This is a genomic window from Burkholderia theae (assembly GCF_048565265.1).
Lineage (GTDB): Bacteria > Pseudomonadota > Gammaproteobacteria > Burkholderiales > Burkholderiaceae > Burkholderia > Burkholderia theae.
This window is the reverse complement of sequence record NZ_CP183462.1, coordinates 510,946-626,288: the sequence shown is the minus strand read 5'-3', so window position 1 is coordinate 626,288 and position 115,343 is coordinate 510,946. Positions and strand designations below refer to the sequence as shown.

The following is a 115,343-nucleotide window of genomic DNA, read 5'->3' as shown; positions in this document are numbered from 1 at the left end:
TCGAACTCGTCGCCTCGCTCGACGACAGCGCGAAATCGCAGGAACTGCTGGCGCTGCTGAACGAGATTGCGTCGCTGACGGATCGCGTGACCGTGACCGAACGCCGCGACGACGCCGAGCGCAAGCCGTCGTTCTCGATCGGCGAGCCCGGCAAGCCGGCCGGCATCCGCTTCGCCGGCATCCCGATGGGCCACGAATTCACGTCGCTCGTGCTCGCGCTGCTGCAGACGGGCGGCCACCCGATCAAGCTCGACGACGATGTGGTCGAACAAATCCGCGCGCTCGACGGCGACTACGCGTTCGAAACGTATTTCTCGCTGTCGTGCCAGAACTGCCCGGAAGTCGTGCAGGCGCTGAACGTGATGTCGCTGATCAACCCGCGCATCCGTCACGTCGCGATCGACGGCGCGCTGTTCCAGAATGAAGTCGAGTCGCGCCAGATCATGGCCGTGCCGACGATGTTCCTGAACGGCACATCGTTCGGCCAGGGTCGCAGCAGCGTGAAGGAAATCCTCGCGAAGCTCGATACGGGTGCGAGCGCCCGTGCCGCGAAGTCGCTCGAAAGCAAGCCGGTGTTCGACACGCTGATCGTCGGCGGCGGCCCGGCAGGCGCGGCCGCGGCGATCTACTCGGCACGCAAGGGCATCGCGACGGGCGTCGTCGCCGAGCGTTTCGGCGGCCAGGTGCTCGACACGATGGCGATCGAGAACTTCGTGTCGGTGCAGGAAACCGAAGGGCCGAAGTTCGCAACCGCGCTCGAACAGCACGTGAAGCAGTACGACGTCGACATCATGGATGTGCAGCGCGCCGACGCGCTGATCCCGGGCGACGTGCACCAGATCCGCCTCGCGAACGGCGCGGTGCTGAAGGCAAAGACGATCATCCTCGCGACCGGCGCGCGCTGGCGCGAAATCAACGTGCCGGGCGAGCGCGAATACCGCAATCGCGGTGTCGCGTACTGCCCGCACTGCGACGGCCCGCTGTTCAAGGGCAAGCGCGTCGCGGTGGTCGGTGGCGGCAACTCGGGCGTCGAAGCCGCGATCGACCTCGCCGGCATCGTGAAGGCCGTCACGCTGATCGAATACGGCGCGCAACTGCGCGCGGACGAAGTGCTGCAGCGCAAGCTGCGCAGCCTGCCGAACGTGACGATCGTCACGCAGGCGCAAACGACCGAGCTGACCGGCGACGGCAGCAAGCTGAACGGGCTCGTCTACAAGGATCTGCGTACGGGCGAAGCGCAGCGCATCGATCTCGAAGGCGTGTTCGTGCAGATCGGCCTCGTGCCGAACACCGAATGGCTGAAAGGCACGATCGAACTGTCGAAGCACGGCGAGATCGTCGTCGATGCACGCGGCGCGACGTCGGTGCCGGGCGTGTTCGCGGCCGGCGACGTGACGACGGTGCCGTTCAAGCAGATCGTGATCGCGGTCGGCGAAGGCGCGAAGGCATCGCTCGGCGCGTTCGATCACCTGATCCGGCAGGACGTGGCGCCGGTTGCAGCCGCTCAGTCGCAGGCCGAAGAAGCGGTCGCCGCTTAACGCACAACAGTTTGTCTCTCTTGGCCCCGCATGCCTTGGTCGGCGTGCGGGGTCCTTTTTTTTGGTTCATCGCAGGAAACCGTGGAGCGTTTTCGAGCGATTGCATAATCTGACACATGATTTTAAGGATGTCGGAGGAAGCAATTGCTCGATCGAAAGGCACTTCAGGCGCTGGGCTGCTGGACCGGCTATCGGTTGGAACGGGTGGAATGGCCGCAAGGAGAAGAGCGCACGCTGTCGCTATATCTGAGGCCGGTCAGCAAGGTCATGTACTGCGAGCAATGCGGTGCACGCTGCCAGCAAATCCATGAGACGGTGGTTCGTCGAGTGCGCGATCTGCCGCTGTTCGAATATCGGGTGGTGCTGCACGTTCCCCGTCGCCGGGTCTGGTGCGAACACTGCGGCGGCCCGCGACTGGAGAAGCTGGCGTGGCTGGGCCGCTACCAGCGAGTGACGGAGCGGTTCGCCAAGGCTTGCGAGAAGTTGCTGCAAGCGGCCAGCGTACAAGCGGTGGCGGGCTTCTACGATCTGGGCTGGCACACGGTCAAATCGATCGACAAGATGCGCCTGCGAGCACGCGTGGCCGAGCCGGACTGGTCGACGATCCGCTATCTGGCGATGGACGAGTTCGCGCTGCACAAAGGCCATCGCTACGCCACGGTGGTGGTTGATCCGATCGGCCGGCAGGTGCTCTGGGTCGGGCCAGGACGTTCGCGCGAAACGGCGCGAGCCTTCTTCGAACAACTCCCTGAAGGCGTGGCCGAGCGTATCGAAGCAGTTGCGATCGACATGACCACGGCCTACGAGCTGGAGATCAAGGAACAGTGCCCGCAGGCGGAAATCGTCTTCGATCTGTACCACGTCGTGGCCAAGTACGGGCGCGAAGTGATCGACCGAGTTCGGGTGGATCAGGCCAACCAACTGCGAGATGACAAACCAGCGCGGAAGGTTCTGAAGTCCAGCCGCTGGCTGTTGCTGCGCAACCGCCATAACTTGAAACCAGAACAGGCGGTACACCTGAAGGAACTGCTGGCCGCCAATCAATCGCTGCTATGCGTCTATGTGCTGCGCGACGAACTCAAGCGGCTCTGGTTCTACCGAAAGCCAGCCTGGGCGGAAAAAGCCTGGGGGCAATGGTTCGAACAGGCCCAGCAAAGCGGGATTGCCGCCCTGCAAAAGTTCGCCCAGCGCTTGCAGGGGTATTGGCATGGAATCGTGACTCGCTGCCGCCATCCGCTCAATACCAGCGTTGTTGAAGGCATCAACAACACTATCAAGGTCATCAAGCGCAGGGCTTACGGGTACCGCGACGAGGAATACTTCTTCCTCAAGATCCGCGCCGCGTTCCCCGGAATTCCGCGATGAACCAAAAAAATGCCCCGACCTTCCAAGGCGGGGCATTCTCTTCCGGTTCGATTCTATCGATACCGATGCAGCCTGATCAGAACCTGTTCAGTTTCGCGAGCTCTTCCTTGCTGAGCAGCGTCCGCTGCGTCGACCCGGCCGCTCCAAATCCCAACAGCGAAACCGAATTCGACGAATCGTAGCCAACCTGTTCCGACTTGCGTCGCTTCGACCCGCCATCCGGACCGTTATCGCCAAAGCCTTCGACCTGCACGCTGATCGTCCAGCGACGCGGAGCCACGCCCGATGCATTGTTCTTCGCGATATCCTGCGCGGCCTGACTCGCGGCCGATGCCGCGGAACTCGCCGCCGTCAGCGCTCCCGTGTTCACGGCTTGCACGAGCGGAATACCGGTTGCCTTGCCCGTCACCTGGATGTTGTCCGCGTTCACGACACGCAACGCTGCCACGTTCAGGTTGCCCGCGCGAATACCCGCGTCACCCGCATCGACGGTCCCTCGCGGCGCGATCAGATTGACCGTGCCTTTCGGCGCACCCGGTATGCTTTGAAGCGTCGCGATACCCGCGCCCGTCACCTGCCCGCGCGAATCGACCGTGCAGTAATGGTTTGCATCGCATACATACTGCGGCGCCGGCGTATCGGCCGACGTCTTCGCGCCCTTGCCCGCGTTGATGTCGCCGTTCGAACTCCAGATCGTCATGTCACCGCCCTGCTCGGTGAAGATCCGGCTCTGCGCGAGCAGCACGCTCTGGTCCGTGAAGATATCGACGTTGCCCTTCTCGAGCGTCAGGATCCCCATCGTGCCGGGGCCCGCCACCACGTTTCCGTTGGCGTCCACGATCTGCGGCGGCGCCGTCGTGCTGCCGACGAGCGCTTGCCCGCCCGGCCCGAGGATCGTCACGTCGCCACCTTGCTGCGTCTGGATCGTCGTGCTGCGGATATCGAGGTTGCCCGTGCCGACCTGCTTGTTCGCGCCATTCGAACCACCACCCAGATTGTTCGCCGTGTAGCCGAACGAAGCCGGGAACAGCGTATTGATCGCCTGGTAACCTCTCGCGTACTGGCCGTTGTATTGGCTCGCGGGGTCGTTGAAGTCCGCACCAACCTGCGCGAGCACGCCGAACAACACCTTTTCCGCGAAGAGCTGCTGTACGTAAGACGGCAACGCCTGGAATTGCTTCCACGCGTCGTCGGCCGTCAACCGGCCGACCTTGGCCAGCGCGGCGTCCTTGTCCGCCTGCAATCCCGTATCGACGCCGAGCCCCGCGTCGTACTGCTCCATGAACGCGATCAACGCGGGCGTCGCGCTCGGCACGCCGGCAACCGAGCTGCCCGGCGCGATATAGGTCGAGACGAACCCCGGTAGATCGACACCGGGGCCCACGCCAAACAGCACGTTGACGTTCGCGCTCTCGTGCGGCAGGTTCGGGTTGTTCGCGTTACCGACTGCATCGATACCGGTGAACGGGTGCGCGACTCCACCCGTGTTGGCTTTCTGGTTATACAACTCGGCTTGGCTCGTCAGCGGACCGATATTGCGTCCGGCCTGAACGTCGAACCAACCCGGCCCGCCAAGCGACAGAACCGGAACTGCGCCGCCTCCAAGGAACGGAATCGGCGTGTCGTAGATGTCCCTCCCTGCGACGACGCGCGTCACATCGGAGCTTCGCAGATTCTGCCCCCAGAACGCCAGGTTCACGATGTCCAGCCCGGCCTGCACGAGCGCCGGCTTGTCGATCGACAGCGTGACGAGACTCCGGTAGAAGTCGTCACTATTGCCGGGAGTATCGACGGTGCCATTGACGATGCTTCCGTTCAGACTGTAAAGGCGCGCGGGCTGCAAATCGTCGCCATGAAGCGCATTTTGCGCATGTGCGGCGAGCGTCGTATTCGTCAACGCCGGAATGGTTACCTTCAGTTGCGGGTTTGTCGGCGAAGGCATCTGCGATGGATCGGCGTCGGACAAACCGAACGTATCGGGCAATGCGGCGTCAGTTCGCTTGGCCGATACATTGGAAAGGGTCACCGATTGGTCCGCGATCAAATTCAACTGACCCACGGCCGACGGATAGAGAACCCCGCCGGACTGCATATCAATCGCACCGTCGAACGCGGTCAGATTCATGCTGGCGGGCAACACGCCGTTCGCACCGGTCAACATGCCACCGGGTGTACCAAGCCGGACGTCGCCGGTCGTGGATAGCACATTGACCGCGGAAGTCGACGAATAACCCTGGTTGTCAGCATACTGGCCGTAATCGAAAAGACGGACTACTGCAGTCGGCTGCCCGCCGCTCTGCGCATAGCTGCTCGAATAAGACGGATTCAGTACCGCGCCAATATCCACGCCCTGCCGCGCGGTAACGTCGAATATTCCGTCCTGCGTTGCAAGCACCGTCGACACGTCAATCGGAGCCACGCCAATTTGCCGAGATGCCACGGAAATATCCGACCCGATCCTTCCGCCAGCCGATATCGTCCCCGTTCCCTTCGCCACGAAGTAGTCGCCGCTCAGAATGTCGCCGCCCGCTCGCACCGTCAGATTTCCGCCGCCGACGGTGACGGGCTTGCTGTTTCCGTTCAGGTACCACGTGGTCGGCAACGATACGGCCAGGTCCGAAATATTGCCGCCGGCAATGACCGAGACGTTGCCGCCGACGCTCATCACGCCCTGGTCGAACGCACCGAAATCGATCGAGGTCCGGGTCAGCGGAGCGAGGATGGCAACGTTACTCGCGGTTGTCCCCGGGGTAATCTGCATCCACTGCCACCAGTACTGGCTGATGCTGTTCCCGGCGCCGCCGGTCACCGCACCTGTTGCATCGGTCACGTTCTGGACACCGTTGATATCGCCCTGCACACGGATCGATATGTCGCCGGCCGAATCAGGATTCACGGTCGGCGTAACCAGGATGTCTTGCATGCCCGGGCCGCCCTTCATAACTGCCGTCGGAATACCCAACGCAGGCGAACCCTGCGCAGGCGCACCCGCCGTATATACCACCCCAGGCGCGGTCGTATCCGCCAGCGTGAAATCGTTGCCCGCGGCAATGTCGATCGATCCGGTGCCGGTACGAATCGTCGTCGGCTGAAGCAATGTCAGCCCCTTCGAATCGACGTAGGCCGTGTGCTGGCTCAGCGTCACGTCACCGGCAGGCGCGCCGCCGGCGTTGAATGCGCCAACAGGTTGCACGGCAAGCGGATTGGCACTGGCCAGGTCCGCGCCGGCGATGATGCGATAGGACGAGCTTTGTCCGCCCAACAGTGCGGCGAAACTGATCGGCAACGGATTGTCGGCAGTCGCAACGTTGGCCGGCAGGTTGCCGGCCAACGCACCGATATTCACGCCGGCGAACGGAATCGACGTCGGTGCCGTCGGCGCGAAGAAGAAGCTGTAAACACCTTGCGGCTGCAGCAGAGGGCTGTTCAGCGGCTTCGTGGTGGCAATCCGGTTCAGATAGCTGTTGTACAACGCGATGTATTGACCGTAATCACCCGGACTCGTCGGCAAGGTGGGGGCTGTCGGCGTTCCGAACTTGGGGGTCACGGTCGTGCCGTTTCGGACCAGCCCGACGATGGAAACATTGGTGTAGCCGTTCAACCAGCTTCCGGGGCCAAAGTACGCTGCTGCATAATCCGCGTAAGACGCGTATTTCGACAGGACCGGTGCCGGCGTATGCAGCGGGCTGTAAGGCAGGATGTGCGACATGTACAGACCGCTGGCCCAATCGCCGTAATACACGCCCCACGAATTCGCGTACTGAAGATAGTTGGAATAGTACTGGGCCGCCTGGTTCGTCAGCGGAGCGCCCAGTGGCACGTTCGGGTCGTATAACGGGTTCTGCGGGCTGCTGGAGAACGATGCCAGCGACTGCGCCGCCCCGGTATAGAACTGGACCGTTATCGACGCGGGGTTATCAACCGACAGCAAGTTGTTGTACAGCGTCAGCGCACCCGCGTAGGTTCCGCCGGCTGAAGCACTCCCCGTCGCCCCCAGAATCGTCGCCACCTGGCTCTGGAAAAATCCATCGGTAATACTCGCTTCCGCATCGAAATTGTTCGTCGCCCGGAACGTCAGCATCGGCGCGACCGTCCCGTTGTAGCGATATGAAGGCACGATCGTCCCGCTGTTGTTCGGCAGACCCGCACCGAGATTCCAGTTCGACAGGATCGAGATGTTGCCGCCGTTGATCGCCGTGCCCGGGTTGTCGAACTCGATACCAGGCGCGACCCGGAAATTCGCGATGTTCGCCGTCGATCCCTGCAGCTTCGGCCCATTGGCGCCGAGCCCGCCCTGAATGAATCCCATCAGCGTGCCGGGCGTCATCGACAACGTGCCGTCGCTCGCCTTGACGATCTGTCCGCCGTAGTAATTCTGATGATCGGCGTTCGCGGTCGTCGGTACGAAGTACGCGCTGTTCATTCCCGGGAAGCCGATCGACGTGACGCCGTTGTACAGCGACGCCAGATCAGCCTGGCTGCCCGTCAGCACCACCTGCGCGCCGGTCGCGTTGTTCTTCAGCGTGCCGCCGCCGTCACCGTTCGCGTCCGGCATGAACGTGAAGGTCGGCGGATTGGTACCTTGCGCGGTGAACGTGCCGGCCAGCAAATGCCCGTTGCTGTCGTACCAGCCCGCCGGATCGACGATGCCGTCGAAGTGCCGTGCGCCAGACGTCGCGTCGGTCGTGCTCCACACCGCGTAGGCCTCGAGCGTGGTCGCACGGGAACCGACGATGCCCTTGCCGCTGTTGAACGCGTTCGGCAACTGGACATCGACGCTGCCGTCCGCAAGCAGCGGCGCGCGGAAATTCACGGTGCCGCCCGACAACCCGCCGGCCGCCCCGCCCGAAACGTCGATCAACGCATTCGCGCCGACCCGGATCACCCCCGAGCGCGACGGATCGATGTTCTCGTAACCGTAGGTCGCGTTGTACAGATTCGCAACGGCCGGATCGAATACCGCACTCGTGCCGATGTTCACCTTGCCGCCGCGCTGCGTCGGATCGGAGCCGCGCGCGAGCAGCGTCCCCTCCAGGTCGACACCGCTACGCCCGTACAGGTCGATCTGCCCGCCCGACTTGCCCGATGCATCGATCGTCCCCAGCACGTTCACGTTGCCGTTCGCCGTATCCGATGCATTGCCCGCGCCGCCGTCGGCCGTCAGCGACACCGAGCGTGCGGTCAGTGCATTGCCGGCCGACAGTGTCAGGTTGCCCGACTTCGTATGAACGGCAATCGACTGGTTCACGCCGCTCGACGCGAGCGTCTTCGCCAGCGAATCGAGATCGGCCGCGCCGGCCGTGTCGAGCGACAGCGAACCGCCTGCATAGCCGTTCGTCGCCCCGCCCTTGATCGTGCCGTTGAGGTTCACGACTTGCTTCGGCGCCGACAGCGTCAGGCTGCCCGCCGCACCGCCGCCTTTCGCACCCGAAAAATCGAGTGTCGCGCCCGGTTGCACATCGACCGTCCCCGCATCGGCGGTCAGGACGATCGAACCGGCCGGCGCGTATTGCGTCACGTCGAAGAACTGCTTCGACACGCCCGCGGAGCTGACCGTAGAACCACCGCCGATCGTCAGGTTGCCGGTGGTCGCCTCGAGGCTCACGTTGCCGGCAGGTGCGGCGATCGTCGCGCCGTTGTCGGCGAGCGTGCCGCCAATGAAATGCCATGCGCCACCCACCGGCGTTTTCGTCAACGCGGTGCCCGCTGCGCCGTTCAGCGTCAACGCGCCGGTCGTCTTCACGGTCGCCGCGGAACTCGTATCGGCGAAATACACCGGTGCATTCAGCGTCACCGGCAGCGCGCCGAAATCGAACGTCCCCGTGCCTTGCCCGACGATGCCGCCACTCGCGGTCATGTTCGCCGACGAGAATCCGCTCAACGTCTTCGTGCCCGTGCCGAAGTCGATCTCCTTCGCGTTGACCGTCAGCGTGCCGTTGCCCGGCACGACCGTGCCGTTGGGCGCACCCGTCTCGTTCGTGAACGCGATCTGCTGCCCGTTCAGCGTCACGCGGCCGCCATCGCTCGCGAACGTGCCCGCGCTCAGGTCGACGCTCTTGCCAAACGTCGCGTTCACGTCGCCGACGAAACCCATCGCGCCGTAGCTGCGTAGCGAAACGAGATCCGCGTTGGCGAGCTGCGCAAGTCCTGCCTGATCGATCACGAAGCCCGGCAGGTTCGCAGCAGCCGCGCCAGTCGCATTGGTGAACGTGATCGCCGAACCGTCCGCGGTGATCGCCTTCGCCGACAGCACCGCGCTCGGGTCGACTTTCAGGTTGCCCGACGAGTCGAGCATCAGCGCCTGGCCGCCCGACAGCGTCGCGCCTGCGCCAACCGTGAGCAGCCCCGTGCCGGTGCCGCCCGTGCGCGCGAGCGGCGCCATCGCGCCATTCGACACACGCAGCAGCGCGCCGTCGCCGGCGATCGTGATCGGTTGATCCTTCGCAGCCGGATAGTCGCCTGCCGCCACGATCGATGCGCCTGCGTCGACGCGCAAGCCGTTCGCCGCGTTCGGGTCCGTGCCGCTCGCATCGGTCTTCGTCACGAGCAGGATTTCCGGGCCCTTCAGTGACGAGTTCCCGTCGTTCGACACCACCACGCTGTTCGCGATCGGCGTGATCGTCACACCCTTCGTCGTCGCGGCACGCGTGCCGCCGATCAGCAGGCTGCCCGCGTTCAGCGAATCGAGCGCATCACCGCCGATCTGCAGATAACCGGGCAGCGCCGCATTGCCGTTGCCGGTGATCTGAATGTCCTGCGACGCGATGTCGACCTCGGCCGGTGCGCCACCCGCACCCGCCGCCGCGTTCAGCGTCGCACCGAGCGTGAGCGCCTTCGTCGCGGCCAGCACGAGCTGGCCGCCGTCCACCGGCAACGGCGGCGTCACGTTGCCCTGCTTCGCGGCCTGCGCGGTGAAGAAGGTATTCGCGCCTTTCAGCGTGTACTGCGAGTACTGCTGCCACACCGCGCCCGACTGCACGTTGAAGAGCGTCGGCGTCGCGCTGCGCCCGCCCGTCACTGCATCGGCGAAGTACCCGGCCGTCATGACAGTACCGTCCGGCAGCACCTGCGATGCGCCCGGCACGACGTTGCCGGTCGTCGCCGACACCGTTACGCGGTATGCACCCGGCAGCGTCGCGTACTTGCCCGGCAGCAGCGTGTAGTAGCCGGCCGCGAGTCCCGGCACGCCGGACAGGTACACAGCCTTGCCGATCGCGTCGTTCATCCCGGCCTGGCCGACGCCGAGCGCCACGGTCTTGGTCGTCGGCGTACCGTTGCTGGCGATGTCCGGCTGCACTGTCTGCGCGAACAGCGGATCGTACGCAGCAACCGGCGATTGCGCGCCCGGCACGATTGCATAGACGTTCCCGGCACCCGCATTGACCGGCACCGCCGTCGCACCCTTGCCGCTTGCATAACTCACGTTGTATTGCGACAGCACGTCGCGCGTGCCGCCCGTGCCCGGCACCCATTCGGCGGCCTGCAGGTCACCGCCGCCGGACAGGTCGATCGTCGCGCCCTTGTTGAGCGCGACGCTGGTGCCGTTCACGCCGATGTACTTGGCGGGCGGTGCATTCAGGTCGGACACACTCGTGCCCGCAAGCGGATTGAACTGCCATTCGACGCCGTCGATCGTCGTGCCATAAGGAATGATCGATCCGCCGTTCGAAACCGACGTCACGCTGCCGTTAGCGAACGTCACCGAATCGGTCGCGACAAGCGGCAGGTTGCCGAACTGCTTCTGCGTCGCCGCGTTCGTCGGATCGCCGACACCGAACACGAGCGTGCCCGACGGCGCGCGCACGATGCCGCCCTGCACGATGTTGGTTGCATCGACGAGCAGCGTGCCGCCCGCCGACAGCGGTGTGCCGGACGAGCCGGTCGTTCCGAAGGTCACGGTAGTCGGCGCGGGCTTGCCCGTCACCGGGTCGACGGGACCGACCGCATCGACGATGAACGTGCTGCCGGTGGCCGGATACAGGTTCGCCGCGTTGAAGGTCACGTTGCCGGGTGTATACAGCATGCCCGGCGAAAGCAGATTGCCCGACTGATTGGTCGAGCTCAGACGGATGTCGCCGCTGCTGTTGAAATTCGCCTGGCCGAAGTTGTTGAGCTGGAACTGGTTGCGCAGATCGACGAACGACGCGTTCACGCTCAACGTCGCATCGGAGCGCGTCGCGACGGGCGTAAATGCAGGTGTCGCTGCAGGCGCCGTCGGACCGACCAGCGCAACATAAGGCGCGTTGATCGCCACCGTCGTACCGAGCGGATGGGCCGGCGGTTGCGCGAGCAGGTCCGCGAACACCGAACTGCCGCCTGCCGGCTTGGCCGGCGTCGACAGCAGCGTCGAAAGCTGATCCATCCCGATCGCCGCGATCCGGCCGGTATTCAGCGTCACGGATTCGGGGAGTGTCAGGTTGACGTTGCCGGCGAACGCGATCGGCGGCACGGCGAACGGAGATGGCGTACCGTCGCCCAGCACGAGATTCGCGATTCCCGAATCGTTCAGGCGATCGGCGGCAAACTGGATCACGCCGGTCGGCTGGCCGATCGGTTGTCCGGTGGTCGGATCGATCGCGGTCGAGAAATCCTGGCCGGGTGCGAACCCGGCAGGAACGAGCGTTCCGCTCTGCCGTACGACGAGCGCCGTTGCACCGGCCGACCCGTCGTTCTGATGCGGCAGGATCGACAAGGTGCCGCCGCGCGCCTGCGACGCTCCGCCGTGGCCAGCCAGAGTCCCATCCGCGAAGAGACCGTATGCGGCCGACAGCGTGATCGACCCGGCATCGCTCCACACGGGCTGCGACGCATAGGTGCCGTTCGCCTGCAACCGGTCGAAGCTCGCCGATGTGCCCGACACATCGATCTTCGAGCCGGCTTGCGCAACCACGTAGCCCGAATCGCTCGACAACGTCACCGATCCGCCCGGCAGAACCTTGCCGGTATTCGGCACGATCGTCGTTCCGCCGACCTTGACCGGCGCTGCCAGCGGATTGGCGAGTGCGACACCGGATACGTCGAGCGTCGCATCGGAGCCGAGCCACACTGACCGGCTGTTGCTCGGCGTGAAGACATTGAATTGCCCCGGTTGAGCGATCGTGGTGCCGGTATCGGCGCTCAATACGATCGACCCGCCAGGCGCGACCACCGAGCCGAGCACGGTAACCTGCTTCGGCGACGCGAGCGCGATGCTCGCACCGGCGTCCGCATTGATCGACGCCCCCGCCGCCAGTGTGACCGCACCCGTCACGCCCGAATACGACGGCGGCGGGCCGTCTGGCGTGCTGAGCCACGCGCCGTAATTCCCGCCCGTCAACACGAGGTTCGTCGGTTGCCGGTGATATGAGTCGAGCTGACCGATCGTCGTCAGACCGCCAGCCGACAGATTCGTCCCCGAGCCGGCCTGCTGGAGCGCCAACGCATCCGGAATGCGATTCAACTGCGTCAATGCGACCGTTGCACCCGGGGCGATGGTCGAGTCGTAGTACGCGTTCAGCACGTACTTGCCGAAGCCCTGTTGCGAAAAAAAGTTTTCAGGCAGATACACGTCCCATGGCGACGCTGCCGCGCGGTCTCCGCCGATCCGGAAGCCGAGCGCCTCCAGCGTCAGCGTGCCGCCCCCCGAGAAACCTTCGCTCAGGATCGTACCGCCCATCGCGATCGTTCCCGCCGTGGGTTGTGAAGTCGGCAAGGCCGAACCGCTGTCACGCGTATGACCGAACTGCTGTGTCGACTGCGGAGCGGCATACGTCTGCAGCGCGACGCTTCCCCCGCGCCCGGCCGGCACGCCATTCTGCATCAGCAACTGGCCGTTCGCGAGCATTTCGCCGCCGCTCGACACATCGAGCACACTGCCCGGTTGCAGCAGGATCGAACCCGTCGTGTCCACGTTGCCGCCGTTCACAACGGTCGATCCCTGCGTCGCCGACAGCGCAATGCTCCCGCCGTTGATGAACTGGCCGTTGCCGGGCGTCGTGCCAGGCGCGGCCTGCACGTCGTTGTTCACCCACTGGCCAGCCGCGCTGATCGCGCCCTGCGGCCCGACGACGACATTGCCGCCGCTCGTGATCGAAATCGAACCGGAGGGTGCGGACAACCGCCCCGCGACATTCACGCCGGCACCGATCGCCGTGCTGTTGAGCGAGATCGACCCGCCCGGCTGCAAGTTCAGTTGCGTACCCTGTGCAACCGTGATGCCCTTGCCCGCGTTCTTGTCCTCCGACACGTTCAGGTTCGCGAAACCGCCGTTGTTCAGCTTCGCAATGGGCACGACCTGAGTCGTCATCAAGTTGTTCGGATCGTTGGCGGCCAGCGACTGGTACGCGGTCTTGTCAAGCGGCGTACCGATCGAGAAGCCCGGCATCAGCGCGCCGAGTTGCGGCGCGTTGTCCTGCAGGATCGCGAAGCCCGAAATGCCGTTGAACGTGATCGTCGGGTTGGCGACGGTGTTCCACGTCATCCCGGCCAGCGTACCGCCGGCCAGCTTCGGATCGGCGCCGAGGTTGAACGTGCCGCCGGACGGCAGGCTGTTGCCCTGCATCTGCTTCGCGCCGCCGAACGCCTGCGCGCTGATGTCGCCGTCGAGCACCAGCGCTTGCGACGCGAACAGATCGAGCGTGCCCGCATTGCCGCCGACGATGTAGTCGGACTGGTACGTGCCGCCCGTTTGCAGCGGGTTGAACCAGGACTTCGTCACACCCCAGCGCGGATGGCTTTCGACGAACTGCCCGGCGATGCCGACATAGCGGTCGTACGGGCTCGCCTGCCCGATCGGCACGATTGCACCATTGGCATCGACGAGCCGCGTCGTGTTGACCATCCCGCCGTTGTAATGCACATACCCGCCGTTCAGGTTCATCGACGAACCGGTCGCGGTCATCACCTCGTTGCCCGACAGCGTGATCGTGCCGCCGTTGGTCAGCAACTGATCGACGGTGCGCGGAATCAGGTTCACGTAGCCCGACAGGTTCAGGATCGGGCTGCCGACCCACTGCACACCGTCGCTGCGCGTGCCCGTCAACGTGCTGTCGACGACGACGCCCTTCAACCCGAACAGAAAGCTGTTGCGCAGCAGCGGCGAATCCGCCAGTTCGTTCTGGCCGATCCGGTCGACCGTCACGAGCGTCTGCGAGATCGGCACCTGCACGTTCGCGAGGCCCGACACGTCGATCGTCGCGCCATCGTCCACGTAGATCCGGCCCGGCACCGCGGTTTGACCCGGCACCTTGTTCGTCACGATCGACGGCGCATAAGCCGTCACCGATACGTTCGAGCCCGGCGCCTCGATCAATGAGCTGCCCTGGAACCACACGGAACCGGCCGTCATCGTGATGCCGCCCGGCGTGAACGTCGTGCCGGGCGTCGACGTCGCGGTCTGGCCATTGTTGTCCGGCAGTACCGTCGTTACCGAACCTGGTCCAAAACTCAGCAGGCCGGCACGGTTGACGTTGTCGACGCCGCTCAGGACCTGATTCGGATATGGAATGCCCAGCGGATTGTTCGACGCGTACTCGTCCGCCGTCGAAATCGTGATCGTGCCCGGCGTGTTCACGCTCGTCGTCACGCCGACCACACCGTTCTGCGCGACGCGGCTGCCGAGCAGGTTCACGTTGCCGCGCGCGGCTTGCACGATGCCCGTGTTCGTCAGCGTGCCGGCGGGCGTCACGTCGATCGACGCGCCGGTGGCCGGATCGACCGTCACGATCTGCCCGCTCAACTCCGGCAGCAGGACTTGCGGGTTGCCCGTCGTCCCGGCTCCGTTCGGCCGCAGGCTCACCCCCACGCCCGCCGCGAGCACGACCTGCCCCGACGTCGCCGAAATGCTGCCGGCGTTCGTCACGTTCGGCGCCGCAACCAGCACGAAGCCGCCGTCGCTTGCCGTGCCGTTGGTGTGCGTCGTGATCGATGCGCCCTGCTCGATCGTGACGTCGCCCGGCGCCTGGTACGTACCGGTCAGCAGCGCCTGATTGCCGAGCCCCAGCACCTCGTTCGGCTTGCCCCCCGACCCGACCGTCCCGTTCGAGCTCCCCGACTCCGGATAAGCCAGCCCACCCGTCGTCCCCGCCGGCATGCTCAGAAACTGCTGGTTGCTCGCGACGATACCCGCCGGCGTCGGCACGAGCTGATTCTTCATATCGAGCAGGTTCAGCGACGACGCAACCAGCGAATGCACGTTGACCTGCGACCCCGCGCCGAACAGCACGCCATTCCGGTTGATCACATACACGGCCCCTTGCGCGGTGATGTTGCCGAGAATCTGGCTCGGCCGCCCGCTCGGGTCGTTGATCCGGTTCAGCACGGCCCAGTTGTTCGCGCCGTTCGTCTGCGTGCCGGCCGACTGGTCGAAGTTCAGCGTCGTCTGCCGGCCGACGTTCATCGTCTCCCACGTCAGCACCGCGTTCTGCCCGGTCTGCTTGACGTCGACGTTCACGTGCCCGTTCGCGTCGACGTTCTGCGTCGGCGCGTTCGCGTTGAACCACAGCACCGGATTGCTGGTGTCGCTCGTCGCGCCGGCCGCCACTTGCAACCCGCCCGGCGCGAGCCCGTTCGGCACGGTCGACGGCAGCTTCGCGGCCGCCGCGGCCGCGTTCTGCTGCGCGGCGATCTGCGCGGCAATCGCATGCGCGGCATAACCGAGGTTGCGGATCGACGGCTGGCTCGCCTGCTGCGCCTGCTGCGGCGACACGCCGAGATTCGGCATGCCCGGCGCGCCACCGGCGCCGCCCGCACCGCCGCCCGATGCGCGCGCGGTCGCCGCGCCGAGGTTCATGATGCCGGCCGCCTGCGCGTGCGCGGACACGCCCGCCAGCAGCATCAGGGCCACGGCCCGGACCAGCGGCCGCAGTTCCGATTTCAGGACCGGGCGCGAACCCGTCGCGTCAGGTTGTCGTGCCGTGCGTGCGCGTGCTGCCATTCTTCACCCCGAATCCTATGAAATTGCGCTTGACGACGATCGCGCCGAAAGCGGCGCCGATCCGTTGTCGCGCTTCGTCGTTGCGCCCGGGCCCGAACCCGGACGCTGGAATCACAAGAACATACGAAGGCCCGATGGCAGTGGCGTGGCGGGTGTTACGGACCATTCCGGCCGCGCGTGAAAGGTCCGTAGCTTTTGTCACAGTCGGCCGGTCACGCCGTTTCGCGGTGCGCACGGATGCGGTCCGCCAATGCTTGCGCCACGCGTTCGACCAGCGCCGGCCAGTCGCCGGGCCGCTGCTGCCGGAACAGCGTCGCGCCCGGATACCACGGGCTGTCGGCGCGTTCGAGCAGCCAGCGCCAGTCCGGCACGCGCGGCAGCAGCACCCACACGGGGCGCCCGAGCGCACCGGCCAGATGCACGACCGACGTATCGACGGCAATCACGAGATCCAGCGTGTCGACAAGCGCGGCCGTTTCCGCAAAATCCTTCAGTTCCGCTTCGAACGACAGCACGCCGCTTGCCGCGAACGCTTCGGCATCGCGCATACGCACCCCGACCTGCACGCTCACGAAGGTCGCGTCGAGCGCGACGAGCGGCGCGAGCGCGGCGAACGTCATCGACCGGTTTTCGTCGTTGGCATGATCCGGATTGCCCGACCACGCGAGCCCTACCCGCAAGCGTCGCGCCGGCGCGATCGCGTCGAGCCGCTCGATCCACGCAGCGCGCCGCCGCGGGTCGGCATGCAGGTATGGCACGTCGGCCGGTACCGTGTCGAGCGTCGTGCGGAACGCGAACGGCAGACTCATCATCGGGCAATGAAGATCGAACGTCGGCGCGGGCTGCCCGTCGGCGACGATGCGACTCACGCCGCGCAGCGTGCCGAGCAGGTCGGCCAGCGCGGCCGGCGCATCGACCAGCACGGTCGCGCCGCGCTCGTGCGCGAGGCTCGCGTAGCGGCAGAACTGCAATGTGTCGCCAAACCCCTGCTCCGCATGCAGCAGCAGCGTGCGGCCCGCGAGCGGTTCGTCTCCCGTCCATTGCGGGCGGTCCGCATGACGCCGGTGCAGCATCACGTCGGCGGCATCCCAGCGCGCTTCGTGCTGCCGCCAGCCGGCATCGAAGTCGCCCATCACCAACCGGCAGAACGCCTCGGACCGGCGCGCGACGCCGTGATTCGGGTCGCGCACGCAGGCAAGCGCGAAATCGGCAAGCGCGGCGTCGTAGTCGCCGAGCTGCTGGCGCGCGACCGCGCGGGTGTAGATCTCCTGCGCCGTCCGGCCTTGCGTGCCGGCCGCCGCCGCGTAACTCGCGAGTGCGTCGTCGTAGCGGCCGAGCAGTTGCTGGGCGATCGCGCGATTGCACAGCACTTCCGCGTGCGGGCCGCGCGCTTCGAGCGCACGGTCGTAATGCGCGAGCGCGTCGTCGTACGCGCCGAACGCCCGCAGCGCGCCGGCCCGATTGCGCAGCGCGTCGAAATCCGCCGGCGCGCGCGCGAGGGCTTCGCCGTACGCATGCGCGGCTTCCTCATGGCGCCGCAGCCCGAGCAGCGCGTTGCCGCGGCCGACCCACGCGCCGACGTTGTCGCGGTCGCGCGCAAGCAACCGGTCGCTGCGTTTCAGCAACTCGTCGCGCAAATGCAGCAGATCGAGCGCGACACAGCTCACGAACAGCAGTTGCGTGTCGTCCGGCAGACGCGCGAGCGCTTCGTCGAGACACGCCAGCGCCTCGGCCGGGCGACCGAGTTCGATCAGCGTGTAGCCGCACGCATAGACGAGATCGGGCGTCTTGCCGCGCACGACCATCGCGAGCTGGAAGCAATGCAGTGCCTCGTCGCCGCGACCCAGCGCGCGCAATGCATGGCCGCGTTCGGCGAGCGCGGCCGGGTCATCCGGATCGATCCGCAGCGCGCGTTCGATGCTGATCAGCGCGTCGGCCGGCCGGCCGATCGCGCGCAATGCCTCGCCGCGCCGGACCCATGTCAACGTGCGGCCCGGCTCGCGCGTCAGCGCGAGATCGTAGGCGCCGACCGCTTCGCCATGCCGGCCGAGCGCGTGCAGCGCGTCGCCGCGCGCCGCCTGCGCGGGCGCATGGCCGGGATCGCGCGCGAGCGCCTGTGCGGCCGCCTCGAGCGCGTCGCGATGACGGCCCGCGCCAGTCAGCGCCGCCGCATGATTCGCGAAATTCCACGGCTGGTTCAGCCCGGACCGCATCGACCGCGCGATCAGCGGCTCCGCGCGCACGGGATCGCCGCGCTGGAGATGCACGAACCCGAGCAGATGCAGCGCCTCGACATGGTCGGGCATCATCGCCAGCACACCTTCGTAAAGCCTGCCCGCCCCCGCGAAATCGCGCTGCTCGAGCCTTGCGCGCGCATTGCGCAGCGCATCGTCGACGGCGGCCCGCAGCGGCACGGCACCCGCGCCATACGACGGTGCCTGCGCCGTGCTCATCGCAGCGCTCCCGTCACCAGCGCCGGCAGCGCGTCGCGAATCCGCTCGACGACCGGCGCCCACTGGCCGCCCTCCGGCTGGCGGAACAGTCGCGCGCCCGGATACCACGGGCTATCGTCGCGATCGAGCAGCCAGCGGAAGTCGGGCGTGTGCGGCAGCATCACCGCAAGCGGCTGGCCGAGCGCGCCGGCCAGGTGCGCGACCGACGTATCGACGCTGATCACCGCATCCATCGCGTCGATCAGCGCGGCCGTTTCGGCGAAATCCGTCAATTCGTCGCCGACGAAGCGGATCGCGCTCGTGTCGAGCGCCGCACGGTCCTCGTCGCGGATCACCTTCTGCAGGCTGATCCATTCGTAGCGGTCGTCGAGCAGCGGCAGCAGGTCGACGAGCGTGATCGAGCGGTTGCGGTCGTTCAGGTGCAGCGGGTTGCCGGCCCACACGAGGCCGATACGCGGCCGGTCGGCCGCGCCCAGGCGCGCACGCCAGCGCTCGACGCGCACGGGATCGGCGCGCAGGTACGGCGCGCCCGCCGGTATCGACGACAGATCGGTGCGGAATTCGAGCGGCAGGCTCAGCAGCGGGCAATGCAGGTCGAACGGCGGCAGCGGGTCGCCGCGGGCGACGAGCACGTCGACACCGTCGAGCGTCGCGAACAGTGCCTTCAACTCGACGGGCGCCTCGAGCACGACGCGTGCGCCGAGCGCCTTCACGAGCGGCACGTAACGGCAGAACTGCAGCGTGTCGCCGAGCCCCTGCTCCGGATACAGCAGGATCGTCTGCCCGTCGAGCGGCATCCCGTGCGTCCAGCGCGGCTGCGCGAAGTCGCGCCGGCTGCCGTCGAGCTGGCTGTCGCGCCAGCGCCATTCGTATTCGGCCCAGCCGGCCGCGAAGTCGCCGATCGACAGGCACAGGAACGCGCGCATGCAGTGCGCGTGCGCGTAGTCCGGATCGATGTCGATCGCTTCCGCATACGCGCGCAGCGCATCCTCGTGCCGCCGCAGCGCGGACAATGCGCTGCCGCGATGAAAATGCGCGAACTTGTCGCGCGGCGTCGCGACGATCACGCGCGCGAGATCGTCGAGCGCGTCGTCGTAGCGATGCGTTTCGAGCCGGACGCGCGCACGCGTGAACGACGCGGGCGCGTAGTGCGGATCGATCGCCAGCGCACGGTCGCACATGTCGTGCGCGTCGTCGTGACGGTCGACCCGCATCAGCGCGCTCGCGTAGTTGCACAGCACGCCCGTGCTGCCGGGTTCGGCATCGACCGCGCGCGCATAGCTGTCGACCGCATCCGTATAACGGCCCAGGTGGCTCGCCGCATTGCCGCGATTGGCGAGTGCACGCGCATGGCGCGGATCGATCGCGATCGCACGGTCGCAACGCATCAGCGCTTCATCGTGTCGGCCGAGCTGTTCGAGCGCGACCGAACTGTTGAAGATCGCATCGATGAACGCGGGGCTCGCCGCGATCGCCGCATTGAAATCCGCCAGCGCGTGTTCGGGGTCGTGCAGGTCGAGATACGCGACGCCGCGCAGGAACAGCGCATCGGCACTGCCCGGCCGCAGCGCGAGCGCGTGGCCATAACTGTCCGCCGCGTCACGGTAGCGGCCGAGTTCACGCAAAGCGAGCCCGCGCCCGCGCATCGCGTCGAACGTGCGGCCCGCGAGCGCGATCGCGCGGTCGCAGTCGGCGAGCGCGTCTTCGAAGCGGCCGAGCGCACGCAGCATGTCGCTGCGTTTCACATAACCGTCGGCGAAACCGGGCGTCAGTTCGAGCAGGCGATCGTAGACCGCGCGCGCCTCGTCGTACCGCGCGAGTTGCGCGAGCAGGCCGGCCCGCTGGAACAGCACGCGCTGATGCACCGGATTGATCGCGAGCGCCTCGTCGAGGCGCGCAAGCGCATCGTGCTCGCGCCCGAGCCCGGCCAGCACCGCCGAGTAGTTCGCCAGCGCGAGCGGCACCGGCTGGCGCTCGACCGAGCGCCGCATCAACGGCTCGGCATCGTCGAGACGCCCCTGCTGGAAACGCACCGCACCGAGCAGGTGCAGCGCCTCCGGATGCTCGGGATCGAGCGCCAGCAGTTCCGCATACGCGTTCTCCGCATGCTGCAGCGCGCCCTCGTGATGCGCCTTGCGCGCGCGCACGAGCAGCCGTTCGAGCTGCGCGGTGTCGGGCGGACGGCAATCCGGCGCGACCGGCGCGCTCGCAAAGGACGTCCCTTCCCCGTTTGGTGTCATCGTATGGCCCCCACTGGTCGCTGTTCGTATCGCGAGTTGTGTCTAACGTGTCATCGGTTCGAGCGCGGCGCGCACCGCGCCGATCGCATCCGCCCAGTTGCCGGGCGCAGGCTGCCGAAACAGTCGCGCGGACGGATACCACGGGCTGTCGCCGCGCATACGCATCCAGCGCCAGGCCGGCGGGTCGGGCAGCAGCACCCAGACTTGCGCGCCCAGCGCGCCCGCCAGGTGCGCGACCGCGGAATCGGCCGCGATCACGAGATCCAGCGCGCCGATCAATGCAGCCGTATCGACGAAGTCGCCGAGTTCGTCGTCGACGCGGCGTACCGGCGTGTCCGCCAGCAGCGCTTCGTCGTGTGCATGAACGGGTTTCTGCAGGCTGATCCAGTCGACGTCGAGATCGAACAGCGGCGCGAGCCGCGCGAAATCGATCGACCGGCCGGCGTCGTTCCGTTGCGCCGGATGGCCCGCCCAGGCGAGCCCGATGCGCAGCCTGCGCCGTTCGCCGAGCAGCGTGTCCCACTGGCGCGTGCGCAACGGATCCGCATGCAGGTACGCGGCAGGGCTCGGAATCGTGTCGGCGTCGGTGCGAAACGCAGGCGGTAGGCTCGGCAGCGGCACATGGCAGTCGAAGGCGGGCAGCGGCTCGCCGCGCGCGATCACGTGGGCTGCACCGGCGAGCGACGCCATCATCGAACGCAACGCCGGCTGCACCTCGAGCACCACGCGTGCACCGCGCGCGGCGACGAGCGGCACATAACGACAGAACTGCAGCGTGTCGTCCAGGCCCGGCTCCGCATGGATCAGGATCGTCTTGCCGTCGAGCGGTTCATCGCCGCGCCACGCCGGCTGCGTGAACGGCCGCGCATGCCGCGCGAACTGCGCGTCGCGCAGCCGCCATTCGTACCCGTGCCAGCCGCGCGCGAAGTCGCCTTCCGTCAGGTGCAGCGCGGCACGTGCGCAATGCGCGCCGGCGAAATCGGGCTGCAGCGCGAGCGCGTGGTCGTAGGCGGCCAGTGCAACGTCCACCTGTCCCATGTCGGCCAGCAGGTTGCCGCGTGCAAGCCACTGCGTCGCTTGATCGGGGCGCAGCGCGAGCGCACGATCGAGCGACGCGCTCGCGTCGTCGTAACGGTGCAGGTCCTGCAGCACGCTGCCGCGGTTCGTCCACGCTTCGGCGAAGCGCGCGTCGAGCGCCAGCGCGGCATCGTAGCTGGCGAGCGCCGCGTCGAAGCGCTTCAGTTCGCGCAGCGTCGCGCCGCGATTGCACAACGTGTCGATCGAGCGCGGATCGAGCGCCAGCGCACGGTCGTAGCTGCCGAGCGCTTCGTCGTGGCGCTCGAGCTGCAGCAACGCATTGCCGCGGCTCGCGAGTGCACGGACGTGATCCGGATCGACCGCCAGCACGCGTTCGCAACGCGCGAGCGCCTCGTCCGCGCGGCCGAGCCGTTCGAGCACGGCCGCGCTGTCGCAAAGCGCGTCGAACCGTGCGGGATCGGCCGCGATCGCCTCGTTGAACGCGGCAAGCGCTTCGTTGAGACGGTCGAGCCCGGCGAGCGTGCGGCCGCGCTCGGCCATGATCGCGGCGACGCCCGGCCGGATCGCGTTCGCGCGATCGAAGCAGTGCAGCGCATCGGCCGCGCGCCGCAGCTCGCGCAGCACGAGGCCGCGGTTGAACCACGATTCGAACGAATGCGGATCGACCATCAGCGCGCGGTCGTAGGTGTCGAGCGCATCGTCGAGGCGGCCGAGCGCGCGCAACGCGCCGCCGCGATTGCAAAGCGCGTCGAGCACGAGCGGCGACACCGCGAGCGCACGGTCGAACGACGCGAGCGCGTCGTCGTAGCGGCGCAGGCCGATCAATGTGTTGCCGCGGCGCACGAGCGTCTGCACGTCGTCGGGCGCCGCGCGCAGCGCGGCCGCGAAATGGTCCAGCGCCTCGTCGATGCGGCCACGCTCGCCGGCGATCGCGCCGAGATCCGACAGCGCACGCGCGTCCGGCTCGATCGCGATCGACTGGCGCAGCAGCGCTTCGGCATGGTCGGCCGCGCCGCGCTGGAATTGCAGCACCCCGTACAGATGGAGTGCCTGCGGATGATCGGGCTCGTTCGCGAGCACCGCGAGATATTCGCGTGCCGCGTCGTCGAACCGGCCTGCGCCGTGCCATTGCTGCGCTCGGCTCAGGATCGCCGCCGATTGCCATTGCCCGCGCGCGTCGTGGCCCGACGCGCCCGCGTATGCATCATGCCGGTGCTCGACCGTCACGTTCGCCCCCTTCCCGTTTGCCGATGCCGCCGCTGAACCGGTCGATGGAACCGGTCGCGGCGGTCATGCTCGTCACGAGACTAATGGACAGCCAATAACAGACGTATGACGAAAGTTACGGACCATTTTGTCCGGGGGACGGAACGGCTTTCCGGGCGTGGCCGCGTGCGCCGGACGGCATCGCGCTTTCATTGACCAATCGGGATGGTCCGCACGAATTCGACCGCCGGCGCGCCCATCGTGACCGTGAAGCGGACGCCGCGCGGCACCGGCGCGCCGATCGACGTCGAGTTGCTGATGCCGTGCTGTGCGAGAAACTGCGCGTAGGCCTGTTCGATGACGGTCTGGCTCGTCGTCCATCCACCCGGCGGAATCCACACGGAAAGCTGCATCGAGCGCGCATCATTGCTGACGACGACACGCGCGAACGCATCCATGTGATGCAGCGCGTCGTCGACCTCGGCCAGCGACGCGAGCGGCTGCGACGCGCTGCGCACGAGTTCGCGCCCCTTGAGCTGGTAACGCACGACCTGCATCTGCGTCGGTCCGCCGCCGACCCCGAGATGGCGCACCATCACGAGTTCGTTCGGGCGGATGCGCAGCGGCGGCCCGAACACCTCGTCAGCCGTCACGAGGTTCGTCAGGTCGAACTGCAATTGGGAGAAATAGCGGCCGAGCAGACGCGTTTGCGCCAGATTCGACGCGATATCGTCGCGGCCGCGGATCGTCGCGTCGAGGCCGCGCCACGACAGCAGCGCGATCACGGCGAGCAGCGTGATCGCGACCAGCATCTCGATCAGCGTGAAGCCGCGGGCGCGCGCCGCCCCGCGCGGTTCAGCGGCGCGCTTCATTCTGGATCACCGTGACGACTTCGGCGAGCACGTTGCGGCTCGACGCGGACGGAAAGACGCTCACCGTCACGCGACGCACGAGCGGGCTCGGCAGCGCGGCCACCGACTGGCGGCACACGAACCGGTAGCGGCCCTGCGGGCACGCGAACGTGTTCGTGCCGACGGATGGCCAGGTCGATGCGATGCGGATCTCGCCGAGCGCGTTGTCGGCGCTCCATAACGCGAGCAGGCGCATGCGGGCCGTATCGGTATCGGACGCGAGCGCGCCGATCGCGCGCATCACGGCGCCGAGCGCGACCGCCACGATCACCAGCGCAATCAGCACCTCGATCAGCGTGAATCCCCGTTCCGGCGCCCGCGCGATGCGCGATCGGCCGCGCGCATGGCGGTTGTAGTCGGTTCTGTCGTCGCACATGACCTGCGTTCTTGTCGATGGGTCGCCGCCCGGCGTCCGGCGTCCAGACTGCGGCGCAGGCCGCATCGCCGGCGCGACGGACGCCGTGCGAAGACGTTAAGCGCCGCGTATGGCACACACGTGTCGAATGGTACGGACCATTTGGCGCGACAAGCGCGGGCGGACACGCGCGCCGACGCACCGCGTGCGACGCGCGGTGTCGCTCGATGCATGCATCGCGGCCGACGGAAAACGGAAAACGATCGGGAGAGAACCGCCCGGCAACGGGCGGTGGGCGGTAGAGGCGATCCTCGGGCGGGATCGCCGCGACGGCGTCAGGCCGTCACGGCGGCGTCATACTCGGCGCGGGCAAGCTGGCCGGCGGCGTAAGCCTCGGCTTCGCCGCGCAAGCCTTCCTGGCTGAATGCGACGACTTTCACACCGACGCCGGTCGCCCGCTTCACCGTCAGCGCCCATTGCCATCCGCCGTCTTGTTCAAAGACGTGCAGCGAGGGTTCGAAGGAAGGGTCGAATAGGGTCACGCGTTATGCTCCTGCCCCCTTGCGCGTTGCATCGGCAACACACGGGGCATGTCGAAAAGGTCGCGCCGGGATGCGACGCGTTTCTGCCATTCGACAGTCTAGTCAATGATTGTTGCGACGCACCATCAGAGGTTTCACTCATCTATCGGAACCGGGCGGTCGATCGAATCCGACTGAAACCCATATGGCACGGGCCTCCCGGCCATATCGGGCCACACCGCGCGACCCTCGTGCGGCAACGTGCCGCACGCGAGATCGATTGCCTGCATCGGTCATTCATGGATCTTGGAAACGGGGCGCGATCTATCCGGCCGGCATTACGCGCCGGAACGTCAGGTTGACGCGCTCGCCCTGCACGCTCGGCGCCTTCGGCACGCGATGCTGCCATTCGGCCTGCGTGCGCCCGCGCATCACGAGCAGGCTGCCGTGCACGAGCCGATACGCATGCGTGACGCCGGTCGCGCGATGGCGAAGATCGAACACGCGCATCGCGCCGAGGCTCACCGACGCGATCACCGGCGCGTCGCCGAGTTCGGGCTCGTTGTCCGCATGCCAGCCGAGGCTGTCCTGCCCGTTGCGGTAGCGGTTGAGCAGCACGCTGTTGAAGCGCGCGCCGCAGGTCGCCTCGACCGCGCGCTTCAGGTCGAGCACGGCCGGCGTCCACGGCGCCGGCACGTTGCGGATCCCCGAATACACGTACACGGCATCGGGCTCGCCCTGCCATGCGGTGAGCCTCGGCAACGGAATGCGACCGCGCGGCGTGCGGATCGTGTCCTGCCGCCACGCGACCTCGCCGATCAGCGCGGCCAGCACGCGATCGGCGTCGGGTTGCGCAAGCCAGTCCGGATACCAGTCCACGTCGGGCGCGGGCGTGTCGGCAAAGAGATCGGGCGTCGACATGTCGGAAGGAACGGGTGATGAACGGGGCGAACAGTGCATGCCTGCATACTAGCCAACGGCGCCGCGCGCCGCCATGCGCTCTCATTCGACAATGAAAGGAAACCGCCGCGCGCCGCGATGCGCTTTCGCGCATCACGCTATCATCGCGGCGTGTCGCGGCGCGCCCTGCCGGGAGCGCCGCTTTCTTTCGCCATGCCGGCCGGCGCGACCCGGCCGCCTTCTTCCCGGATCCCATCATGACGACCCTCTCCGATTCCGCCCTCGATCAACTGTTCCTCACCGCGCGCACGCACAACGCGTGGCAGGACAAACCCGTCGACGACGCGCTGCTGCACCGCCTGATCGACCTGACGAAATTCGGCCCGACGTCGGCGAACTCGAGCCCCGCGCGCTTCGTGTTCGTCAAGTCGCCCGAAGCGAAGGCGCGCCTGAAACCCGCGCTGTCCGAAGGCAATCTCGCGAAGACGATGGCCGCGCCCGTCACCGTGATCGTCGCGATGGATTTCGCGTTCCACGAGCACCTGCCGCGCCTGTTCCCGCACGCCGACGCACGCAGCTGGTTCGCCGGCAACGATGCGCTGATCGAGGCCACTGCGTTCCGCAACTCGTCGCTGCAGGGCGCATACCTGATCCTGGCCGCGCGTGCGCTCGGCCTCGACGCGGGCCCGATGTCCGGCTTCGACGGCGCGAAGGTCGATGCCGCGTTCTTCGCGGGCACCGCGATCAAGAGCAACTTCCTCGTGAATCTCGGCTACGGCGATCCGGCCGGCCTGTTCCCGCGCAGCCCGCGTTTCGACTTCGACGATATCGCCCGCATCGAGTAACAGCAGCCGCCTAACCGCCGCGCGTCAGCCGGATCAGCGTGATCTCGGACGGCACGCCGAAGCGGTTCGGCGGCCCCCAGTAGCCGGTGCCGCGGCTCGTATAGAGCCACAGATCGCCGAAGCGGCTGAGCCCGCCGATCACCGGCTGCTGCATCCGCACGAACGGCGGCCACGGCAGGAACTGGCCGCCGTGCGTATGTCCCGACAACTGCACGGTGAAACCTGCTTGGTTCGCCGCTTCCGCGCTGCGCGGCTGGTGCGCGAGCAGGATCTTCGTGCCGACGTCGTGCGGCGCGCCCGCCAGCGCCTGCGCGGGATCGCTGCGATGCGCGGGATCGAACCCGCCCGCCGTGAAGTCGGTCACGCCCGCGAGCACCGCGCGCGCGCCGCCGTGTTCGATCAGCACGTGCTCGTTCAGCAGTACCGTCAGCCCGATGCGGCGGAATTCATCGATCCACGCATGCGCACCCGCGTAATACTCGTGGTTGCCCGTCACGAGGAAGCTGCCGTGCCGCGACTGCATGCGGCCGAGCGGCGCCGTGTGGTCGCGCAGGCGCTTGACCGAGCCGTCGACCACGTCGCCCGTCACGACGACGAGGTCGGCTTCGAGCGCATTGACCGCACGCACGATCCGTTCGACATAGGGCCGCTTGATCGTGGGCCCGACGTGGATGTCGGACAGCTGCACGATCGACAGCCCGTCGAGCGCGGCCGGCAGCCCCGCGACCGGAATCGACACGCGCTTGACCGCCGCCGTGCGGCGCGCGCCGACAAACCCGATCGCGGTGACGAGCACCGCGCCCGCCAGCACGCCGAGCGCCGTGTCGGCCGCGGCGCCGCTCCATGCGCCGTCGTGCCCGAGATGCCGCCATGCGAGCACGCCGAGCAGCACGAATTCGCGCAACAACGTCAGCGCGAGCAGCGACGAGAAGAAGCCCATCACGAGCGAGCCGACCCAGCCGGCCAGCGTCGCGGCCCAGCCCTCGTCGAAACGACGCGAGAACATGCCGACCGGGATCAGCACGACGAAGCTCGCCAGCACGAGCGCCGCGATCGTGCGCGCGACCGGCGACGCGAACGCATCGGGAATGATCCGCATCCCGACGTACAGATGGAACAGCACGCCGATTGCAATGAACCGGACAAAGAAACTTCGCATGGAACGCTCACCTTCGTTGCGATACCGCTTCCGCGACGCGCATCGCACCGGGCCGTGATGCCCCGTGCTGCGCTTTGCGTCATACGCACGATGGTACACAGATCCCGGCCGCGACGACCGGTCGCGGCCGCCGGTGGAGCCTCGCGCGGCTTCGCGCGATAATCGGCCATCCTCCCGCCGCCACCGCCATGCGCTTCGATCTCGTCGACCTCAAACTCTTCACCCACATCGCGGAGGCGAACAGCCTGACGCGCGGCGCCGAACGCGCGCACCTGTCCGTGCCCGCGGCCAGCATGCGCATCAAGAATCTCGAGGAGCAGGTCGGCGTGAAACTGCTGAGCCGCACGAGCCAGGGCGTCACGCTGACCGCGCCGGGCGAAACGCTGCTCACGCATGCGCACCGCGTGCTCCGCCAGCTCGAGCAACTGACAGGCGATCTGCAGGAATTCGCGTCGGGCGTGAAAGGCCACGTGCGCGTGTTCGCGAACACCACGGCGATGAGCGAGTTCCTGCCGGCCGTGCTGCGCCACTATCTCGTCAAGCATCCCGACGTGACGATCGACATGCAGGAGCGGCTGAGCCCCGACATCGTGCGCGCGGTGCAGGAAGGCGTGGTCGACATCGGCATCGTCGCCGGCGACGTACGCACCGAAGGGTTGCAGGCGATGCCGTACCGGAGCGACCGCCTCGTGCTGGCCACGGCACTCGGGCACCCGCTCGCCAGCCTGGCATCGACGCCGTTCGTCGCGACGCTCGACCACGACTTCATCGGCCTGCCCGAGGCGAGTGCGCTCCACAACTTCCTGAAGCGCGCGGCCGCCAACGTGCAGCGTACGCTGCGCTGGCGCATCCAGGTCAGCAACTTCGAGACGGCCTGCCGGATGATCGAGGCGAACGTCGGTGTCGGCGTCTTGCCCGAAGGGACCGCGCGCCGCCACGCGAAGACGATGGCGCTGCGCGTCGTCGCGCTCGAGGACGACTGGGCCGAACGCCAGCTGCAGATCTGCGTCGCCGATCTCGACGCGCTGCCGCGCTTCGCGCGCGATCTCGTCGACCTGCTCGTCGAGGATGCCCGCAACCGGCAAGACTGACCGGATTCCCATGCGTTCGAGCGGCAATCGACCGCTTCCGCACCGATTCCACGGCATCGACATGACAAAGTCCGCCACCCTGCTTTTGTCTGACGATGCTTTACAGTCTGTTAGCAACCCTATACGAGCTTGCGCTGGCAGAATCGTGACGACCTGGTCGTCGCTGCCGAAACGCGCCGCCGGACGGACTGCTGGCGGTCCGCATCCTGCTGATTTATTATCGGCTCCGTATCGCGGAATCGTCGTCGCGGCGACGCACCGCATTGCGCCGCGCCCGGCATCCACCCCCATCGTCGAGCTCGTCACACCATGAGAAAAACAATGCCGCGTGCGCCCCTGCGCGTCGCCGCCGTCCTGGCGCCAGCCCTGCCGCTCGCGGGTTGCGCATCGCGCGGCGCACCGTCGTACGTCCTGTTCGGCGCGTATTTCCCGCTCTGGCTCGTCAGCGCGATCGTCGGCATCGTCGGCGCGATCGTCGCGCACCGTGTGTTCGTCGCGACCGGCTGGGCCGCCACGGTGCCCTACCAGCTGGCCGTCTGCACCGCGATCGGGCTCGTGGTCGCCGTGCTCGTCTGGCTCGCCGGCACGGGGCCGTTCGCATGAAAGCCGCCGGAATCGCCCGCCCCTCCATGAAAGGCCGCGTGATCGCGCTCGCGATCGTCGCGCTCGGCATCGCGGCGCTCGCGTATGCGTACCACCGCACGACCGCCTACCCGTCCACCGACGACGCGTCGATCGACGCGGACGTCGTGCACGTCGCCTCGCCCGTCGGCGGTCGCATCGTGCGGCTTGCGGTGCATGAGAACCAGCGCGTCGCGAAGGGCGACCTGCTGTATGAGATCGATCCCGTGCCGTACCGGCTGACGGTGGCGCAGGCGCAGGCCGACCTCGAGCTCGCACGTGCGTCGCTCGATACGCGCCGCCGTTCGCTGATCGGCGAGCGCTCGAACGCGGCGGTCGCCGCCGAGCAGGTCAAGCGCGCGACGCAGAACGCCGCCCTCGCGACGCGCGACGTGAACCGGCTCGCGCCGCTCGCCGCGCAGGGTTATGTCAGCGCGCAGCAGTTCGACCAGGCGAAGGTCCGCCAGCGCGACGCGGCCGTGTCGCTCGCGCAGGCGCAGGAACAGCAGCGCGCATCCTCGCAGACGATCGGCGACGAGGCCGACGCGATCGCGACGCTGCATGCGCGCGAGGCTGCGCTGGCCCGCGCACAGCACGCGCTCGACGATACGGTCGTGCGCGCGCCGCACGATGGCCTCGTGACGGGCCTCAGCGTCCTCGCCGGCGAAACCCTGGCACCGAACCAGTCGATCTTCACGCTGATCGACGCGAGCGAATGGTTCGCCGTCGGCAATTTCCGCGAGACGTCGCTGAATCGCATCGCGCTCGGCGACTGCGCGACCGTCTATTCGATGATCGACCGCGACCGCCCGATGACGGGCAAGGTCGTCGGCATCGGCGCGGGCATCGCGGACAGCGCGCGCATCAACCTGCCGCGCTCGTTGCCGATCGTGCAGAACTCCGTGAACTGGGTGCACGTCGCGCAGCGCTTCCCCGTGCGCGTGAAGCTCGACGAACCCGACGGCAAGCTCGTGCGCGTCGGCGCGAGCGCGATCGTCGAGGTCCGGCATGGCTCAGCCTGCCGCTGACGTCCGCTCGCCGGGCCCGCGCGAAGTCCTGCGACTGCTCGTGCCGTTTCCGGGGCGCGCGGTGATGGCCGTGCGGGTCGCGCTGATCTGCGCGCTGGTCGTGCTCGTGACCAGCGGGTACGGCACGCCGGAAGCCGCGATTTCCGTGTACGTCGTGTTCTTCCTGAACCGCGCCGACCGCGTGACGAGCGTCGTGCTCGCAGTCGCGATGCTGCTGCTCGTCACGATCGTGATCGCGCTCGTGATGGGCGTCGCGATCTTCAGCATCGACTATTCGATCCTCCGCGTCGCGTGCATGGCCGTGCTGTCGGTCGGCCTGCTCTACCTGACGTCGGCGAGCAAGCTGCGCCCGGTCGGCGCGATCCTCGCGATGATCGTCGGCTTCGGGCTCGACAAGCTCGGCCTCGCGCCGTTCGGCGAAGCTGCAACGCGCGCGCTGCTTTATGCGTGGCTGATGGTCGCGATCCCGGTCGGTGTCGCGATCGTCGTCAACCTGCTGATCGCGCCGTCGCCGCGCAAGCTCGCGCAAGCGCAGCTCGCGAAGCGGCTGCGGCTCGCCGCACGGCGGCTGCGCGACGATGACGGCGATGACCGCAGCGACACGCGCGCCGCATTCGACGCGAGCCTGCGCGAAGGCGACAAGCAGTTGCTCACGTGGCTCAAGCTGTCGAAGCTCGAAGGCTCGTCGTCGGCCGCCGACGTCGTCGCGCTGCGGCAGGCCATCGCGTCGAGCACCGCGCTGCTGGTGGCGGTCGCGCTCGCGGACCGCGAACCGGACGCACGACTGCCCGATGCATTCGTCGAGCCGATCGCGACGACGCTCGACGACATGGCCGCCATCCTCGAACACGGCGGTTATCCGGTCGACGTGACGCTCACGCTGCCGGCTGTCGATGCACTGGCGCCGCTCGCGCGCGTCGTCGCGACGGACCTGCACACGGCGATCACGCACTTCGCGGAACCGGCCGCCACCGACGCGCCGGCCGATGCCGCAGCCGAACCCGCCGCGCCCCCCGCGCCTCCCGCACCACGCGGCGGGTTCTTCCTGCCCGACGCGCGCACCAACCCCGACCACATCCGCTACGCGCTGAAAACCACGGCAGCGGCGATGTTCTGCTACCTGCTGTACTCGCAGCTCGACTGGTCGGGCATCCATACCTGCTTCATCACCTGCTACATGGTGTCGCTCGGCTCGACCGCCGAAACGGTCGAGAAGCTCACGCTGCGCATCGCCGGCTGCATCGTCGGCGCGCTGCTCGGCACCGCCGCGCTCGTGTTCGTCGTGCCGTCGCTGTCGTCGATCGGCGAGCTGATGGCGCTCGTGTTCGCCGGCGCGTGGCTGGCCGCGTGGGTCGCCTTCGGGTCGCCGCGCATCGCGTACGCGGGCTTCCAGGTCGCATTCGCGTTCTTCCTGTGCGTGATCCAGGGCGCGGGCCCCGGCTTCGACCTGACGCTCGCGCGCGACCGCACGATCGGCATCCTGCTCGGCAACGTGGTCGTGTATCTCGTGTTCACACGCATCTGGCCCGTCAGCATCGGCAAGCAGATCGACACGGCGCTCGCGGCGCTGCTCGACCAATGGCGGCGCCTCGCGCAGATCGCACAGCCGGCCGAGCGGCGTGCACTGGCCGCCGACGCGTTCGCGCGCCACGGCGCGATCTCGCAGGAGCTTGGCCTGATCCACTACGAACCGTCATGGGTGCGGCCGGCCGCGACGTGGCTCGCCGCGCGACGGCGCGCGCTCGCGGAACTCGGCGCGCTCGAAGGCCCGCTGTTCCTGCTCGCCGAACGCGCACCGGGCGACGCGGCGATCGGCGCGCAGCTCGCACGCGTGGTCGAACCCCGCGACGACGAAGCCACACCGCATACGGATGCACCCGCGTCGCCGGCCCCGCCGCCGAGCACCGCCCCCACCGACCCCGCACGCGACGCGCTGCTGAACCTGATCGACACGCGGCTCGCGCACATCGCCGACGCCGCCCGTCAAGCCACACCGAAGGAGCCTGTCCCTCATGCGCCTACCTGAACCGCCGGCCGCCTCGATCGCCGCCGCCGCCCTCGCGACCGCCGTCGCGCTGGCCGGCTGCGCGACGTCGTCGATCGATCTGGCGCCGGAGGCGTCCGACCGCCCGTGGCAGCCGCAAACGTCGGCCGCGGGCGACATCGTGCCGGGCCCGCCGCGCGCGTCCGCGCCAGGCGCGCACGACTACACGCTGCCCGCGTCGCCGGCGCTCGCGTCGGTATCGCCGCCGGCCGCGCTCGATTCCGCGCATGCGTACACGCTGCCCGAGCTGATCGACCTCGCCGAATCGGCGAACCCGCTGACCCGTATCGCATGGAACGACGCGCGCAACGCGGCGCTCGCGGTCGGCCTTGCCAAGGCCGCCTACCTGCCGCGGCTGTCGGCAACGGCCATGGGCGCGTACCAGGCAAGCCACGGCTCGACGTCGACGATCCTCGGCGACTCGTCGAGCGACACCACCGTGCACGGCACGATCTCGGCGCTGTCGCTGCAATGGCTGCTGTTCGATTTCGGTGGCCGCGCGGCGCGCGTCGAAGCGGCCGAACAGGCATCGATCGCGTCGAACGTCGCATTCACGGCCGTGCACCAGCAGGTGATCCACGACGTGACGGTCGGGTACTACCGTTATGAAGCCGCACGCTCGCGCGCACTCAGCGCGCAGCAAGGCCTCGCGAACTCGGACGCGATCCTCGCGGCCTCCCGCGCGCGGCTCAAGCACGGCGTCGGCACGGTCGTCGAACTCGCTCAGGCGACCCAGAACCGCGCGCAGGCGAACCTCGCGCTCGTGCAGGCGAACGGCGCACAGAGCGACAGCTATCTCGCGCTCGTGTCCGCGCTCGGCATCTCGCCGCTGTCGAAGCCGACGATTGCCGCGCTGCCGAAGCGGCCGCTGCCGCCCGCGCTCGGTTCGTCGGTCGATTCAATCGTGTCGGACGCGATCGCGCGCCGCCCCGACCTGCAGGGCGCGTTTGCGCTCGAAAAGGCCAATCGCGCGAAGATCAAGGCCGCCGAGGCCGCCTTCATGCCGAAGGTGTTCCTGTCCGCGTCGACGTCGTATGCGAGCGGCGGCACGGCCATCTCCGCGCTGCCCGCGATCGGCGACCAGGCGCCGACCGTCAACCTGAACGGCAGCCGCTACGGTGGCGGCGTCTTCCTCGGCGTGACGATCCCGCTGTACGACGGCGGCCTGCGCTCGGCCGTGCTGATGCAGGCGCGCAACGATGCGGAAAGCGCCTCCGCGCGTCTCACGCGGACCAAGGAAGAAGCCGTCCGCCAGGTCGTCGCCGCGCAGAACGCGGTGCAGACGAGCCTCGCGTCGCACGACGCCGCGAAGGCGCTGGTCGATGCCGCGCAGACGAGCTACGATGCGGCGCTGACCGCGTACCGCAACGGTGTCGGGTCGGTGACCGATGCGACGATCGCGCAAAGCCAGCTGCTCGCGGCCCGCAACGCGGAGGTCGACAGCTACGCCGGCGCACTGTCGGCGGCCGCCGCGCTCGCACTCGCGACCGGGACGATCGGCTCGGCGCAATAGCGCAACCGCCGCAAGGCGGTTGACGCATGCGCGCGCCGCCTACTAGAATGCCGCCCATTCTTCCTTCAGGAACCATCGTGGACAGTTGCAGCACTCCGTTGCGTGCGCCGCTTGCCGCCTGAACGCCTGTCCGCCGCAGTTCTCCTGCCCCGGCTCGCGTTCCGCGAGCCCGCACGCCTACCGTTTCACACTGAATGACGCATTCGCGCGGTACAGTACCGCGCGATGACGGCTATCTTCGCGTCGCCTCCGGCATAACGCCGCGGCGACGCGAGCCGGCATGCGCTCCTTGCACGGCAGGACAACCATGACTTTCGATTTCGCACTCCGTCTTTTCACCGCGTTCGCCTGCGGCGTCGCCATCGGCCTCGAGCGCCAGATGCGCCAGCGCACAGCCGGCCTGCGCACGATCACGCTCGTCGCGAGCGGCGCGTGCCTGTTCGTCACGCTCGGCGTGCTGACCGGCAACGGCGTCGCGGGCGTCACGCAGATCGCCGCGTACGTCGTGTCGGGCGTCGGCTTTCTCGGCGGCGGCGTGATCATGCGCGACAAGGGCTCGATCCAGGGCATCAACACGGCCGCGACGCTGTGGTGCTCCGCCGCCGTCGGCGTGCTGTCCGGCTCCGGTCATTTCGCGCCCGCGCTCGCCGGCACGGGCGTCGTGCTGCTCACCAATACGGTGCTGCGCGGCGTCAGCCAGGCGATCAACGCGACACCGGTGTCGAATGCCGATCTCGTGCGCGAATACCAGATCACCGTGATCTGCCTGACCTCTGACGAGGTGCACATCCGCACGCTGCTGTCGAACTCGATGTACGCGAAGCCGCTGTCGTTCCAGAGCCTCACGAGCGAGGACGTGCCCGACCAGCCCGACCGGCTGAAGGTGACCGCGACGCTGAAGCTGCATCCGAAGGATCAGCAGAAGCTCGAGCAGATCGCGAGCCGGATGAGCATGGAGAAAAGCATTTCCAGCGTGAGCTGGACCGCGAAGGAAGCGGAGCCGTTGATGGAGTGAGCGGCGTGGCGGCGACCGTATTCGGCGCCGCCGCCATCGGCCGCGTCAGGGTGCTTCGATGAGCCCCGCCGAGATCGCCTTGACGACTGCCTGGACCTTGTTCGTCGCGCCCAGTTTCTCGAGGATGTTGTTGACGTGGAAGTTGACCGTCCGCTCCGAGATGCTGAGGATCTGGCCGATTTCGCACGCGGTCTTGCCCTCGGCCGTCCAGCACAGCACCTCGCGCTCGCGCGCGGTCAGCGTGACACCCGCCGCGGGCGACAGCTTCGGCACCATGAAGCGGCTCATCAGCGAATGCGACAGGTTCGCGAGCCAGTTCGTCTGCAGCGTCAGCATGTTGATCTCGGCCGGCGTCAGCGGGTCGGCATGGCGCGCGATGCTCAGTAGACCGAACGCACCGCGGGCCGCCCAGCTCGACTGCGCGACACCCACCGACAGCCCGAAGTCGCGCGCATCCTGCCACAGCGGGCACGGGTCGATCCGGTCGACGTCCGGCCAGACGATCATGTTGGTGCTGTGCACGCCGTCGCGAACCGTCGAATCGATATCGATGTAGTTCCGCGACTGGTAGTGCGCCATCCAGCCTTCCGGATAGGTATTGAAGATCGCGACCGCCGGCTTCGATACCGGCAGCGGCACGCGAATGCCGTAACAGCAGTATTCGAACCCCAGGCGTTTTGAATAGGCAGCCATCCGCTGGAAGAGTTGCTGCTCGTCTTCCGCGGCGCTGAATTGTTGATAGGCATCCTGCCAGCGCAGTTCCATTCGTTCTCCGACAACGTCACGCTGTCATACTTGTCAGGTTTCAGCACCCGTTTGGGGCTGCTACATTCCGCGCATGACTTCACCTTTGCTGCATCCGGTCTCCGGCCCGTCCGCGGACGGCTATGTGCGCCTGACAGAAGGCTCACTCGCCGTGCTTGCGCTCGACCATGTCGCAAGCGGCCTCGATGCATCGCTGCTTGCCGAACTGCGCGACAGCGCGATCGACGCGCGCCTCGCCGGTTATACCGAATGGCATCGCGCGGCCCGTGCCGGCGTCCCTTACGTGACGGTCGGCTGGGACTGGTACCTCGAACGCGCAACGGGCATGTTCGTCATTGCGGGCGGCGACGTCCGCAGCAACGTGATGGTCGTCGACGCGACGGCCACCGACATCGGCATGTTCCGCACGGCCGCCGCGCTCGCCGCGCGGCTCGCCCGCATCGACTGGCCCGCCGCCGTCGCGTCGGCCCTGCTCGATCGCAACGACGCCTATCATGCCGGTCCCACGCTCCAGTGACAACCGGTCGAGCATTCCTCGGATTAATTCAGCAACGCTGGCGCTCTTTATAAGCAAAAGCGGCCCGGTTTTCAATCCCGTCGATCAAGAAACCGTTACCACGTCCTAAATGGCGTTTTTACGCCGCCAACCTGTAAGAGTTACCAGTTACAGCCTCCTCGTGCTGCGCGATGTAATGCATGCATACAAAAGCACAGATCCGAGGACACCCATGCAGACCTTCGTTCATGAGGAAGGGCGGTTGCCACACGAACTTGCAGCGGATCTCGGGCGCTATCGGCGCCGCGTGTTCATCGAACAGCTCGGTTGGACGCTTCCGTCGGCGAACGAATGTTTCGAGCGCGACCAGTTCGATCGCGACGATACCGTCTACGTGTTCGCGCGAAACGCCGACGGCGACATGTGCGGATGTGCGCGCCTGCTGCCCACGACGCGCCCGTATCTGCTGGAGTCGCTGTTCTCCGAGCTGATCGCCGAGGACATGCCGCTGCCGAAATCGGCTGCGGTCTGGGAGCTGTCCAGGTTCGCGGCGACCGACGACGAAGGCGGGTCGGGCAATGCCGAGTGGGCCGTGCGCCCGATGCTCGCGGCCGTCGTCGAATGCGCGGCGCAGCTCGGCGCGCGGCAGTTGATCGGCGTGACGTTCGCGAGCATGGAGCGACTGTTCCGCCGGATCGGCATACACGCGCACCGGGCGGGCCCGCCGAAGCAGGTGGACGGGCGTCTGGTGGTCGCGTGCTGGATCGATATCGATTCGCAAACGTTTGCGGCACTAGGAATCGAGCCGGGGCAGGCTGCCCGGCAAGCCATCGCCGCCTGAGCCGGAACGCGCGTTTCCGGTCGGGCGGCATCGTAACGAAGGAGAACCAACGTGGACCAGTCTCAGGTCTTTCGCGCGATGATGCCCGGGTTGACGAGCGCCAACGGCGCCCGCATCGCGGTCGCCTATCCGTCGTTCCCCAGGCCGCTGCCGCTCGTGCGGCTCGACCGCCGCGGGCTCGTGTTTCGTGCCGCCGGCGCCGCGCCGCTCGTCTGCGGGCTGCCGCGTCCGGCGACGCTGCTGGTCGCGGACGAGCCGCTCTGCTCGCTGCGCCTCGTGATCCGCGACATCGCCCCGACCGGCGACGGCCGGCACGACCTGACGATGCAGCCCTCCGGCGCCGCCGGCGACGAATTGCTGTGGCATGCGCTGCGCGATCACGAGCCTTACCGGCGGATTCAGCACCCGCTCGCGCCTGTCGACACGCCCATCGCCCCCGACGGCGAACCGCACGCGGCGGCCGGCGAGACCGGGCCGCGCCCGTCGCGCAGCGCGGCCTTCCGCCTGCCGTGCCATAGCGATGCACTGTTCTTCGCGGACTGGCTCGAATATCACTTCGACGAGCTGCGTGCGCTGTCGCATCAGCACGGGCCGCAACTGCACCTCAATCAGCTCGAGCGACAGGTTGCCGACGACGAGGTCGGCGTGCGTTTCGTCTACGACATCGACGGACACACGACGCGGCACGCGCTGACCGACTGCGCGCGTGAAGCCTGTGCCTGGATCGAGACGGAGATGCGCGACAAGTACGCGCTGCCGGTCGCGCAGGAGCGGTTCAGCGCGTTTGCGGCGCACGCGCGGGCCGCCGGCCTGTGAGTGCGGCAACGGCCGCGTCGATGCGACGCGGCCGGTATCGCAGCGAGTTGCATGGTTACAACGGGGGGCTTGCCAACCTCCGGGTTTTCCCTTAAATTTACGTCTGTCTCCTCCATGTCTCCAAACATGGATTCAGCCCGCTCAAGCAGCGGGCTTTTTTATTGCCCGCGCGGATTGCGGGGCCATACCACCCTCCTCCTTCGCCGCCTGCCTGCTTGAGCATTCCGGTGCGCCACGATCACGATCGACCGGATTATCATCGGCGGGTCTGCCACGCTCCCCCGAGGCCATCTTGCACGCACACCTGCGCATTGCCCGCCCGGTCGGCAATCTCGCCAGAACCGAACGCATGTATCGCGACGCCCTCGACTTGTCGGTGCTCGCGCGCTTCGAAGATCACGATGGTTTTTCCGGCGTGATGCTCGGGCGCGAAGGTCTCGACTACCACTTCGAATTCACGCACTGTCCGGACCACCCGATCGCACCGTCCCCGACACCCGAGGACCTGATCGTCTTCTACCTGCCCGATCGCCCGGAATGGGAAGCCGCATGCGAGCGCGCGGCCGCACACGGCTTCATGCCGGTGACGTCGTTCAATCCGTACTGGGAGATATCAGGCCAGACTTTCGAGGATGCCGACGGCTACCGGATCGTGCTGCAGAACGGCACATGGCGCTGACAGACAGGCGCGCGTGAGTCGTCAAGTGCCGGCGTAGCCGCCGGGGCGCGCGACATACACGACGTGCCGCCGCAGCGCGTGCCCTTCCGGCAACGCGGGATGATCGAAATCGCGCGCGGGCTGGCGCTGCATGCCGAGCCGCTGCATCACGTGCTGTGATCGCAGGTTGGTGTCGGCCGTCCACGCGAAGATCTCGCCGAGCGCGACGCGGTCGAATCCGTCGGCCAATGCCGCGGCGGCCGCCTCGGCGATGTAGCCGTGCCCCCACGCGTGGTGCGCCTGCCGCCACATGATCTCGACGCATGGCGCCATTGGATGCGTTGCGCGCGCTTCGTGCGAAAGCCCGCAAATGCCGACGAGCATCGTGTCGGTGCGGCGCTCGACCGCCCACGGACCGAACCCGCGTGCATCGAAATGCGCTTCGAAGCGCGCGATGACGTCGCCCGCCTCATCGACGGACATCGGGCCGCGCGCGAGCCACGCGGTGACGTCCGGATGCGCATGCATCGTCGAAAGCGCACCCGCGTCCGACGGTCGCCAGCGACGCAGTGTCAAACGTTCGGTTTCGATCTTCGTTGGCGTGGTCATGGATGATCTCGACGACGCAACGCGGGCAACGTCACGAACCCGGCTGCCGAACGGATGAAGGGGAAATGCGCGATCGCCGCCTCGGAAGGCGGCGATCGGACGAACAAGTAGCGAAAAACGGGCGCCAGGGCGCCCGCTGCGGTTACTCGTTTTCCTCGAAGTAATAAAACTCTCCGTCACATATAGCCAATACAAGAAAGCTACGCCAAAACTTACGCTCGAACAGTCAAACTGCGCACCAACTATCGACGTTCGGTGTAATTCCCGTGGCAGAATCGGAAAGCCGGCCTGCTACCGCACATGAAGCGTGATGATAGCCGGTTGGGCGTGATGCGAAGCAAACACAATTTTACGGGGTGGGAAATGGCTTGGGTTGAGCCCGAATTTTCACGCGAGCGAGTCAATGCTGCAGGCCGTCAACTCGTCACGGGTATTGCGATTCGCGAAGATGGCGAAGCTCTCGATTTTGTGAACGTCAACGAATACCTTGATGCGGCAATGATCATGTCCAACTGGCGCGCCTCTCACCAGTTTCCCCTCAACACATTCAAGATAAACTTGCGAGATCGGGCCATTAAAATTGACGATGCGGCATTCGTCGCGCAGCGCCTCAAGCGGGCAACATCGATCATTGATAAATTGGTACGATTTCCTCGAATGCGACTTTCCCAAATGCAAGACATCGGTGGATGCAGAGCCGTACTGTCATCATTAGAGCAAGTCAATCAACTACGCGAATCCATAAAAGGAAGCCGGATTAAGCATCGACTAGTAAATGAAAAAGACTACATAATTACACCCAAAGAAGACGGGTATCGTGGCATTCATTTGATTTATCGCTATGTCAGCGACAAGAAGGAGACATATAACAATCACTCGATTGAAATTCAGATCCGAACGAAGCGCCAGCACGCATGGGCGACTGCCGTAGAGACCGTGGGCTCCTTGACCAATCAAAAGCTTAAAGCAGATCAAGGCGATCAAGCATGGCTTGAATACTTTTCCTTAATTTCTGCCGCATTTGCGCATCGCGAGGGTGTTCCGGGCGATGGAGATTTCGACGCGATTCGCGCAAGACTCAAAACTTTCGAAATTGAGTTGCATGTTGTAGAACGCCTAACCGCCTTTCAAGCAATGATGAAAGAAGTAATTGCCGATCCCGATCGACGAAAATCCGCTTACTTCTTAATGAAACTCGATCTCGCCAACAAAGAAGTTCTCGTTGTCTCATATTCGCAAGATCAATTCGCAGCAGCGACAGCCGATTATAAAAAATAGAAGAAGAAAATAAAATGGGAGTTGATGCCGTCTTGGTAATGGCAGATTCCGTTCATGCATTGAGAATTGCGTATCCGAACTATTTCGGCGATACCACGCTTTTCATCGCAGAATTAAAAGAGATACTTGAGTTGTAACCGTAGAAGGGGAGCCGTCCTATCGAGTGTTGCTCCCTGTCAGGGGGACCAGCGACACCCCATATCAGCCTTATGCGACAAGGTTCTCCGCTGAATTTGACGTAGTTTTGGCGTAACGCCGAATTACTTCGCATCCTCGTACATCTCGCCGGCCGGATATAGCTGCAACACTGCGCGTGCGGCCTCGACGCTCGGCGTCGTCAGGCACTCTTCCCAATCCTCGGGGCGCAGGATCACGACAGACCGTTTCTCGTCGGCTGGCTTGTGCATCCGCGAGACGATCGGTTGATGGGACTCGAGCCCACGAAGTCAGCAACCACAATCCCAACACATTCTCCATATATTTCAATCGCTTACTATGAAACACTGGAATATGCTTCATCATAAAATCGTTACCTCGTAAGGCGCTGGCCCATCATCTTCCAAAAAATACCCCTAATCCTTCCGATCCAAAGGTTTCTTTATTCCGACGATTACCGTCAGCTCGCCCTGCGGGATCTTGTCTGACTTTTCGCCCACCCCGCCTATACTCAATTTTTCTCGATATAGAATATCGAGCAAAGCATCTGCTGGACCTCGAATTCCCATATTCGCAACGTCATTTGCATTTATCGCAACAACAACTCCAAATGGCGGCCTTTCCTGAAACAGAGCTTGACTTACATCAACACTCCAACCCGCCATTTTAAAAATATCAGAAATCTGAGAAACATAATTATCCGACTCAGCATCACCCATTGTGTATTTAACAGCAACCCTCGTGCCAGGATATTTCTTCAGAACATTAATCATCCGATCCCTTTTGCCTGGATCGATCTCACGCCAAGACAGTTGCTCCTTAAGGCGCAAATTTACCTCCTCCAATTTTTTGGTCTGATTATTTAACGACGCAATCTTCTCGTTAGCTTCCGCAACCGTCTTATTCGCATCGGCCGCTTGTTTATTTGCCGTACTTGCACGCTCGTTGGCCAGCGCGACTTTAACCTCCTCTTGGGCTTTATATTCAGAAAACTCCCTATCTTTTTTATCAGATATTCTATTTCCGAGTTTATATTGCGCAATACCGGCAACGATGCTTATTGCGGTCGCCGCGGCAGCAAAAATAACCGCAATAAAATAAACGATTGAAACAATACGATACCACCCCTCATCCCCGAGCCCCTGCATCTCCCCTCCCAAGAAAAATCTCTAAGGTAAATTCAATTTTTAACACTTAGTCAGAACCGCTTACGTCAAGGGACATACGACTATTTGCCACTAATGCTCGGCTCGGCCTCCATTTCGTCGGCCGGATAGAGCTGCAGCATCGCGCGTGCGGCCTCGACGTTCGACGTCGTCAACCACTCTTCCCAGTCGTCGGGATGCAGGATAGCGATTGCTCGCTTCTCATCACCCGGTTTATGCATCCGCGAAAAGATCGGGTGCCCCTCGCCGTTCACCGTGATCATCGACATCATGTGATGGGCCGCGCCGTCAGGGCCCTGAAGCGTTCGCCAGATGCCAGCAATGCACATCGCTCGCCAATCGGCCAGACCGATCCGATGCCACACGTTCTTCCCAGTCTCGTAGCACGGCTCATAGATCCAGTCCGCCGGAATGAGGCAGCGTCGCCCAGCTCGCCACGCCGGCCCGTATAACGGCGACTTCCCGAGGTTGTCATCACGCACATTCATCGTGCTGCGCATGATCGGCGGCTTCCAGCCCTGCTCCTTGGCTTTCTCGATATTCACTTTCTGCAGCGCACGCGGCCAGAAGCCGAAGCCGGCCACCAATGGTCTGAGCTTTCCGTCGAAGTTTGCGACGATCGGCGCGAAATAGTCCTGGTAGACCTCGGGCTTCCACGGGAAGTCCCGGTAGAGGTCACTGAACGGCTCGATTCGCAGTTCGCGGATCTCGTATTCCTCATGCGGCGCGCGGTAGTTGGTGCACATCGGTCGTCCCCAATTTTCGCTCTTGACGGGATCATCTTACCGCGCGTTACACTGTGTTTTTATACAGTGGTGGCAGCGTGATCAAGCCGCAGTGGGCATACATCTGGGAGTACGGGTTCCAGGGCGAAAAGAATCGCCTGCGGACCCCTATTGAGCTCACGAAACCGGAATTTGAATTTTGGATCGATCAGGACGCAAGGTCGACGTTCCTAGGCTCGTGCGAGCCGATCGAGGCAACCAGGGTCGATCGTAACCGTGTGCCGCTCATAGATCCGCGCTTCAAGATGAAGCCGAAGATGCCGGAGTTCGATGCCCCGTCGGATGCAGAGCTTCGCGCCCTATGGCGCGAGTTCACCGACCTGCAGGTTCGCTGGCTCATCCTCGAGATCTTGGCGCTTCGGAAATCGCTCGACAGAATCCAGGAATGGTTCGACGACGTCGACAAGAACATCCCCGATCGCGGGCAACTCAGTGGCGGTAATGGAAAATTTCAGGAACTGCGCCACCTTCTCCGGAAGGAAAAGGGGCGCGCAGGGATGTTGTGACGCGACAATTGTATTTTGATGCTCGCCCGGCGGCGTCCTCTGGGGATAATAATTGAACTTGTAACCGTTTATTTTTTGTACTTAAAAATCTCGGCAACCACATTAGCCACATCATCGATCATCGAAGACAGAGTAGCGGTAATCAAGCACAATTTATTCCCACTTCCAAACGCAAAGCAAACATCAATGTTGATTGGCAAAATTCGGCAAGACAACCTTTCGGCGGCACAATCACTTTTCTTATCTTTTGGGCGCTTCCGAGAAGGCACTTTCCACAAAACATCCTTATTATTCCTTCCAAACGACATGCCGTGTATTCCACCTGGAAAATCATGCACGTAAGGGATTATATCAGAGGAATGTAGTTTCGTGAAATCGCCAACTGGGAGCGGAAATTTGTGTTTATCCTGAATATCCATTTCATGCAGCAACGCAAGCGCCCCACCCCCTCCGCTTCCAGAGAACACATTCAGAGATTTCACATAATCATAAAATCCATTAGAAACACAATCCGCAAAACGTGTCTGGAGTTCTTTAGGCCATCGACTCTCATCTTTGGCATAGGGAAATTGAATTCTCTTGTGCTCCCTTTCCGGAACATGCGGCGAAACTACATCCCAAAATGCGTGATCTAGCGCCGAGCGAAGATTATGAACAATATCACCAGTCACCGCAGAAACACGATCAGCCGCCTCTTCATTTTTCTTGGCGCGAGTCCAACGCTCCCCTTTTGCATAGTCTGTCTCGACCACATACTCGAAAACCCGCTCCTTGCCCAGAAGATTATCAAGCTCCCTAAATAAAGCCTGTGCCCTTTCAATTTTCATTGACTCACCGACCATCGCCAGCCCCTTAGTCGCATGGTTTAAAAGAGGTAATAATTTAACTGGTACTTTGCGATTCCGCCATCAATGACTGTGCTCTTGCAGAGCGCGAACATCCCGATTAGCGCCCTACAGAGACATCACATTCGAGAAGCCCCTATTTCTTCGCCGGCTCGATACCCCAACACTGCGCCGAACGACCATCCTCGGGGATAGCCTCCGGGTTGTATTTGCACTTGTTGATCGTGTCGAGAGCGACCTTGTACCGATCGACCAGCGGATCGGCGATGCTGGCCAAGTGCGCGTCCTGCGTAGTCTGATCCGGCGTGCTGCAATCGACACCCATATGGGAGGCGTCGGAACTGAAAATGCCACCAATGGGCGACACCAATCCATCGGAGCCAGCGCCGTCGATCACCTCGTACAGAACTTGCGACGTAGGCTTGTACGAGTTCACGACGACATAGCCGTTTTCATCAACGGTCCGGACCTCCTTCGCCTTTGCGCACGAGACAATCGGCCGGGCCGCAAAAATCACCCGCCCCTTGAGCATTTCGCGCCCGCCGTATACCCGAAGATCACGCTTGAACTGGTCGACCGCGGCGCGTCGCTGTGTCGAATCGATGTACCCGGACATATCGTCCAGCTCGAAATAAACCAGCGCCCACTCGCTGATATTGGTTTTCGAATTCAAGATTTCGGCAGTGGTCGGCCCGACGCCACCATTCTCGCTCATGACGATGTCGTGCAGCTTCGAACCGTTGACGACCGCGGGATAGACGGCAATGTCGGCGCCCCGCGCCTTGAATGCGTCCTGCAGCGCAGTTATCGTCGGCTGCACGTCGCCGGCAGACGCGCCAGGCGCCGGCGCTGCGCTGGCGACATCAGTGGCAGCGGCCATTACGCGGGCGCGCTGCGTCGCGACCAGCGGCGCCCCCGAATATGCAAGCCGGATTGCCGGACCGGCCGCCGCCGGCGTAGATGACTCATCACCACCACCACAGGCCGAAAGCGCAAGCCCCGCCAATACTGCAGCAACCAAAGTTTTATTCATTGTGGTTCTCAGGTCGGAATTTGTTATATCCCCGGATCGCAGATTTTACATATTGATTACGACTTCGGGAAACAGAAAGCCCGCGGCAAGCGCGGGCCACGGTTAGAACAGCCCGGCCGGCTGCGCGGCGTCGTCCCAGCTGAAAATGATCAACTCGCTACGGTCGACCGCCTTTGCCCTGCCACCTACGACGTATTGGATAGGAACCGTCTCGATGTGGAATCCATCGAATACTCGCCGGATCTCGGGGTGATCGTTGAGGCTGACGATGGCCCTGCCCTTGAGCGTGCGAAGACGCTCCGCCATCTTTTCGTACTCGACGAACGGGAACGGCACGCCGTAGCCCTCCGTTTCGAAATACGGCGGATCGAGATAGAACAACGTGTGCGGCCGGTCATAGCGATCAATGCACGCCAACCAGTCCAGCCGCTCAACATAAGCGCTGGCCAGTCGCAGGTGCGCGGCGGATAGCTCTTCCTCGATACGAAGCAGATTTAGCTTCGGCGGCGCCTCGGTGGCGGTGCCAAAGGTCTGCCCGTCAACCTTGCCGCCGAAGCACGTTTTCTGCAGGTAGTAGAACCGGGCTGCACGCTGAATGTCGGTGAGCGTTTCGGGCGCGGTCTGCTTCATCCATTCGAACACCTGCCGACTCGTCAGCGCCCATTTGAACTGCCGCACGAATTCCTCGAGGTGATGCTGCACGACGCGATACAGGTTGATCAGCTCGCCGTTGACGTCGTTGATCACTTCGACCCTTGCCGGTGGCCGCATGAAATAGAGCGCAGCACCGCCCGCGAACACTTCGACGTAGCACTCATGCGCTGGAAAGCGCGGGATCAGATGGTCTGCAAGGCGGCGCTTGCCGCCGATCCACGGAATAATCGGATTTGCCATTGTGAAAGCCGTTTTTAAACTTGATGTAGAATTCGGCCCGCCTACGTAGGTATGCAGGGCCTTGGCTGATTCACTGGCTCAGACAGTGGAAAAGCGGCCGAGGGACGTGTTACCGCACGTCCCTCGGCCGCCCTGTTTCTAGCGTGGCACCGCGTCCGTCAACGCGTCGTAATCGCTTTCGCACTGCCGGCCGGCAATGACCCGCTCGTCAGCGACTCGCGCGAACTCTCCCGCAGCCTTGTCAGTCCGGCCGAACATGTCGGCGAGCAGATCGAGGGCGCCGCCGGCTGCCGCGCCTCCGGCCGAAGCTGCGGAATCGCGGGCACGGTCGACAAGCTCGGCGACTTGCCGGCGCAAGCCGTCAGCAGCAAAAGCAGCGGCGGCAGCATCAGCGCGCGCCAGGTCACGTTTTTTCGAAGCATCTTCAGCATTCCCCTGTTGTTGGCGCGCGATACGGTCGCTTTCGTCGCGCTCAACGACGAGCTCGCGAATTCGCTGCCCCTGCGTTTCCACTGTGTGCGACTGGTCGGCGTCGCGATGGCCCTTGAAATACCCGGCTGCGGAGCCAATGACCACCGACGCCACGATCGCAAACCAAATGCGCGGGTCGAACCAGGTCATAACCCCTCCGAATAAGTCGTGCTCGTCGCGCCAAACGATGCCGTCAGCACCTGACGACGCGGTTTCGTGCCGATCGGCGCGAGGCCGATATGCACCCACGTACCCTCCTGGATCAGTTGGTCGAACTCAATCGACGACGCACTGATCGCCCGGCAGATATCGAGCGGCGCGCCAAACTTCGAGCAGACAAAGTCGGCCGCCAGACCCGAAAGGTGCGCGCTGCTCGGAACACCGCCGACCGCGCGGTTGAGCGCCGCCGCCCGGTACCCTGACGTGATGATCACGGGCCGCCCGCCGAGCACGTCGCGCACACGCTCGAGCGCCTCGGCCATCCGGCGCAGGTTCGCAGTGACTGCGGCCGACGGCGTGTTATCGATGCCTCGCCGGCGCGCCGTATCGCTCGCGGTCAATTCCTCGAGCGTGAAATGTGCTGTGAGACTCGTCATATTCACTTCCCCCCAAACATTCGTTTTGCATTTCGTCGCAGAAGCACCTCGAGGTACTGCGACCCGACGATACCCAGCGCACTTCCGAGGCCGAGCAACGCGATCGGCGGTAGATCCGGGATCTGCAGCAGTGCCAAGCCCGCGACCATCGACGTCGCCGAACCGAGCACCGCACGCCCCGCTACAAGCCGGAACGTCAGTTGTTCACTACTCACCAACACTTTCGCAATGCCAATCAGTCCGCCCATGAGGATCAACTCCAGAATCGTCTTCTCGTGCTCTTGCATTACCGCTCCCCGTTTCCTGCCCCGTAAAAAGAAAGGCCGCCAATTTGGCGGCCCATCACACAATCCCTGTCGCATCGAGCACCATGAACATGTGGTGCCACTGCTCTTTAAACCCCGTAAAGTTCGGCTTCTTCCCCCCTCCCCACAGCGTCGTTCCCCATGCGATCGTGTCGCCGGTCACTCGAATTGAAGTCATCTCCAAGCCCGCAGGGTCATAGCTCCAACCAACGTGCACCGGTGCAATAGCAGAAACCAAGACGGGCCTGCTGTATGACCGCGACTGCCACGGCGGCCACGGAGCCCCGATTGTCACAAACCCCGTATCGGGCACGTAGTGATCAACAATCACATCGAGCACCCGAAGGAACGGCACCGACGTGTCAGCGATGAGTTTCGTATCTGGTGCAAACACCTGGAACCCGAATCCGCTGTTCACAGGAGGCGTGCGATCGAACAGAAAGAAATACACCGTACACGGGCGCTCCGTGACGAATCGAATCGTGTACACGCTACCGTCAACGCTCACGTTCCAAACCGTAATTCCGACCCCATCAGACGCGTACACGCCGTACATCGGCCCCGCTGTCGCATTGAACGAAAAAGCAATGCTAGGAAGCGTCGCCCCGAATGGCTTGCCGGCATCATTGATCGCGAGCGGCACTGACGTGTCTACCGCCTGCCCTGACATCGTCCGCACCAGCTGATAGTTAGGCGTCCGACCATCAATCTGATAAAGACCGCTATCCGTAAATGCCTGAAATCCAGCGTCCATCAGTACACCCCAAAAACGAGCCAACCCGGCACCGGCGAGTACGCATTCGACCCGCTGGAATTCCCGCTGTAATACCAACTGATTCCACTCGCGTTGATAGAGACGATCGGTGTGGGCTCCGCACCGGCAACCCGACGGAATATCCATTGCGGCATAAAGGCCCAGAACGGCGCCCCTCCGGAAAGATCCGCCGCGCTGGAACCTGCGCCGCCCCCTGTGTATGCAATCCCGACGATCCGACCGGCACGTGACGTGCCGTCGAGAATCAAACGGCTGGCCGCATCCCAAACCCAAAACCCGGCATCCATTACGTCCACACCCCCCATCGAACACGAAGAACACCGTTCGCGTCGTACACACGCCCACCGTTGCTATCAATGACCGTCCGATTTCCCCTACCGTCGGTCGAATTGATCTCGAACCATCCACTCTTGTCGAGCCGCCATCCCTGTCGACCCGCGACGTAGTTATCGGACTGGATATAGCTGCCGATCATCGCGTTCGTGATCCAACCTGAACCAATGAGCGCCTGGCGGAGAAACACCTGACCGCCCTGCACCACAAACGGCACGATCGACGCCCCACCGTTGTTCGGATCGACCACTGCGAACCGACTCGCCGCCACCAACACCTGCGACTCGACCACACCGCTGCTGTTGTCGATCCCAATGCCGATCCCGGCGATATACGTGCGCCCGTCCGACGTGATCTGCGTCTTGATCTGGTACGAAGCCGACACACGCCCGTTCAGGTCCGCATACGACTTCGCGACCGTTTCAACGGCGGCGGAATTCTCGTTGACCTGCGCACGCACGGTCGTGATCTGCTCGGCCTGCGCGCTATCGGCATCCGCTCGTGCCTTTGATTCCGTGCGAACGTCCGCCGCCAACATCGCCTGCGCCGATTGCATGCGCGCAGAAACGGAATCGAATCGCCGCGCCTGTGCCATGTCGGCTTCCGCTCGCGCAGACTGCTCGGAGTAGACGCCGGCCATAACCAGCGTCGATCCGGCCGCCTGCCCGCTGTCGCCGGCCATCGGGACATTTAGCTGTGCCGACACCGAATCGATCCGGCTGGCCAGCGCCGAATCGCCATCGGCTCGCGCACTCTGCTCCGCGGCAATCGCAGCTTTATTCGCTTTCGCCGTTGCGGTCGTCGCATCGATGCGCGTCGACAATGCACCGTCGGCATCGGCACGGGCCTGCTGCTCGCCAGTGATCGCCGCCTTGTTCGCGCCAACGTCCGCCATCACAGCGTCGACGCGCTTACCGAGCGCCGTGTCGGCGGTCGCCCGCGCCGTCACCTCGGACGAGATGGCCGCAGCGTTGTCGTTCGCCTTGCTGACGACGGTATCGATCCGCGCCGACAGCGCGCCGTCAGCATCGGCCCGCGCGGTTGCCTCTTGCTTGATGGCTGCCGCCGCGTCGCCGACGCTGGCCGTCACGGTATCAATGCGCTGCCCGAGCGATTCGTCGGCAGTCTGCCGGGCCTGCTGCTCGGCCGTCACTGCCGCACCTCGCTGGCGCGCTTCATCGGCTACGGCATCGGCGCGATCGCGGACCTCCTTCGCAATCGCGACCGCGCGATCGTGTATCTCCTTTTCGATTGCGCTCGCGTTATCCGACACACCTTGTTGCAGCCCCGGAATCGCGTCGATCGGCTTCCGCAGATCCTCGCCCAGCGCCGAGTGCGAAATCCGGCCCGCGAAATACTTCTCGTATTCCCCTTCGTCGGTCGTCGGTTGCCCCTGCACTCCCGGGCCGGCCGCCGGATACCACGACCCGACGTTTCCTGACGTGTCGACAAGCCGAGCCCAGAAATAGAACACCTGGCCGACCGCGAGCCCTTGCAAGGACGTCGACGCCTGCGGATACGCGTAGTCCGACAGCTTGATCGCGTCGTCGCGGCTCGGCGTGCGGCTGTACCAGACCTCCGTGCGCTGCGTATCGCCAGCAGTGCCGTCACCCGGGAACGCCCAATCCAGAGTGATCCCGAATACGATGCCGGCAGCCTTGAGCGACGCGACGGCCGGCGGCGGCGTCGTCTTCCCCTTCAGCTGGGTTTCCGCGCTGATGGCCGGCAGCGACGTAACGCCCATCACGTTTTGCGCACGCACGCGCGCCACGTACCGCCCCTGATAGATCCCGGCGACCTCGACCTGCAGGCCGCCCGTGCGCGGGACGCTGACCCACTCTCCGTTGTCCTTCCGCCATTCTGGCAAGTAGGACACGGCGTTATCCTCAGCGTCCCACGCGATCACCATCGTCGTTTTCGAAATGCCCTGATCGACAGCCGAGTACGTCGTCATGCGCACGTTGGTCGGCGGCGCCTGCACCGATGGCGGTACGACCGTCACCGGCCGCTGCTGAATCTGTGCGCCGTCGTCGATCGCCGCGTACTTCCCTAGCTCGTGCATCGTCGCCGTGATCGTGTACTCGATGCGCCCCTCGTCGTCGCCTTCCTGCACGCTCACAACACGATAGAGCTGCGCCGCAACATCAGTGCTTTCCAGCATCCAAACCGCGCCGGACACGGGGTCCGCATCGAATCGACCGGCCAGCGTGATCACGTCGCCGTCGACAGACTTCACCGTACGGTATTGCGCAATCCCCGACGGCAGAATCGCCGTGAACCGGTCACCCGGCGCCACGGTCGGCGCCTTGTCGAGCGTAACGACGGCGCCCGCCACCGCGCGAATGCGGCCGCCGATGCGTCGACCAGCCTTCCGCGGATCGGCAATCGCGACCACCTGCCCCGGGCCGACCAGCACGCCATCCATCCCGACCTTGAACGACACCGTGCCCGACTCGTAGCGCGATGTCAGGAGAAGCCACCGACCGAGCCGATGCGCTTGCGCCTGCGACGTACAGCCGAACGCCGTCACCTGCGTCTTGACGACGCCGTACCGTGCGATGCCGTCGTCATCCGGCACGTACTCGACCGCCTGTTTGTACTGGTTCGACGGATCGTTGTAGCTGACAAGTGCTACCGTGTATCGCGTCTTGCGCTCGCTGCCGACATACCGGAACGCCCCGTCGATCACGTTCGCGGCCGTGTAGACGTAGACAGGATCGGACGGCATGTCCGCAGAAGCGACCACCGCGCCCGGACCCCAGTACGAAATGCCGCGGAACACGCTGGCGATGTCCTGCAGCACTTTGAATGCGTCGGCCGCCGACTGGATCACGCAGTTGCACGTGAAGCGCGGCTCGACGCCTCCCTTGCCGTCCGACACCATGACGTCGCAATAGCGCGCGATCTCGTACAGCCCCCACTTGTCGATCATCGACGCGTCGACCGTCTTACCGAGCCCGTAGCGATCGTTCAACAGCAGGTCGTAGAAAATCCACGCCGGGTTGTTCGTCCACGCGGGCTTGAACGTCCCGTCCCATGCCCCCGAATACGTACGCGTTTCTGGATCGTAGTTCGACGGCACCCGAATGATGAGGCCCCGCACGTGATACGACCGCACCGGCACCTGAGAAAATGACCGTGCGTCGAACGTCATGCCGACAAGCGCCGTCATCGGATAGCGGAGCTTGCGATCGATCACCTCCGTGATCGCCTCGATATTCACCGCATCAGCGATCAGCGAACTGTGCGCGTTCGGCGTGATGCGCCGCACACGGACCAACCAGCCGGTTATGGCGCGCGGCAACTCGATCCGGTGCGAGCGCTCATAAAGCGACGTCGTTTTGCCATCGAATGCCGTCGACAACACCTGTGCGTATGACCCACCATCGACCGACAGATCGATCGCATATTCCACGCGGTAGCCGAACACACCGGTCGCCGGATCACTCTTTTGCAGCGCCGGCACGCCGAAGCGAATACGAACTGCCGACAGCTGCGTGTTTTGCACCTGCCGCACCCACGGCGCATCAGACGTCAGCGGCACACCGACAGCCGATTCGCGCTCGACCACAGGAAAGCCCGGCATGAAATCCTGGTCGAGCGTGCCCGTGCGAACGTCGACGCTGTAATTCTGGAAGTTGACCGACCCGTCGGAATTCTGAATAGGTGTGCCGTCGAGAAACCCCGACTGCATGCCCTTCACCAGGCCGACAATCGGACCTTCCGAAATGATGTCGAGCACCTTCGCGCGCGCGATCGAGTGCAGGCTGTCCGGCGATTCACCACCCCCACCGCCACCACCGCCACCGCCCTTCGCGCCGTTGATCCGCTTCGGCCCTGATTCCGCATAGACCTTTTTCACACCTGATCCTCTGTGTAGATGCCCGAGCTGACGACCTTCGATCCGACGATCATCTCGCCATACACGAGCGGCACGGGCTCACCCTGAGCGGCGCTGTTCACCGGCCCGTTGAAGTAGTACGACGTACCGTTGTCCGCCACGCCAGCGAGCCCGGCCTGCTGCGGACTCAGCATCTGCGTGATACCGCCGAGCGCCATTGAGACGCCCAAGCCGATCAACGTCGGTTGACTGAACACGAAGCCGGCCACCGCCAAAGCTGCGCCGAGAATCGTCTGGAACAGCCCCCCGCTCTTACTGCCGATGATCACGGGCGCAATTCGGATTGCGTCATTGCCGACCGGCGCGCCGAGATCGTCCTCGGTCAGATTTCGTCGGCCGTTGAACACGGCGAACGTCAGCCCGTTGTCACGCGCGTCGAGCAGGAATTTTCGAAAGCCTGGAATCAGCGCCGACAGCGCGCGCACCGCCTCCGCGGTCGACGAGACGGCCAGCCGATGCACCCGGCCGAATCGCGCGCCCGCGATCCCGTAAAGCCTCACCTCGCGAAGCCTTTCCATCACTTCGCACCCCCTACGTGACGCAGCACAGTCGTGCAGCTGTCCCGCCACATCGAGCCCCACACGGCGCGACATGACAGGCGTCCGTACATGTGATGCGCGAACATGCCATCGCCGAGGTACACACCCGAATGGTTCGGCACGCCGTTTTTGCTCCGGACCTGCATCAGCAGCACGTCGCCAGGCTCGAGCTGCGCATCGCGCCCGACGTCCAGAAATCCGGCGTCCTGGTAGTGCGCGACGTACAGATTCGAATACCCGTCATCCCACCACTCGTCCTTGCGCTCGAAATCGGGCAGCGCGAGACCGCGCTCGGCGAGATACCAATCACGCACCAGCGAATAGCAATCCAGCACGCCATGCAGGTATTCCCGGCCGTAGAGCGGCGCAATGTACCCACTCGGCCCGAACTCGCACCAGTTGTCGACGCCGATCGATCCGTCGGCCTGCACGCCGAGCGAGACAATCACCCACAGGGAAATGCCGGCACGCTCGCATACGGTGCGATCGCCCATGCTCGGCTGCGCCGTGCCATTCGGATGCGAGTGCACGAACGCGAGGATTTCCCCCATGTCCTCCGCATCTGCGTAGTCCTCCGCCGCGAGCGCGAATTGCTCGGTCGGCGCTGCGGCTATGTTTCGGCCAGGCACATACACGTCGCCGGACGCTGTCTCGACGATGAGCCCGCAGCACTCGCGCGGATACTCGGCGAGCGCGTGCTCCGCGATCGCTTGCTTGATTCGTTCGTCCATAAAAAAACCCGCCGATTGGCGGGTCCGTTAAGGGAGGTTGGTCGACGGCCTATGCGAGCGTGTCGCACAAAAAGCCACCGTGCGGCAACGGGTTGTTCACGCCGAATCGGCATTCGCATCCGCTGATTTTCTGGCTACAGCGATCGAGCGCCGGATCGCTTACCGGCCTATCGTTCTTGTCGAAATACACCATGCCGGTATATCCGCATAAGGGCCCGCGATATTCAGACTGGCAAGTACCGACGATCTGCCGCGCCGGCACCTGCTGGCCGCCGAAGTCGAGCGGCGACGACAGTGTGAATTCGACCTGCACGCCTGGCTGCTCGTCGCTCTTTTGCTCGATCCGCCATTGTTCAGGTGGCCATTGCTCATTCGGGTCCGCGGTCGGGTTGCCGTCCGGGAAATTCACCGCGTCGAGATATTTAGCCAGCGTGCGCCGGCGGAATACCTTCGCGCCGACAAGATCACCGAGCGCAACGCACAGCGCCGTGATCGTGCCGTTGATGTCGCCCACCGTCAGCGTCGGCGCCGGCTGCCGAGCGTCCGATGTCCGCTCGAACCCGGCCGCTCGGATCGGCCATGGCTTGTATTCCCGCCCCTGCCATACGATCGACGTCGACTGCAGATGACCGTGAAAGCGCAACACGTCACCGCCGATCAGCGTGCAATCGACCTCGAACGGCTCGATCCGTTGACCTGGTTCCAGCTGCTGAATATCAGATGTGATCCCCATGCTCGCGTTACCCCTCCATCGCCGCCACGCGCGCCTCGAGCTCGATAAACGCCTGAATCAGCGGACCGACAAGCGCAGAATAGTTGACCGCCAGCATGGGCCGGCCACCCTCCTTTACTGTCACACCCGATTCATCGATTCGAATGCCCGTTTCAGTGACAGCCTCCGGAAACACCTTCGCAACCTCCTGAGCGATAACCCCCAACTGGCGCGCGGGATTCTCGTCGGACTTCATCACGTACGTGACGCCGCGCAGCCGTTTGATTTTCTCGGTCGCGTTCTCGATCGTCTCAATCTCGGCCTTGATCGCCTCATCCGAATTGACGTTGAAAGCCTTCGCGGCGACCTGAGCAAATGTGGACGTGTTGTACGACAGGACATCGAGGGTTTCACTCGCTGCCGCGCAGCGGATGTTGATCGCAGCGTTGGCGCTACCGATCCCAATCGAACCGTTGCCTGGATAGCCAGCAACAACCAGCGAGGCAGTCGTCCAATGTCCGGTTTGCTCACTCGCATTGATCGTGACTTGCTTCCCGTAATACGTCGGCGACAAGAAGCGCTTGACACCCGATACGCCCTGCTCGGAATCCAGCGTCATCGGATTCTTGAGATTCCCGCTATCCCACGGCACGACGGCAGCTTCAGCAAACCATGTCGGTCGTGCAGGCAGCCGAAGCACACCCGTCGGATCGAACACGGCCCACTGCTCTTTGCCCGGCGGCCCGGTTTGGATCACAACGTTGTATTCGCCCCCGTTGTTGTAGATCCGAACAACACCATCCTTTAGCCCCTGACTAAACGAAATGACGGGCGTGGAAATCCCGCCACCCACCACCGCGCTACCGTCAACCGTCAACCCAGTGGAACGCATGCGGCCGTCAGCCTTCACATCACCACCGACCGTGAGCCCCATGCCAACCGTGAGGAAACCGCCGACAGTTTCATCCCACAGCAAGCGACCACGACGGACGATGTGCCAATACGTCCCGCCGTCCGATGCCCATTCCGCCCAATCGCCGGTATTCAAGACGTTGACCGGCGTACCGTCACCCGGCTGCAAACCAATCGAGAACGCCGGGCCGAGGTTGAAGAAATGGAGGCTCGCGTTCTGCTCCACAGATGACGCAAGAGGGAACGCGACCGTCTTTCCGGGAGCCTTCATAACCACGCTGAAACGCGTGCCGACCTGGCTTGATTCGAGCTTGGCATCGTCGCTGAGAATGGTGTACTCGAGCGGCAAATGCGATTTCAGCACGTCGACGTTCGCGTTGAACCGCAAATTCGCGGTCCGCTGATCGTCCCCACCGGACCCGCTCGGCGCCACGCCGAGGTTTGCTTTCTGAAGTTTTGACATGCTTTCCTCTACGGCGCGAACGTCGGTTCAAACTGCGCCGTGATCGTGTACACGTTGCCGTTCTTCACGGGCTCGGTGTACTTCTCACATACGAATCTCGCCTGCGGCCGAAGCGGCGGCGTCCAGAAAAATGACACCGCGCCGGCATGCGCATCGAGGAATGCGAGGATTGCCGATATCTTGTCGGCCTTCCCCACGAATCGGAGGTTGTAGGGCGTCAGCCGGTTATTGAGGCCGTCGCCCGCGCGCTGCGTGTACCCGTCGCCGAACTCCGCCTTTCGCACACGCAGCGTCGTATCGCCGCCGAAACCTTCAACCGTCGGCGACCAGATAAACGTGTCGGTCATTACCCCATCCCGTTCTTCAGTTTCCAGAGCGCCCCGCCCTGGCGACTTTCGACCGCGATCAGCCCCTGCACCATCTGCGTGAGCTTCTTCACGAACTCAGCGCTCGCCATCATCTGGGTCGCGCTGCTCGTACCACCATCGATCGTCACCGGAATATTCAGCTCGATTCCGCCGCCCTGAGCGCCTAGCACGCCACCACCAGCAGAGCCACCACCCACGAGCCCGCCATTCGCAAACTTCGCGAAGCCGAGATCCCGTCCGCTGTTGATCGCCTCGAGCAGACGAAGCACACCAGGCTTGCGCACCGCCGCAGCCTTCACCACGTATTCCTCGTTGGAAAGCCACGCCGGAATGCTGTCGCTCGTCGACGTACCGGGGCCAGTGACCTGACCTCCGGTCGCCAGGTGGAAGCCGTATGCGTTGCCACCACCCGCCCCGAACATGTCGGACAGGCCGCCCGCCACACCGCCGAGCAACGACGATGAACTGAATCCGCCCGCGCCGGCCGCCCCCAACCCGAGCGTCGAGCCGAGCGCACTGAACACGGGCGCCATCGCCGCGCGCGCAGCGAACCGCGCGAGATCCGCGATCATGCTGTTGACGAGCCCGCGAAAATCGAGCTTGCCGGTCGACACGAACGAAGTAAGCGCGTCCTCCATGCTGCGGAACGAACTCGAAAACGCTTCCTCCGCGCGACCAGCCGCGTTTTCCGCAGACTCCTGATACAGCGCGACCGCCCGACTCGCACCGATGCGCCAGTCACGCTGCCGCGCGAGCCTCTGGTCAAAGTAGCCGCGTTCGCGCTCAACCTGGTCGGACTCCGCCCGGTTGATACGGTCAATTTCCGCCAGGTATTCCGGCGACCCAAGCGTGCCGTCCTTCCGCGCGCCCTTCGTGAAATCGTCGCGCCGGCGCCGAAATTCATCGCCGACACGACTCGTCGCCTGGTTCATCTCGCGCGCGTTGTCGCCCATCGGCATCGCCGCCAGCTCGCGCTCGACCTCGCGCTGACGTTCCGACGCGTAATCGGCCAGCTCCGCATCGATTTGCGCGCTGCGTTCCTTCAGCTTGTTGATCGCTTCGTGATAACGAACCTCCTTCTCCAGCTGCGCCGCGCGGTCGTATGCCGCGCGAATAGCAGCCTGATCACGGAGCAGGCTCTTGTCGCCGTCGGTCAGCTTCGTGCGCTTCGCCGCCAGATCGGTCAGCTTCTGGTCGAAGCCGATCCGATCCTTTTCCGACTGCGTGAGCTTGTCGGTTGCAACGGCCTCGACACGCAGCTGCGCAATGCGCTGCGCGATGGTGTCGAGCATGCGCTGGCTTTCCGGCTCAGCCTTCGTCCCGCCGGACCGACTCTTATGCGCCAGCACCGGCGCGTTGACGCCAATGCGCGCGACCTGCCCGGCCGATTCCGACACCGTGTCGTCAAACGCCTTTTTGCCGCGCGCTGCAGCCGCCGCGAGTGCCGCGTCAGCGTTGAAACCGAATTTCTCGAATTTCTTGCTGACGAGATCCGCCTGAAACTCGGCGAGCGCCCCGGCGACGACCATCTGCTGATTCATCAGCGCGAGCTCGCGCGTCAGATTGTCGATGTTCCGCCGTGCGCCGGCCTCGGCCTTCGCGTCCTTATCCTGGATCGCTTTCTCGAGCGATTTGTACGCGTCCGCGCGTCCGGCGATCAAACCGGCCTGTCGCGCTTCGGCCGTGTTCGCGCCCTTCGTCTTCGCTTCGTATTCGGCGCGTTGCTGCGCGGTCATGCCGATGACGTCGGAGGCCTCTTTCAGCTTTTCGACGTATTTGTTCCAGGCCTCGGCCGCCATACCGCCCGCGAAGAAATTATTCTCTTCCGTGAGCAGTCGGATGCCGTCGGCCGCACCGCGCGCGGCAGCATCCATTGCAGCGAGCGTACGCGTGCCCTTGTCCGCCGCAGCGCCGGCCGTGTCAATCGCCGATGCGGCCTGCACCAGCTCGGCGCGAAGATCGTCGCCGCCCTTTGTCGCGTCGACAAAGACGCCGACCAACCGCGCAAGTTCGCGCGACTTTTCGTCTACGCCGAGATTCTCGGTCTTGATCTGATTCAGCCCTTCGATGAACCGATCAAGCGCGACCTGATTCTCGTCCGTGATGATCGGCGCGCTGTCACCGATACCCGGCACGATGACGCTCTGCGATGCGCGCGTCGCGAGGCCAGCGTACGCGTCCGCCACATCGCTGCGCGCCGATGCTTGCGCCTGCTTCGTCCGATTGCGCTCGACCTCCTGAAGCAGCGGCGACAACTGCCGATACTTTTCGATGATCTGGTCGAGCGGCGCCTGCATGTCGAGCAGGCTTGACGTTGCGCTGCTGGCGTGATCGCGGAATACGAGCCAGTTCACCGCGGCGCCGAGCACCACCGTGCCGACCGTCGCGATGATGCCCGGCAGGCCGCCCATCACCGACAACATTCCCACCCCGACCGTGCGCATCAGCGAGCCAGCGCGTGCGGCAGCGATTTGCGCCACCGCCGCGCGCTCGGTTGCGGCGGCCAGCCCGGCCGTTGCCGCCGTCGCGCCGCGCTCGGCACGCTCCCGCGCCTGCGTCGCCGCCGCTACCTCGCGCTCGGCGAGCGCGAGCCCCTTCTCGGTTTCGGCGAGCGCCGCAGCGTAACGAGTCTGGTCGCCCGTACCCTTGGCGGCCGCTGCCTCTAATGCGACGCGACGCTGCTGCGCCAACGCCAGGGATGCCTCGGCACGTTCCAGCTCGCCCTGCGCAGCCGCCGTCTCGCGCGCGATCACCGCCGCGTACGGCGTGCCCGCGATCCGCGTGCCGATCTCCTGGCTATTCGCCAGATTCGACCGCGCGGTCGAGACTTGCGCCATCGCGCTGGCCTCGACGGCACGCGCCTCGGCGAGCTTCGCCTGCGTGTATTGGATCGAGCCCGCCGTCAACGCCGACTGCATCGCGAGGCTTTCCCGCATCGCGCGCATCCCGGCCAGTTCCGCCGCCGCGGCGACTTCGGCCGCCTGCGCGTTCTGCAGCTTCGCCGCCGCGGCATCACGATCGCTTTGCGCCTTCGTAATCGTCATGAGCGCAGCCGCATTTTCCGCCTGCGCTTTGGCGAGCAGCGCCTGCCGTTCGGCGTTCCACGCGATCGCCGATTTGCTGACGGCCACAGTGGTCTGCGCGAAATAGACCCCGAGCCGACCGGCCGCGAGCGACGCGCTGATCGTCACGATCTCGTCGAGGTGCTCCGCAACGTAGACCACGCCCTGCGCCAGCTTCGCGCTCGCACCCGTCGCCTCGTTCGCGTGCCCGACGTACGCGATGATTTCCGTTTGCAGGCGCGTCATCGCCTGCCCGACGGTCATATCGACCTTGCCGAACAACGCGTCGGTGCTCGAGCCTGTATTCCTCAGCGCGTCGATCAGGTTCTCGACAGTCAGCTTGCCGTCCTCGGCAAGCGCCTTCAGCTCGGACGTGCCCTTGCCCATACCGCGCGCAATCGCGTCCGCAACGCCCGGCAGCTCTTCCAGGACGCTCTTCAGATCCTGTCCGCGCAGCTGGCCGGACGCGAATGCCTGGCCCAACTGCACAATACCGAGGCGCGCCGTATCGGCCGACACGCCTGACAGCGCGACCGCCTTACTGATGGTTTCGACCAGCGGGCCGACCTGCTTAATCGACAGGCCCAGATGCGACGTGTTATTCGCGATCCGCTGATACAGCTCGGCAGTCGCGTCGAGCGGCTGCCGCGTCGATTGCGCGATTCGCAGCACATCGCTTTGCGCGATCGCGAAATCGATCTGATCGCGTGTGACGATCTTGATCCGGTTGCTCAGGTTCGTCCATTCGTCGGCGTACTCGATCAGTTGGTGCACGCCGAACGCCGCCGCCGCGGCCTCGGCATACCCCCGAATCGACCCGCGTGCGGCTTCGATCGCGCGCACCGTGACCTGCACGCTGGCCGCGTTCGACGCGAACGCCGCGTCGGCGATCCGACCACCATCCCGGACCGCGTTGAAATGGCTGCTTGCCGTCGACCCAAGCTGCTGCATACGCCGATCGTACTGGGTCGTATTCGCAGTAACGCTAACGATCAGCTCGCGGAGACTCGTTCCCATATTTCCTGTCCGCCTACTTTACCAATCTCATTAGGCCTGCGAAGAAAGGATCGTCCGAGACTTCCTGAACGTCCGCCGACTCACCGGCCCAGTTCGGCATCATGTCGGCTACCTTGACCTTCGCGCCTTGCGCCTGGAACACCGCCGACGCGACCATAGCGGCATGCAAATCGAAACGATCGTCGCTGATCGGCGACTCGGCATCCAACGCCTGCCACAGAGCAAACTCCGCGGTCGACATATCCGCGCGCAGCTCGGCAAGCGTCTTGCCGAGCCGCAGCGCTAAGGTCAGTTCGAATCGGAGATCGGGGTTTCGGCGGAGGGCTTTTTTGCTTCACCCTCCGCGTCGGCCTTCATGTTGCCGAGCGCGAGCGCCTTGTCGACGATTCGCTCGTGCGCGGAACCGAATGCAGACGCGACCGCCTGCGCGTCGCCATCGCCGAACTCGCGGCGCCAGCCGGCCGCCGTCTCGACATACAGCACGCGAACGAACAAGCGTGCGGAGGCGAGCACGTGCTCGTCCGGGCGGACGCGCGCATACTTCACGCGGGCCGCTTCCTCGTCGTCGCCCGGCTCAACACCAGCCGCGAGGCGCAGCGGTTCGAGCCAGAAAGCCCGGTCCTCGAGCAGCGGCTCACGCACTGCGACCTTCACGTCGCCCCATTCCGGCATCGGAACCATCTCGTGCCGCCACGCAGCGAGCGGATTGAGAATCGCCGCGCGCAGCGCGCTTGCGACCGTGGGATTTGTCGTCATCATTTTTCCTTTCGACTTTCTGACCGATTAACCTGCCGGCGCAACCGGCGGCGGAACTTCCTTCGGCGAACCGCTGACACGGACGCTGTAGGTCGACGTCACGATGCCGTCGACGCCGGCCGACCACGTGTACTGGCGCACCATGCCAACGAACAGGAACTGCGACTTGTCTCGAAACGTCACGCGGAACACATGCTTGTCGCCAGTGCCGCGTGCCGCGCGGAGAATCAGTTGCCCGGCGTCGTCCGACGAATAGTTGCCGTCGACCGAGAACTCACCCGGGTCGGGCAGGCCCAGCTCGGATTCCTTTTCATCGCTGGCGAGCGTCGTCGCATCGATTTCCGACGATTGCCCGCCTTGCCAGTTGATCGTCTTGCTGGTCGTGTTGAGATCGACAAAAACGAGCTTGTCATCGTCGAGATCCGCCGACACCGTTTTCGAGATCTCGACCTTCGTACCTTGCGCCTTGATGCGCTTGCTCTTCTCGGCCATAAGCCCCTCACAATAAAAAAGGCCCGCTCGCGGCGGGCCATATACACATCAGATCCCGTCAGAATTCGACGGAAATTTCGAGGCTCACCCGGAAATCACCGGAATCGCTCGAATGGTCATCGGGTAGGTCACTTACGCCGCCGACGGAAAACTCACCGGTCGACGACGCTCGGTCGATTACCTGATCGGCAAGGGCGTCGGCCTCCGTGTAGGTGCTCGCATAGGTGTCAATCTGAAACACCCCTGACTTGCCGCCAGTCGGCCCGCCAATCGCGATATCGCGCACACCGCTCACGCGCGACACAACGTAATACGGAGACTTCGCTGTCGCCGGTGCGACGCCGACATAGCCCTTCGCAGCACCCACCACACCGATCGCGTTTCGAATTACAAGAGCGCTCACCGGCCACCCCCGATCACAACGTCGATCGCACGCGCGATCTCGGTGCGAATCGCGCCCTCGGCCTGGCCGATCGAGGCGTCGAACGCCGGCCGCACGAAGGGCTGCGCCCGCATATGCTGCGTGCCGAGTTCGACGAAGCGCCAGTAAAACGCGTTGCTCGGCGAGTCGCCCCTACCCTTTGTTCGGACACGCACGCCGGCCGTCGCCAGCCCGGGCGCGTCTTTCTGACGAAGCGCAGCGGATTGGATGTTTCGGCGCAGCTTCCCTTTGCGTTTCGGGGCACGCACTCGTGCCTCGTCCCGAATGACGTTCGCGCCAGCGCGTGTCGCGCGCCGGAGCGTCTTGGTCGAGTTCGATTTCGACAGCTTCGTGAAATCGGCCTGCAGATCAGCCAACCCCAGAATTTGCACGCTAGACATACTTCTCCCCCACCTTCACCGACAAGTCGAGGTACCCGCGCTTGCGCGCCGGCAGAACCGCCGTTATGTCGTACAGCCTCCCGTCATAACGCACGCGCATTTGCTCGTCGATACCGGCACGATAGCGAATGCGCATGCTGGCCACCGCCGAACCTCGAACAGCACCGGAAACAACGTGCTCTTTTCCGTTGACAAACAGCACGTCCGCCCACGGCTTCGCATGCTCGACCCACGCATCAGGCAATGGTTCGTCGTTCTCGTTTACTGCACCGCTTCGGCGCTCGATCACGATTCGTTCGTTCCGCTTTCCCGCCCGCATACCTTCCTCGCTAAATACTGACAATCGCGTAACGCGCGATAAGTCGGGTCGTGAAATCCTCGCTCAGGGAACTGACAGTGCCGTCGAGCTCCGTTTCGCGATGCGCGGACAACGTGCCGAGCTGCAGCAGCATCCACGCAACCAGGGATTCGGGCACGGCATCCGGCGACTCGAATGCACCGCAACGAAACCGCACCTGCACGTCCTCGCCGTACGGGAACGACTTCCGGGCCACCAGATACGCCCGATCCATCACGCGGTACGCCGCCGGCGGCAACACCTGCCGCGCGCCGGCGTCGTCGGTATACGACACGTCGATGATCTCGATTACGTCGTTCCAGAGCAGAACCCGATCCGGCGGAAACGAATCAACCCGAACCCGGCACTCTTGCGGCAGCAGCGGGCGAGACAGTTCCCCCTCGAGCGCTTCGCGTGCGGCGACGATATTTCCCTTCAGCAGCGCATCCTCGTCGTCGCCGTCGATGCGGCAATGCTCACGCGCCAGGTCGAGCGTGATCGCTTCCTCGGCGGGGCGCTTCATCACGTCAACGCGGCCCGCCGCGACACGCAGCGGATATGCCAACTGGTCGGCCATTACTTCCTCACATCGAATGTTCGGCCGCCACTACGTGGCGGCCCCGCTCATCAGCCCTGCGGCGCCGCGGGCTGCCCCATCTTCAGCGCCTTCACGGCACCGCCGATGTCGACCAAGTTGCCGCCCTGGCGGTTGAAGCCGACAAAACCGACCTGCCCCTTCAGCGTGTAGCGCGAGTCCGTCATGCGGAACATCGTGAGATCCATCACTTCGCGCACGATGTACTCGGAGTGGTCACCGAACGTCAGCGGCTTGGCGCCCGCCTCGGGCACGTCGTATTCCTGCACGATCGTGATCGGTCGGCCGAGCAGACGATCCGGCGCACCGCCCGGATTGCCCTGCTCGTAGCCCGGCACGAAAATCGGTCGCTTCTGCTCGTCCTTGATCTTGCGAACGACCTTCAGCATCTGATCGTGCATGGCATACCCGCAACTCGGACGCACGCGATATGCCGGATCGACGCTATGCTCGAGGTCGATCAGGTCGTCGTAGCTGATCAGGTTCGGCGACGCCACGGTAACGCCCGTGCCGACCGCCGTCAGCAGACCGACCGGTTGCTTGTTGCCGGTGCCCTTAGCGAAATGCCGCGCAGTGATCCGGCCGACGCGCGTCGACAGCAGACGGATGATGTAGCCTTCGAGGTCGAACATGCTGTCCTGCAGCAGCTCCATCGACAGCGCGATCGACTTCGACGAGTAGCGGAACGCCTCGAGCGACTTCGCGACGAACTTCGTATCGCTGTCGCTGGTTTCCCCGTTTTCGTCGACAATCTCGCCCTCTTCCGTCGTCGCATCCGTTCCCGGGAACGTCATCGACGCACCGGTCCCGGTCGACAGTACGGTAGCGATCTGGCGAAGACCGCCGAATGCCTTAAGTGCCTCCGACAACCGGCGGTAGAACTCAGGCGCGACGGTGTAGCCGCCGGCCGCCGGGTCACCGGTCGACATGGCGTTCTGGATTTCCGGCGTCTGCCGCGCGAGCATGCGCGCGCGGTCCTCGTCGGTCAGAGCCAGCACACCGCGGCGCAGGAACGTACGGATCGCACGCGACTCGCCTTCGTGTGCACCCGGCGTCCTGACGTGCGCGTTGATCAGCCCCTCGGGATTGCCGGCGAGCGCGTCTTCGGCGAGCCGGTTCATCAGCCCTTCATGACGTTTGATTTCAGCGCTTACGCGATCCATCTCGGCGAGACCTTCGTCATACGCCTTTTGCTGTTCGGCGCCCCACTTGTCGCCCGGGGTGTTTTCGAGCAACGCGTTCAGATTCTTCGCGAGTGCGTCGCGACGCTCCCGCAGTGCTTGAATTGCAATAGCCATACAGTCTCCATCGACAGAAAAAGAAAGGGCCACCCGAGGGCAGCCCTTTGAATCGACGCGGGAACGCGTCACGAACGTTGTGCAAGCTCCAGCCGCCGCCGCATCGCAGCCATGTCCGGCGCATCGGCCGACGCCTTCGGGACCGGCTTCGGCTCAGGCGGCGTCTCCGGCAGAGGCTCCGGCGGGGAGAACGCGGCAGGGCCACGCGGCGGAGTCTGCGCGTGCGCCGCGTTCGGCGCGCGGTCATACGCCGAGAGATTCCACGCCGACGCTCGAGCCGAGCCACCGTCACCTGCGATGCGATCCGCAAAGCCGCGCTCAACAGCCTCCGTTGCAGACATCCAGGTTTCCGCCGCCATCCATTGGGAAATATCGCCTTCATCCTGCCCCGTCTCCTTTGCATACGTCCGAACAAGTGACGCGTCGACGACACCGAGCAGGTCCGCAGTCTCTCGATGATCGTCCTCGTTACCGACAGAAAGTGACCACGCCTTGTGAATCATGACGAAAGCGCCGTCGGTGATCTCAACCTCATCCGCCGCGAGCATTACGAAACTGGCAGCACTGGCGGCAAGCCCGTCGACATGCGCGATCACCTTCGCCGAGTGCCCTCGCAGCGCAGTCTCGATGGCACGTGCAGCGAACACATCCCCGCCCGGACTATTGATCCTGAGATGAATCGTGTTGGCCGTAATACCCGACAGCGCATGTACGAAGGCTTGCGCGGAAACCCCGCCCCACCAGTCATCCGAAACGATCATGTCGTATAGGTATACGGTCGCTTCGGCACCGTCCGCCGATCCCTGCACGCGAAAATCGCGCGACGCGCCGCGGTTGTCATTCAGCAGCTGGAGGATTCGGTTTCGTCGCATCTTTGGTCCCTGAATTGAGTTTGTTTCCGTCCGGCACTGGCGGCATGTTGAACCGTCGCCGCACATCGTTTTGCGACATCCACCCGGGCTCACCTGCTCGGCCGAGCGCGATACGGAACGCCTCGAACATCGCTTTCGTGTCGCCGAGCTCGAGCGCCGTGTAATCGTGCTGAATCGAGCGTTTCGGCTTACGCACAACCTTGCGGCCGACCTCTTGCGCAATCTTTGTCAGGTGTCGGCCGAGCGTGTATTTCACGAAATGCTTCGCGAGCTGCTCGGCCGTCGTCCCGATCGTCGTACCCTTGTCGCTCCGCCCGATCATGTGCGGCATCACGCCGAATACCGAGCAAATGTCGTCGTCGGTCAGCTTGCGGTTTTCAATTAACTGCACGTCAGCAGCGGACATCGTGATTTGTTTGATGTCCATTCCCCCGCCCAGTACGATCGGCGCCGTGCTGTTGTGCAAACCGCTGTATCGCTGCAGCCATTGCCTACGCAATAGCGCGATGTCAGCCTCGTCGAGCTTCTTATCGGCACGGATAACCAAGTCAGGGCGCAGGTTCTCCGACAACATCGAATCGATCAGTTGGCCGGCCGACGACGATACGTTGACCGGACCACGCAACGCGCTGCGAATTTGCGACATGCCGCGCCGGCCATCGAAGCCTGGCCCAGGAACGTGAATCATGTCGTCCTGATCAACCGTCTCGACAGCATGCGTTGCCGGATCGACGTAGCTGTACACCAGCCGATCGTCGACGAGATCAGGCCAAACGGACAACGGATGCAATGGCTCGATTGATTCGATTTTCGGCGACCAGGGCGTGACGCGATGAATCCGCGACATCAGGTCGCCGTGCAGCAACAACCCCTGCACACCGAACTCCCAACCGACGGCCGCCGACCATCGCGGATGCATCTCTTCGTTCAGCAGCTCCCAATACTCCGATTCGACCGGGAGCACACCATCCGCGCCGCGCACGTATTCGACTAGCGGTGTGGCCGCGACCGCGCCACCGATCAGCGATACGCACGAATACACAGCCGCAACGCTCATCGCACCGCGCTCGCTCACCGCCCGGCCCGGCGTCTGCAAACCCGTCATCCAGTCGAATGCATCCGTCCCCGGAACAATCTCGCTCGTCGACACGACGTTTGCCTGCGCCTTGGCCGACTGCCTTTCCGCGTTCCACTGATTCAAGATGCGTGACCCGCTCGCGTTCGCTCGCGGCGCACCGTTCGTTGCGTTCGTCATAGGATGTAGATTTCCGGAGCGGATTCGGGCTGATACGTCACGGCCCGCGTCGTCGCCATACACGCGGCAACGATCGGATCGATGCGCCCGTTCGGCCGCGACTTCTTCTTGTCGGGCCGGATGTTGTCATTCGAATCAAGCATCAGCGTCACGTTGCTCGCACACCAACGCATTACCGGATTTCCTCCGTGCCGCATGCTGCTGCCATACACCAGACGTTCGAGTTGCTTCGCCCCAGGCGACAGCCCTGACATGTTCTGCTGCACCTGGACCATCGGGATATCGGCCTCGAGCAATTCGTTTACGATCTGCGTCGCATTCCACGGATCGAACGCGATATCCTGCACCTCGAATTTCCGACAAGCGCCGATGATCGTGTCGCGAATAATCGAGTAGTCCGTTACTGCACCGGGCGTAACCGTCAGCCATCCAAGCTCGGCCCATTTTTTGTACGGTGCCGCGTCGCTACCTTCCTGCGTATTGACCTTCGCCTCGGGCGCGAAGATGTGCGCGACGTAGTACCACTCGCCGTCTGCGCCCAGCTCTTCAACGATATCCCCATCGTCGTCGTACGGAGGAAAAACCAGCACGAACGCGCTCAGATCCTGCGTACTCGCCAGATCGAGCCCACCGAAACACCGCCGGCCTGCGAGAATCGCCGGATCGAACGGCGCGCCGCATCGGTCCCACACCTGCATGTCGAACCAGCTCAACGCCCCATTGACCCAGACGTTCAGGTCTTTGGTAAGGAAGTTCGCTTTGGCACTCGGCAGCTCTGCGGCCTTCGTTGCCTGCGCGCGCATGTACTCGACCGTTTTCGCACTACCAAGGCTCGGGTTCGCCTTGATCCATACGGCCGGATCGAACGGATCGTCGTCGTCGTCGAGCGTGTAGATGTAGCCAAAGAAACTGTCGTCGAGCTTTTCGCCTCGCAGAATCATGACGAGATAGCCGCGAATCTCCGTGCAGATCCCGTCGAGGATGTAGCCGGCCGTAGTGATAGCTGAGATCAGAGGCTGAAGCCGCGCGCCGAGCGCCGACTCCATCACGTCCCACACTTCGCGCGTCTTATGCGCGTGCAGCTCGTCGACCATACAGACAGAAGGGTTCAAACCGTCGAGCGATTCCGCGTTCGCCGGCAGCGGCTTAAATACGCTGCTTCCGAACACGATCCGCTCTTGGTTCGTACCGTCGTACACCTTGATCGACCGCGCGAGCCGTTTCGATCGACGACACCGGCGACGGTAGTTGTCGAGCGCCGGCTTGAACACGCTCATCGCCTGTTCGCGCGTCGTCGCAATCGTGTACACCTCCGCGCCCTGCTCCCCATCCATCAGAAACAGATAGTCGCCTTGGCCGGCCTTCCACGTAGACTTGCCGTTCTTGCGCGCAACCTCCTCGTATCCGGTGCGAAACCGGCGCAGCCCCGTGTCGACGCGGCGCCATCCGTACATGACCGCAGTCCAAAACCGCTGCCACGGATCGAGCACCAGCGCCTGACCGGCCAGAGCGCCCTTGATGTGCAGGAATTGCTTCTCGATCCAATCAACAATGTGCGCTGCATGGGGCGCACTGAACACGATGCCGCGCGCGCGGCCAGCGATCAGATCGTCGTAATGACGCTTAACCGCAAGAAACACGAACTCACCGACGACGATCTCGCCGCGCAACACCGGCAGGCCATAGTCGACGTCCCACCGATGCCGGACGGCCGGCGTCAGGCGGGCAAGCTCGTCGGCCTCGAGCGCGCGTGGTCGAGCAGCTGGTCGAACAGATCGTCCTGCGGATTCGGATCTTCCATCTTCGATTTCGCGATCAACATCGAAGGCGTCGTCAGGCAGGCTTCCGGTAGACACTTGAGCAGCCCCTCTTTCAGCGACTTCGCCGCGTAATAGAGTTGATGCGGCTGCGTATGACCGTTCGGCGTCTGCACCATGAACGATCCGTGATTGATCTTTTCGAAGTCGCGCAGCTGCAGCTCGACCTTCACCCACCGGACGAAGTCAACGCAGACGATCGACAGCGCAATGCCAGCAGTGCGGTGCGGCACGCCCTCCGCGCGCAGCGCGAGGCAAAGGTAATCCCAAACCTTGCGGTGCGCGGACTCGAAATGCACCCCGGGCGGCGGCGGTGGCGATTCAATCGCCTTTCCAACGCCGCCGCCAGACGCGCGCGACTCGTCGGCACCGACAACGTCGGCAAACGGTTGATTCGGAATCATGTGAGGCTTCCCGTAAGCGAGCCGACAAAAAACTCATCTCGCGTTGCGCGATCGGCTCTATGGGGCGGCTGTCTTACCCCCCCCTCTTCAAAAAGTGGTCCGCGAAAAAATGCGGCTGAACGTTCGGTCCCGAGCAAAGGGCCGGAAAAATAAAACCACCCCCCCTCGGTTCCCGGGCGGCGGCCCGCGCCAAGTCATCGTCGACCGCGCCCGCGTGCAGCCTCGATCGACGTCTTGGCGTCGTGACACGGTTTGCAGATCGACTGCAGGTTGGTCAGCTCGTCGATTCCGCCTTCGGCTTTCGACACGATGTGGTCGACCGCGACGGCGCGTGCGATTCGGCCCTTCTTCCGACACGGCACGCAGAGCCCGTTGTCGCGCGCAAGCGCTTCGCGGCGCAACTTACTCCACGCTGATCCGTAACCTCGAGCATGACGTGAACCGCGCAGGCGATCCGACTGCCATCCGACCGCATCGCCAGCATGCTCCGCGCAATACCCGGGCGTCTTGACCAGTCGGCCGCATCCGTAATGCCGACACTGCGTCGGCGCCTTCCTATTCCTAGACACGATATGATTCCCCCTTCACCAACCACACGAGAGGCCAAATGGAAGACCAGCAACAAATAAACAAGGATATTCTCAACTCGCTGCAGGCTGCTGCAGAGAACCTTGCTGTAGTGAACGGGAAAGTTACGGCGCTCGCCCTGGTGGTTCGACTCCTCGTCGAGCAAAACGAAAACAATCCAACATTTGTCGCCATGCTCAAGGCCATGATCGACATGCCATTGGTCGACGACAGCGAGGAAGCGAAGCACATGGGCGAGATTGTCAAAGCGCAACTCCGCGATCTCGCTCCATCGAGCATTACCGGAACCAAATAACCAAGCGCCAAAGCAAAAAGCCCCGAGGCAGTCGCCATCGGGGCTAAATCACGCTACCAATCTGACAGAACTCAACCTGTCCATCACCACATCAACGGGGGTAACTTCATGCACAACGACGACCAGCAAGCCATCAACAGAGAGGTTGCAGAAGCGCTCAACGACATCACAACTAGGATGCATCACGCAGCGGGAGAGAAATATGCAGTTAATTCGCTGCTTGCGATTTTTGCTCTCCTGCATCGCGATAACCCGGCGTTCGTAAAGCTGGCACGAGAATGCTCCAGCCCAGCAGCGATGCAAGGCGAAGGTGCGTCGGAGGAAACTATCGCCGCCTACTACGGCACCCTCAAGTCGATTCTCCCTCCAAGCTGTTACGCAGGCGAGTAAGGTCACTAGAAAACATAAAGCCCCGACGCTTTCGCTGTCGAGGCTTCGTGATTATTCCGGGCGTCAGAGGGCCCGGGGAGTGCCCGAACTCTACTCAGCTTTCGCCGGATCAAATTGTGGATCGAAGTGTAGAACAGCTATTTCGAATTCGCAACATCATTCTGCATTCGCGCAATGACGTCGGCGATCCGCACATGCTGACGGACCGCCTCGCTTAGCTGTTCTTCGATTGCCTTGCGCGCGTGCGACAGTGCGAAATCGAATACCGAGTGAGGACGCACCTTAATACCTAACCGCCGACAGATCATGGCGGGCCGCGCGTTCCACATGTAGTGCATGCGAAGTAGCTGCTTGTCGAGCGGCATCAGCCGACGCCACGCCTTCTCGACCAACTCAGCGTCCGCAACGTCCACGTCGCTCGCAACGGTTTTCCCCGCGGAATTCGGGAAATAGATGCTTGCCACCGTTCCATCGGAATGCCCTTCGCCGTAGCTATACGCGCGCGCCCAATTTTGGAGTCGTTTTTCGATCGTCATAGTTTCCCCGTCATTCTTCGTAAAAACCGATGTGCTTTCGGCAATAGCCGCGCCGCGACGCGCCGGCACCAATGAGAGTTGTTGCTGGATTTGTGCAACGGCAACCCGCTTCGACGTGCGCACACTGGCGATCGTCAACACCGGAAGACGCATGACTCGCCACTGCGTCAGGCGCCGACGCTGTGGCCTTTGATTCGAGCGCCGCGTTGCGCCGGCGCCTCAATTCCTCCCAGTTCTTTCGCAGGCGTGCCGGCGACGTAATGACTCGTTTCCAGAACTTGTCGCGCATCGCGTAACCCACGAGCCTCGCCATGGCATCGAAGGACCGACCGTCGTCTCGAATCATCGCCGCGACGTCGGCCTCCCACTGCTCGAGATTCGGAGCGAGAAATCCAGGATCGTCATCGCGAAGCTTGTTGAGCATCCACCGAGCGAATGAAAAGTCCCCGTCACATGGTTTTTCTCTCTGATCGCCGCTGCCTGTGCTAACCACCGTGGTTTGATATAGAGAGGGTTTACTCAAATTTCTGTTTACTGGGTAGTTAGTTGGAACGTGGTGCCAGGAACTATCCACCGGATCTGTAAGATCTGCCCCCTGTGCCCTTTCACTGGCACCACGTTCCGGAACCGCAGCGGAGTTACTGGCACCACGTGCCAGCGGTTCGCCAGACTTACTGGCATGTGGTACCGAGCTGCCTACTTTTTGAGCAACCTCAGCACTACGCTTCGGGCCTCCGACCGCCAGCTCATCATCGGCCGCAGCGAGATCGAAATCGATCGCATCACGCTGTTGGAGCGCAACGTCCTCCGGAACTGACAGCCGATAGTGCGCATGCGCCCACTTCCGATCCGGCCGGCGCGAACGCCAACTAGTCAGCCATCCAAACTTCACCGCGATGCCAAGATGCTTCGTCACGGCCCGAATGGACAGCGTCGCTTTCTCTGCGATAGTTTCGAGCGACGGCCAGCACGTGCCATCCATCCCATTTGAATATTCCGCCACGACGAATAGCACGAGCTTCGTCGTCGACGGCAGCGCGCTGGACATCATTGCGCGGCGCCAAGAGTAGAAAGGAGAAACGGTTTTCATACAGGTCAATAACTTGATGCCGGCTCGGCGAAATTCTCGAACCGAGTCGTTGCGTTCTGGAATGCGAGCCGCACGGTGCCGATCGGCCCGTTTCGTTGCTTCGCAATGATGATTTCGGCCGTGCCGCGATCCGCGCTATCCGGGTTGTAGACCTCATCCCGATAAATGAAGAGGATCACGTCGGCGTCCTGCTCGATCGCACCGGATTCGCGCAGATCGGACATGACGGGTCTTTTGTTCGGACGGTTTTCGAGACCACGGTTGAGCTGTGACAACGCGATGATCGGCACATCGAGCTCTTTCGCGATTTGCTTCAGCGCACGCGATATTTCCGCAACCTCGGTAGCCCGCATTTCCAATCCGCCGCCGTCACCCGACATCAACTGCAGATAGTCGACGACGATCAATCCGAGCTTGCCGCACTCACGATATAGGCGACGCAGCTCTGACTTGAATTTCGACGGCGTGATGGCCGCGCTATCGAGGATGTGCACGGGCGCATCGGCCATCAGTTCGACGCCTCGAGTGAGGCGCGGCCAGTCGTCGTCCTCGAGCCGGCCCGTACGCAGCCGGTTTTGGCTGATACGCGACGTCGACGCCAACATGCGCATGGTCAGCTGCTCGGTCGGCATTTCCAGCGACAGGACGCCGACGGGCAACCTCGACACGATCGCGACATGCTCTGCGATATTCATTGCGAGCGAGGTCTTTCCCATTGACGGCCGCCCACCAACGATAATCAGCTCCCCGCCGTGCATGCCGTCGAGCCGGCCGTCTAAATCCACAAATCCGGTCGGCGTTCCGGTGATTCCGCCACGGTCCTCACGGTGGAATAGCTCGTCGATGCGCTCTACTACGCGCGTCAGCGCCGGCTGCATCGGCTGGAAACTGTCCGCTGCGCGCTGGCCGCGATCCGAGAGGCGCAGAAATGCCGCCTGCGCCGTATCGATAATCTCAGTCGCTTCACGGCCATTCGTGTTGTGGCATTGATCAATCACGGCACGAGCCGCCCGCACCGCGCCGCGCAATTGCGAGCGCGATCGAACTATGTCTGCGTATCGGCCCAGATTCGCCGAGCTCGGCGTCGAATTGACAAGATCGTTGAGGTATCGAAGAGGCTCCGAAACCTTCGAATGCGTCGAGCGCAACTGCTCGAAAACGGTTAGTACGTCAGCCGGGCGCGAGCTGACGATCAGATGTTGAATTGCTGTGAAGATCACGCGATGATCACCGACCGTGAAATCGTCCGCGGACAGCTCCGCAGCGACCAGGTCGTATGCGCCGTTGTCGAGCATGAGCGCGCCTAGCACTGCCTGCTCGGATTCTACGGACGCAATTACCCCGCGCGCCTCAGCCTCATGGCTGGCGCCCATTGTTTCCCCAAATTTTCTGGAAGCGCGTTAGCGCGGATTAACGACCAAGGCTCGCGCAGTACACACGGCGACCTCGATTTGACGCTGGCTTTCGCGTGCGGCACGCTCGATCGCCTCGACCTCGTGCCGCTCGATGATTCCGTCCTCAACGGCCTTGTGAATTTCTTCAGCGAACCGGCCTGCGTAGCTGCTAACCACCAGCGCGGCCGACACAAGCGCGGAGATATCCGTGCTGTTCTCGCGATGGATGGGCGCGCCGGCCACCAGGCCGAATCGAGCATTCAAGGCGTGCAGTGAATCGAGTGCATGGGGTTGATTTTTCTCCTGCATCCACTCGATCAACATTTCGAACATCTCGCCCGTGATGCGCGCACCCTCGACCTCGCGCAACTTCAGCCGCAAAGACTCCCCCGTAATGTGAATCCCTCGCCGTTCACTCAAATAGCGAGCCGCGTCGCCGACCTTCCCTGGTGTTTTTGAGACCGATTTGTAAAGCACGTCGGTCCATTCGGAATCGCTGTATTGGTGAGCCATTTTTACCCTTGAATTTCACCGTTTTTCATGCTGTTAACCACGCGCCGGATCGAATACCATTCATTCACTCGATCAACGGAGCCGGAACCTATGGAAGCAAACCACCCCTACGATTTCCGCTGCAATTTCTGCGGGTTCGTTCGCAAGGAGACCATTGAACGTGCGCTCAATGGGCGCTTGGATCCGCCAGTCTGGTGTCCTGAATGTCGTCGGACGATGGGACTCGATTACGACGATCTCGAAAAGCAAGCAAAAAAGGCGGGACTGATACCGATCGACGACGGGGAATGACGCGCCCATCCTCGCCGACAACGAAATCAGGTTCGGTGCCGGTGCGGATTAATCGGCGCATATACGCCTCCTGAAGCCGATCGACCCATCGAAAGTTATGGTGATACGCGAGTCGCGCAATCGGGCTGCGATGATGGATTAGCAGGCTTCGGACGACAGACCAGCGCGAGCGGGGACGCGTCATGCAGTCTCCTTTCGATTGGCGAGTTCCGGCCAGATATCGGGAATCACGTCCGCGGAGAAGAGATCAACTCTCCGGACCTGGCCATCGGTTTCTCGCTCAATCGGCCAACCGAACGGGATCGGCACGGGCCTTTTCTTGTTTGCCCATGCGCTGAGGTCAGACGCATGAGCACCGATAGCAGCGGCCAATTTAACGAGTCGACCGCGCTCGGCATCGAGATAGGTTCTGAGGTCCATCCCGGAACTTTAGCGAAACGCAAAAGGTTTGTCTATAGCGTTTCGCGCATATACGGCTTTAGCGTTTTGCTATTGAATTGCAGACATGAAGGACATTGACCAAATCCGACGCGACAACCTCAAGATCATCGAATCTGAGCATGGTGGGCCAGCCGCCGCCGCTGCCGCCATCGGTATGTCTCACTCGCAATTTACCAACCTGCGAGATGGCGCCAAGGATTCGAAGACGGGCAGGGCTCGCGGTATGCGCGCCGTGACGGCGCGTAAAATCGAACAGAACATCGGCAAACCGATCGGTTGGATGGATACCGACCACTCCGTCGCCGCGTCTGCGAGTTCTCCAGCTGATATTCCTGCTGGCTGGAGCCAGCTCAACCCCGGCCAACGCGCACAGGTTGAATCGTTTATCGGCTGGCTCCTAACGCAATCGACTTCTCAACCCACGACTTCCACGTCAGGAAGCAAGCGATTCGGCAAGGGCGGGTAATGCCGCGTCCTTGTAACCGGGCCGTGGCTCAAGGCAATAGTCCGGAAACAACCAGTCGCAAGTCAAAATCAGACCGTCGCCATCGTCGGCCAAACCCATCACCGGCGGTCCAGCAAGTTCGCACTCCCACCTCCCGTCGAAATGTATCTGAACCACCTCAACGATGCGCCCAACAAGGGCCCCGTTGGGCGACCACACGACCCTCGCAACATCCCCCGGCCTGCATCGTAGGCATTTAATCAGTTCTTCTTTCATCAACAGCCCGCCTCATTAACGCCACAATACTGTATGTATGTACAGTAGTTTAATCAAAAAGACAGATTGCTTTCAACAACTGTCAGTCTTGCCGGGATGCCTCCCAACGTACGAGCTCTTTCCACTCGGCCGCGCAACCTGACATCCCGCGTCGCCATTCGGCATTACAAATTTAGCGCGCGCTTTCGCGTTTCGCTATAGACAAAGCTTTCGCGTTTCGCTAAAGTCCATCTCGTCGCAGCATTGCCGCTGCAAACGACAGACGAGGCACTCATGCATATCCCCCTGTTCCAGTGCAGCGAACTTTCGCGCCCGAAATCGCGTGCAATGCGTGCGCGCAACTGGCACCCGCTCATCGCACTCTTCGTGCTCTACCTGATCGCCAGCGCGATCGCCCCGGAATTCAGCATTTGAGGTTCGCATGAATAAGCCCATGCCCCTCTGGAAAATCGTGCTGCTCTGGCTCGCCGTCGGCGTCGGTTGCGTCGCGTGGACTTACACCAGCAAAGCGTCGGACTGCTCAAGCCCCGGCGCGTATAGCGCGTGAGCAGACCATGCAGAAAGCTCATCTGCCAACCCATCTACTTCGCGTCGAGTGGCAATTGCTACGTATGCGCGGCGATTTTGATATCGCGATTCAACGCGAAAGCGTTCGCCAAACGCTCGAATCGTCGGCGCGTGCACGTGAGACTCGCGAGAAACGACGCGCAGCTACTCGCGCGGACATCAAACGCCTGCAGGCTGGCGACGCGAAGGACTGATCGATACCCCACTGCCACTTCCTCCGCACGCATTGCGTGACACGCAAATGCCTACGGCGACACCCCGACCGTTACGAGCGCTTGCCCGCTTGTCGCGTGTGCGACTGACTCGGATACCTCGTGAACCGCTAGATCAGTCGCGGGAACACGACACTCATGCTCTGTGACTGTGTCGGCCACTGGTCCTCCAACGGTCGCGGCACCTGCGCCGGTACTGAACACCACGAATTCCACTAATCCTACAAGCGAAAAATAACCATGGCGAAAAATTCACTCGATGCCTATGGCGCTGCCGGTAAAACGAATCTGCTGTATTTCGATCCGGAAAAATTGGTACTGGTAACGGACAAGACATCCTCTCTTTTCGATGAGCGCGTTCATCTGCCTGTCGACGAAATGATGGCGCACAACATCGACTACCAAGGCATTACAACTCCGATCGAGATCTCGAAAAATCCTGAGACCGGCGATGTCGAAGTAGTACTGGGCCGGCAGCGCGTCAAAGCCTGTCGACTCGCGAATATATGGCGCAAGGAGCGTGGCGCCCCGCCTCGCCAGGTGCCAGCGGTCGTGTTCAAAGGCAAGCGCGATCATGCCCTCGATGCGATTGTTAGCGAAAACGAACACCGTCGCGCAGACACGCCGCTCGGCCGCGCCGAGAAGATGCGGCAGCTGATGGCGCTTGGCCGCGGTGAAGATCAGGTGGCGATGATTTTCAACTGCAAAGTTGCAACCGTGCGCTCGACACTCGCCTTGCTCGAATGCTGCGCGGACGTACAGAAAGCGGTCGACGGCGGCAAGGTTCCCGTAACGCATGCGGTCAAACTGGCACGACTCAAGCCGGACGCGCAGCGAGATAAGGTGCGCGAACTCGTCAACGTAGCTGACACGAAGAAGGGGCACGAAAAGTCCCGAGCTCAGCGTGAAGTAATGGGACACGCGGAACGCCGGATGAAAACCCGCAAACAGATCACTGCGGAGCTGCAGAACAGTACCGGTGAACGTGCTGCCGCCCTTCGGTGGGTTCTTAGCATTGAAAGCGGCCGGGACACAGTTGATCGCGTTATGCCGAAACATGACTGAGCGGCGCACCAGCCAGGAGAAACAATGAAACCGATTTATCTCGACCTGCCTACTGTTGCCACTGCAGTGTCATTATCCGAAGCCACTATCCAAAAACTCGTGCGCGAGCACAAATTCCCAAAGCCGCGTGTCCTGTCCGATCGGCGCGTCGCGTGGCTGACACGCGAGATCGAAACATGGGCGGAGGCGTGTCCGGTGTCAGACCTGGCACCTCCGCGCAATACCGGTCACTGCAACAGACGTCGCAAGATTTGCGCAAGTCAAGACCTGATCTCACGGCCCGCGTCAGATCAGGTCCGAGATGGCCTCGCCGTCACTTCATCGAGAGTCGTCATCGCCCCGCAACGGACGACCGCATTGTGACGAATGCGCTCAATCGCGGCATGCGCTTGCAAAAAACTGTTAGAAGATGTCTTCCTTACGATTCTCGTCCGCTACGTATTTACGTGCCATTTCCAGCTCTCGCTCGATTCTCTGAATTCCTATCCTCAACGAGGTCAAGAATGGATCATATCCAATCTCTTGAGAAATCTCCGAAAGAGTCATCTGGAACGCATCCATTCTTGACTTACGATCCGGGTGCGGACTCGCTGTGTGAACCCTACCCTTAAGCAAAATGTTGCTGTAGGCGTTCAGGTGTGACGAAAATGCTACATTACTCAGCACCTTTTGAATGGTAAATGAACGATCGTGCATGGTATGAGGATCGCTCACGGTGATCATACTTTGCACACGCAAAGCGCCCTCCCGCTCGGACAGTTGCAAACTTACCCCGTTGGTCAGTTTTCGCAAATAGGCTTCTAGCATGCCTGCTTCGCAAGATGCGCCGGACGGGAAGTCCTTCAAGAAATCTTCACAGTCTGGGATAAGGAAAAATTTATTGTATCGGTATTGATCTATTTTCGACAGAAAATTAATTATTTCTTGCCATTTATGGTAATCACCTCTCACCCTCTCATAGAACTTCTGAGCCGCACTCTCATGCAATCGACGAACAAAGGATGCGGCAAAATATTCTGCAATGCTTTTATGAAGGAATGTCATATCGCCGACTCCTTCTTCAAGAAGTAAGCAGGCGACCTTGCTAACGTCGTGTCGGAACGCCTCAAGCTTTGTAGCACCTTCGGTAAAAAATTCTGCAGACCGCTCGAATGTCGACGCAAACTGCTCGGCAGTAAGACTCCGGGTCAACCCCGCTTGCGCACACATGAAACAGAACGTTTCGAATAGTTTCTGCAGTGTTCGCTCTCCAAGTCCAGTCTGAAGCTTCCGCTCAAAGCCGGGTTTCGTTTTGTCGTGCCGAGTGAAAACTGTCGCGAACAGCGATTCGAAAAATTCAGCAAGCAGCGGCGGGATGGAGTTCTCGGATTTATATACCATTACCGTTAACGTCAACATTAATGGCGTTACGATAAGTTCAGATATTTCGTTTGGGCTTTCAGAAATAGCGATTGCAATTTCATTGGCTCGAACGCGCGTCAACCCGAGCTTACTAAGGAATGGCAGGTGATCCTCTACCCCTATTTTTGCCAATCGCAAGACCTCGAACGGTGCACACTTTTGTATGTCGCAATCTGGCCGGGAGGTTACCAAAACGACGATGCTCTCATACTTTTCGATAATTAATTCTAGCTCCCTTACGACGCTCGAGATCAGCAAATTGTCGAGCTCATCAAATCCGTCGAGTAAAAGGGCGATTTTTCCAGTCTGCGCGAGGAAATGAAACGAGTCGGGCGTAGCCTCGATCTCGTACGTCTTCATCTCAGCAAGAATGTAGTCCATCAGGTCTTTACCTGGCTTCACTGATCGAAGTTCAATGAAAATGGGTAACCTACCGCTGCCGCTTTCGGATAATTCCTGTATACAAAGGTATCGCAGGAACATAGACTTTCCCTGCCCCACGATTCCCTCTATAACGACTGTACTAGCACCAAGGCCGTCGAGATTCTCAACTTTTTTCTTTCCACCATTGGATGAGATAGCCGCCGGATAGTAAAAATCCCTGATCAAAACCTCTTTTTCAAATTGCCAGAGAGTCTTTACGGATTCAATCTTGCAGATTTTCTTCGCCAGTCGCTTCGGGAACTGGGACGCTGCCCAGTTATCAAGATAAGTGGCACCTGTACTTTTTGCCTTCGTGTACAAGTCTTTTACCAACGGCGCCAGAATCCTAGCGCCGGTAGCTACCGTCGCGACTGTTACTGTCATTTGTCCACCAGTTATTGATAGCGATTTTGTTGTTCTACCCGAGTTTAGGTAGGCAGATTGCCGAAAGGAGCTTTTCCCTCGCGTCGATAGCGGTGTAGCGCCGACGCTTCTTTGCTTGCCAGGGGGCAGCGCGGCGTGGTTCGGCAGACAGATTGTCGACGATGTTGGCGAGCGTGTCGAATGGCCACTGAGTCAGACGATCTGACGCTGCCTGTTCGGTCTAGTCTAGCCTTTGACACCTTTACTTCGCCGGATAACGGAGCGCGAGTTCTTCAAGGAACTGCGACAGGCGCGTGAGCCACTCTCGGCGCTCGCGATCATAATGGTGCCGGTTATACACACCGGCCACCCCGGGTTGAATATGCCCGAGTACCGCCTCCGCGACATCATGCGGGCACCCAAGTACGGCAAGCATCGTCCGGGCGGTCCTCCGCAAATCGTGAGGCGACCAGTGCGTCACCGGCAGCCGAGGGCGATTGTGACCGGGTACCTGCTTGCAGTATGGCTGATGGTAGTACACGCCGTGCGAAATCACGGTCTGCTTCATCATTTCACCGGCCGACGTCGGGAACAGAAAGCCATTCACCGCCTGCTCTTTACGCCGCCGAACGATTACCTCGGCGCGGCCGATGAGTGGCACTCGCAAATCCGCTGCCTTTGATCGCCACGAGTTCTTCGTCTTTTCCTTTGGCACAGTCCACCAGAGACCGTCCGCCTCCTCGGCGATCTCGTGCGACTCCATTGAAACGATTTCTCCTCCGCGGGCACCAGTCCATAGGTACAGTGTGACTGCGTCCGACACCGCTAGGCTAATGTTCGGAAGCCAGCGGAGCAGCGTGCCGATCTCGCCCTCACTCAACACGCGCTTTTTCGTGCCCATGGCGACCCCGTCGATTGTGCGTCCCTTGCTGCGAAGCTTCCCGCGCAAGATCATTCGCCACCAGTTCGGCGTGCCGTCAGGCAGCCGGCCTGCGTCCATCGCATGGTCCCATGCGCCACCGAGCTCCATGCGGAGCCGGGCCGCAAGCGCAGGCGTCGCTCGGTAGGAATGTAGGAACTCGAACGCCTGCGCACGAGTGATTGAGGCGGCAGGTAGAGCTGCAATCGGCGCCAACATTGCCTTGAACATGCGCGTCACCTCAATCACCCCCTTCTCTTTCCGATTGGGCTCCAGGTAACCGCCGATGTAGTCGAGGCTCACTTGCTTGACCGTATATGCGTCGATCGCACGCGTTGCCGCGATCACTTGGCGCTTCTCTCGCTTTTCGGCCGCAGGATCGGCTCCGCCATCGCGCGCCGAGCGTTTCTGTTCCCATTCGGCGATCGCAGCAGGGAATGCCATTGCTGGCCACTCGCCCAGCTTCACCTGGCGCATGCGGTCGTCGATAGGCGACTTGTAACGGTAGATCCACGAGCGACGGCTTTCGCTCGCCTGTAGGCGCAGGCCTGGAAAGCCGTCAAAGGTCAGGTGCTGCCCTGGTGGCAGCTTGCTTGCAGTGCGGGCGTCGAATCTCATGCGAAACTAGCGTAAGTTTTCTTCGATGGCCGACCGATCAGCGTAACTTTCTCGACCAGCCCCTGGAAATGCTACGCCAGAGTGCCAAGTTTCCTTACGTTTCGTCAAGTGATGATGCGCCTCAACGAAAAAGCAACTTTTCGCTCTGAGCCTTTACTGACAGGGCTCTCGCGAATTTCCGCCTTAAAAATCAAGGGGCTCCGCAGAGCCCCTTTATTACGTTACTCGTTTTCTTCGAAGTAATGTCCGAACTTCATCTGCTTCGTGCGGATATAGCGCTCGTTTTCCTCGCGCACCGGCACTGCAAGCGCCACGCGCTCACAGACAGGAATGCCGTGCTTCGCGAGCGTGTCGAACTTCTCCGGGTTGTTGCTCATCAGCCGCACCGACGTCACGCCGAGGATCCTGAGGATCGCGGCGGCCGAGTCGTATTCGCGGGCGTCGTCGGGCAGGCCGAGGTCGAGGTTCGCCTCGACGGTGTCGCGCCCCTGCTCCTGCAGCGCGTACGCGCGGATCTTGTTGCTCAGGCCGATCCCGCGGCCCTCATGGCCGCGCAGATACAGCAGCACGCCGCGGTCTTCTGCCGCGATGTAGCGCAACGCGAGATCGAGCTGTTCGCCGCAATCGCAGCGGTACGAGCCGAACACGTCGCCGGTCAGGCATTCGGAATGCAGCCGCGTCAGCACGGACTGCTCGCCGGCCACGTCGCCCATCACGAGCGCGAGATGTTCGGCATCGCTGCCCGATACGCGGAACGCGTATGACGTGAACGTGCCGTAGCGCGTGGGCAGCGACGCCGTGGCGACGAGCGTCACGCACTCGTCGGCATGGCCATTGCCCGGCGTGGGCGATTGGGGACGCGAAGACATCATGAATTCAATCGAAACGTTCAGGAATGTAGGACTTGTGTGGATAGTACGTGACCGGAGTTTACCGCTAATCTGGAAACGTCACGCGACTGCCGCCGCCCGCCCGGCTATACTGGGGCTCATCGGGTGACACGCAGCACGCCTCGCATCGACCTGCACACGGAGAAAGCGAATGAGCACGACTGTCGCGCAGATTCTCAAGGCCAAGCCGGATTCGGGCCGCACCATCTACACCGTCAAGAAAACCGATTACGTCTACGACGCCATCAAGCTGATGGCGGAGAAGGGAATCGGCGCGCTGCTGGTCGTCGACGGTGACGACATCGCGGGCATCGTCACCGAGCGCGACTACGCGCGCAAGGTCGTCCTGCAAGACCGTTCATCAAAAGCCACCCGCGTCGAGGAAATCATGACGGCGAAGGTGCGCTACGTCGAACCGTCGCAATCCACCGACGAGTGCATGGCACTGATGACCGAGCACCGGATGCGCCACCTGCCCGTCCTCGACGGCGGCAAGCTGATCGGCCTCATCTCGATCGGCGACCTCGTGAAGAGCGTGATTGCCGATCAGCAGTTCACGATCAGCCAGCTCGAACACTATATTCACGGCACGCCCGCGGTTACGTCCGTCTGACCCGCTCCAGCAAAAAAGGCCCAAACGCGTTAGCGTCTGGGCGGAAAGCCGCCGGAATGCGGCGACGGAGGTTCTGCTCCTGCGGGCGAACGACGCGCGCGGCTGGCGCGCGTCTCTTCGCTCAAATAGTGCGCTCGGGCAGACCCGGGGACGTTCAGTTACCGAAATAGACCGAGTTCACGGGGTTCGGTGCTTCCCGCGTCATGCGACGGCCTGCTTGGCCGGCACCCGTGGCCACCGCACCGTAGCCGCTCGTATCGGCCTGCGCGAGCATCGGCTGATTCGGCTGGATCCGTTGTTCGGCGGCCTGGATGTTGTTCGGGTATTGCGAATCGCTCGCCAGCGGCTTGTAGCCATTCTGTTCGAGTTGCACGAGTTCGGCCTTGACCTGATCGCGCGTCAGCCCCTGTTCGGACTGCGCAAACGATGCGATCGGAGCGGCAAGGACGGATGCGGCGATGGCTGCGTAGATGATCGACTTCATGATTTACCTCCGGAATATGTTCTCTTTTGACGTCGCCTCGGCAGGACTGTCTGAAGCGAATGAATCCAGTGTAGTGCGCGTCATTCCAAGGGGAAACCCTTAGTTTGAACATACAGCGTTGCGATTTTGGAAAAAATCGCCCACTGTTTCTGGACGCGGCTGCCATCACTTACTTCATCTACACAACAATCGCTGACGAAACGCCAACAGGCAGGTCACATGTTCGGAAGGTTGTGTTGTAGAATCGTAAGCTTATATTCGCCTGTCGATATTCCATCCACCATGCACGCGCACACGCCCCTTTCGGTTTCGCCGTCCGGCCCGGCCGGCGTGCGCGCGCACGCCGGCCATCCGGCGCATCCTCTCGCTCGACGCACGGCCCAGGCGCCGCTCGCCCCTGCCCGGCGCCTGATCTGACGGTTCTGTCTCCTCCCGGAGCCAGGTCAGACAGGCTCCGGGCGATCCTCATAGGCACGCCACGCCTGCCCCTGCCGATCATTTGGAGAACTTCCATGAAACAACGCCTTTATCAGTTGACCGAACTCGACGTCGCTCGCCTCGAGAAGCACGCCGAACACAACCCGCGCTTCCAGACGATGCTCGACACGCTGCTCGAGCGCGCCGACATCGTTGAGCCCGACACCATCAAGGCAAACGTCGTCACGATGAACTCGCAGATCACGCTGCTCGACGAAGCGACCCAGGAACAGGCCACCTGGACGATTGTTTATCCGGACGCCGCCAATCTCGAACTCGGCCGCCTGAACGTGTTCTCGCCCGTCGGCATGGCACTGCTGGGTACGCAACGCGGCCAGATGGTCAAGGTGATGCAGCCGAGCGGCGCCGAAAAGCTGATGAAGGTCGCCGCGATCGTGTTCCAGCCGGAAGCCAACGGCGAATACACGCGCTGACGCCGCCGGCCGGCCAGCGCCGCGCCGCACCGGGCGCAGAACGAAAAAAGCGAGGCACAGGCCTCGCTTTTTTGCGTCCGGACGATCCGGCTTGTCGTCATCGCATGCTGCTGACGAAAAAAAAGGCGCCCGAAGGCGCCTTTTTCGATGCTGCGAAGCGGGTTACCCCGCCGTCACGCTTAGAAGCGGTGACGCAGACCAACCGTTGCTGCGGTTTGGTTGATCGACGAGCTCGGCAGAACCGAGTTGTCGCCGTTGTAGATCGATGCGCCGATGCCGTTCTTCGCTGCACGCTGGTACACAGCTTGTGCGTAGACGTCCGTGCGCTTCGACAGTGCGTAGTCAGCTTGCAGACCGAACTGGTTCCAGTGCGTGCTGCCGTTGTTGATCTTCGCGTTCGTGTACGTGTAAGCAGCACCCAGGCCGAGAGCCGGCGTCAGGTTGTACTTTGCGTTGACTTCGTAGTTGTCGGTGCGCACCGAGCCCAGGCTACCGACTGCATTGTTGTCGAGACGCGCTTGCGTCCATGCAGCACCGACTTGCGCCGGGCCGAATGCATAACCAGCAGCAGCACCGTACGTGCGGACGCGGCCTTGGCTAGCGATGCCACCGATCGCCGACGACGTTGCGCCGTTTGCGTTCGTACCGTCACCCAGGTTCGCTTGCGAGTATGCAGCAGCCAGCTTCAGACCTTGGAACTGGTATGCAGCACCCGCGCTGTACGCACGGTTGTTGGCGAAGTTCGTGTTGTTCGAGAACGAGTACGTGCCGCCGAATTGCAGGCCAGCGTAGTTCGCGCTCGTGAACTTGACCGTGTTGTTCTGTGCGACATCGCCGTTCGTGCTCAGACGGTCAAGGTTCAGCGGGTGCGCGAAGTACGTGCCGCCCCACGAGCCCGTTGCCGTCAGCGGCGCCAGGTAGTCTTGCGTTGCGTCGTATTGCTTACCCAGCGTGACCGTGCCGTACTGGCTCGACAGGCCGACGAAAGCTTGACGGTTGAACATGCCGCCGTTGCCGTTCGCGAACTTGCCGTTACCGATGTTGAAGCCGCTTTCCAACGTGAAGATTGCCTTCAGGCCGCCACCCAGGTCTTCCGAGCCACGCAGGCCGAAACGGCTCTGGTCAATGCCCGAACCCATCGCCCAACGCGACTTGCCGTTGACCGGCAGGCCTGCTGCGTTGACGCCCGTTGCGACGTTGCTTTGGTAGGTGATGCCTGCGTCCAGCACGCCGTACAGCGTGACGCTGCTTTGCGCGTGAGCGACGGTAGCGAACGATGCTGCAGCTGCTGCAACGATCAGAGTCTTGTTCATTCGTGGAGCTCCCTTCTAAAAAGAGGCAGGTCTCGCGACCTTGTTTCATAAACGGTCTCAACCGCCCGGGAACGCCATCGGTCCTGCTGGCCGCGCCCGGATAGTTGCCCGTTTGGGAACCGTGAGTTTAGGGGTGTACCCTAGGGGCGCGATCCGCGAATAAAGAAATAAGCTTTTCCAGAACTAGAAATAATGAAAGTGGGGCCGCGTTATAAGTATTTGTTTTAACGCTTGTTTTTGGCCTCTTGACGGCAGCTTTTTGGAGGCTTTCATCGCATCATTCTTTCATGTCATCGTCTTGACGGTTGCATAGAAACAACAAACCACTCCGGGCAAACCCCATAAATCGGCAATTTTTACCCAATCCGACCTCGAATGCCGGGTTCCGGATTCCTGAAACGGGTCGGACAGCGGATAAACATCCGGTCGGACGGACAAAGCCGACGTCACGCAACCGCGCGGCATGCCCGAACGGCCCCGTGTGGCGGCGGCAGCCGGCTCGGCCACCGGCCGTGACATGCGGTAACAGGCTTAACCGCCTGCGTAACCCGGCCCGTCGACCGGCAGGCTAATGTAAGGCGAACCCGATTTCAGAATAGGACACGCCATGAATCGACGCTCGTTGTTGCGCGCCATCGGATTGACCGCCGCCTTTGTCGGCACCGGCTGGCTCCGCGCCGCCTCGGCCCAGCCCGCGCCGCCCGTGTACCGGCCGTCCGGCCCGAACCGCGTGCCCGGCGGGCCGCCCTACGCCGACCGCCCGGGCTTCGGGCCGCCGGCCGCACGGCACGACCGCCGCCCGCCGCCGCCGCGGCCGCATGGCTATATATGGACGGACGGTTACTGGAGCTGGCAGCGCGGCCGCTATATATGGGTGTCCGGCCGCTGGGTCGCGCGGCGCCCGGGGCGTCGGTGGGTTCCCGGCTACTGGCGTCGCCAGGGGCAGGTGTGGATCTACGTCGACGGTTCGTGGCGCTAGGCCGCCGACCGGCTCCGGCCGATGGAGGGTCCGGAGCCTGACAGCGCTCACGAACCCGCGCCGTTCGGGCATGGAATCATGGCGCCAGGCCGGGTACGCGCGAATCCTGCGCAGCCTGCCCTTCTCAGGGACGATCCCGGCCGCCCAAACCGACGCCAAAGCATCAATCGGGCAACGCGCCGACAATCAACATGCCCGCCGATCCCCGGCGCGCAATCCTGCATCGACCGGATTCCTGCCGCTCCCTGATCGCGCGCCGACCAACAAAGGGCTGCATGTTTCGTTCACCCCGATAACAAGCCATCGATCCGGGCGTCGCGTCGCAAGCGCATTGCCGCATGTCCGACCAACACGGCAAGGCATCGACAGGCCTTCGATCCTGACGAAACTCTTCGGATAACGAAATCATGCGATGCCGATGTGTATGCATCCGGCCATCTCTCATCGCATCGCGCGCCATCTGCGGCACACCGCCAATCGACGAAACGGTGCACGCGTTCCGCTCAGCGCCCGCCGCCCTCCGACTCCCGCGCACGACGGCGCGCCGCGCAGATCGCGCGATGATGTTCGTCGGCCCACCGGATCATCGCCTGCATCGGCGTCAGGAACGAACGCCCGAGGTCGGTCAGCGCATATTCGACGCGCGGTGGCACTTCGGCGAACAGCGTGCGGCTGACGAAGCCGTCCTGTTCGAGCCGCTTCAGCGTACGCGACAGCATCTGGTTCGACACATCGCCGATCGCGCGGCCGAGTTCGTTGAAGCGCATCGTTCCGCCGGACAGCGCTTCGAGCACGAGCAGGCTCCACTGGTCGCCGATGCGGTCGAGCACATCGCGGATCGGGCACGGCTGATCGAGTTCGACGGTTTCGTCGGCGGACGGCAACGGCATGGCGGGATTCTCTTTCACGGGCAACGCACGGTCATCGCGGTGTGACCTGTTCACACCGCGGTGACTTCTTGTGACGGGTTCGCGGCAACTGTACCATTCGATCGGCCCGACAGCCGCCCGGATTCGCCAGTTCAACGAAGCATGACGATGCCGCGCGGCCTCGCAATTCCAGTAGCCGCGACGCCACTGGCTTCACGGCGAACCCTTTGCATCGCTGCGGGGCATGCGTGCCTGCAGCCACACCCGCCTGCCCCGCCGATCATCACGATCGGCGCAACCCGCGGTCGCGCATCGCGCACCGACCCACGAACCATCAGACCAGGAAAACGCTACATGTCATCGCTCCGCTCCCCCGTTCGCGCCGTAGCCGCATTCGTCCTGCTGGCCGCGTCGGCCGCCGCGCTGGCCGCCGGCCCGGCCCCGCGCGACCTGGCCGCCGAGGAAGCGAATCGCCAGCTCGTGCTGACGTTCTACGACCGCTTCTTCAACAAGCACGAAGCGGTCGAGGCCGCCGCCGTCGTCGCGGACGACTACAAGCAGCACAACCCGCACGTGCCGGACGGCAAGAAGCCGTTCGTGTCGTACTTCGTCGGCGCCTTCCAGAAGAACCCGGCATCGCGCGCACGCATCGTCCGCAGCGCAACCGACGGCGACCTCGTGTACCTGCACGTGCATGCGACCGAGCGTCCGGGCGATCGCGGCGAAGCGGTCGTCGACATCTTCCGCGTGAAGGACGGCAAGATCGTCGAGCATTGGGACGTGATCCAGCCGGTGCCCGACGCATCCGCGAACCAGAACACGATGTTCTGACGCGCGGGGCCGGTGCGCGACGAAGCGCACCGCCCGTTGACGGCCGATCCGGCCGCCGCACCGGTGAGGCGCGGCTGCCCCGCGCCGGCGAACTCCCCTACAATCGAGCATCGCCGCCGCGCCGGCCTCCGTCTCGCCTGACCGCACCGCCGGCCGCTCCGCCCGCGCGCGGCCGCACACGAAGCACGGCCGGCACACGCGGCCGTTCGCGAAGACGGTGTCAACGATGAGCCCCGCCCACATTTCCCTGAGCAACGCCGGCGACCTGGTCGCCAGCCTCGGCAGTCCGCAGTTTCCCGCCCGGCTGTGGGCGTGGCTGCGCGAAACCGTCGACCCGCAGTCCCATTACAGCGTCGCGACGCGTTACCGGCGCGACGCGCCGTCGAAATCGGTCGACAGCGTCGACGTGCTGTTCTTCGCCGGCGGCGACGACCCCGACGGCACGCGCCATGCGCTCGATCTGTATACACAGGGCGAGTGGCGCACCGACACGCTGCTCCCGCATATCGAGCGCACCACCGATTCGCAGCTCGTGTTCTCGTGCAACGAGGAAATCGACACGGCGACCGAATACGGCCGCCAATTCGCGCTCGGCGAGCTCGGCGAAGACTGCACACTGCTTGGCAGCGAGCGCGACTACGTCTATGCGTTCTCGCTGTTCCGCCGGCGCGGCCAGCCGTCGTACACGCTGCCCGAACTGGCGCTGCTGCGGCAGCTCGGCGATTTCGTGCTGCCGCTCCTGATCCAGCATGCGCGGCTCGCACGCCTGACGCCGCGTTCGGACGATGGCGCGCTGCTGCAGCGGTTCGAACAGCGGCTGTCGGCCAGCGGCGCGGCGCTGTCGCAGCGCGAACGGCTCGTGTGCCGCGGCGTGCTGCAGGGCCAACCCGTCCCGCAGATCGCCGACACGCTCGCGCTGAAGCCGAGCAGCGTGCGCACCTATCTCGGGCGCGCGCTCGCGAAACTCGGTGTCCCGAACCGGGCCGGGCTGTTCGCGTGGTGCGTGACCGAAGACGATACGCCGGAAGACCGCGGTCACTAGACGACGCCACCGCAGCACCCGCCGCCCCCGCCGCCTTTGTCGCGGTTTGTCCTCAAAACGATGACAGACAGCCGGCCGCCCCGCTCCTAGTATCTGACTCACCCGACGACAGGAACGCGTCGGATGCCACGGAGACACGGAATGCCGCATACCGGATGGACGCCGGCCCGCACGGCCGCGAGCGCGCCGCCCATCGATTTGCCGACACGGACGCGTCGGCGAAACCGGCATGACGCGCCGGCGGCGACCGGCCTTCACCGCGGCCCACCGCCGTCCCCGCCGCACATCACCGGCACATAACGCCCGCCCATTCCAACCCGACCGGGTACACGCGACCGGACGAGCCAGACGGCCCGCCCGCGGGACACGTGCGCCCGTCGATCAGCCCCCGATCCGGAGGAGACACATGCAACACGCCGATACCATCTATCTGAACGGCCTGCTTTACACGGGCGATGCGCAGCGCCGCTTCGCGCAGGCGCTCGCCACGAAGGACGGCAAGATCGTCGCGGTCGGCCGCGACGACGACATCCGCCCGCTGGCCGGCCCCGCGACGCGGATGGTCGACCTGGCCGGGCGGCTGATGCTGCCGGGCCTCATCGACGGTCACGTGCACCCGCTCGAAGGCCACCAGATCCTCGGCGACTTCGACCTGTCCGGCATCAACGATCCCGACACGATCCTGCAGCGCATCCGCGCGTGCGCCGATGCGACGCCGAACGAACCGTGGGTCTATCTCGGCGGCGCCAACCTCGCCGCGTTCGGCGCGTATCCGACCCGCGAGCTGCTCGACCGGATCGTGCCCGACCGGCCGCTGCTCGTGGTCGGCTTCGACGTGCACAGCGGCTGTCTCAACACGAAGGGGCTCGAGGCGGCCGGCATCAGCGCCGACACGCCCGATCCGACCGGCGGTGTTTACGAGCGCGACGCGGCGGGTGCGCCGAACGGCGTCGTGCATGAAGCGGCGTTCTACCGCATCTGCCCGATCATTCCGCAACTGAGCCCGGCCGGCTACCCGAAATCGCTCGCGAAAGCGCACGCGATGGCGCACGGCTTCGGCATCACGGGCTGGTTCGACGCACGCGTCGAGGAGGCCGAGCTCAAGGCCTACGCCGCCGCGCAGCGCGCTGGCACGCTCAAGGCCTACATGAGCGCGGGCCTCTATGCGAACCCGCGCCGCGACCCGCGCGAGCAGGTCGAACGTTTCGTCGCGTGGCGTCGCGAATACGAATGCGACAACCTGCGCCTGCATACGGTGAAGATCTTCGTCGACGGCGTGCCGGAATCGAAGACCGCCGCGCTGCTCGAGCCGTACGCCGGCACCGACGACTGCGGCCTCGCGCTGTGGAGCCAGGACGCGCTGAACGAGATCTGCCTGCTCGCCGATACGGCCGGCTTCGACCTGCACTTCCATACGCTCGCCGACCGCGCGGTGCGCATGACGCTCGACGCGCTCGAGTACGTGCAGTACCGCAACGGAATGCGCGACCGGCGCGCGCAGCTCGCGCACCTGCAGCTCGTCGACCCGGCCGACATGAGCCGCTTCAACCGGCTCGGCGCGATCGCGAGCGTACAGACGCTGTGGACGGCCGCGCGCGAGGAGCAGCAACAGCTCTATCGCGAACTGCTCGGCGCCGAGCGCACCGCGCGCAATTACCCGTTCCGGAGCATGCGCAACGCGGGCGTGATGCTCGCGGCCGGTTCCGACTGGTCGGTCAGCACGATGGACCCGATGCAGATCATCCAGACGGGCGTCACGCACCTGCTGATCGACCAGCCCGACAGCCCGCCATGGAATCCGCACGAGCGCCTCGACCTGCTCACGATGCTCGAAGCCTATACGGTGAACACCGCGTATGCGCTGCGCTTCGACGACTGCACGGGCTCGCTCGAAGCGGGCAAGGACGCAAGCTTCGCGATCCTCGACCGCAATCCGTTCGCACATCCGGTCGAGACGTTCGCGCAAACCCGCGTGATCGAGACGTGCTTCCGCGGCGAAGTCGTGTACGCCGCGCCGGGCTGGGCCGACTGACGCGCGGATCGGGCGACCGTCAGGCGACGTCGAGCGCGAGCACCTGCTCGGTCGTCAGCACGTCGCCGAACGTGTCCGACAGCGCGGCCAGCGTCGCGCGATGGAGGTCGCGGTGCGGCACCGTGCCGCCGTCCGCGACGTCGAGGTCGCGCGTGGCGCATGCGTCGTCGACGACGATCACCGCATAACCGAGCGGCACCGCATCGCGTGCCGCGCCGGCAACGCACGCATGCGTCATCAGGCCCGTGACGATCAGCGTGTCGATGCCGGCCGCCTTCAGGCGCGCGTCGATGTCCGTCGTCGGGAACACGCTCACCGACGTCTTCTTGACGACCGCGTGATGCGGCGCCGGCTGCAGGTCCGCATGAAAGCGGAAACCGTCGCTGCCGTCGGCGAAGATCGGGCTGTCGGCCGTATCGACGTGCTGGACGTGAAACACCGGAATGCCCGCGCGATCGGCGAACGCGATCACGCGCCGCGCATTGTCCAGTGCGCGCGGCCCTTCCGGAATCGGCAGCCGGCCGCTGAAATATTCGTTCTGGAAATCGATCACCAGCAGCGCGGTGCGGGCGGCGTCGATCGACGTCGGCGCCGTCGCGCCTGCCAGGGTACGGATGGTCGGATGTTGCATGGGTCGCTCTCTCGGTTGGCACATCGAACGGGACGGCGCGCCGGGCCTGCCGGCGCCTCCGGACGCGGCCTGGGGCCTCCCCGACCGCGAGGCGCCAGTGTCGGGCCGCGCGGCTTCACGCGACAGCGGCCCGCGGGACAACGTCCGACAGGATCGGGCCAACGTGCGCGAGCGCCTACGACAACGCGGCCGTTCGCGCGCCCGGCCGCGTGCGTCCGTACGCGGCCATCATCACGAAGCTGAGCAGGAAACCCGCGCCGCCAATCAGCAGCAGGCCGATCTCGCCGAACACCGGCAGCAGGTTCGTGAGCGCGCCCGTCACGACCCACGCGACGGCCATCACCGAACCCGCGACGCCGAGCGCCCAGCCCTGCCGGTCCGCGCTGACGGCATCGGAGAACGCCGTATACATGGTCGTGTACGCGACCATGTCGAAACAGCCGACGACCATCGCGAGCACCCACAGCACGGGCTCGTGCGGAAACAGCGCGGACAGGATCTGGCCGACACCGGCAACGAGCAGGCCCGTCTTCGCGATATCGACCACGCGCCACACGCGCAGCATCAGCCGCACGACGAACAGCAGGCCGAACACGAAACAGAGGCCGATCACGCCGCTGAACAGCCCGAGCCGCGCGCTCGTGTAGCCGAATTTCGCCTGCAGCAACAGCATGATGGTCTGCAGGTAGAGCCCGTAACCGACCTGCATCAGGAAGAACACCACCGACAGGAACGCGACATTGCGCTGGCGCGCGGCCTCCCGGATGATCCGCAGCGGCAGCAGCGGATCGATGCGCGTATCGCCGCGCGGCGCGGCCGAATCGCGATACGACACCCAGGTCCAGAACGCGCACGCCACCGACAGCGCCGCGACCAGCACGAACGGCGTGCCGTAATCGAACAGCGGCGAGATCGTCCGGTCCGACGTGACGCCGCCGAGCACGGGGCCGACGATCACGCCCGCGCTGAACGCGAGCGACATGATGCTCATGTTGTACGCCTTGGTCTCGGGCGTGCTCAGGTCGGTGATCGCCGCCTGCGCGATGCCCTGGCAGCCGGCCAGCAGGCCGGTGAGCCCGCGCCCGGCCAGCAGCAGCGCGACGCTCGCATGCCATGCGCCGGCCGCCATCATCGCGTAGCCGGCCGCGAGACCGAGCACGCACAGCAGCATGATCCTGCGGCGGCCGTAGCGATCGGACAGTTCGCCCATCAGCGACGAGCCGAAGAACATGCACAGCGGGTAGATCCCGTAGCCGAGACCGAGGTAGAAATTGCGCGCGTGTGCACCGGCGTCGGCCGGCAGGATGCCCGCGTGCGGATCGCTGAAGATCGCGGACATCATTGGATAAACGAGCCCGAACCCCATCGCGTCGATCGCGATGGCGAGCAGGCAGGGGCCGAGCAGCTTGTAGTCGAGCCGGGACATGGCGACCTTCCGGACAGAGTGGATGATCGCCCAAGCGTAATGATCGGGCGGCCGCCGCGGTAGGCCGCCGCCCGCGATGCTAATCATCGGCCGTGCCGATACCCGACCCGACGCGGCAACCGATCGATCGCCGCGATGCCCGACGCCAGCTCCTGGCACCCGGCTCGGGTCCGGTCAGACCCGGCGGCACGCGTCGACCTTCACGTCGACAGCCGGACGATCCCGTATGGATTGAACTTGAAGTCGTCTTCGTCGTGAGACGCGTCGTCGATCAGCAATGCACCGTGCGCGCGCAACGTCGCGTCGATCCCGTGCCGCACGATCTCGTCGGCAACGCCGTCGATGACGGCAACCGCGTCGCGATCGCTGCCGCGCGAACGCGGCACCTGCACGTCCGGCAGACCGGCCAGATGAAATCCCACGCTTTCGAAGTATCCGTCCGACGCCAGCGGGCGCAACGCGAACGCCAGTCGGCACACGCGGTTCTGCGCAAGCGCATCGTCGGCATCGGTCGCGACCGCGCCCATCCGGATCAGCTCCCGCCACCGGTGCAGCCCGTGCGCCACACCCGCGCTCTCGCCCTTGACCGCCACCGCGCCGGCGTCGATCAGCCGATCGACCAGGAACAGCGCGCCGATCGATGCACGCACGGCATTCTCCCGCGTCATGCGCGGGCCGAGCACATACAGCACCGACTGGTGCGTGCCGACGGCTTCGTCGTCTGCCGGCGTCCACGCATCCGCTGCGACGCGGTCGCGGCAGACCTCGAACGAACGGCTCATCCGCTCGTCCGGTTCGGCGACGGAATACGCGTCATCGATGCCGAACCCCGTCGCGAATTCCGCAATCGCCGCGTTCGCCGCATCGCGCAGATGCTGCAGTTCTCGATCCCGGCCGAGAAAGCACAGCACGTGGCGCGGCTGCACCGGCGCTTCGCCCGACCACGCGGCCCGTCGGCCGGATTGCAGCAAAACGGCCGCGCGTGCCGTGCCGCCATCGAGCAGTTTCTTCAACCTTGAAAACATTTGCCATCCCCCACGCTGAGCTTGCGTGCCAACATCATAGCGGCCTGCGATGGCGCGGGGACAAACGCGTCGATGCACTCGACGACCGCATCCGGATCGGGCAGCGCTTGCCTGCCCGCCGGAATCGAGCGGCAGCCGCCGCCCGTCGCTACTTGACGCTCAGCGGTTCGCCCTGAAACTGCCGGCGCGCGAGCACGCACGGCGCGCCGTCGTGCATGAACACGCTCGCGAGCAGCCCGAACGACGCCGCGAACAGCACGTACCACGCGGGCGCGACGGGCGATCCGCTCGCGTGCGTCAGCCACGTGACGATGAACGGCGCGAAGCCGCCGAAGATCATCACCGCGACGTTGTACGCGAGCGCGATGCCGGTCGATCGCGAGCGCGTCGCGAACTGTTCGGCGAGCGCGGTGGGCGCGGGGCCGTAGCAGATGCCGACGATCGTGCAGATCACGAGCTGCATCACGAGCAGGCGCCCGATGCTCGGCGCCGCGGCCAGCCACGAGAACAGCGGATACGTGACCGTCAGCATCGCCAGCATGCCGGCGATCAGCACGGGCCGCCGGCCGATGCGGTCGGACACGATCGCGGCGACCGGAATCGTCACCGTCAGCAGCGCGACCGCCACCATCTGCACCTTGAAGACCTGGTCGAGCGGCAGCCCGAAGGTCTTGTGCGCGAACGTCGGCAGGTTGACGAGCATCACGTAGAACACGGCCGTGCCGGTGATCGTCTGCCCCATCGACACCAGCACGCCGCGCAGGTTGTCGCGCAGCACCCGCGACACGCTCGCCGGCGGCTCGACCGTCGACTTGCTCGCGTCGAGGAACGCCTCGGTTTCCTCCATGTGCCGGCGGATCCACAGGCCGACCGGCCCGATCAGCAGCCCGAGTGCGAACGGCACGCGCCAGCCCCAGCTGTGCAGCGCGGCCTCCGACAGCGACTGCGTGGCCCACGCGCCCATCGCCGCGCCCGAGAACACCGCGAGACACTGGCCGATCAGTTGCCAGGATCCATACAGGCCGCGTCGGTTCGCGGGCGCGCTTTCGACGAGGAACGCGGTGGCGCTCGCGTATTCGCCGCCCGTCGCGAAACCCTGCAGCAGCCGCGCGACGACGATCAGGATCGGCGCCGCCGGGCCGATCGTCGCGTACGACGGCGCGAACGTGATCAGCGCGATCGACAGCGTCATCAGGAAGATGATGAGCTGCATCGCGGCCTTGCGGCCCTTGCGGTCCGCATAGAGCCCGAGCAGGATGCCGCCCACCGGGCGCATGAAGAAGCCGACGCCGAACGTCGCGAGCGACATCAGCAGCGACGCGTACTGGCTCTCGGCGGGAAAGAACAGCCGCGCGATGATGCCGGAGAAGAACCCGTAAACGATGAAGTCGTACCACTCGAGGGTGTTGCCGACGACAGCGGCAACCACCTGCCGATGCCGCGAGTTCCGACGTGAGTCGCGCATGCTTGTCTCCTGCAGTCTCATGGTGCCGCGCCGCATGGCTGCCGCGTTCCGTGGCAACCATGGGCGAACCGGCTGTTCGTATCGCCGGCCGATGCGAGACAGGCCCGACGGACCCTCTCGGCCCGCGCGCACGATCGGCGTGAACCGATGATAGGGACGCCGAAAACCCGCATCAATTAACGCCTGCGGTAGATGATTAGCCGGAGATTAAATGTTTCCCCGGCTGGCCCTGCCGCGCGAAAACCCCGGAAATTCGCGCATTGTTGCGGCCGGGGTTCTGCGGCAGAATCGACGGCCGCCCTTCCCGTCGCCCGCATCATGCGCAACCGCATCAACGAAGAGATCACGTTCCGCAAGCTCGAGGTGCTGCTCGCCTTCATGGAAGCCGGCAGCCTCGCGAAGGCGGCCGAGGCGCTGGGCGTCAGCACGGTCAGCGTGCATCGTGCGCTGCATACGCTCGAGGAAGGGATGCACTGCGCGCTGTTCCGCCACGAGGGGCGCAACCTGATCCCGACCGACGCCGCGCTGGTGCTCGCCGAAGTGGCGGGCGAAGTGCTCAAGACGATGACCGACGGGATCCGCTCGACGCGCGAGGCGGCCGGCTACGGTGCCGGCCAGTTGAAGATCGGCTCGCTCTATTCGCTGACGATCCGCACCGTGCCCGAGGTCGTGATCGCGCTGAAGGAGCGCCGCCCCGAACTGCAGGCCGAGCTCGTGCTCGGCTCGAACGCCGACCTTCTCGACAAGCTCAGGCAGGGCGCGATCGACGCGACGCTGATGGCGCTGCCCGAACCGGACACCGAGATCGAATCGATCGCGCTGTTCGAGGACGAGATGTTCTTCGCCGCGCCGATCGATTCGCCGCATGCGCAGCGCGATGCGATCGATCTCGGCGCGTGCCGCGACGAACCGTTCGTGTCGCTCGGCGAAGGCTTCGCGACGCACCACGGCTTCACTGAGGCGTTCCGCGCGGCCGGCGTCACGCCGAATATCGTGATGCGGGTGGGCGACATCTTCTCGCTGATCAACCTGGTGTCGGGCGGCGTCGGCTGCTCGCTTCTGCCCGGCCGCGTACGCGACCTGTTCGCGCACAAGATCGCGCTCGTGCCGCTCGCCGGGCCCACGATCCGCCAGACGATCGGCCTGAGCTTCCTGCACCGGCGCGAGCGCGACCCGAACCTGCTCGCGCTCGCGACCGTGTGCCGGCTGACGGTCAAGGGGCCAAACGCGCGGTGACGCGCGGGTCGATCCGCAACCCTCGCCTTTCCCCACCTTCCCTCCATCTCGCGCATCCGCATCGTCGCGATGCAAACAACGCGCGCTAGTCCGTTCGGACGGCACGAAGCGCGCGCTTTGTTGCGATCATGACCGTCATTCAGCGCACGGCACGCACGCGCGCGCCGCGCCACGGAGACGACATGAACGACCCAGTCCTCGGCCCCATCGACCAGATCGGCTACGTGGTCGCCGACCTCGATCGCAGCATCGCGCGCTGGCGCGCACGCCACGAGATCGGCCCGTGGACCGTGTTCCGCAACGTACGCCTCGACGGCCGCCATCTCGGCGAACCGGTGACGATCACGATGGACGTCGGTCTCGCGTATCGCGGCGGTCTGCAGATCGAACTGATCCACGTGACGAACGACACGCCGTCGCCGTACCGCGATGCGCACGGGCAACCGCTCGTTGGCCTGCATCACGTCGCGTGGGTCGTCGACGATCTCGATACCGCGGTGGCGCGGCTCACGGCGCGCGGCCTGCGCGTCCTGTTCGAAGCGCACAACCCGGCCACGCGTGTCGCGTATCTCGACGACGCCGACGATCCCGGCGTGCGCGTCGAAGTGATCGAAGGCGCCGGCATGCGCGACATGATCGCGTTCGGCATCGCCGAAGCCCGCGCATGGGACGGCACCGATCCGGTCCGCATCATCGACGCGGCGGCGACCTCCGCGTGAGCGGACCCGCGCGCGTCCCTTCTCACTCACAGGAGCAAGCAGCATGAAACGACTCGAAGGCAAGGTGGCGCTGATCACGGGCGGCGCCCGCGGCCAGGGCGAAGCGGAGGCACGCCGGTTCGTCGCCGAAGGCGCGCGCGTGGTGATCGCCGACGTGCTGGACGAAGCCGGCCAGCGCGTCGCCGCCGAACTCGGCGACGCAGCACGATTCCAGCATCTCGACGTGACGAGCGAAGGCGACTGGCAGGCCGCCGTCGATGCAACGCTCGCGCATTTCGGGCGGCTGGACATCCTCGTGAACAACGCGGCGATCCTGAAGCTCGTGCCGATCGAATCGTGTTCGCTCGACGACTATCGCAAGGTGATCGACGTGAACCAGGTCGGCTGCTGGCTCGGCATGAAGTCGGTGCTTGCCGCGCTGAAGGACGCGGGCGGCGGCTCGATCGTCAACGTGTCGTCGACGGCCGGGATGGAAGGCGTCGCAGGTGGCAGCGCTTACGTGTCGAGCAAGTTCGCGGTGCGCGGGATGACGAAGGTCGCCGCACTCGAATTCGGCCGTCACGGCATTCGCGTGAACTCGGTGCATCCGGGCGGCATCGATACGGTGATGGCGCGCCCGCCCGAATTCTCGGACTTCGATCCTGCTTCCATCTATAGCGGCCTGCCGATCGCGCGCATCGGCAAGCCCGACGAAGTGGCCAGTCTCGTGCTGTTCCTCGCGTCCGACGAATCCACGTATTGCACGGGATCGGAATTCATCGTCGACGGCGGGATGCTCGCGGGCAGCACGTTCCACTGATCCGGCTCGACACGCCGGCAGGCCGTCGCGCTGCCGGAAACGGAGACGACTACGCCGCCGGTGGCCAGGCCCGCTCGGCGGCGTTGTCGTTCCGGGGCTAGTTGCCGCGCGCCGCTCAATAGCCCTTCGGCTGGATCGACGATGCGCCGACGCCGCGCGCCGTCTGCTTGCCGCCGCGTACGAAACGGCGCCCGTGCGGACCGTACACGCCGTCCGGTTCCGGATACAGCGTCAGCAGCACGAAATACAGCACCCCGCCCACTGCCAGCGACACCGGCACGCTCAGGTCGAGCCCGCCCGCGAGGTTGCCGAGCGGCCCGACGAACTGACCCGGCAGGTTCACGAACGACAACCCGACGAATGCGGCCGGTAGCCATGCGCCCATCGCACGCACGTTCCAGCCATGCGTGAACCAGTAGTGGCCGCCGCGCAGCCCGCGGTTGAACACCTGCAGGTCGTCGCCGAGATAGTAGCCACGGCGCGTCACGTAGCCGATCACCATGATCGCCATCCACGGGCAGCTGAACGTATCGATCAGCGTCGAGAACGTCGCGACGCTTTCGACGAGGTTGAACCAGAAGCGGCCGACGAAGATGAATGCGATCGCGATCGTGCCGATCAGCAACGTCGCACGCACGCGGTTCAGGAAACGCGGGAACATGCTCGATACGTCGAGGCCGGTACCGTACAGCGCGGTCGTGCCGGTCGACATCCCCCCGATGATCGCGATCAGGCACATCGGCAACAGGAACCAGCGCGGCGAGACCGCGAGCAGCCCGCCGACGTAGTCGTTCGACGCGATGAATGCGGGCGCCTTCGCCGCGATGATCGTGGCAGTCGCGAGGCCGAAGAAGAACGGCACGAAGGTTGCGATCTGCGCGGCGAACACGGCGCCCATCACACGATGCTTCAGCGTGTGCTGCGGGATGTAGCGTGCCCAGTCGCCGAGCGTCGATGCGAACGACACCGGGTTGCTCAGCGCGACCAGCACCGCGCCGACAAACGCGGCCCAGAAGCCCGCGCTGCCGAGTTGCAGCGTGCCGGCGTAATTCATGTCGAACAGGCCGGCGAACGCGAAAAGCCCGGCGACGAACAGGATGCTCGCGGCCCACACGGCGATCTTGTTCACCCACAGCATGAAGCGAAAGCCGTAGATGCAGACGATCAGCACGAGCACCGCGAACACCAGGTAGGCCGCGCCGAGCGTGAAGCCGTTGACGGGCACGCCGATCATGTTGTGCGCGCCGCCGACGAGCGCGTCGCCCGAGCTCCACACCGCGAGCGAGAAGAACGCGATCGACGTGAGCAGCGCGAGGAACGAGCCGACGATCCGGCCGTGAATGCCGAAATGCGCACCGGACGACACGGGGTCGCTCGTGCCGTTGCGCGGGCCGAACAGGCTCATCGGCGCGAGGATGCAGGTGCCGGCGAGCACGCCGAGCACGATCGCGGCGACGCCCGCCTTGAACGACAGCCCGACCAGCACGGGAAAGCTGCCGAGCACCGAGGTGGAAAACGTATTGCAACCGCCGAACAGCAACCTGAACAGATCGATCGGCCGCGCATAGCGCGATGCATCGGGAATGCGCTCGAAACCGAACGACTCGACCTGCGTAATCCTGCCTTCACCCATTTGTCTCCCACTCCTCTGGTGCGTCTGCACGGCCCGAGGCTGCGGCCATGCGACACATCGTCATCGATTCGCGGCCACTCTAAACCGGATCGAGGGGCGCAAATATCACGCATTCGAGACGTTTACGACGAAGGAGAACAATGTTTCCGGGCAGGAAACCGGCCGGTTGCCGCGCCGTCCGTGCGGCGCGGGCGATGCAATGTCAGTGCACCTGCTCGGCCGCCGGCGCGCGGCATGCGGCCAGGCCCCGTTGAACCGCCGGCCGGGCCTCGAGATCGGCGAGCCAGCGCTCGACGTGCGGGTATGCGGCGAGATCGAGATCGAGTTCGGACGCCGTGCGCAGCCACGAAAACGCGGCGATGTCGGCAATCGAATACCGCGACGACGCGAGATACGCCGATGCCGACAAGCGGCCGTTCACGACCCCATAGAGGCGCCGCGCCTCGTTCCGGTAGCGGTCGATCGCCTCCGCATTGACCGTCTTCGATGCACGCAGGAACCACCAGAGCTGACCGAGCATCGGCCCGATGCCGCCGATCTGGAAATGCAGCCATTGCTGGACCGCCGTGCGCTCGGCCAGCGTCTCGGGTTGCAAGCAACCCGTCTTTGCGGCGAGGTAGCCGAGGATCGCGCCGGATTCGAACACGGCCAGCCCGGCGTCGTGGTCGACGATGGCCGGAATCTTGCCGTTCGGGTTGATCGCGAGGAACGCCGGGCTGCGCTGCTCGCCGGCGGACAGGTTCACGTGCACGCGGTCGTGCGCGAGCCCGGCCTCTTCCAGGTAGATCGCGATCTTGTGTCCGTTCGGTGTGTCGGCCGTATAGAACGTAAGGGAGTGCGTCGAGGTCATGTCGGGTCCTTGTCATTCGGTTAGCGTTGCAACTGCAATCGTTGCAATTGCAATCCTATGCCGGGACCAGTGGCTTCGGCAACATGCCAATACTCGAAGGAGGGATATGCAGATTGCGCGATCCGGGCGGGCCGGACCGCGCAGGCGATGCATCGGCAGGCGCGCGTCCGACGCGCGTGCCGGACGCCGCTACCTGGCGTCGGCCGCCGCTTCGCGCGCCGCGGCGGTCACCCGATCGAGCGCAGCGGTCAACGCCGCCTGATCCTTGCCGGAGAACTGGCCGAGAAAGCGTTCCGCGACCGTCGACTGGTACACCTTCCACATCTTCTTGCGCAGTGCCCGCCCCTTGTCGGTGATGCTCGCATAAGCGGCGCGGCCGTCGTCGGCCGAACGGGCACGCGTGACGAGCCCCTCCTGCTCGAGCCGGTCGACGAGCCGCGTGAGGTTGTAGCGCTCGATCGCGAGCACGTCGGCCAGTTCGTGCATGCGGCGCGTGCCGTCGGGCCCGCTTTCGAGCCCCCACAACGCGTCGTACCACGCATACGCGGGCAGGCCGGCATCCGCGAGGCGCCGCTCGATCTCGCGAATCATCGTCCGGTGCGCGCGGACGAACGAGAACCACAGATCGGGTTCGGGTGCGCTCATGTCAGGTCGTTCCTTTCATTTAATTGCAGTTGCAATTAAATTTTACCTCGATACGATTTCCCTCCCTGTCGTTGCCATTGCAGTGGCACGCACACCCTTCGGCGGGCCGATCCGCGCGTTCGTCGACGACGGCGCGATGTCGCGCCGCCCCGCCCGCACTACTGCCCCGACTGCGCGAGCGCGCGTTGCGCCCCCTGCCCCGTTCCCGACGGCCAGCCGCCCGCGAGCGCCTTGTACAGCGCGACCGTCGACGCCGCGCTGCGCATCCGGGCGTCGGCTGCCGCATCCTGCGCCTGCAGCAGCGTCCGTTGCGCATCGAGCACTTCGTAGTAGTCGATCGCGCCGGCCGAGAAGCGCGTCTGCGCAAGCTGCGCGGCACGCGCGCTGTCGTCCGCCGCACGCACGAGGTGCGTTGTCTCGTCACGCGTGCGCGCGACGCGCAGCAGCGCGTTCTCGGTCTCCTCCAGCGCGCCGAGCACGGTCTGCCGATACTGCGCGAGCTGGCCGGCCGCTTCCGCGTCGCTCGCGGCGATCCGTGCGCGCACCCGGCCGACGTCGAGGAACGACCAGTCGATGCCGAGCGCGATCAGGTTCGTGTCGCTGCCCGCGCGGAAGAACCCGTAGCTGCTCGTCGCGCTGCCGAGCAGCCCCGACAGCGTGAAGCGCGGAAACAGGTCGGCCGTCGCGACGCCGATGCGCGCGGTCGCCGCGTGCAGCCGGGCCTCGGCGGCCGCGACATCGGGACGCCGGCGCAGCAGGTCGCCCGGCGTCCCGGGATCGATGTCGGCGGCCAGCGCCGGCAGCGGCACGGGTGTGCCCGCCGACGCGGCGGCGTTCGGGATGTCGAACCGGCCGATCAGCGCATCCGGCGTCTGCCCGGTCAGCACCGCGAGGCGGTGCTCGTCGACACCGATCGCGGCTTCGTTCACGGCAATCCGCGACGTCGTCGATTCGTACTGCGCCCGCGCGCGCGCCGCATCGAGCTCGGAGCCGCGCCCCGCGCCGACCCGCGCATTGATCAGCGCGAGCGTCTGCTTCTGGTTGTCGGCGTTCTCGCGCGCGATCCGCAACCGCTCCTGCGAGCCGCGCAGGTCGACGTACGTACTCGCGACCTCGCCGGCGATCGCGACTCGCACCGCGCGCACGTCCGCCGCGCTGGCAGCCGTTTCCGCACGCTGCGACTCGATCGAGCGGCGCACGCGGCCGAACAGGTCGAGCTCCCACGCGGCATTGATCCCGATGCTGGACGTCGGCGTGTCGCGCTGGCTGCGCGGCGCGCCGAGCGCCTGGTCCTTGCTCATCAGCTGATGGCCGATCTGGCCGCTCGCGGTAATCGTCGGATAACGATCGAAGGTCGCCTGCGACAGCAGCGCATTCGACGCGTCGTAGCGCGACACGGCGACCTGCAGGTCCTGGTTCGCCGCGAGCGCCGCGTCGATCAACTGCGTCAGCGCCGGATCGCCGAAGCCGCGCCAGAACGCGGCATCGGCATCGGCCGACGCGTCGGGCAGCGTATCGGACGACGACGCATCGCGCTGCGTGGCCGGATGCGCGTCACGTGCGAACCGCGCGGCCGTGGCCGTGTCGGGCTGCTTGAAATCGGGGCCGACCGCGCACGCGGCGAGCGTCACCGACATCGCGAGCGCGGAAAGACGGAAAGCGGCGCTCATCGGTTTTCTCCTTCAAGGGTGCCGTGCTGTTCGCTCCAGACGGCCGGCGTGCCGCCCGCGAGCTTGCGGATCGCCACATAGAACACGGGTGTCAGGAACAGCCCGAACAGCGTGACGCCCAGCATCCCCGCGAACACGGTGATACCGGTGGCCGCGCGCACTTCGCTGCCCGCGCCGCTGCCGATCAGCAGCGGCACCGAGCCTGCGATGAACGCGACCGACGTCATCACGATCGGCCGCAATCGCAGCTTGCAGGCCTCGAGCGCCGCCTCGATCACGCCCTTGCCCTGGATTTCGAGCTCGCGCGCGAACTCGACGATCAGGATCGCGTTCTTGCACGCGAGCCCCATCAGCACGACGAGACCGACCTGCACGAACACGTTGTTGTCGCCGCCCGACAGCCACACGCCGAACAGCGCCGCACACATGCACACGGGCACGATCAGGATCACCGCGAGCGGCAGCGTCCAGCTCTCGTACAGCGACGCGAGCACGAGGAACACGAGCATCACCGCGAGCGGGAACACGACGATCGCCGCGTTGCTCTGCGTGACCTGCTGGTAGCTGAGGTCGGTCCATTCAAGCGTGATGCCGGGCGGCAGCACCTCCTTCGCGATCTGCTGGAGCTTCGCGATCGCCTGCGACGACGACATCACCTTCGGATCGGCGTCGCCGATCAGGTCGGCCGCCGGATAACCGTTGTAGCGGACGACCGGGTCGGGTCCGTACGCGGGCCCCACCGTCACCATCGAGCCGATCGGCACCATCTCGCCCTTCGCGTTGCGCGTGCGCAGGTTCGCGATGTCGGCGGCCGTCTGCCGGTGACCGGCATCGGCCTGCGCCATCACGCGGTACACGCGGCCGAACACGTTGAAGTCGTTCACGTACATCGAGCCGAGGTAGACTTGCAGCGTGTTGAACAGGTCGGTCAGCGCGACACCTTGCGCCTTCGCCTTCAGCCGGTCGACCTTCACCTCGAGCTGCGGGATGTTCGCCTGGTACGAGCTGACCGGGTAACTCATCCCCGGCGTCTTCGCGACCGCCGCCTGGAACGCGGTGAGCGCGTTCTGCAATTCGCCGTAGCCGAGCCCGCCGCGATCCTCCAGGTACAGCGAGTAACCCGAACCGTTGCCGAGGCCCTGGATCGGCGGCGGCATCAGCGCATAGGTGATGCCGCCGCCGATGGCCGCGAAGCGCGCGTTCAGGTCCGCGTTGATCTGCGCGGCGCTGCGGTGGCGTTGGTCGAACGGCTTCAGGATCACGTACGAATTCGTGATGTTCGGCGTGTTCACGCCCTGCAGCGCATTCAGCCCCGCAAACGCCGGCACCATTTCGACCCCGTCGGTGCCGAGTGCGATCTTCGTCATCTGCTCGGTCACCGCGCTGGTGCGCGCGAGCGACGCGCCTTCCGGCAGCTTCGCGCCCGCGAACAGGTACAGTTTGTCCTGCACGGGGATGAAGCCGCCCGGCACCGCGTTGAACAGCAGCGCGGTGGCCGCGAGCAGCGCCGCATAGACCGCGAACACCGCGCCGCGCCGCTTCAGCGTGCGCGCGACGACGCCGTGATAGCGACCGGAGCTGCGCTCGAAGAAGCGGTTGAACGGATGGAACAGCCAGCCGAACGCACGATCGAGCGCACGCGTGAGCGCATCCTTCGGCGCGCCGTGCGGGCGCAGCAGCTTCGCGGCGAGCGCGGGCGACAGCGTCAGCGAGTTGATCGCGGAGATCACCGTCGAGATCGCGATCGTCACCGCGAACTGCCGGTAGAACTGGCCGGTGACACCCGACATGAATGCCATCGGCACGAACACCGCGCACAGCACGAGCGCGATCGCGACGATCGGCCCCGACACCTCGCGCATCGCCTGGTGCGCGGCATCGCGCGGGCTCAGACCCTGTGCGATGTTGCGCTCGACGTTCTCGACGACGACGATCGCATCGTCGACGACGATCCCGATCGCGAGCACGAGCCCGAACAGCGTCAGCGTGTTGATCGAATAACCGAGCAGATGGAGAAACGCGAACGTGCCGACCACCGACACGGGCACCGCGACGAGCGGAATGATCGACGCGCGCCAGGTCTGCAGGAACAGGATCACGACGAGCACGACCAGCACGACGGCTTCGATCAGCGTGTGCTGCACCGCGCGGATCGATTCGCGCACGAACACCGTCGGGTCCCACACGGGGCGGTACGCGACGCCCGGCGGGAAGCGCTTCGACAGCTCGTCGAGCTTCGCATACACGGCCTTCGCGACGTCGAGCGCGTTTGCGCCCGGCGACAGGAAGATGCCGACCACGGCCGAATGCTTGTCGTTGAAATACGAGCGCAGCGTGTAGTCGCCCGCGCCCAGCTCGATGCGCGCGACGTCGGACAGCTTCACGACCTGGCCGTCGTCGCCGTTGCGCAGCACGATGTCGCTGAACTCCTGCACCGTGCGCAGCCGGCCGCGCACGTTGATCGACACGAGGAAGTCGTTGGCCTTCGGCGACGGCTCCGCGCCGAGCTGGCCGGCCGACACCTGTACGTTCTGTTCGCGCACCGCAGCGATCACGTCGCTCGCGGTCAGCCCGCGCGACGCGAGCCGGTTAGGGTCGAGCCACAGCCGCATCGCGTAGTCGCCGGAGCCGTACACGCCGACGTCGCCGATGCCGGTGAGCCGCGACAGCTCGTCCTTCACGTGCAGCGTCAGGTAGTTGCGCAGGTACAGCGAATCGCGGCTGTTGTCCGGCGAATAGAGGCTCACGTACATCAGCGGCGTCGGCGACTGCTTCTGCGTGGTCACGCCGTACTGGCGCACCTCGTCGGGCAGGCGCGACAGCGCCTGGCTCACGCGGTTCTGCACGCGCACGGCGGCCGTGTCGGGATCGACGCCCTGCAGGAACGTGACGACGACCTGCAGGCTGCCGTCCGACCCGGCGACCGACTTCATGTACATGATGCCTTCGACGCCGTTGATCGCCTCTTCCAGCGGTTCGGCGACCGATTCGGCGATTTCCTTCGGGTTCGCGCCCGGATACGTCGCACGCACGACGACGCTCGGCGGCACGACTTCCGGATATTCGCCGGCCGGCAGCATCGGTATCGAGATCAGGCCGATCGCGAAGATGACGATCGACAGCACGATCGCGAAGATCGGCCGGTCGATGAAGAATCGGGAGAAATCCATCGCATGTCTCCCGTTATTGCGCGGCCGGCGCGCCGGCATCGGCCACGGCCTGCGTGCCGCCGCCGGTGCCGCCATTGCCGTTGCCATTGCCGGTACCGGCGTCGGCGCGTGCGGGCAATGCCTTCGGCTTCACCTGCGCGCCCGGATAGTAGATCCGCTGCACGCCGTCGACGACCACGCGGTCGCCCGCCTGCAGCCCCTTCTCGACGATCCGCTCGCCGTCGAACTCGCGGCCGGTCGTCACGTCGCGGCGCAGCGCCTTGTCGCCGGGGCCGATCACGTACACGTACTTGCGGTCCTGGTCGGTGAGCACGGCCTTGTCGTCGACGAGCAGCGCATCCTGGTCGCGGCCGCTGACGAGCTGCACGCGCGCATACAGGCCCGGCGTGAACGTGTGATCCGCGTTCGGCAACCGCACCCGCGCGCGGATCGTGCCGGTTTGCGGGTCGAGCCGGTTGTCGAGGAAATCGACGGTGCCCGCATGCGGGAAGCCCGTCTCGTTCGCGAGACCCACGCGCACCGGATCGGCGCCGATCGCGCGATGCTTCGGATCGGCACGGCGCGCGTTGTAGCGCAGGTAGCTCTGCTCGTCGCAGTCGAAATACACGTAGACGGGATCCTGCGACACGACGGTCGTCAGCAACGTGTCGTCCGCGCGTGCGAGGTTGCCGACGGTCGCGACCGCGCGGCCGACACGGCCCGCGATCGGCGCGCGCACTTCGGTGAAGCCGAGATTGAGCTTCGCGTCGGCAACGGCCGCGTCGGCCGCTTGAAGGTCCGCGCGTGCCTGTTCGGCCGTGGCGCGCGCGTTGTCGAGTTCTTCCTGCGACGTTGCATGCGCATCGATCAGCGTCTGCACGCGCTTGAGCTGCACGTTCGCGAGACTCGCGGCCGCGCGGGCCCGCTGCTGCTGCGCGTTCGCACGGTCGAGCGCGATGCGGTACGGGCGCGGGTCGATCTCGAACAGCAACGTGCCCTGCGCGACGAGGTCGCCCTCCTTGTAGGCGACACGCTGCAGATAGCCGCTTACGCGCGGCCGCAAATCGACCGCGTCGACCGCTTCGACGCGTCCGTTGAATTCGTCGGCGAGGCGGACCGTGCGCGGCGCGACGGTTGCGACGCCGACTTCGGGAACAGAATAGGCTGACGCTGCGCCTTTGCCGTCGTGACAGCCCGACAACGCCAGCAGCAGTGCGCAGGCGGCGCCCAAAGGCGATGTCCTGCGTAGGGGTAAGGAAACCATGATGCCTCGCGACGGGTTAAACTGCCGCGTAGCATAAAAGTTGAAGTTAACTTCAAGTCAAGCTTTTCCCGGAGAACGTCATGGGTACCCCGGAAGAACCGAAATGGCCGCTGATGTCGATCCGCGAAGTGGCCGCACGCAGCGGCGTGCCGGCGTCGACGCTGCGGTTCTACGAGACGCGCGGGCTCATCAAGTCGCACCGGAACGGCTCGAGTCACCGCCACTATTCGCGCGCGGTGCTGCGGCTGATCGCATTCATCGTGTTCGCGCAGAAGATCGGCTATTCGCTCGACGAGATTGCCGAGCAACTGGTCAGCCTTCCTGAAGACACCGCCCCGAGCAACAAGGACTGGCAGCGGCTGTCGCGCGGCTGGAAGCAGCGCGTCGCGAGCCGGATCGAGGAACTGCAGCGGCTCTACATCAACCTCGACGAGTGCATCGGCTGCGGCTGCCTGTCGCTGAAGCGTTGCAAGCTGACCAACCCGGAGGATCGCGCGGGCCGCAACGGGCCCGGCGCGCGGCGCTGGCTCGGCGACAAGCCGCCCACGGACGTCGAATGATGCGGCGGCCGCGCGCGGCGCTCAGTCGCCGACGAGGCTGAGCGCGGCGTCGAGCACGGCCTGCCGGAACGCGTCCCGCTGCGTCGGCAGCGACGTGTACTCCAGCATCATGTGGCTGTACGACACCGTCGTGCCGATCGCGCTCGCGAGCATGAAGAACAGCACGTTCGGATCGACCGCGCGGATCGCGCCGGCCTGCACGGCGTCCGACAGCAGCGGGAACATCACCTCGTGATACGGCCGCACGATCCGCTCCTGCAGCCGGTCGAGCCGCCCGCCCACTTCGGTCGCCGCCGTCGAGAAGAACATCCCCATGTCGGGCTCGTCGAACTCGTGATCGACGCATAGCTCGAGCGCACGCCGCACGCGGTCGCGATGCGGCAATGACGACGTGTGCAACGCACGCAGCGCGTCGAACATCGGCGTGGCCAGGTCGACGATCTGCTCGACGACCGCCAGCCACAACGTTTCCTTCGTACCGAAATGATGGGCGATCAGCGCCGCGTCGACGCCCAGCTCGCGCGCGACTTCGCGCACGCTCGTCGCGTCGTAGCCACGCTTCGCGAACGTGCGGCGCGCAGCCCGCAATATCACGTCCGGACCGACGGACGCATCCGCCAGCGGCCGCCCGCGCGTACGCCGCTTCGACGGCGCGCGCTCAGTGACTTCAGCCACGTTTTCCTGCTCCCCTTGAATGGTTCGAATGCCCGTGTTCGGGCCCCGGTTTCACGTCGCCGGGACCGGGCTGCCTGCCCCGCTCCGTTGACACGCGGAGCCGGGAAGCGCTAGGATCATACCTTATTCATCACGTGATGATTTATCCATGACAACCCCTAAACGCATCGTCATCGTCGGCGGCGGGATCGCCGGACTGCAGCTCGCGACCCGCCTGGGCGAGCGTCTCGGCCGGTCCGGTCGGGCGCAGGTCACCGTCGTCGACCGCAGCCCGACCCATATCTGGAAGCCGATGCTGCACACGATCGCGGCCGGCACGCGCGACGTGCAGCAGCAGCAGGTGATCTTCCTCGCCCATGCGCGCGACCACGGCTACACGTACCAGCCCGGCGAACTGACGGGGATCGATCGCGCACGCCGTCGCGTGCAGCTCGGCGAGATTCGCTCGCAGAGCGGCGACGTGGTGATCGAGGCGCGCGAACTCGACTACGACGTGCTGATCGTCGCGCTCGGCAGCCAGGCCAACGATTTCGGCGTGCCGGGCGTGCGCGAGCACTGCTACTTCATCGACAGCCAGCAGCAGGCCGAAACCTTCAACGAAGCGTTGCGGATGCGCGTGTTTCGCAGCATCGCGCGCGACGAACCGTTTCGCGTCGCGATCGTCGGCGCGGGCGCGACGGGCGTGGAACTCGCGGCGGAACTGAGCCGCTTGCTGGAAGTGGCGCAGGCATACGGCGACGCGACGGTGCGCGAGCGGCTGCAGCTCACGCTGCTCGAAAGCGGCCCGCGCATCCTCGCCGCGTTTCCGCCGAAGATTTCCGCGTCGGCGCAGCGGCGGCTCGAACAGATCGGCTTTCGCGTGCTGACGTCGACGCGTGTCACGGCGGCGGATGCGAACGGCTTCCACTATGGCGACGGTTCGTTCGCGGAAGCGGACCTGATGGTCTGGGCGGCCGGCGTGAAGGCGCCCGATTTCATGCAGGCGCTGGACGGGCTCGACACCAACCGCGCGAACCAGATCGTCGTCGGGCCCACGCTGCAGGCGACGGCCGACGAACACGTGTTCGCGATCGGCGATTGCGCCAGCCTGTTGCCCGACGGCCACGAACGGCCGCTGCCGCCGACCGCGCAGGTCGCGACGCAGCAGGCCGAGCATCTCGCGAAGCACCTGCCCGCATGGCTCGACGGCACGCCGATTCCACCGTTCGCCTTTCACGATTTCGGCGCGCTCGTGTCGATCAGCGACTACGACGCGTTCGGCACGCTCGGGCAGTTCGGGTTCTTTCGCGGCGGCTTCATCCAGGGGCGCTTTGCGCAGTTCAGCCACCTGATGCTCTACCGGCGGCACCAGCAGGCGCTGCACGGCTTCTCCAAGGCGACCCTGCTGTGGCTCGCCGAACGGATCAACGGCTGTGTGCAGCCGCGCATCCGCCTGTCGTGATGCCGCGCGTCGTGGCACCGCGTAACGTTTCGAGGAACACCCACATGAATAACCGTATAGCGCCCTGGCTCATGACCGTTGCCGCGATCGGCAGCTTCGACATGCCGTCCGTCTCGTGGGGCGAGCCCCGGCGGCGCAGCGTGACGCGCGACCGGCTGCCGTCATGGGATGCGACGAGCCGGCCGACCATCAGCGTGCTCGAACGGCCCACCGCCGACACCGTGATGATTTCGTGGCGCGACGCCTGCACCGGGCACTACGGCTACCAGAAGTGGCGGCTGTTCACGACGCGCAAGCGCGGCGTCTGCGCGCTGTCGGGGCAGCCGATCGCGATCGGCGACAGCGTCTATGCGCCGCAATTGCTCGGTTCGACGCCGGGCAACGCCGCCGCGATGGTGCTGGCGGCGTGCATCGACGAAGCGTTGACGGCCTAGCGTCAGACCGGGTTGGCGCGGCCCGCGCCTTGGGCCGGATCGCTAGCCTGCCGTTCGAGTTCGGCGTCGAGATGCGCGGCATGCGCCTGCGCTTCGGCTTCCGACATCAACTCGCCTTCCCACTTCGCGACTACCGCGCTCGCGATCGAGTTGCCCACCGCGTTCGTGGCCGAACGGCCCATGTCGAGGAACGTATCGACACCGAGGATCAGCAGCAGCCCGGCTTCCGGGATGTTGAACTGGTGCAGCGTCGCCGCGATCACGACGAGCGATGCGCGCGGCACGCCGGCCATCCCCTTCGACGTCAGCATCAGGATCAACAGCATCGTGATCTGCGTGCCGAGCGACAGGTGGATGTTGTACGCCTGCGCGATGAACAGCGACGCGAACGTGCAGTACATCATCGAGCCGTCGAGGTTGAACGAATAGCCCATCGGCATCACGAAGCTCGAGATCTTGCGACGCACGCCGAAACGATCGAGCGCGTCGAGGATCTTCGGATACGCGGCTTCCGAGCTTGCGGTCGCGAACGACAGCATGAACGCTTCCTTGATCAGCACGAGCAGCTTGAACACGCGGCGGCCGAGGAACAGCAGCCCGGCAGCGACGAGCGTGCCCCACAGCAGCACGAGGCTCACGTAGAAGTCGCCCATGAACACCGCGAACTTCAGCAGGATCGACAGCCCGTTGATCGCCACCGTCGACGCCATCGCGGCCATCACCGCGAGCGGCGCGAGCTTCATCACGTAGCCGGTGATCTTGAGCATCACGTGCGCCAGCTGGTCGATCGCGGCGACGAGGATCTTGCCGCGCTCGCCGAGCGCCGACAGCGCGACGCCGAAGAACATCGAGAACACGACGATCTGCAGGATCTCGTTGTTCGTCATCGCCTCGGCGAACGACTTCGGCACCATGTGGCCGACGAAATCCTTCAGCGTGAACTTGGACGTCGCGAGATGCGCGGACGCGCCGATGTCCGGCAGCGGCAGGCCGAGGTTCTCGCCAGGACGCAGCAGGTTCGCCATCAGCAGCCCGAGCAGCAGCGAGATCAGCGATGCCGTGACGAACCAGCCGAGCGCCTTCACGAACACGCGCCCCACGGACGACGCATCACCCATGTGCGCAATGCCGACGACGAGCGTCGAGAACACCAGCGGGCCGATCACCATCTTGATCAGCCGCAGGAACACATCGGACACGAGCGAGATGTAGCCGGCGATTTCCGCGGCGGACTGCTTGTCCGGAAGTTGCGTGTAGATCAGGTAGCCGATGAAGATGCCGGCCGCCATCGCGAGCAGGATCCAGCCTGCAGCGGACATTCGTTTGTTCATAACGGGATTCGACGCACGGTGAAGGTGTTGAAGAACGAAAGGCGCGCGGCCCGGGGTCCTGTCGGGCCTGCGAATGTCCGCGAACGGACGCGCTGCCGCCGCAGCGTCATTCGCACAAAGGCGAACGCCGGCGGCAGCGGTTCAGCATGATGCGATCGGGTCAGTAGCCGATCGCCGACCCGGCCGGGCGGCGCGGATCGTTGTAGCCGTAGATGAAGCCGACGCGCACGTTGCCGGATACGGACGAATCGTTCCCGGAACTCTGGCGGCTCGCCGCTTCGGTACCCGGCAGGCCGACCATGATCAGCTCGGCGGCGCCCCACGGCGTTTGCTCGACCATCTTGTAACCCATGTTGCGCAGGATCGCGAGCGTGTCGGGCGACAGGCCGTAGGTTTCGTAATAGACCTCGTCGGGCAGCCACTGGTGGTGGATACGCGGCGCGGCGACCGCATCCTGCGGCGTCATCCCGTAGTCGATCACGTTCAGCACGGTCTGCAGCGTGATCGTGATGATCCGCGACCCGCCCGGCGAACCGACCACCATGAACACCTTGCCGTCCTTCGTCACGATGGTCGGCGCCATCGACGACAGCGGGCGCTTGCCCGGTGCGATCGAGTTGCGCGTGCCCTGCACGAGGCCGAACAGGTTCTGCGCGCCGACCTTCGTCGTGAAGTCGTCCATCTCGTCGTTCAGGAAGAAACCCGTGCCCGGCGCGATGACCACGGCACCGAAGCGGCCGTTGACCGTATAGGTCGTCGACACGGCATTGCCGTCGTGGTCGAGGATCGAGTAATGCGTCGTCTCCGGCTTCTCGTGAATGCCGACGCCGGGCTGCACGTCGACCGACGGCGTCGCCGTATCGGCGTGGATGCTCTTGCGGATCTGCGCCGCGTAGTCCTTGCTCGTCAGCTTCGCGATCGGGTTGTCGATGAAGTTCGGATCGCCCAGCAGCGTGTTGCGGTCCTCGTACGCGTGGCGCATCGCTTCGGTCATGGTGTGGATCGACGCCGCGGAGTGGTAACCGAGCTTGCGCAGGTCATACCCTTCGAGGATGTTCAGCGTCTCGCACATCGTCACGCCGCCCGAGCTCGGCGGCGGCGCCGACACGAACTCGTAGCCGCGGTACGTGCACTTCAGCGGGGCCATGTCTTCGGCACGATAGGACGCGAAATCGGCCGCCGTGATCAGGCCGCCCGCCTGCTTCGACGCCGCCTCGACGCGCTTCGGGATCTCGCCGTGATAGAACGCGTCGGGCCCCTGCTGCGCGATGCGCTCGAGCGTGCGGGCCAGGTCCTTCTGCACCAGGCGGTCGCCCGGCTGCAGCGGCGTGCCGTCCGGCCGCAGGAAGATGCGCGCCGCGTCCGGGTCCTTCCTGAAACGTTCGATCGTCGTGTCGAGGATGTCCGTATCGCCGCGCGTCAGGATGAAACCGTCGCGCGCGAGCCGGATCGCCGGCGCCATCACCTGCTGGCGCGTCAGCTTGCCGTACTTGCGCTGCGCGAGATCGAGGCCGGCGACCGTGCCCGGCACGCCGACCGCGCGATAACCGTACAGGCTTTCGCCCGCGCGGACGTTGCCCGACGCGTCGAGATACATGTTCGCCGTCGCCGCGGCCGGCGCGGTTTCGCGGAAATTGATGAAGCGGTCGCGGCCGTCGGCCAGGTGCACCGTCATGAAGCCGCCGCCGCCGATATTGCCGCAGCACGGGTTGGTCACGGCCTGTGCATAACCGACCGCCACTGCCGCATCCACCGCGTTGCCGCCTTCCTTCAGGATGTCGACGCCGATTTGCGACGCGAAGTGCTGCGACGACACGACCATGCCGTTCTTCGCTTCGACCGCGGGGTCCGACGCGGCGAACGCGCACACGCTCATGGCCGACAACAGGGTGAGTACGACGAGCCGCCTCATGACGGAATCCTCCAGACAAATGGCCGGGTCAGGCCGGGATGCACCGCCACGCCATCGCGTGCCGACGCTGCCAATCCGACATGTAATAAACAATACATTCCGGCGAGGCCGCGATCATAGCACTCGCTTTTTTATGCCAAAACCTAGGGTTATCACTGAATTTGAAGCGAATACCCGCGGAAAGGGTTTTCGAGAAATGTTCGTTTCATTACATTACTGGCCGGACCCTCTGCCGAGTGATACGTCCCTCTAATTCCGGACCGTGCGCGGCCCGTCGCACGTCAATCGGCTAACATGCATGGAGTCCCGGCAGACACCCGTCTGCCGTTTGTCATTCAGATAAGAGAGCTGGAGTGCCCGATGGGGACAAGCATCAGGGCGTTGCTGTTATCCCAGATGGATAGCTTCACGCCGTCGGAACAGAAGGTCGCGCACGCGTTGCTGGATCGCTATCCGAGTCTCGGCCTCGGGCCGATCGCGAGCGTCGCCAAGCAGGCTGAAGTCAGCGATCCGACCGTGTTCCGCTTTGTCGTCCGGATCGGCTTTCCGAATTACTCGTCGTTCCAGCAGGCGCTGCATGACGAGATCGACACCGCGATGAATTCGCCGCTCGCGCGGATGGATGCGTTCCATTCCGAATCGGGCATGCGCGACAACCATGCGGCGATTTTCCAGCGGCTGTCCGAGTCGCTCGCGACCACGATCGACGGGCTCGACGCGGCCGCGTTCGATGCCGCCGTGGCGCAACTGGCCGATCCGGACGTCCGCATCTTCTGCGGCGGCGGACGCTATACGGCGCCGCTCGCGTCGCTGTTTTCGTTCACGCTGGCCTATGCGCGCCCGCATGTGCAGTACGTCGAACCCAACGTGAACCTCGCGTCGGTCGCGCTGGCCGACATGGGGCGCGGCGACCTGCTCGTCATCTTCGACTTTCGCCGTTACCAGAAGGACAGCATCCGCTTCGCGCAGGCCGCGCACCGGCTCGGCACGCGGATCCTGCTGATCACCGACGAATGGATGTCGCCGATCGGCGAGTTCGCGGAGATCGTGCTGCGGATCCAGGGGCGCCCTTTCGCGATGCTGCAGACCAACGTGCCGGCGCTGGCGCTCGCCGAAGCGCTGGTGATCGGCGTGACGAACCGGCTGCCGGAACTCGCGCGGCAGCGGATGGAAAAGATCGAGCATCTCAGCACGGGCGGCATCGGGCACGACACCAACCGGCGCGATTTGCCCGAATGACGATCGCTCGCCATTCGGGCGCGGGCATCAGCTCTCGACGTCCTCGAGGCTGAACACTTCGGTCTTGTCGTTGTACGAGAAGACTTCGCCGTAACGGCCCCAGTCGATCACCGCGTCGAGCGTTTCCTCGGCCGCTTCGTCGGACAGGAAATCCTCCAGCTCCTGCTCGAAGCGCACACGCGGCGCGCGATGGCCGGGACGCTCGTTCAGCACCTTCCTGATCCGTGCGGCGAGCGGCACGTGCTTCAGCAGGTGATCCGCGAACATCAGCTTGCGCTCCTGCGTGCCGAATTCCGCGAACACGCGTGCGGGCGGCGTGAGGAACACGTCGCCTTCCCGAACGTCCGCGAAGCCAAGGTGCTGCAGCACTTCGGCGATCGGGAACAGTTCGTCGACCTCGAGATGCAGCGTGCGCGCGATTTCCGGCATGTCGGCACGGCCGTGGTACGGCGCCATCGCGAGCGTTTCGATCAGGCCGGCCATCAGGTTGGTCGACACGCGCGGCAGCCAGCTGCCGGGTTCGAGCCCCTTCTTCGTCGCTTCATTGGTCTGACGCGCGGTCATCTTCGCGTAGATGTCGTCGACGAGCTTGCGGAAATCGGTGTCGAGCCGGTTGCGCGGATGCTTGAACGGCACCTTGATCTCGGCGATCACGCGGCCCGGGTTCGACGACAGCACGAGGATCCGGTCGCACATGAACACGGCTTCCTCGATGTTGTGCGTGACGATCAGCACCGACTTGATCGGCATCCGGCCCTGTGTCCACAGGTCGAGCAGGTCGGTACGCAGCGTTTCGGCCGTCAGCACGTCGAGCGCCGAGAACGGCTCGTCCATCAGCAGGATCGTCGGATCGACGACCAGCGCACGCGCAAAGCCCACGCGCTGGCGCATGCCGCCCGACAGCTCGCGCGGATACGCGTTTTCGAAACCGTCGAGACCGATCAGGTCGATGGCCGCGAGCGCACGCTCGCGCCGCTCGCGCGCGCCGACGCCGAGCGCCTCGAGGCCGGC

General features: G+C 64.4%; 102 protein-coding genes and 1 pseudogene (2 of these 103 only partly in view). 36 read left to right on the top strand and 67 right to left on the bottom strand.

From position 1 onward, the window contains the following. Together ahpF and ACN22W_RS20370 are read left to right on the top strand one after the other, a co-directional pair. Positions 1 to 1,538: the 3' portion of an alkyl hydroperoxide reductase subunit F gene (gene ahpF, locus ACN22W_RS20375; protein WP_419689176.1), read on the top strand. The gene continues 61 nt to the left of window position 1, outside the view; the window shows 1,538 of its 1,599 coding nt (coding positions 62–1,599); its start codon lies beyond the left edge, outside the window; its stop codon occupies positions 1,536 to 1,538. Between the two features lie 144 nt (positions 1,539 to 1,682). Beyond that, positions 1,683 to 2,903 (top strand): ISL3 family transposase, encoded by a 1,221-nt coding sequence (locus tag ACN22W_RS20370; protein WP_419684184.1) that lies wholly within the window; start codon positions 1,683 to 1,685, stop codon positions 2,901 to 2,903. 76 nt (positions 2,904 to 2,979) lie between these two features. Here the strand turns inward: ACN22W_RS20370 and ACN22W_RS20365 are convergent, their stop codons facing one another. The 8 genes from ACN22W_RS20365 to ACN22W_RS20330 all read right to left on the bottom strand — a co-directional run bounded on the left by ACN22W_RS20365 (position 2,980) and on the right by ACN22W_RS20330 (position 25,461). Next, positions 2,980 to 15,717 carry a filamentous haemagglutinin family protein gene (locus tag ACN22W_RS20365; protein WP_419689872.1) on the bottom strand — a complete coding sequence of 4,246 codons (12,738 nt, stop codon included), beginning with the start codon at positions 15,715 to 15,717 and terminating at the stop codon, positions 2,980 to 2,982. A gap of 311 nt (positions 15,718 to 16,028) precedes the next feature. Then, positions 16,029 to 18,269, bottom strand: coding sequence for a tetratricopeptide repeat protein (locus ACN22W_RS20360; RefSeq protein ID WP_419689175.1), 2,241 nt, complete (start codon positions 18,267 to 18,269; stop codon positions 16,029 to 16,031). Further along, positions 18,266 to 20,509, bottom strand: coding sequence for a tetratricopeptide repeat protein (locus tag ACN22W_RS20355; RefSeq protein ID WP_419689174.1), 2,244 nt, complete (start codon positions 20,507 to 20,509; stop codon positions 18,266 to 18,268). The genes ACN22W_RS20360 and ACN22W_RS20355 overlap by 4 nt, the downstream gene beginning before the upstream one ends. Before the next feature lie 42 nt (positions 20,510 to 20,551). Further along, positions 20,552 to 22,774, bottom strand: coding sequence for a tetratricopeptide repeat protein (locus ACN22W_RS20350; protein WP_419689173.1), 2,223 nt, complete (start codon positions 22,772 to 22,774; stop codon positions 20,552 to 20,554). Positions 22,775 to 22,962: 188 nt separating this feature from the next. Then, positions 22,963 to 23,625: a PulJ/GspJ family protein gene (locus ACN22W_RS20345; protein ID WP_419689172.1), complete on the bottom strand. Its 663-nt coding sequence runs from the start codon at positions 23,623 to 23,625 to the stop codon at positions 22,963 to 22,965. Continuing rightward, a complete protein-coding gene (gene gspI, locus ACN22W_RS20340) occupies positions 23,609 to 24,040 on the bottom strand; it encodes a type II secretion system minor pseudopilin GspI (protein ID WP_419689171.1) in 432 nt (143 codons plus the stop codon). Before gspI ends, ACN22W_RS20345 begins: the two co-directional genes overlap by 17 nt. A gap of 314 nt (positions 24,041 to 24,354) precedes the next feature. Further along, on the bottom strand, positions 24,355 to 24,561 hold the full coding sequence (locus ACN22W_RS20335) for a hypothetical protein (RefSeq protein WP_129515258.1): 207 nt from the start codon (positions 24,559 to 24,561) through the stop codon (positions 24,355 to 24,357). A gap of 303 nt (positions 24,562 to 24,864) precedes the next feature. Then, entirely contained in the window at positions 24,865 to 25,461 is a 597-nt protein-coding gene (locus ACN22W_RS20330; RefSeq protein WP_048247300.1) for an alpha-ketoglutarate-dependent dioxygenase AlkB family protein, read from the bottom strand. Between the two features lie 236 nt (positions 25,462 to 25,697). Between ACN22W_RS20330 and ACN22W_RS20325 the strand changes: the two genes are divergently transcribed. Beyond that, on the top strand, positions 25,698 to 26,285 hold the full coding sequence (locus ACN22W_RS20325; RefSeq protein WP_048247298.1) for a malonic semialdehyde reductase: 588 nt from the start codon (positions 25,698 to 25,700) through the stop codon (positions 26,283 to 26,285). A gap of 10 nt (positions 26,286 to 26,295) precedes the next feature. Here the strand turns inward: ACN22W_RS20325 and ACN22W_RS20320 are convergent, their stop codons facing one another. Continuing rightward, positions 26,296 to 27,444 carry a metallophosphoesterase gene (locus ACN22W_RS20320; RefSeq protein WP_419689170.1) on the bottom strand — a complete coding sequence of 383 codons (1,149 nt, stop codon included), beginning with the start codon at positions 27,442 to 27,444 and terminating at the stop codon, positions 26,296 to 26,298. Between the two features lie 188 nt (positions 27,445 to 27,632). On the opposite strand from ACN22W_RS20320, the gene ACN22W_RS20315 reads away from it, so the two are divergent. The 6 genes from ACN22W_RS20315 (at position 27,633) to ACN22W_RS20290 (ending at position 34,756) form a co-directional block, all read left to right on the top strand. Continuing rightward, a complete protein-coding gene (locus ACN22W_RS20315) occupies positions 27,633 to 28,535 on the top strand; it encodes a LysR substrate-binding domain-containing protein (RefSeq protein ID WP_419689169.1) in 903 nt (300 codons plus the stop codon). A 309-nt stretch (positions 28,536 to 28,844) separates the two neighbouring features. Continuing rightward, positions 28,845 to 29,138, top strand: coding sequence for a hypothetical protein (locus tag ACN22W_RS20310; protein ID WP_129515263.1), 294 nt, complete (start codon positions 28,845 to 28,847; stop codon positions 29,136 to 29,138). After that, positions 29,135 to 30,184 (top strand): multidrug transporter subunit MdtN, encoded by a 1,050-nt coding sequence (gene mdtN / locus ACN22W_RS20305; RefSeq protein ID WP_419689168.1) that lies wholly within the window; start codon positions 29,135 to 29,137, stop codon positions 30,182 to 30,184. The genes ACN22W_RS20310 and mdtN overlap by 4 nt, the downstream gene beginning before the upstream one ends. After that, on the top strand, positions 30,165 to 32,210 hold the full coding sequence (locus tag ACN22W_RS20300) for an FUSC family protein (protein ID WP_419689167.1): 2,046 nt from the start codon (positions 30,165 to 30,167) through the stop codon (positions 32,208 to 32,210). The genes mdtN and ACN22W_RS20300 overlap by 20 nt, the downstream gene beginning before the upstream one ends. Beyond that, positions 32,197 to 33,741 (top strand): TolC family protein, encoded by a 1,545-nt coding sequence (locus tag ACN22W_RS20295; protein WP_193100206.1) that lies wholly within the window; start codon positions 32,197 to 32,199, stop codon positions 33,739 to 33,741. Before ACN22W_RS20300 ends, ACN22W_RS20295 begins: the two co-directional genes overlap by 14 nt. Positions 33,742 to 34,048: 307 nt before the next feature. Continuing rightward, positions 34,049 to 34,756, top strand: coding sequence for an MgtC/SapB family protein (locus ACN22W_RS20290; protein WP_129515267.1), 708 nt, complete (start codon positions 34,049 to 34,051; stop codon positions 34,754 to 34,756). Positions 34,757 to 34,801: 45 nt separating this feature from the next. On the opposite strand, the gene ACN22W_RS20285 is transcribed toward ACN22W_RS20290, so the two are convergent. Next, the gene (locus ACN22W_RS20285; RefSeq protein WP_419689166.1) at positions 34,802 to 35,521 is read right to left on the bottom strand and encodes an autoinducer binding domain-containing protein; all 720 of its coding nucleotides are present in this window, start codon (positions 35,519 to 35,521) and stop codon (positions 34,802 to 34,804) included. A 73-nt stretch (positions 35,522 to 35,594) separates the two neighbouring features. Here ACN22W_RS20285 and ACN22W_RS20280 point away from each other — a divergent pair, with 73 nt between their 5' ends. From ACN22W_RS20280 to ACN22W_RS20265, 4 genes are all read left to right on the top strand, one after another. Beyond that, entirely contained in the window at positions 35,595 to 36,038 is a 444-nt protein-coding gene (locus ACN22W_RS20280) for a DUF4902 domain-containing protein (RefSeq protein WP_193100205.1), read from the top strand. 211 nt (positions 36,039 to 36,249) lie between these two features. Beyond that, positions 36,250 to 36,858, top strand: a complete 609-nt coding sequence (locus tag ACN22W_RS20275; RefSeq protein WP_129515270.1) for an acyl-homoserine-lactone synthase — start codon at positions 36,250 to 36,252, stop codon at positions 36,856 to 36,858. Between the two features lie 51 nt (positions 36,859 to 36,909). Further along, positions 36,910 to 37,674: a hypothetical protein gene (locus ACN22W_RS20270; RefSeq protein WP_419689165.1), complete on the top strand. Its 765-nt coding sequence runs from the start codon at positions 36,910 to 36,912 to the stop codon at positions 37,672 to 37,674. Between the two features lie 292 nt (positions 37,675 to 37,966). Beyond that, positions 37,967 to 38,353 (top strand): VOC family protein, encoded by a 387-nt coding sequence (locus tag ACN22W_RS20265; protein ID WP_048247277.1) that lies wholly within the window; start codon positions 37,967 to 37,969, stop codon positions 38,351 to 38,353. Positions 38,354 to 38,374: 21 nt separating this feature from the next. On the opposite strand, the gene ACN22W_RS20260 is transcribed toward ACN22W_RS20265, so the two are convergent. Next, positions 38,375 to 38,941 (bottom strand): GNAT family N-acetyltransferase, encoded by a 567-nt coding sequence (locus tag ACN22W_RS20260; RefSeq protein ID WP_419689164.1) that lies wholly within the window; start codon positions 38,939 to 38,941, stop codon positions 38,375 to 38,377. Between the two features lie 300 nt (positions 38,942 to 39,241). Here ACN22W_RS20260 and ACN22W_RS20255 point away from each other — a divergent pair, with 300 nt between their 5' ends. Further along, on the top strand, positions 39,242 to 40,219 hold the full coding sequence (locus ACN22W_RS20255) for a RelA/SpoT domain-containing protein (RefSeq protein WP_419689163.1): 978 nt from the start codon (positions 39,242 to 39,244) through the stop codon (positions 40,217 to 40,219). A 260-nt stretch (positions 40,220 to 40,479) separates the two neighbouring features. Here ACN22W_RS20255 and ACN22W_RS20250 read toward each other — a convergent pair. The 3 genes and pseudogenes from ACN22W_RS20250 to ACN22W_RS20240 form a co-directional block, all read right to left on the bottom strand. Beyond that, positions 40,480 to 40,641: pseudogene (locus ACN22W_RS20250) on the bottom strand (DUF159 family protein); the annotation flags it as partial. A gap of 150 nt (positions 40,642 to 40,791) precedes the next feature. Further along, positions 40,792 to 41,523 carry a hypothetical protein gene (locus ACN22W_RS20245; protein ID WP_419689162.1) on the bottom strand — a complete coding sequence of 244 codons (732 nt, stop codon included), beginning with the start codon at positions 41,521 to 41,523 and terminating at the stop codon, positions 40,792 to 40,794. Positions 41,524 to 41,603: 80 nt separating this feature from the next. After that, on the bottom strand, positions 41,604 to 42,287 hold the full coding sequence (locus tag ACN22W_RS20240) for an SOS response-associated peptidase family protein (RefSeq protein ID WP_419689161.1): 684 nt from the start codon (positions 42,285 to 42,287) through the stop codon (positions 41,604 to 41,606). Between the two features lie 80 nt (positions 42,288 to 42,367). Between ACN22W_RS20240 and ACN22W_RS20235 the strand changes: the two genes are divergently transcribed. After that, the gene (locus ACN22W_RS20235; RefSeq protein WP_419689871.1) at positions 42,368 to 42,832 is read left to right on the top strand and encodes a hypothetical protein; all 465 of its coding nucleotides are present in this window, start codon (positions 42,368 to 42,370) and stop codon (positions 42,830 to 42,832) included. A gap of 68 nt (positions 42,833 to 42,900) precedes the next feature. Here the strand turns inward: ACN22W_RS20235 and ACN22W_RS20230 are convergent, their stop codons facing one another. The 28 genes from ACN22W_RS20230 to ACN22W_RS20095 form a co-directional block, all read right to left on the bottom strand. After that, a complete protein-coding gene (locus ACN22W_RS20230; protein ID WP_419689160.1) occupies positions 42,901 to 43,659 on the bottom strand; it encodes a hypothetical protein in 759 nt (252 codons plus the stop codon). Positions 43,660 to 43,813: 154 nt separating this feature from the next. After that, positions 43,814 to 44,710, bottom strand: a complete 897-nt coding sequence (locus ACN22W_RS20225; RefSeq protein ID WP_419689159.1) for a hypothetical protein — start codon at positions 44,708 to 44,710, stop codon at positions 43,814 to 43,816. Positions 44,711 to 44,812: 102 nt separating this feature from the next. After that, entirely contained in the window at positions 44,813 to 45,604 is a 792-nt protein-coding gene (locus ACN22W_RS20220; RefSeq protein ID WP_419689158.1) for a DNA adenine methylase, read from the bottom strand. A 138-nt stretch (positions 45,605 to 45,742) separates the two neighbouring features. Continuing rightward, on the bottom strand, positions 45,743 to 46,225 hold the full coding sequence (locus tag ACN22W_RS20215) for a DUF2514 family protein (RefSeq protein WP_419689157.1): 483 nt from the start codon (positions 46,223 to 46,225) through the stop codon (positions 45,743 to 45,745). Further along, positions 46,222 to 46,671 carry a D-Ala-D-Ala carboxypeptidase family metallohydrolase gene (locus ACN22W_RS20210; RefSeq protein WP_419689156.1) on the bottom strand — a complete coding sequence of 150 codons (450 nt, stop codon included), beginning with the start codon at positions 46,669 to 46,671 and terminating at the stop codon, positions 46,222 to 46,224. Before ACN22W_RS20210 ends, ACN22W_RS20215 begins: the two co-directional genes overlap by 4 nt. Positions 46,672 to 46,673: 2 nt before the next feature. Then, entirely contained in the window at positions 46,674 to 46,958 is a 285-nt protein-coding gene (locus tag ACN22W_RS20205; protein ID WP_419689155.1) for a holin, read from the bottom strand. Positions 46,959 to 47,013: 55 nt separating this feature from the next. Continuing rightward, positions 47,014 to 47,730 carry a hypothetical protein gene (locus ACN22W_RS20200; RefSeq protein ID WP_419689154.1) on the bottom strand — a complete coding sequence of 239 codons (717 nt, stop codon included), beginning with the start codon at positions 47,728 to 47,730 and terminating at the stop codon, positions 47,014 to 47,016. Beyond that, entirely contained in the window at positions 47,730 to 48,038 is a 309-nt protein-coding gene (locus tag ACN22W_RS20195; RefSeq protein WP_419689870.1) for a hypothetical protein, read from the bottom strand. The genes ACN22W_RS20200 and ACN22W_RS20195 overlap by 1 nt, the downstream gene beginning before the upstream one ends. Then, positions 48,038 to 51,946, bottom strand: coding sequence for a phage tail protein (locus ACN22W_RS20190; RefSeq protein WP_419689153.1), 3,909 nt, complete (start codon positions 51,944 to 51,946; stop codon positions 48,038 to 48,040). Before ACN22W_RS20190 ends, ACN22W_RS20195 begins: the two co-directional genes overlap by 1 nt. Further along, positions 51,943 to 52,506 (bottom strand): tail assembly protein, encoded by a 564-nt coding sequence (locus ACN22W_RS20185; RefSeq protein ID WP_419689152.1) that lies wholly within the window; start codon positions 52,504 to 52,506, stop codon positions 51,943 to 51,945. Before ACN22W_RS20185 ends, ACN22W_RS20190 begins: the two co-directional genes overlap by 4 nt. Continuing rightward, complete coding sequence (locus tag ACN22W_RS20180; RefSeq protein ID WP_419689151.1) at positions 52,503 to 53,255, bottom strand: C40 family peptidase; 753 nt, start codon at positions 53,253 to 53,255, stop codon at positions 52,503 to 52,505. The genes ACN22W_RS20185 and ACN22W_RS20180 overlap by 4 nt, the downstream gene beginning before the upstream one ends. A gap of 49 nt (positions 53,256 to 53,304) precedes the next feature. Beyond that, positions 53,305 to 53,988 (bottom strand): phage minor tail protein L, encoded by a 684-nt coding sequence (locus ACN22W_RS20175; RefSeq protein WP_419689150.1) that lies wholly within the window; start codon positions 53,986 to 53,988, stop codon positions 53,305 to 53,307. A gap of 7 nt (positions 53,989 to 53,995) precedes the next feature. Then, a complete protein-coding gene (locus tag ACN22W_RS20170) occupies positions 53,996 to 55,342 on the bottom strand; it encodes a tail fiber domain-containing protein (protein ID WP_419689149.1) in 1,347 nt (448 codons plus the stop codon). Between the two features lie 8 nt (positions 55,343 to 55,350). Further along, entirely contained in the window at positions 55,351 to 55,689 is a 339-nt protein-coding gene (locus tag ACN22W_RS20165) for a phage tail protein (RefSeq protein WP_419689148.1), read from the bottom strand. Further along, a complete protein-coding gene (locus tag ACN22W_RS20160) occupies positions 55,689 to 59,789 on the bottom strand; it encodes a phage tail tape measure protein (RefSeq protein ID WP_419689147.1) in 4,101 nt (1,366 codons plus the stop codon). Before ACN22W_RS20160 ends, ACN22W_RS20165 begins: the two co-directional genes overlap by 1 nt. Positions 59,790 to 59,802: 13 nt before the next feature. After that, positions 59,803 to 60,081 carry a phage tail assembly protein T gene (locus ACN22W_RS20155; RefSeq protein WP_419689869.1) on the bottom strand — a complete coding sequence of 93 codons (279 nt, stop codon included), beginning with the start codon at positions 60,079 to 60,081 and terminating at the stop codon, positions 59,803 to 59,805. Further along, the gene (locus tag ACN22W_RS20150; RefSeq protein ID WP_419689146.1) at positions 60,078 to 60,545 is read right to left on the bottom strand and encodes a phage tail assembly chaperone; all 468 of its coding nucleotides are present in this window, start codon (positions 60,543 to 60,545) and stop codon (positions 60,078 to 60,080) included. Before ACN22W_RS20150 ends, ACN22W_RS20155 begins: the two co-directional genes overlap by 4 nt. Before the next feature lie 27 nt (positions 60,546 to 60,572). Then, on the bottom strand, positions 60,573 to 61,037 hold the full coding sequence (locus ACN22W_RS20145) for a phage tail tube protein (protein WP_419689145.1): 465 nt from the start codon (positions 61,035 to 61,037) through the stop codon (positions 60,573 to 60,575). A gap of 58 nt (positions 61,038 to 61,095) precedes the next feature. Next, the gene (locus tag ACN22W_RS20140) at positions 61,096 to 61,440 is read right to left on the bottom strand and encodes a hypothetical protein (protein WP_419689144.1); all 345 of its coding nucleotides are present in this window, start codon (positions 61,438 to 61,440) and stop codon (positions 61,096 to 61,098) included. Next, the gene (locus tag ACN22W_RS20135) at positions 61,437 to 61,859 is read right to left on the bottom strand and encodes an HK97-gp10 family putative phage morphogenesis protein (protein WP_419689143.1); all 423 of its coding nucleotides are present in this window, start codon (positions 61,857 to 61,859) and stop codon (positions 61,437 to 61,439) included. Before ACN22W_RS20135 ends, ACN22W_RS20140 begins: the two co-directional genes overlap by 4 nt. Further along, complete coding sequence (locus tag ACN22W_RS20130) at positions 61,852 to 62,178, bottom strand: phage head closure protein (RefSeq protein WP_419689142.1); 327 nt, start codon at positions 62,176 to 62,178, stop codon at positions 61,852 to 61,854. Before ACN22W_RS20130 ends, ACN22W_RS20135 begins: the two co-directional genes overlap by 8 nt. A gap of 10 nt (positions 62,179 to 62,188) precedes the next feature. Then, positions 62,189 to 62,773, bottom strand: coding sequence for a head-tail connector protein (locus ACN22W_RS20125; protein WP_419689141.1), 585 nt, complete (start codon positions 62,771 to 62,773; stop codon positions 62,189 to 62,191). 50 nt (positions 62,774 to 62,823) lie between these two features. Beyond that, a complete protein-coding gene (locus ACN22W_RS20120) occupies positions 62,824 to 64,089 on the bottom strand; it encodes a phage major capsid protein (protein WP_419689140.1) in 1,266 nt (421 codons plus the stop codon). Positions 64,090 to 64,157: 68 nt separating this feature from the next. Beyond that, positions 64,158 to 64,961, bottom strand: coding sequence for a head maturation protease, ClpP-related (locus ACN22W_RS20115; RefSeq protein WP_419689139.1), 804 nt, complete (start codon positions 64,959 to 64,961; stop codon positions 64,158 to 64,160). Beyond that, the gene (locus ACN22W_RS20110; RefSeq protein ID WP_419689138.1) at positions 64,927 to 66,216 is read right to left on the bottom strand and encodes a phage portal protein; all 1,290 of its coding nucleotides are present in this window, start codon (positions 66,214 to 66,216) and stop codon (positions 64,927 to 64,929) included. The genes ACN22W_RS20115 and ACN22W_RS20110 overlap by 35 nt, the downstream gene beginning before the upstream one ends. Next, positions 66,213 to 67,856 (bottom strand): terminase large subunit, encoded by a 1,644-nt coding sequence (locus ACN22W_RS20105; RefSeq protein ID WP_419689868.1) that lies wholly within the window; start codon positions 67,854 to 67,856, stop codon positions 66,213 to 66,215. Before ACN22W_RS20105 ends, ACN22W_RS20110 begins: the two co-directional genes overlap by 4 nt. 77 nt (positions 67,857 to 67,933) lie before the next feature. Then, entirely contained in the window at positions 67,934 to 68,437 is a 504-nt protein-coding gene (locus ACN22W_RS20100) for a hypothetical protein (protein WP_419689137.1), read from the bottom strand. A gap of 194 nt (positions 68,438 to 68,631) precedes the next feature. Further along, positions 68,632 to 68,745, bottom strand: a complete 114-nt coding sequence (locus ACN22W_RS20095) for an HNH endonuclease (RefSeq protein ID WP_419689136.1) — start codon at positions 68,743 to 68,745, stop codon at positions 68,632 to 68,634. A gap of 299 nt (positions 68,746 to 69,044) precedes the next feature. Here ACN22W_RS20095 and ACN22W_RS20090 point away from each other — a divergent pair, with 299 nt between their 5' ends. Together ACN22W_RS20090 and ACN22W_RS20085 are read left to right on the top strand one after the other, a co-directional pair. Then, positions 69,045 to 69,320, top strand: a complete 276-nt coding sequence (locus ACN22W_RS20090) for a hypothetical protein (RefSeq protein ID WP_419689135.1) — start codon at positions 69,045 to 69,047, stop codon at positions 69,318 to 69,320. A 108-nt stretch (positions 69,321 to 69,428) separates the two neighbouring features. Further along, positions 69,429 to 69,710 (top strand): hypothetical protein, encoded by a 282-nt coding sequence (locus tag ACN22W_RS20085; protein ID WP_419689134.1) that lies wholly within the window; start codon positions 69,429 to 69,431, stop codon positions 69,708 to 69,710. 137 nt (positions 69,711 to 69,847) lie between these two features. On the opposite strand, the gene ACN22W_RS20080 is transcribed toward ACN22W_RS20085, so the two are convergent. Genes ACN22W_RS20080 through ACN22W_RS20065 form a run of 4 tightly spaced genes read right to left on the bottom strand, consistent with a single transcriptional unit; the run spans position 69,848 to position 73,243 of the window. After that, the gene (locus ACN22W_RS20080) at positions 69,848 to 70,246 is read right to left on the bottom strand and encodes a hypothetical protein (protein ID WP_419689133.1); all 399 of its coding nucleotides are present in this window, start codon (positions 70,244 to 70,246) and stop codon (positions 69,848 to 69,850) included. Between the two features lie 10 nt (positions 70,247 to 70,256). After that, positions 70,257 to 71,336, bottom strand: a complete 1,080-nt coding sequence (locus ACN22W_RS20075) for a helix-turn-helix domain-containing protein (protein ID WP_419689132.1) — start codon at positions 71,334 to 71,336, stop codon at positions 70,257 to 70,259. 5 nt (positions 71,337 to 71,341) lie between these two features. Further along, positions 71,342 to 72,709: a replicative DNA helicase gene (gene dnaB / locus ACN22W_RS20070; RefSeq protein WP_419689131.1), complete on the bottom strand. Its 1,368-nt coding sequence runs from the start codon at positions 72,707 to 72,709 to the stop codon at positions 71,342 to 71,344. A gap of 27 nt (positions 72,710 to 72,736) precedes the next feature. Further along, positions 72,737 to 73,243 (bottom strand): phage regulatory CII family protein, encoded by a 507-nt coding sequence (locus ACN22W_RS20065; RefSeq protein WP_419689130.1) that lies wholly within the window; start codon positions 73,241 to 73,243, stop codon positions 72,737 to 72,739. Positions 73,244 to 73,333: 90 nt separating this feature from the next. On the opposite strand from ACN22W_RS20065, the gene ACN22W_RS20060 reads away from it, so the two are divergent. Further along, a complete protein-coding gene (locus tag ACN22W_RS20060) occupies positions 73,334 to 73,534 on the top strand; it encodes a hypothetical protein (protein ID WP_419689129.1) in 201 nt (66 codons plus the stop codon). A 180-nt stretch (positions 73,535 to 73,714) separates the two neighbouring features. On the opposite strand, the gene ACN22W_RS20055 is transcribed toward ACN22W_RS20060, so the two are convergent. Then, positions 73,715 to 73,954 carry a Cro/Cl family transcriptional regulator gene (locus ACN22W_RS20055; protein WP_419689128.1) on the bottom strand — a complete coding sequence of 80 codons (240 nt, stop codon included), beginning with the start codon at positions 73,952 to 73,954 and terminating at the stop codon, positions 73,715 to 73,717. A gap of 85 nt (positions 73,955 to 74,039) precedes the next feature. Between ACN22W_RS20055 and ACN22W_RS20050 the strand changes: the two genes are divergently transcribed. The 5 genes from ACN22W_RS20050 (at position 74,040) to ACN22W_RS20030 (ending at position 76,903) form a co-directional block, all read left to right on the top strand. Then, positions 74,040 to 74,441, top strand: coding sequence for a hypothetical protein (locus ACN22W_RS20050; protein ID WP_419689127.1), 402 nt, complete (start codon positions 74,040 to 74,042; stop codon positions 74,439 to 74,441). Between the two features lie 528 nt (positions 74,442 to 74,969). After that, entirely contained in the window at positions 74,970 to 75,110 is a 141-nt protein-coding gene (locus ACN22W_RS20045) for a hypothetical protein (protein WP_419689126.1), read from the top strand. Between the two features lie 140 nt (positions 75,111 to 75,250). Further along, on the top strand, positions 75,251 to 75,457 hold the full coding sequence (locus ACN22W_RS20040) for a hypothetical protein (protein ID WP_419689125.1): 207 nt from the start codon (positions 75,251 to 75,253) through the stop codon (positions 75,455 to 75,457). Between the two features lie 258 nt (positions 75,458 to 75,715). Further along, a complete protein-coding gene (locus ACN22W_RS20035) occupies positions 75,716 to 76,540 on the top strand; it encodes a ParB/RepB/Spo0J family partition protein (protein WP_419689124.1) in 825 nt (274 codons plus the stop codon). Between the two features lie 24 nt (positions 76,541 to 76,564). Further along, the gene (locus ACN22W_RS20030; protein WP_419689123.1) at positions 76,565 to 76,903 is read left to right on the top strand and encodes a helix-turn-helix transcriptional regulator; all 339 of its coding nucleotides are present in this window, start codon (positions 76,565 to 76,567) and stop codon (positions 76,901 to 76,903) included. A 39-nt stretch (positions 76,904 to 76,942) separates the two neighbouring features. On the opposite strand, the gene ACN22W_RS20025 is transcribed toward ACN22W_RS20030, so the two are convergent. The 3 genes from ACN22W_RS20025 to ribA form a co-directional block, all read right to left on the bottom strand. Continuing rightward, the gene (locus ACN22W_RS20025) at positions 76,943 to 78,748 is read right to left on the bottom strand and encodes an NACHT domain-containing protein (protein ID WP_419689122.1); all 1,806 of its coding nucleotides are present in this window, start codon (positions 78,746 to 78,748) and stop codon (positions 76,943 to 76,945) included. A 241-nt stretch (positions 78,749 to 78,989) separates the two neighbouring features. Beyond that, entirely contained in the window at positions 78,990 to 80,264 is a 1,275-nt protein-coding gene (locus ACN22W_RS20020; RefSeq protein ID WP_419689121.1) for a tyrosine-type recombinase/integrase, read from the bottom strand. Between the two features lie 221 nt (positions 80,265 to 80,485). Further along, a complete protein-coding gene (gene ribA, locus ACN22W_RS20015; RefSeq protein ID WP_129515272.1) occupies positions 80,486 to 81,136 on the bottom strand; it encodes a GTP cyclohydrolase II in 651 nt (216 codons plus the stop codon). Between the two features lie 169 nt (positions 81,137 to 81,305). Between ribA and ACN22W_RS20010 the strand changes: the two genes are divergently transcribed. Next, complete coding sequence (locus tag ACN22W_RS20010; RefSeq protein WP_048247270.1) at positions 81,306 to 81,767, top strand: CBS domain-containing protein; 462 nt, start codon at positions 81,306 to 81,308, stop codon at positions 81,765 to 81,767. A 154-nt stretch (positions 81,768 to 81,921) separates the two neighbouring features. On the opposite strand, the gene ACN22W_RS20005 is transcribed toward ACN22W_RS20010, so the two are convergent. Continuing rightward, entirely contained in the window at positions 81,922 to 82,251 is a 330-nt protein-coding gene (locus ACN22W_RS20005; RefSeq protein ID WP_048247268.1) for a DUF4148 domain-containing protein, read from the bottom strand. A 512-nt stretch (positions 82,252 to 82,763) separates the two neighbouring features. On the opposite strand from ACN22W_RS20005, the gene ACN22W_RS20000 reads away from it, so the two are divergent. Then, on the top strand, positions 82,764 to 83,162 hold the full coding sequence (locus ACN22W_RS20000) for a GreA/GreB family elongation factor (RefSeq protein WP_048247266.1): 399 nt from the start codon (positions 82,764 to 82,766) through the stop codon (positions 83,160 to 83,162). 179 nt (positions 83,163 to 83,341) lie between these two features. Here ACN22W_RS20000 and ACN22W_RS19995 read toward each other — a convergent pair whose 3' ends face one another. Further along, complete coding sequence (locus tag ACN22W_RS19995; protein ID WP_129515273.1) at positions 83,342 to 84,475, bottom strand: porin; 1,134 nt, start codon at positions 84,473 to 84,475, stop codon at positions 83,342 to 83,344. 607 nt (positions 84,476 to 85,082) lie between these two features. On the opposite strand from ACN22W_RS19995, the gene ACN22W_RS19990 reads away from it, so the two are divergent. Continuing rightward, positions 85,083 to 85,454 (top strand): YXWGXW repeat-containing protein, encoded by a 372-nt coding sequence (locus ACN22W_RS19990; RefSeq protein WP_193100202.1) that lies wholly within the window; start codon positions 85,083 to 85,085, stop codon positions 85,452 to 85,454. A 503-nt stretch (positions 85,455 to 85,957) separates the two neighbouring features. On the opposite strand, the gene ACN22W_RS19985 is transcribed toward ACN22W_RS19990, so the two are convergent. Beyond that, a complete protein-coding gene (locus tag ACN22W_RS19985; RefSeq protein WP_193100201.1) occupies positions 85,958 to 86,344 on the bottom strand; it encodes a winged helix-turn-helix transcriptional regulator in 387 nt (128 codons plus the stop codon). 333 nt (positions 86,345 to 86,677) lie between these two features. Between ACN22W_RS19985 and ACN22W_RS19980 the strand changes: the two genes are divergently transcribed. From ACN22W_RS19980 to ACN22W_RS19970, 3 genes are all read left to right on the top strand, one after another. Then, on the top strand, positions 86,678 to 87,154 hold the full coding sequence (locus ACN22W_RS19980) for a nuclear transport factor 2 family protein (RefSeq protein ID WP_419689120.1): 477 nt from the start codon (positions 86,678 to 86,680) through the stop codon (positions 87,152 to 87,154). 226 nt (positions 87,155 to 87,380) lie between these two features. Then, a complete protein-coding gene (locus ACN22W_RS19975) occupies positions 87,381 to 88,196 on the top strand; it encodes a helix-turn-helix transcriptional regulator (protein WP_419689119.1) in 816 nt (271 codons plus the stop codon). Between the two features lie 406 nt (positions 88,197 to 88,602). After that, a complete protein-coding gene (locus ACN22W_RS19970) occupies positions 88,603 to 90,228 on the top strand; it encodes an amidohydrolase (RefSeq protein WP_419689118.1) in 1,626 nt (541 codons plus the stop codon). Between the two features lie 19 nt (positions 90,229 to 90,247). On the opposite strand, the gene ACN22W_RS19965 is transcribed toward ACN22W_RS19970, so the two are convergent. The 4 genes from ACN22W_RS19965 to ACN22W_RS19950 all read right to left on the bottom strand — a co-directional run bounded on the left by ACN22W_RS19965 (position 90,248) and on the right by ACN22W_RS19950 (position 94,775). Further along, positions 90,248 to 90,859: a cysteine hydrolase family protein gene (locus ACN22W_RS19965; protein ID WP_419689117.1), complete on the bottom strand. Its 612-nt coding sequence runs from the start codon at positions 90,857 to 90,859 to the stop codon at positions 90,248 to 90,250. Between the two features lie 175 nt (positions 90,860 to 91,034). Next, positions 91,035 to 92,285 (bottom strand): MFS transporter, encoded by a 1,251-nt coding sequence (locus ACN22W_RS19960; RefSeq protein WP_419689116.1) that lies wholly within the window; start codon positions 92,283 to 92,285, stop codon positions 91,035 to 91,037. Positions 92,286 to 92,485: 200 nt separating this feature from the next. Next, positions 92,486 to 93,310: a hypothetical protein gene (locus ACN22W_RS19955; RefSeq protein WP_419689115.1), complete on the bottom strand. Its 825-nt coding sequence runs from the start codon at positions 93,308 to 93,310 to the stop codon at positions 92,486 to 92,488. Positions 93,311 to 93,458: 148 nt separating this feature from the next. Beyond that, positions 93,459 to 94,775, bottom strand: a complete 1,317-nt coding sequence (locus ACN22W_RS19950) for an MFS transporter (RefSeq protein WP_419689114.1) — start codon at positions 94,773 to 94,775, stop codon at positions 93,459 to 93,461. 318 nt (positions 94,776 to 95,093) lie between these two features. Between ACN22W_RS19950 and ACN22W_RS19945 the strand changes: the two genes are divergently transcribed. The 3 genes from ACN22W_RS19945 to ACN22W_RS19935 all read left to right on the top strand — a co-directional run bounded on the left by ACN22W_RS19945 (position 95,094) and on the right by ACN22W_RS19935 (position 97,529). Beyond that, the gene (locus ACN22W_RS19945; RefSeq protein WP_419689113.1) at positions 95,094 to 96,011 is read left to right on the top strand and encodes a LysR family transcriptional regulator; all 918 of its coding nucleotides are present in this window, start codon (positions 95,094 to 95,096) and stop codon (positions 96,009 to 96,011) included. Positions 96,012 to 96,193: 182 nt separating this feature from the next. After that, positions 96,194 to 96,730 carry a VOC family protein gene (locus ACN22W_RS19940; RefSeq protein ID WP_419689112.1) on the top strand — a complete coding sequence of 179 codons (537 nt, stop codon included), beginning with the start codon at positions 96,194 to 96,196 and terminating at the stop codon, positions 96,728 to 96,730. A 43-nt stretch (positions 96,731 to 96,773) separates the two neighbouring features. Continuing rightward, positions 96,774 to 97,529, top strand: a complete 756-nt coding sequence (locus ACN22W_RS19935; RefSeq protein ID WP_419689111.1) for a glucose 1-dehydrogenase — start codon at positions 96,774 to 96,776, stop codon at positions 97,527 to 97,529. A gap of 115 nt (positions 97,530 to 97,644) precedes the next feature. Here ACN22W_RS19935 and ACN22W_RS19930 read toward each other — a convergent pair whose 3' ends face one another. From ACN22W_RS19930 to ACN22W_RS19905, 6 genes are all read right to left on the bottom strand, one after another. Next, the gene (locus ACN22W_RS19930; RefSeq protein WP_419689110.1) at positions 97,645 to 99,162 is read right to left on the bottom strand and encodes a purine-cytosine permease family protein; all 1,518 of its coding nucleotides are present in this window, start codon (positions 99,160 to 99,162) and stop codon (positions 97,645 to 97,647) included. A gap of 202 nt (positions 99,163 to 99,364) precedes the next feature. Next, entirely contained in the window at positions 99,365 to 100,012 is a 648-nt protein-coding gene (locus tag ACN22W_RS19925; RefSeq protein WP_419689109.1) for a glutathione S-transferase family protein, read from the bottom strand. A 189-nt stretch (positions 100,013 to 100,201) separates the two neighbouring features. Then, positions 100,202 to 100,657, bottom strand: coding sequence for a MarR family winged helix-turn-helix transcriptional regulator (locus ACN22W_RS19920; RefSeq protein WP_412024217.1), 456 nt, complete (start codon positions 100,655 to 100,657; stop codon positions 100,202 to 100,204). Positions 100,658 to 100,815: 158 nt separating this feature from the next. Then, positions 100,816 to 102,327: an efflux transporter outer membrane subunit gene (locus ACN22W_RS19915; protein ID WP_419689108.1), complete on the bottom strand. Its 1,512-nt coding sequence runs from the start codon at positions 102,325 to 102,327 to the stop codon at positions 100,816 to 100,818. After that, a complete protein-coding gene (locus tag ACN22W_RS19910) occupies positions 102,324 to 105,497 on the bottom strand; it encodes an efflux RND transporter permease subunit (protein ID WP_412024215.1) in 3,174 nt (1,057 codons plus the stop codon). Before ACN22W_RS19910 ends, ACN22W_RS19915 begins: the two co-directional genes overlap by 4 nt. Before the next feature lie 13 nt (positions 105,498 to 105,510). Further along, the gene (locus ACN22W_RS19905; protein ID WP_419689107.1) at positions 105,511 to 106,740 is read right to left on the bottom strand and encodes an efflux RND transporter periplasmic adaptor subunit; all 1,230 of its coding nucleotides are present in this window, start codon (positions 106,738 to 106,740) and stop codon (positions 105,511 to 105,513) included. Between the two features lie 80 nt (positions 106,741 to 106,820). On the opposite strand from ACN22W_RS19905, the gene soxR reads away from it, so the two are divergent. Further along, entirely contained in the window at positions 106,821 to 107,300 is a 480-nt protein-coding gene (gene soxR / locus ACN22W_RS19900) for a redox-sensitive transcriptional activator SoxR (RefSeq protein WP_034180419.1), read from the top strand. Positions 107,301 to 107,321: 21 nt separating this feature from the next. On the opposite strand, the gene ACN22W_RS19895 is transcribed toward soxR, so the two are convergent. Next, the gene (locus ACN22W_RS19895; protein WP_419689106.1) at positions 107,322 to 107,975 is read right to left on the bottom strand and encodes a TetR/AcrR family transcriptional regulator; all 654 of its coding nucleotides are present in this window, start codon (positions 107,973 to 107,975) and stop codon (positions 107,322 to 107,324) included. Positions 107,976 to 108,123: 148 nt separating this feature from the next. Here ACN22W_RS19895 and ACN22W_RS19890 point away from each other — a divergent pair, with 148 nt between their 5' ends. Together ACN22W_RS19890 and ACN22W_RS19885 are read left to right on the top strand one after the other, a co-directional pair. Further along, positions 108,124 to 109,416: an NAD(P)/FAD-dependent oxidoreductase gene (locus ACN22W_RS19890; RefSeq protein WP_419689105.1), complete on the top strand. Its 1,293-nt coding sequence runs from the start codon at positions 108,124 to 108,126 to the stop codon at positions 109,414 to 109,416. A gap of 44 nt (positions 109,417 to 109,460) precedes the next feature. After that, entirely contained in the window at positions 109,461 to 109,850 is a 390-nt protein-coding gene (locus ACN22W_RS19885) for a DUF3331 domain-containing protein (RefSeq protein WP_419689104.1), read from the top strand. A 2-nt stretch (positions 109,851 to 109,852) separates the two neighbouring features. Here the strand turns inward: ACN22W_RS19885 and ACN22W_RS19880 are convergent, their stop codons facing one another. Together ACN22W_RS19880 and ggt are read right to left on the bottom strand one after the other, a co-directional pair. Beyond that, the gene (locus ACN22W_RS19880; protein WP_129515294.1) at positions 109,853 to 111,181 is read right to left on the bottom strand and encodes a dicarboxylate/amino acid:cation symporter; all 1,329 of its coding nucleotides are present in this window, start codon (positions 111,179 to 111,181) and stop codon (positions 109,853 to 109,855) included. 160 nt (positions 111,182 to 111,341) lie between these two features. Then, positions 111,342 to 113,093 carry a gamma-glutamyltransferase gene (ggt, locus tag ACN22W_RS19875; protein ID WP_419689103.1) on the bottom strand — a complete coding sequence of 584 codons (1,752 nt, stop codon included), beginning with the start codon at positions 113,091 to 113,093 and terminating at the stop codon, positions 111,342 to 111,344. Between the two features lie 360 nt (positions 113,094 to 113,453). Here ggt and ACN22W_RS19870 point away from each other — a divergent pair, with 360 nt between their 5' ends. Continuing rightward, entirely contained in the window at positions 113,454 to 114,332 is an 879-nt protein-coding gene (locus ACN22W_RS19870) for a MurR/RpiR family transcriptional regulator (RefSeq protein WP_419689102.1), read from the top strand. A 27-nt stretch (positions 114,333 to 114,359) separates the two neighbouring features. Here ACN22W_RS19870 and ACN22W_RS19865 read toward each other — a convergent pair whose 3' ends face one another. Next, positions 114,360 to 115,343 carry the 3' portion of an AAA-associated domain-containing protein gene (locus ACN22W_RS19865; protein WP_129515297.1) on the bottom strand. It continues 354 nt past the right edge of the window, so 984 of the gene's 1,338 nt are visible here — the last part of the coding sequence; its start codon lies off the right edge, out of view — the gene reads right to left on this strand; the stop codon is at positions 114,360 to 114,362.

Coding starts and splice junctions, on each gene's coding strand:
- ACN22W_RS20365 (WP_419689872.1), bottom strand. CDS start 15,717: ATGCTGCTGGCGGGCGTGTCCGCGCACGCGCAGGCGGCCGGCATCATG.
- ACN22W_RS20360 (WP_419689175.1), bottom strand. CDS start 18,269: ATGAGCACGGCGCAGGCACCGTCGTATGGCGCGGGTGCCGTGCCGCTG.
- ACN22W_RS20355 (WP_419689174.1), bottom strand. CDS start 20,509: ATGACACCAAACGGGGAAGGGACGTCCTTTGCGAGCGCGCCGGTCGCG.
- ACN22W_RS20345 (WP_419689172.1), bottom strand. CDS start 23,625: ATGAAGCGCGCCGCTGAACCGCGCGGGGCGGCGCGCGCCCGCGGCTTC.
- gspI (WP_419689171.1), bottom strand. CDS start 24,040: ATGTGCGACGACAGAACCGACTACAACCGCCATGCGCGCGGCCGATCG.
- ACN22W_RS20330 (WP_048247300.1), bottom strand. CDS start 25,461: ATGTCGACGCCCGATCTCTTTGCCGACACGCCCGCGCCCGACGTGGAC.
- ACN22W_RS20325 (WP_048247298.1), top strand. CDS start 25,698: ATGACGACCCTCTCCGATTCCGCCCTCGATCAACTGTTCCTCACCGCG.
- ACN22W_RS20320 (WP_419689170.1), bottom strand. CDS start 27,444: ATGCGAAGTTTCTTTGTCCGGTTCATTGCAATCGGCGTGCTGTTCCAT.
- ACN22W_RS20315 (WP_419689169.1), top strand. CDS start 27,633: ATGCGCTTCGATCTCGTCGACCTCAAACTCTTCACCCACATCGCGGAG.
- ACN22W_RS20310 (WP_129515263.1), top strand. CDS start 28,845: ATGAGAAAAACAATGCCGCGTGCGCCCCTGCGCGTCGCCGCCGTCCTG.
- mdtN (WP_419689168.1), top strand. CDS start 29,135: ATGAAAGCCGCCGGAATCGCCCGCCCCTCCATGAAAGGCCGCGTGATC.
- ACN22W_RS20300 (WP_419689167.1), top strand. CDS start 30,165: ATGGCTCAGCCTGCCGCTGACGTCCGCTCGCCGGGCCCGCGCGAAGTC.
- ACN22W_RS20295 (WP_193100206.1), top strand. CDS start 32,197: ATGCGCCTACCTGAACCGCCGGCCGCCTCGATCGCCGCCGCCGCCCTC.
- ACN22W_RS20290 (WP_129515267.1), top strand. CDS start 34,049: ATGACTTTCGATTTCGCACTCCGTCTTTTCACCGCGTTCGCCTGCGGC.
- ACN22W_RS20285 (WP_419689166.1), bottom strand. CDS start 35,521: ATGGAACTGCGCTGGCAGGATGCCTATCAACAATTCAGCGCCGCGGAA.
- ACN22W_RS20280 (WP_193100205.1), top strand. CDS start 35,595: ATGACTTCACCTTTGCTGCATCCGGTCTCCGGCCCGTCCGCGGACGGC.
- ACN22W_RS20275 (WP_129515270.1), top strand. CDS start 36,250: ATGCAGACCTTCGTTCATGAGGAAGGGCGGTTGCCACACGAACTTGCA.
- ACN22W_RS20260 (WP_419689164.1), bottom strand. CDS start 38,941: ATGACCACGCCAACGAAGATCGAAACCGAACGTTTGACACTGCGTCGC.
- ACN22W_RS20255 (WP_419689163.1), top strand. CDS start 39,242: ATGAAGCGTGATGATAGCCGGTTGGGCGTGATGCGAAGCAAACACAAT.
- ACN22W_RS20245 (WP_419689162.1), bottom strand. CDS start 41,523: ATGCAGGGGCTCGGGGATGAGGGGTGGTATCGTATTGTTTCAATCGTT.
- ACN22W_RS20240 (WP_419689161.1), bottom strand. CDS start 42,287: ATGTGCACCAACTACCGCGCGCCGCATGAGGAATACGAGATCCGCGAA.
- ACN22W_RS20230 (WP_419689160.1), bottom strand. CDS start 43,659: ATGAAAATTGAAAGGGCACAGGCTTTATTTAGGGAGCTTGATAATCTT.
- ACN22W_RS20225 (WP_419689159.1), bottom strand. CDS start 44,710: ATGAATAAAACTTTGGTTGCTGCAGTATTGGCGGGGCTTGCGCTTTCG.
- ACN22W_RS20220 (WP_419689158.1), bottom strand. CDS start 45,604: ATGGCAAATCCGATTATTCCGTGGATCGGCGGCAAGCGCCGCCTTGCA.
- ACN22W_RS20215 (WP_419689157.1), bottom strand. CDS start 46,225: ATGACCTGGTTCGACCCGCGCATTTGGTTTGCGATCGTGGCGTCGGTG.
- ACN22W_RS20210 (WP_419689156.1), bottom strand. CDS start 46,671: ATGACGAGTCTCACAGCACATTTCACGCTCGAGGAATTGACCGCGAGC.
- ACN22W_RS20205 (WP_419689155.1), bottom strand. CDS start 46,958: ATGCAAGAGCACGAGAAGACGATTCTGGAGTTGATCCTCATGGGCGGA.
- ACN22W_RS20200 (WP_419689154.1), bottom strand. CDS start 47,730: ATGGACGCTGGATTTCAGGCATTTACGGATAGCGGTCTTTATCAGATT.
- ACN22W_RS20195 (WP_419689870.1), bottom strand. CDS start 48,038: ATGGATGCCGGGTTTTGGGTTTGGGATGCGGCCAGCCGTTTGATTCTC.
- ACN22W_RS20180 (WP_419689151.1), bottom strand. CDS start 53,255: ATGGACGAACGAATCAAGCAAGCGATCGCGGAGCACGCGCTCGCCGAG.
- ACN22W_RS20175 (WP_419689150.1), bottom strand. CDS start 53,988: ATGGGGATCACATCTGATATTCAGCAGCTGGAACCAGGTCAACGGATC.
- ACN22W_RS20170 (WP_419689149.1), bottom strand. CDS start 55,342: ATGTCAAAACTTCAGAAAGCAAACCTCGGCGTGGCGCCGAGCGGGTCC.
- ACN22W_RS20165 (WP_419689148.1), bottom strand. CDS start 55,689: ATGACCGACACGTTTATCTGGTCGCCGACGGTTGAAGGTTTCGGCGGC.
- ACN22W_RS20160 (WP_419689147.1), bottom strand. CDS start 59,789: ATGGGAACGAGTCTCCGCGAGCTGATCGTTAGCGTTACTGCGAATACG.
- ACN22W_RS20150 (WP_419689146.1), bottom strand. CDS start 60,545: ATGACGACAAATCCCACGGTCGCAAGCGCGCTGCGCGCGGCGATTCTC.
- ACN22W_RS20145 (WP_419689145.1), bottom strand. CDS start 61,037: ATGGCCGAGAAGAGCAAGCGCATCAAGGCGCAAGGTACGAAGGTCGAG.
- ACN22W_RS20135 (WP_419689143.1), bottom strand. CDS start 61,859: ATGTCTAGCGTGCAAATTCTGGGGTTGGCTGATCTGCAGGCCGATTTC.
- ACN22W_RS20130 (WP_419689142.1), bottom strand. CDS start 62,178: ATGCGGGCGGGAAAGCGGAACGAACGAATCGTGATCGAGCGCCGAAGC.
- ACN22W_RS20125 (WP_419689141.1), bottom strand. CDS start 62,773: ATGGCCGACCAGTTGGCATATCCGCTGCGTGTCGCGGCGGGCCGCGTT.
- ACN22W_RS20120 (WP_419689140.1), bottom strand. CDS start 64,089: ATGGCTATTGCAATTCAAGCACTGCGGGAGCGTCGCGACGCACTCGCG.
- ACN22W_RS20115 (WP_419689139.1), bottom strand. CDS start 64,961: ATGCGACGAAACCGAATCCTCCAGCTGCTGAATGACAACCGCGGCGCG.
- ACN22W_RS20110 (WP_419689138.1), bottom strand. CDS start 66,216: ATGACGAACGCAACGAACGGTGCGCCGCGAGCGAACGCGAGCGGGTCA.
- ACN22W_RS20100 (WP_419689137.1), bottom strand. CDS start 68,437: ATGATTCCGAATCAACCGTTTGCCGACGTTGTCGGTGCCGACGAGTCG.
- ACN22W_RS20090 (WP_419689135.1), top strand. CDS start 69,045: ATGGAAGACCAGCAACAAATAAACAAGGATATTCTCAACTCGCTGCAG.
- ACN22W_RS20085 (WP_419689134.1), top strand. CDS start 69,429: ATGCACAACGACGACCAGCAAGCCATCAACAGAGAGGTTGCAGAAGCG.
- ACN22W_RS20080 (WP_419689133.1), bottom strand. CDS start 70,246: ATGACGATCGAAAAACGACTCCAAAATTGGGCGCGCGCGTATAGCTAC.
- ACN22W_RS20075 (WP_419689132.1), bottom strand. CDS start 71,336: ATGAAAACCGTTTCTCCTTTCTACTCTTGGCGCCGCGCAATGATGTCC.
- dnaB (WP_419689131.1), bottom strand. CDS start 72,709: ATGGGCGCCAGCCATGAGGCTGAGGCGCGCGGGGTAATTGCGTCCGTA.
- ACN22W_RS20065 (WP_419689130.1), bottom strand. CDS start 73,243: ATGGCTCACCAATACAGCGATTCCGAATGGACCGACGTGCTTTACAAA.
- ACN22W_RS20060 (WP_419689129.1), top strand. CDS start 73,334: ATGGAAGCAAACCACCCCTACGATTTCCGCTGCAATTTCTGCGGGTTC.
- ACN22W_RS20055 (WP_419689128.1), bottom strand. CDS start 73,954: ATGGACCTCAGAACCTATCTCGATGCCGAGCGCGGTCGACTCGTTAAA.
- ACN22W_RS20050 (WP_419689127.1), top strand. CDS start 74,040: ATGAAGGACATTGACCAAATCCGACGCGACAACCTCAAGATCATCGAA.
- ACN22W_RS20045 (WP_419689126.1), top strand. CDS start 74,970: ATGCATATCCCCCTGTTCCAGTGCAGCGAACTTTCGCGCCCGAAATCG.
- ACN22W_RS20040 (WP_419689125.1), top strand. CDS start 75,251: ATGCAGAAAGCTCATCTGCCAACCCATCTACTTCGCGTCGAGTGGCAA.
- ACN22W_RS20035 (WP_419689124.1), top strand. CDS start 75,716: ATGGCGAAAAATTCACTCGATGCCTATGGCGCTGCCGGTAAAACGAAT.
- ACN22W_RS20030 (WP_419689123.1), top strand. CDS start 76,565: ATGAAACCGATTTATCTCGACCTGCCTACTGTTGCCACTGCAGTGTCA.
- ACN22W_RS20025 (WP_419689122.1), bottom strand. CDS start 78,748: ATGACAGTAACAGTCGCGACGGTAGCTACCGGCGCTAGGATTCTGGCG.
- ACN22W_RS20020 (WP_419689121.1), bottom strand. CDS start 80,264: ATGAGATTCGACGCCCGCACTGCAAGCAAGCTGCCACCAGGGCAGCAC.
- ribA (WP_129515272.1), bottom strand. CDS start 81,136: ATGATGTCTTCGCGTCCCCAATCGCCCACGCCGGGCAATGGCCATGCC.
- ACN22W_RS20010 (WP_048247270.1), top strand. CDS start 81,306: ATGAGCACGACTGTCGCGCAGATTCTCAAGGCCAAGCCGGATTCGGGC.
- ACN22W_RS20005 (WP_048247268.1), bottom strand. CDS start 82,251: ATGAAGTCGATCATCTACGCAGCCATCGCCGCATCCGTCCTTGCCGCT.
- ACN22W_RS20000 (WP_048247266.1), top strand. CDS start 82,764: ATGAAACAACGCCTTTATCAGTTGACCGAACTCGACGTCGCTCGCCTC.
- ACN22W_RS19995 (WP_129515273.1), bottom strand. CDS start 84,475: ATGAACAAGACTCTGATCGTTGCAGCAGCTGCAGCATCGTTCGCTACC.
- ACN22W_RS19990 (WP_193100202.1), top strand. CDS start 85,083: ATGAATCGACGCTCGTTGTTGCGCGCCATCGGATTGACCGCCGCCTTT.
- ACN22W_RS19985 (WP_193100201.1), bottom strand. CDS start 86,344: ATGCCGTTGCCGTCCGCCGACGAAACCGTCGAACTCGATCAGCCGTGC.
- ACN22W_RS19980 (WP_419689120.1), top strand. CDS start 86,678: ATGTCATCGCTCCGCTCCCCCGTTCGCGCCGTAGCCGCATTCGTCCTG.
- ACN22W_RS19975 (WP_419689119.1), top strand. CDS start 87,381: ATGAGCCCCGCCCACATTTCCCTGAGCAACGCCGGCGACCTGGTCGCC.
- ACN22W_RS19970 (WP_419689118.1), top strand. CDS start 88,603: ATGCAACACGCCGATACCATCTATCTGAACGGCCTGCTTTACACGGGC.
- ACN22W_RS19965 (WP_419689117.1), bottom strand. CDS start 90,859: ATGCAACATCCGACCATCCGTACCCTGGCAGGCGCGACGGCGCCGACG.
- ACN22W_RS19960 (WP_419689116.1), bottom strand. CDS start 92,285: ATGTCCCGGCTCGACTACAAGCTGCTCGGCCCCTGCCTGCTCGCCATC.
- ACN22W_RS19955 (WP_419689115.1), bottom strand. CDS start 93,310: ATGTTTTCAAGGTTGAAGAAACTGCTCGATGGCGGCACGGCACGCGCG.
- ACN22W_RS19950 (WP_419689114.1), bottom strand. CDS start 94,775: ATGCGCGACTCACGTCGGAACTCGCGGCATCGGCAGGTGGTTGCCGCT.
- ACN22W_RS19945 (WP_419689113.1), top strand. CDS start 95,094: ATGCGCAACCGCATCAACGAAGAGATCACGTTCCGCAAGCTCGAGGTG.
- ACN22W_RS19940 (WP_419689112.1), top strand. CDS start 96,194: ATGAACGACCCAGTCCTCGGCCCCATCGACCAGATCGGCTACGTGGTC.
- ACN22W_RS19935 (WP_419689111.1), top strand. CDS start 96,774: ATGAAACGACTCGAAGGCAAGGTGGCGCTGATCACGGGCGGCGCCCGC.
- ACN22W_RS19930 (WP_419689110.1), bottom strand. CDS start 99,162: ATGGGTGAAGGCAGGATTACGCAGGTCGAGTCGTTCGGTTTCGAGCGC.
- ACN22W_RS19925 (WP_419689109.1), bottom strand. CDS start 100,012: ATGACCTCGACGCACTCCCTTACGTTCTATACGGCCGACACACCGAAC.
- ACN22W_RS19920 (WP_412024217.1), bottom strand. CDS start 100,657: ATGAGCGCACCCGAACCCGATCTGTGGTTCTCGTTCGTCCGCGCGCAC.
- ACN22W_RS19915 (WP_419689108.1), bottom strand. CDS start 102,327: ATGAGCGCCGCTTTCCGTCTTTCCGCGCTCGCGATGTCGGTGACGCTC.
- ACN22W_RS19910 (WP_412024215.1), bottom strand. CDS start 105,497: ATGGATTTCTCCCGATTCTTCATCGACCGGCCGATCTTCGCGATCGTG.
- ACN22W_RS19905 (WP_419689107.1), bottom strand. CDS start 106,740: ATGGTTTCCTTACCCCTACGCAGGACATCGCCTTTGGGCGCCGCCTGC.
- soxR (WP_034180419.1), top strand. CDS start 106,821: ATGGGTACCCCGGAAGAACCGAAATGGCCGCTGATGTCGATCCGCGAA.
- ACN22W_RS19890 (WP_419689105.1), top strand. CDS start 108,124: ATGACAACCCCTAAACGCATCGTCATCGTCGGCGGCGGGATCGCCGGA.
- ACN22W_RS19885 (WP_419689104.1), top strand. CDS start 109,461: ATGAATAACCGTATAGCGCCCTGGCTCATGACCGTTGCCGCGATCGGC.
- ACN22W_RS19880 (WP_129515294.1), bottom strand. CDS start 111,181: ATGAACAAACGAATGTCCGCTGCAGGCTGGATCCTGCTCGCGATGGCG.
- ggt (WP_419689103.1), bottom strand. CDS start 113,093: ATGAGGCGGCTCGTCGTACTCACCCTGTTGTCGGCCATGAGCGTGTGC.
- ACN22W_RS19870 (WP_419689102.1), top strand. CDS start 113,454: ATGGGGACAAGCATCAGGGCGTTGCTGTTATCCCAGATGGATAGCTTC.